Below are 112,965 nucleotides of genomic sequence, written 5' to 3'. Positions count from 1 at the left end.
AAACAGCGGCAGCACGGCCAGTTGCGCGGACCCTGCGTAGACCAGCAGCGACATGCCGATGGCCTGCGGCACGGTCAGCGCCGACTTGCTCATGGCCACCCCGGTCACCAACCCCCACGAGAACACCGCGGGCAACGAAGGCGCAAAGAAACGCGCGCCGTCGAGAAAGGCGTTGCGCTCGACTTCGGCAAAGCGATGCCAGAGGCGAGTCCATGCCGGGGACAACTGTCGGGGTGTCATGGGCGGAGGCAAAAAGCAGGAGCGGGAGGGATGGCGGCCGTCTTGGGCGGCATCGTCATCGGAATGACCATCGGCCACGCAAGGCGCGGCCGATGGCGAAGGCCCCATTATAGGGCGGAGACTGCCGTTGGTAAGCGGTGACTTAAAAGTGATGTTTCGACTGTTGTTTCCTCGCCCGCCTGCTTTAGAAAATGCTGAAAAGCAGCATCAGGCTGGACGCGCCGCCACCGGTGCCTGCGCGGCAGCGGGATCTTCCTGATCGTCGCCGCCACCCGCCTGGTTCAGGTCGATCCCCGAGGTCTCCGGCAGCAGCGCGGCCGAAACGATCACCACCGCATAGCCCACGCCAGCCACCATCGCAATGGCCAGCGCCAGCGACGTGCGTCCGCTGTTGAGCCAGCCCACGGCCAGCGGGAAGAACGAACCGATCACACGACCCAGGTTGTACGACACGCCGTAGCCCGTGGCCCGCACCGCGCTTGGATACGACTCCGAGATTGTCGCGCCGATGCCCGAGAACACGCCCTGCATCAGCACGCCCAGCGGAAAGCCCAAAAACAGCATCGATGTATTCGAGACCGGGATCACCATGTAGATCATCGCCATCACGAACGCCCCGGCCGCAAATGCGATATAGGTCAGCCGGCGGCCCCAGCGGTCTGTGGCATAGGCGCCCGCCACATAGCCCACCAGCGAGCCGAGGATGGTCACGGCGAGGTAGGAACTGGTGCCGAACACCGAGAGCCCACGCTCGGTCTTCAGGAACGTGGGCAGCCACGTGGCGATGGCGTAGTACGCGCCCAGCATGCCACCCGAGAGCAGGCTGCACAGCAGCGTCTTGCGCAGCAACGGACGACGGAACACGCGTGACAGATCGGCCATCGCCGAAACCCGGCCCTCGGCTGCGCGCTCGGCACGGCTCTTGAGGAAGACTTCGGGCTCTTCGAGATTACGGCGCAGATACACCACCACCAGCGCGGGCAGGATGCCGAGGAAGAAGCAGACGCGCCATGCCGTCTCCGGCTCGAACAGGCTGAACGTGATGGCGTATGCGATGGCTGCGCCGCCCCAGCCAAACGAATAGCTGCTGGCCGTGAAGCCCGAGTACTTGCCTCGATGCGCCGGGTTCTTGATCAGCTCGGTCACCAGCACCATGCACAGCGACGACTCGCCGCCAAACCCCAGCCCCTGCATCATCCGGAACACCATCAGTTGCTCGGGCGAATTGGCGATGCCGCACAGAAAGCACGACACGGCGAACACGATAATGGTCCAGCGCAGGACGCGCACGCGGCCAAAGCGGTCGGCCAGCAACCCGGCACCGACGGCACCCACCAGCGACGACACCAGCGTCCACGTCACGATGGCGCCCGCCATCGACTTGCTCATGCCCCACTGCGCCAGCAGCGTGGAAATCAGGAACGAATAGATCATGAAGTCGAACACATCGACCGCATGCCCGAGAAACGCCCCGTAGAACCCCTTGCGCTCCGCGCGCGACAACTCCTTGAACCAGTCCAGCATGATCGCCCTCCCCTTGGTCTCTCTATGTGTCTGTGTGGTGATGTGTCGATGTCTTTATGGCTGCGATGGCCGCGGCGGGGCCCGGTAGCCGTAGCCCGCGTCTTCCAGCCGCTGTGCGAAACGCAGCGACGTGAGATCGCCGAAGCGGCGCGCCACGATCTGCACGCCCACGGGCAGGCCGTCGCGTGCAGGACCGATGGGCGCCACCGTCGACGGCAATCCGCACAGCCCCGAATGGCCGGCCCAGAACAATTGCGATGTCAGCGGCAGCGGCTTGCCATTGACCTGAATCGTGCGTTGCCACGGCTCGCCGACTTCGTCGATTGGAAACGCGGTGGTGGACGCTGCCGGGCACAGCAGCACGTCGTAGTCGCCGAAGAATCGGCTCCACGCCCGTGCAAAGCGTTCGCGTGCGTGCTGCATCAACAGCCATTGGCGATGCGTGAGCGTGGCGCCCGTGAACTGCATCGTCGCGTAATCCATGTCATCGACTTTGGCGGGATCGACACGCCGCATTGCCTCGGCAAACGCCGCGTCATCCATATGGAACGAGGTCGTGGCGCGCAGCAGCAGTACGTAGACGCGCCACAGTTCGGCAGCATCGAAATCGGGGCGGACGTTCCACGCCACCTGTGCGCCCTGTTCCGCCAGCCAGTGGCCGAGGTTTTCAATCGCGCCGCTGACCGTCGCATCGACCTCGGCGAGCGGGTGCGTTGACAGCACGGCCACACGAAAATCGGCCAGCCGGTCGAGATCGCACGGCGGCAGTTCCAGTTGCCATGCCGGCGCATCGGCGGCATCGGGGCCGGCAATGGCGCGCAGCACCAGTTCGAGATCGCGCGCACTGCGTGCGACGGGGCCGGCCACGTTGATGTCCTGCTCGACAAACCCCGCCTCAGCATTGCCATGGCCACGCAACGGCACGATGCCGTGGCTGCTCTTGTGTGAAAACACGCCGCAGTAGTGCGCAGGGTTGCGCAGCGAAGAACCAATGTCCGAGCCGATATCGAAGTAGCTCATGCCGGCGCAAACCGCCGCCGCACTGCCGCCCGACGATCCACCGGGCGTGCGCGTCAGGTCATGCGGATTGCGCGTGGTGCCGTAGATCGCGTTGTAGCTCTGCCAGTCGCGCAGGCCCAGCGGCACGTTGGTCTTGCCGAGCAGCACGGCGCCGTGCGCGCGCAGCCGCTCCACGACCACGGCATCGGCCACGGCGCGATGGCCGGTGCGGGCCGGCGCGCCACAGGTCGTGGGCCATCCCGCCACATCGAACGATTCCTTGATCGAGAACGGCACGCCATCGAGCGCCCCACGCGTACGACCAGCCTGTCGGCGTGCATCGCTCTGCGCAGCCGCTTCGCGCGCCGCCTCGAAGTCAGCAACGACGATGGCGTTGATCTGACCGTTCTGCGATTCCCATACTGTCCGGCACGCATCGACCAGCGCCACCGAAGTGGTCTCGCCGCGCGCCAATTGGGCGGCCACGACATGCACGGGCATCCGGCAGACAGCATTGGGAAGATCGGCCGGCGGCAGGTCGGGCAGGGTCACGGGGGCTCCAGATGTTGTACGTGGACGGGTGGGAACCACCAGTCTGCGCGTGTTTGTGTCGGTATACTATATTCAGAATTCCGCAAATCACAAGGCAGTATTTGTGCCAAGGCTGGATGCACCGCAACAAGGCGAATCAAGGCCAATCAAGCATCGCAGGGCAGAATGACTCGAAATCGGAGCACCAAGGCAGGGGAAATTTGTATACCGTTTGGTGCAAACGGGGAATGAAACGACTACTGCCGCAGCAGCCCGACCAGATCGTCGATATCGGGCAGCACGGCATCGCGCCCGATGGCCTCGCCGTCCGACGCCTCCAGCACGCCATCCGCCAGCGCGCGCTTGCCCTGGTGCAGGTCCACGATGCGCTCCTCGATCGTGCCCGCCGAAATCAGCCGGTAGACCGTGACCGGCCGTTGCTGGCCGATGCGGTGGGCGCGGCCCATCGCCTGATCCTCGGCTGCAGGGTTCCACCACGGGTCTGCGATCACCACATAGTCTGCGGCGGTCAGGTTCAGGCCGAAGCCGCCCGCCTTCAGGCTAATCAGGAAGGCATCGCCCTTCCCCGACTGGAAGGCCGCTACACGGCGGGTGCGTTCGGGGGCCGGCGTGGCGCCGTCCAGATACTGGTAGCTCAGGCCCGCCTGATCCAGCGCATCGCGCAGGATCTGCAGGAAATCGACGAACTGACTGAAGACCAGCGTCTTGTGGCCGTTGGCTGCGAGCGTCGCCACGAGGTCGGCAAACGCGCGCACCTTGGCGCCGGGCTGCGCCACCTCGGGCGTGACAAGCCGCGGATCGCACGCGGCCCGCCGCATCCGCATCAACTGGGCCAGTACGTGGATGCGCGCCTCGGGTTCGGGCAGCGTGGCACGGGCCCGCTTGTCTTTCTTCGGTCGCAGCAACGCGCGCTCGGCCTCGGACAGTGCCTGCCGCCGCAGCGCCTCGTAGTGCGCCGCCTCGGCCGGCTCTGGCGTCACGCGGATCACCAGTTCGGTACGCGGTGGCAGTTCATCGAGCACCTGCGCCTTGGTCCGGCGCAGCACAAATGGCGCGATCATCCGGCGCAGCACCACGCGCGGCTCGCGCGCCCCGTTGCGTTCGATCGGATTGGCGAAATGCTCGTTGAACCGCACCAACGATCCCAGCAGCCCCGGATTGCAAAAGCGCATCACGGCCCAGAGTTCGGCGAGGCGGTTCTCCACCGGCGTACCGGACAGGGCGATGCGGCAATCCGCCTGCAACGCGAACATCGCCTGCGCGCGGCGCGAGGTCGGGTTCTTGAACGACTGGGCTTCGTCGGCCACCACTGTGTGCCACGCTCGCGCGCAGAACGCGCGGCGCGCCTGCTGCAGCAACGTGTACGAAACGATCACCACGTCATGCGCCGCAGCCTGCTCGACGATGGCATCGCGATCCCCCTCGGCATAGACCATGACGTTGAGCGACGGCGCAAAGCGGCGCGCTTCCGCCGCCCAGTTGCCGCACACCGAAGTGGGCGCCACTACAAGCGCCGCGCCACCCGACGCGCGCGCCAGCAGCACGGCCAGCGATTGCAGCGTCTTGCCCAGCCCCATGTCGTCGGCCAGACAAGCGCCCAGCCCTGCCTCGGCCAGCGACATCATCCAGCGGTAGCCCTCGCACTGATAGGGCCGCAGCTCGGCGGCCAGCGTGGCCGGCACGGGTGCATCGGCCTCGCGCGCGGCGCGCAGGCGCTTCACGCGGCTGCGGAAATGCGCATCGGGATCGAGACCCACACCGGCCAGCACATCGTCGAGCCAGGGTGTGGCGACGAGTGGCACGCGGATGCCGTCGCGCACGGTGTCGCCCACGCCAGCCAGATCGCGCAGCCTATCGCGCAATTGGCGGGTCAGCGCCACGTAGACGCCGTGGTCCATCGGGATGAAACGTCCCGCGTGGCCGTGCGCCCATTTGACGAGCTTTTCGAGTGACAGCACGAGCCCCTCGGCCACGTGCAGCTCGCCGACCAGCTTGAACCACTCGCTGCCGGTCTCCACACTGACAGCCAGTTGCGGCAGGTCTGCGGCGATCACGCGCAGTTCGCGTCCGCGCGGCCATTCGAGATCGATCACGCCAGCCAGCCCCGGCAGCGTCTCCACGGCAGTCAGCGCATCCTCGGGATCGTCGAGCGTCCAGGCATGCTCGCCATTCGCGGGCGACTGCTGCACGAGGAACGGCAGCGCGTCGAATACCTCGGCCACGTGTGCGAGTTCGGCATCGAGATCGCGCTGCGTCACCAGGGTCTCGCCGCCGAGGGTGGCCATCAACTGCGCGCGGCCTTGGCCCGGCGCCAGACGCGGCCCGAGCGGTCCCAGCGGCGTGACCACGAGCCGCAGGCTGATGCCACGTCCCACGGGCGCCACTTCGGCGCGCAGCCGCGACTCCGGATCGCGCTCGCGCGCTTCGCCCGAACTATCGGCATGGATCTGGAAATGGCCGGCCAGCGCCCGCAGCGTACTGTCGAGCCGGGCCTGTGCGTTGGCGGGCACGGTCAGCCCGCCTGCAATCAGCTTGGCCGCGCCCTGCTGGGCCGCCGTGAAGCGAATCACGCGTAACCGGCGCGCGCCATCGCGCAGCACCGTGATCTGGCGCAGCGCCTCGGCCTCCTGTTTCGCGGCGGCCGGCAGGAAATCCTCCATCGAGCGTGCGGGCCGGGGCGGCGGCACGATGCGCAGCATGTAGCGATCCCCTTCCCGCACGGCCTCCAGCGCGGGAGACCCTTCCACCACTTCCATCGGCACGGTCGGCGCATGGGACAGCACCACGGCAGGATGCCCGACCAGCGCCATCACGGCGGCGGCGCGGTCCAGCACATGGCGACGGTTGCGCGACGTGTCGCGCCGGATGGCACGCGCCACTCGGGCATCCCACGGCGCCAGCGCATCGTCGCCAGCCACGCGCGCAAGGGGGATGGGACGCGGCTGGCCCCAACCGCGCGGACCCAGCGACTGGGCCATCGGCTCGATGGTGCCCACCTCGCCATCGCCGTCGATCGTCAATGCCCAGACCAGCCGGCGGTCGCGACCCGGGTCTTCCTCCGCCGGGGTGCCGCCCGCCAGCGCTTCGAGTGCGCCGAGCGCGTCCTGCCAGGCAGGCCCGGAGGCATCCACGGCATCGACATCGACAGGATCAAGCGGTTCGGGGGGCAGGTCGGTCTGGGCCACGCGTACAGGCTGGGAGGCAAAGGTGCGATTGTAGAACGGGCGTCCGCCGGGCCGCGTTGGCACGCAAGGCCCCGCGGCTTACAATGGCGCCTTTACGACTTTCGTTGGTGCAGAGGGAGACAACCATGTCGATGGCGGATCGCGACGGCAAGATCTGGATGGACGGCAAGCTGATTGAATGGCGCGATGCCAAGATTCACGTGCTGACGCACACCCTGCACTACGGCATGGGCGTATTCGAAGGCGTGCGCGCCTACAAGACGCCTGACGGTCCGGCGATTTTCCGCCTGAAAGAGCACACGCGCCGCCTGTTCAACTCGGCCAAGATCTTCCAGATGGCGATGCCGTTCGACGAGGCCACCCTGGAAGCCGCCCAGCGCGAAGTGGTGCGCGCCAACAACCTGGATTCCGGCTACATCCGCCCGCTGGTCTGGATCGGCTCCGAGAAGATGGGCGTGTCCGCCAAGGGCAACACGATTCACGTGGCCATCGCCGCGTGGCCGTGGGGCGCCTACCTGGGCGAGGACGGCATGGAGCGCGGCATCCGCGTGAAGACCTCGTCGTTCACGCGCCACCACGTCAATGTGTCGCTGGTGCGCGCCAAGGCCAGCGGCTACTACATCAACTCGATCCTGGCCAACCAGGAAGCCACCGGCCTGGGCTACGACGAAGCGCTGCTGCTAGATACCGACGGCTACGTCAGCGAAGGCTCGGGCGAGAACGTGTTCATCGTGCGCAACGGCGTGATCTACACCCCGGACCTGGCTTCGTGCCTGGACGGCATCACGCGCGACGCCACGCTGACCATTGCGCGCGACCTCGGCATCGAAGTCCGTGAAAAGCGCATCACGCGCGACGAGATGTACTGCGCCGACGAAGCCTTCTTCACCGGCACCGCCGCCGAAGTCACGCCGATCCGCGAACTGGACGACCGCGTCATTGGCGAAGGCAGCCGTGGCCCGGTCACCAAGCGCATCCAGGACACCTTCTTCGCGGCCGTGCACGGCACTGACGAGAAGTACAAGAAGTGGCTGACGCCGGTCTGACCGGCGGCAACCTGAAAACAGCAAGATCCCTGCGAACCCATCCCTGCAAGACTACGTAACACCATGACGCAAACCGCAACCGTCGTAGAAATCGGCGCGGAAGACATTCCGCTGCACTGCCCCACCGGCAACACCCCGGCGTGGAACTATCATCCGCGCGTCTTCCTGGACGTGGCGGACACCGGCGAGGTCAAGTGCCCGTACTGCGGCACCGTGTACAAGCTCAAGCCGGGCACCGTGCTCAAGGGCCACCACTGATCCGTACGACGCACGCTTCCTCCTGCCGTTTCGACCTGACGCCCCGGGCCGCCCAGCGCCCCGGGGCGTTGACATGCCCGGGCACCGAAGAAAAGGGCCAAGCCAGACCCACTCCATGAGAAAAGCCCTCGTTATTGCCCCCAACTGGATCGGCGACGCCCTGATGGCGCAGCCGCTCTTTTCGCTGCTCAAGGCGCGCCACCCGCGCCTTGTCATCGACGCCCTCGCGCCCAAGTGGGTCGCTCCGGTCCTCGCGCGCATGCCCGAGATCGGCAAGGTATTCCCGAGCGACCTGGCGCACGGCAAGCTGCAGCTCAGCGCGCGGCTGATGTTCGCCCAGCAGCTCAAGCACGAAGGCTACGACGTGGCCTATGTACTGCCGAATTCGCTGAAATCGTCGCTGATTCCGTTCCTGGCCGGCATTCCGCTTCGCGTCGGCTATCGCGGCGAAGCACGCTTCGGCATGATCAACATCCGCCACGCCAACCCGCCGCGCGACAACCGCCCGCCCATGGTGGAGCACTACGCCCGCCTGGCCCTCAAGCCCGGCGCGCGCCTGCCGGAATCGATCCCCGATCCGCAGCTCAAGGTAGACCCGGCGCGCATGGCGGCCACCGCTGGCCGCTTCGGCATCGCTCCGGGCACGCGCGTAATCGCGTTCTGCCCCGGCGCGGAGTTCGGCCCCGCCAAGCGCTGGCCCGCCGCGCATTTCGCGGCGCTGGCGCAGATGCTGCGGCGCTCGTATCCGTATGCCCAGATGATCACGCTGGGGTCCGCGAAGGACAGCGAGATCGCCGAGGAAATCGTCGCGGGCGCCCCGTTCGTGCGCAACCTGTGCGGACAAACCTCGCTGGACGATGCCGTGGACCTGCTGGCGCTGTCGGAGGCCGCAGTCTGCAACGATTCGGGCCTGATGCACGTGACCGCCGCGCTGAACCGGCCCCAGGTGGCCGTCTACGGTTCCAGCGATCCACGCCATACGCCCCCGCTGTCACAGGCAGCGAGTATCATGTGGCTGCAACTCGAGTGCAGCCCTTGCTTCAAGCGCGAGTGCCCGCTCGGCCACCTGCGTTGCCTGAAGGAGATCGAACCCGAAATGGTGTTCGTCGAGTTGCGCAAACTCCTGCATCGCCCCTGACCACGCCAACATGCCTCGTTTCGCCCGCCTGTTCGATTCCGCCGAAGACATCGTCGATGCCTTCCGTGAAGCCATGAAGTTGCGCGACGCCGACGGCGCCCTGCGGCTCTGGCTGGACGAAGACTCGGTCACCTGCGTCATGCCGGATGGCCAGCGCCTGATCGGCCATGACAGCCTGCGCCAGGCTTTCGCCCACCTGCTCGAAGAGCAGCCCGTGCTGATCGATGCCATCGAGACCAGCAGCCATTCATCGCTCGGCGTGTCGATCTTCGACGTGACCGAAGCGCTGCGCTTTGGCGAAGGCCGCGTGGAAGCCGACCTCTTCGTGCATACCACCTATGTGCTGATGCAGAACCACGAGGGCTGGCGCCTGGCCCATATTCACTGCAGCCCGGCCAACGCGGTGCAGGTGGCCGCCGTGGCCGCCGCACCGGGACAGGCCCTGCACTGACAGGCGACGCCATGCTGTTCGGCGACGCCTTCCAGACACCGTGGTGGCTGCGCGGCGGCCACGCGCAGACCATCCTGCCCGCGCGCTTCACGCGACACCGCCGCATCACGTTCCGGCGCGAGCGCTGGAGCACGCCCGATGGCGACTTCATCGATCTCGACTGGACCACGCACCCCACCGCCGCCGATGCGCCGCTGGTGGTGATGTTCCACGGCCTGGAAGGCGACTCGCGCAGCCACTACGCGCAGACGCTGATGACCGCGCTGCGCGAGCGCGGCTGGCAAGGCGTGATTCCGCATTTCCGTGGCTGCTCGGGCGAACTGAACCAGGCGCCGCGTTTCTATCATTCGGGCGATTCCGCCGAGATCCGCTGGGTGCTGCACCGTCTGCGCGACACGGTACGCCAGATCGACCCGGACCGGCCGATACTGGCCGTGGGCATCTCGCTCGGCGGCAATGCGCTGTTGCGCTTTCTTGGCGAGGATGGCCACGCGGCCGGCTTCCTGAGCGGGGCGGCGGCAATCTCTTCCCCGCTGGATCTGGCGGCAGGCGGGGCGGCGCTCTCCAGCGGCTTCAACATGCTCTACACGCGGATGTTCCTGCAGACGCTCAAGCGCAAGTCGCTGGCCAAGCTCGACCAGTTCCCCGGCCTGTTCGACCGCGACACGATGCTGGCGAGCCGCGACCTGTACGCGTTCGACAACATCGTCACGGCACCGCTGCACGGCTTTCGCGATACGGACGACTACTGGGCGCGCGCCTCCAGCAAGCCCATCCTCGGCGAGATCCGCATTCCTACGCTCGTGCTGAACGCGCGCAATGATCCCTTCCTGCCGGGCCGCCACCTGCCTGGCCCCGCAGAGGTGAGCGCCGACGTCACGCTGGAGCAACCCGAGCACGGCGGCCACGTCGGCTTCATGACGCCGCGCAACGGCCTGCTCGGCCATCTGCCGCTGTTGCCCGTGGCTGGCCATATCGAATGGCTGCCGGCACGCATCCTCGCGTTCTTCGACAGCATTCGCGCATAAACAAAGGAGACAGACCATGGACGAAGTTGTCAGGCAAGCCATGGCCCGCTGGCCGAACGTGCCGAACTGCTACGGCTGGCTGGCGCTGGACCGGCGCGGCCAATGGCGTATGCGCAACGAGTTCGCGCAACAGCACGGCCTGTCCGGCGACCCGATCCGGCATGAGGCGCTGATCGCCTTTATCGAACGCAACTACACGCGAGACGAACACGGCGGCTGGTACTTCCAGAACGGGCCGCAGCGCGTGTTTGTTTCGCTGATGTACACACCGTGGATCGTGCGGCTGCACAACGGCGTGCTGTCCACCACGACGGGCCGCGCGTTTGTTCCGGCTTCATGCTTTGCCGATGAGCACGGCAATGTGTTGCTGTCGGGCACGGTCGATGGCGTGGATGGCGAGCAGGCGGCGTTGCTCCACGATCATGATCTGGATGCGTTCAGTACGACTAGCGATTGGCATGGCGAAGCCTGCGGGGCCACGCTGGGGGTCTTCCACTACGATGGCCGCGATATTGAAATCGAGCCGATCGTGGAGGCGGAGGTGGAGAAGCGGTTTGGGTTTACAAGCTCCCCTCTCCCGCCTGCGGGAGAGGGGTTGGGGGAGAGGGCCTGAGGTTCTGCTTGCCGAACAGTGGCAATTTGCACCGCCTGCCCTCTCCCCTGCCCCTCTCCCAAAGGGAGAGGGAAAAACCAGCGGTAGATTGAACCGAACGTCAGTTCGGCATCCCCTTGCTATCCTGCCGATCCTCCTTGTACTGCAGCTGCAACTGATGCAGCCGCGCATCGACCTCCGACAGCGTATAGAAATCGCCATCGGACGCCTTGCGTGCAATCTGCAACTGCTCGATGGCGGCCTGGTACGAACCGTCCATCGCATATTTCTCGGCCAGCGCCTGATGCTGCTGCAGCCGCTTGCCCTGCGCAGCGTAGGCCCGCGCCAGCAACTCCCACCATTCCGAACGCCCCGTTTCCTCGCGCGTGCGGGATCTCAGGAACGCCACGGCATCGTTGAGGCGGCCCGCGGCGACCAGCGTATCCGCATAGGCCAGCGCAGCGGCGTGGGAGAGCGGAAACGCCTTCAGCGTGGCCGCCGACTGGTTCAATGCATCCTGGATACGGCCTTCGTTACGCGCCAGTTCCACGGCCATCACGTCGAGCATCGGCGTGCCCGACGTCACGCCGGGAATGTTGCCGTAGAGCCGACGCGCCTCCATCAACGCCTTCTCCGCGTCCTGGAAACGGCCCAGCTTCTGGTTGGCGAACGCCATGCCGTAGTAGATCGCGGGCAGACGTATGGGCGAGGCAGTGGAAGTCTGGGCCTGGAACGAAGCCAGCAGGTTGCGCAGGTCACTGGGCGCGGGGGACTGCACCACGGCGGCCCGGGCGCGCGCGAACTCGTAGTCGGGCGTGTTGGCGACCTTGCGCGGAGCGATGTGGCGCGCACGGTCGGACATGTCCGCGATCCGCTCGGACGTAAGCGGGTGGGTGCGCACATAGGCCGGCACGGACGTGTCTGAAATCCCGGTCACGCGCTGCAGCCGTTGGAAGAAATCGGGCATGCCCTGCGGATCGAAGCCCGCCGAGGTCATGATCTGGAACCCGACTCGATCCGCCTCACGCTCTGCGCCGCGCGAGAACGACAACTGATTGGCCACGGCGGCGCCCTGCCCGCCCATGGCCAGCGCCGCCGCCGCGTCACCGCTCTTGGTGGCGGCCAGACCGGCCAGCACCATCGACGCCAGGGCGATCCACATCGACTGGTCCTGGCTCGTGATCCCGCGCGCGATATGCCGTTGCGTGACGTGGCCGATTTCGTGGCCGAGCACCGAGGCCAACTCGGACTCGGTCTCGGACTGCACGAGCAAACCCGTATGCACGCCGATATAACCGCCTGGCATGGCGAAGGCGTTGATCGAGCGATCCCGCACGCCGAACAGTTCGAAGCCCGTGGCAAACGTGCCCGCACCGTTGGAACCCGCCAGGTTCTGCCTGCGCGCGGCCTGCACCAGCCGGTAACCCAGCGCATTCAGGTAATCGTTCAGCAAGGCATCGGACACGTAGTCCGGATCGCGCCGGATGCTGCGCATGATGCGGTCGCCGAGCCGCTTCTCCATGTCGGGCGACAGCGATGCCGTGGAAGGGTCGCCCAGGTCCGGCAACTGGATGCCCGACGACTCCACCACCGTATTGCCGCTGCGCAGCCCGAAGTCTGACTTCTGCCCGGCGCGCACGCTGCGGTTCAGGTTGTCGAAGACCTGATCGCTGACATCGCCGCTCAATGCCGGCCCCAGCGACGCCACCGGTGCAGTGGACAACCGCGCGTTGGCGGCTGCAGCGGGCGACGAGGCCGCCGAGACCTGGGGTGCCCGCGATGGGGTGCCTTGCGGCCACGCGGGGGCCGCGAGCGTCATCACGAGCGCAGCCGCCACCCCACGCGTCAAAAGTGACGCGCGGACGGCGGACGGAGCGGGCACGGCGGAATCGGCAGCGCGGGCACTCGACCGGACGGGCAGGCGGCGAGGCCATGGAGTCTTTGGCATGTTGCTATGATAGCGGCCTCTTGATGACGTTCCCATCGGGCAAGCCCTCCTGGCCAGTTCGTCCCCCGCACCCTCCACTTTCCAAGCGTTCGCACCCATGAGTCAGCTCACCCATTTCGACAATGCCGGCCAGGCCCATATGGTGGATGTTGGCAGCAAGGCCAGCACGCACCGCGTGGCCGTGGCGACTGGCACGATCACCATGCAGCCCGAGACGTTCGCGCTGGTGCGCGATGGCAACGCCAAGAAAGGCGATGTGCTGGGCATCGCCCGCGTGGCCGCCATCATGGCCACCAAGCGCACTTCCGACCTGATTCCGCTGTGCCACCCCATCGGGCTGACCCGCGTGGCCGTGGATTTCGCCCTCGACGAACCCAGCGCGACCGTCGCCTGCATCGTCCGCACCGAAACCCAGGGCCAGACCGGCGTGGAGATGGAAGCACTCACCGGCGTCCAGATCGCCCTGCTGACGATCTACGACATGTGCAAGGCCGTCGATCGCGGCATGGTCATCGGCAATGTGAAGCTGCTGGAGAAGCATGGCGGGAAGTCGGGCGACTGGGTGGCGGGTCCGCAGGGATAGCATCCGGCGCTTGTCCTGCCCGTAATAACGGTAACGCCGCATTTCGGAAAGCGCTCCCGTGCGCCTGCCTCAGGCAAATTGATATTGAATAGAACGTAACAATTCCGCAGCCGGCGCCGGTATCCCTGGCGGCGGTATCGGGCGTTATGCAGGTGTTCGGCAGGATTTCGAGGTAACGATCATGAACGGGCGCAAGCTCTGCCAGTTGGCGCTGGCACTGGCCGCAATCGGTGCGGTCGCTTTCACCACAACCGCCGAGGCCCGCACGCGCGTGGGCGTGGGTGTCTATGTCGGACCGGGCTGGGGCTACGGCCCAGGATGGGGCCCCGGCTGGGGACCTGCGTGGGGACCGGGATGGGGACCATACGGCTCCTACTATGGGCCGGCTTATGGTCCGGTCTATGGTCCGGGCTACTATCCGGCACCGGCAGTCGTAGCCGTGCCGGCGCCGAATCCGCCGCAGTACATCGAGCAGGGCAGCGATGGGAATCCGACGCTGACCGATGGCACCTCGCCCAATGCGTGGTGGTACTACTGCAATCAGCCGCAGGGCTATTTTCCGTACGTGAAGGAATGTCCGGGTGGCTGGCAACGCGAACAACCGCGCGCGCCATCGTCCTCGACACCTGTGCCGGGCAGACCCGCCGCATCTTCGTCCGCCTTGCCAGGAGCCACGTCATGAGAACCCGTTCCGTCTGCCTGCTGCTCGTGGCTACCAGCGCGCTGGGCGCCTGTGCCGTGATGCCATCGGGGCCGAGCGTGATGGCGTTGCCGGGCACCAACAAGTCGTTCGATCAGTTCCGGGGCGACGACTATAACTGCCGCCAGTATGCGTTTGGACAGATTGGCGGCACGAGCCCACAGCAGAATGCCAACGCGGCGGCCGTCGGCAGCGCGGCAATCGGCACGGCGCTGGGCGCGGCTGCGGGTGCGGCGTTCGATGGCGGTGCTGGGGCTGCCGTGGGCGCGGGTGTCGGCCTGTTGACTGGCGCTGCGGTAGGGGCCGGAAATTCGTACAACGCGGGCTACGGCTCCCAGCAGCGCTACGACGCGGCCTACGTGCAGTGCATGTACGCGAGCGGCAATCGCGTGCCGGTGTACGGGCAGATGGTCAACTCGCCCCCACCGTCCCGCGCTGCGATGCCACCCGCCAACTACCAGCCCTACTACCCGCCGCCTCCGCCACCTGGATACATCCGCTAACGCAAGGCGCGAACGTCAGCATCAGTTGCCGTTGCGCGGCTGGTGCTCGCGGTGCGTTGCCCAGGTGCAGAATTCGCGCGGGCGCTGGCGTGACGGTATGGCATCGCAATCATGCACGAGCGCGGCAAACTGCGCGGCCTCGTCGCCCTGATAGTAGAAGCGCAATCGCTCCATCCATAGCCGGGCACGCCCCTGCTCGCCGGTCAGTGCCAGCAGCCAGGCTGTGCGGCGAATCATCGTCGGCGTAGGTAGCAGGTGCAACGCCGCCATGTGCCCGGGCAACAGCGTCCGGGCGTTGGCGGCGGTGATCGCGGTCCGTTCGGACACATCGGACGCTGCATGCTGGCGGAACCACCAGCGCGGCATCGGCAAGTTATCTCGGTGCGCGTCGCTGGCATACTCGCGCGTCTCCACACGCTTGTAGTCCTGCCACATCGTCGCCAACACGACTCCCGACACGACCACGAACACTGCGCTTATCAGCCATCCGGCCTGGCGTGGCATGCGTCCACCGAAGCCCGCTGGTTCGAGCCAGGCGAGCATGAAGCAGAACGGCAGGAAGAAGTAGAGATAGTGCAGCGGGTACTCGAGCATCGAATGCGCCGCGAGCATTGCCAGCCAGACCAACACAGGTGCTGCAGCGGCACGAGCCTCCGCCGACCCTTGCCAGATCCGCGCGCGCCAGACACGCCAGAGCCACGCCGCCAGCACCAGCGCCACGCCAGCCGTGCCCGCCGCGCCCGTCTTGGCCATCAGGTCAAGGACCGCGTTGTGGGCATGCAGCGACATCTCGGCCACCACGCGCACCTGCGCCGCCTCCTGGAACTGGACCCAGCCAAATTCACCATAGCCCACGCCAAACAAAGGATGGTCGCGGAACATCGCCAGTGCCTGCGCCCACAATGCGCCACGCGCCGACATCTGGTTGCCGGCCTGGATCTGCGCGACGGTATCGAATAGCTGCCAGTCGAACGCACGTCCCGCTTCCTTGACGCCAGCCTGCATCGCGAGGCTTCCCACGACCAGGATCATGGCTGCGGCGATGAGTCCGGGCGCGCGATGCATCGGGCTGGAGCCGCGTGGCGTACCGCGTGCCATCGCCGCCGCAATCAGTGCATAGCCCGCGGCAAGTCCCACGTGAACCAGGCCCGTCCGCGATCCGGACAGCGCGATGCCGCTTTCAAGCAACAACGTCGCCACCAGCCAGCTCGGGAATTGGAGCCAGCCACGCGTAGCCAGCCAGATCGCCGCCACAAGCGCCAGGCCCTGAATCGTCGCCTGATGGTTCGGCTGGTTCAGGTTGCCCCACAGCCGGCGGTTCGCGGGATAGAAGTATTCGGAGACGAGTCCGAACATCTGGTCCTCCATGCGAAAGACCTGCACCCACTGCGCAAGCGTGCCAAGCAACCCCGCCACGAGCAGCGCGATAGCCAGTGCATCGACGATGCTGGCCCGACGCTCCGTGGACATCCCCCGACCGAACTGCCATGCAGCGATCATGAGCGCCGCGCCAAGCGCCAGCACCAGCTGCGTCGTCAGCCGGCTGCCTGTGATATCGGCCATGCCCATGGCAGCCTGCGCGATCGTCACCCCGATCAGCCATAGCGGCAGCCACACAATCCACGGCAAGGCCCCACGCACACGCGGCAAGCCATCGTCCACGCGCTTCATCGCCAGCACGATCACCAGCAATACGCCAAGCGCAGCTGCAGTCCATTCGCCGTAGAACGTGGACAGCGGCAGCGTGTGCTTCGAGACAAGCAGGGGAACAGTGAACGCGACGACAATCATCGCCGCCGGGATCGTGGCTTTCTGTGCCGGCATGCGGACCAGTGGGGGAAGAAAGAAGAGGCGCCATGATAGCGCGGGAGGGGGGAGGAAGGGCAAACGCCCGGCTGGGCCGGGCGTTAAGTGAGGGGACGATACCGATTTCGATTTAGCTGCGGCGAGCTGACGCCTACTTCGTCGCCTCACAATCCCGTGACAGGAGCGATTTGACAGCATTCGACGTGCAAGCCCAAGTCACCGATCCTTGGTTCGCATTGCCCATGGTCAGTGTTACGGTCTTACCTAACAACCCCTTCGCGACCTTAGCGTCTTTGAACGTGGCCTTGATAGTACAGCCGCCTGCATCAGTGACGTCGCCACCTAGCGTCACACTCGCAACGTAGGTTCCGTTGATATCAGATGCCTTCGGGATGCCATCAACCGCCGCGGTCGCATTAGCCGGACAAGTTCCGTTGTGGGAGAAATACTCGGTGACCTGGGGCTTCTGGCCCGACGCCAGGCTAAGCGCCTCGCCAAACTGTGCGCGCGCAATGTAATCCTGATACTGCGGCACGGCGAACGCAGCCAAAATGCCGACGATCGCCACCACGATCATCAGTTCGATCAGTGTGAAGCCGCACTGCGCTCGTCGTCGCAGGGACAATGGCCGGAGCGATGGCGAGTGGACAGGCTGGATAGTGTCGAACTTGCTTTCCATGAATGACCCTTTTCGTTTGTTGTGAAATGTCATGCACTGCCGCTTGACTCAACTTCACGCGGCAAAGCACAAGGGGCATGATCGGCGCACGATTCGCGTCTGTAACTGACCCAAGACAATCCCAATTCGCTTACTGAAATAGTCTGGAAACTCGGAAAACCGTGATGGATAAGACTTGTCTTTTTTGGCAGGCACGTTGAGTCCATCTCCAGAGAGGCAGGACTTCTCAAGGTAAGCCGTATGCAGGATTCAGAAGATTCCTACGCTTGCACCCGTCGCGCGTTTTCATCAGGGCCACACGGGAAGGGCTCAGGCCCTTTCCCTGCTGTGGTCGAACAGACCCCATTGCCCGACCAGTCTGAGAATTCACGAAACTCCGAGGCGACGATGCCGTACGGCTTGCCTCGAATCCGCTGGCCAAAAAACAAAACGGGCGACCCGTTGCGGGTCGCCCGTTTCACAAGGCTTTTTGGCTCGCGATGTTTCGTGCGATATCAGGCAGGCTGCGCGTTGCGACGCTGCAACAGCTTGCCGACCAGCACCACCAGCACCGCGCCGGCAATACCGAAGACAAGGTGGGCGTGCGGCACATGGACTTCGAACCAGGCGGCATCCACCGGATCGCTGACCAGCATTTCGCCAGCCAGGTAGCCCAGCAGCGCGGCGCCCAGCACGATGATGATCGGGAAGCGCTCCATCACCTTCAGCAGCAGCGTGCTACCGAAGACAATCAGCGGAATCGACAGACCCAGGCCGATGATCAGCAACATCAGTTGGCTGCCTTCCGGACCCTTCTGCGCGGCGGCGGCCACGGCCACCACGTTGTCCAGCGACATGACCAGGTCGGCGATCAGGATGGTGCGGATCGCGGCCCAGATGTTGTCCTTGGCGTCATGGCCGTCTTCGCCGTCGTCGCCCGTCAGCAGTTGCACGCCGATGTAGACCAGCAGCACGGCGCCGACGATCTTCAGGTACGGCAGGCTCAGCAGCTTCACTGCGGCCACGGTCAGTACCACCCGCATGATGATGGCGGCGGCGCTACCCCAGAAAATGGCCTTCTTCTGCTGGGCAGGGGGCAGGTTGCGCGATGCGAGCGCGATCACCACGGCGTTATCGCCCGACAGGACGATGTTGGTCAGGATGATCGAACCCAGCGCAAGCCAGAACGTGCTGCTGGACAACAATTCCACGGCAAGACTCCTCGAATTTCAAAGTTATGTTCCGTGCCCACGGCGGACAGGTCGATGATCGGACCAGCCTCGGCCACTGCGGACATTCGAATGTCTGAGATATCAGACATGAAGATTTATCGCACGAACCTTTCGATTCGGTTTCAATGACAACGCTGTAATGTTGGGATATACCCCTATGACACGCATCGCCAGAATGACGTTGCCCCCGCCAGCAACGGCGGGGGCAACGTTTGCAGCCGTCATGCCGCCCCGATCACACCGATCAAGGCAATATGTGGCAGCGAGAGATCACCACACCGCATGCATCGAATTCGACATATGCGGCACGGCGTCATCGGTATGGCTTACAGCATTGCCTTCAGCAGGCGCGCCATTTCCGACGGGTTCTTGGTCACGGTGATACCGCAGGATTCCATGATTTCCAGCTTGGCCTGTGCCGTATCGGCACCGCCCGAGATCAGCGCGCCGGCATGGCCCATGCGCTTGCCCGGAGGCGCGGTCACGCCAGCGATGAAGCCAACCACCGGCTTCTTCATGTTTTCCTTGATCCAGTAAGCCGCGTTGGCTTCATCCGGACCACCGATTTCACCGATCATGACCACGGCGTCCGTATCCGGATCGTCGTTGAACATCTTCATCACGTCGATGTGCTTCAGACCGTTGATCGGGTCGCCGCCGATACCGACAGCCGACGACTGGCCCAGGCCCAGCGCGGTCAGCTGGCCCACGGCTTCGTACGTCAGCGTGCCCGAGCGCGACACCACGCCGATGCGGCCCTTGCGGTGGATGTGACCCGGCATGATGCCGATCTTGATTTCGTCCGGCGTGATCAGGCCCGGGCAGTTCGGTCCCAGCAGCAGGGTCTTCTTGTTCTGCTTACGCATCTTGTCCTTGACTTCCATCATGTCGCGGACGGGGATGCCTTCGGTAATGCAGACCACCAGATCCAGGTCGGCGTCGACGGCTTCCCAGATGGCGGCAGCAGCGCCTGCGGGCGGCACGTAGATGACGGACACCGTGGCACCCGTCTGCTCCTTGGCGTCCTTGACGCTGGCGTAGATGGGAATGCCTTCGAAGTCTTCGCCGGCCTTCTTCGGGTTCACGCCGGCAACGAACGCGTTCTTGCCGTTGGCATAGTCACGGCAGCCACGGGTGTGGAACTGTCCGGTCTTGCCGGTGATACCCTGGGTGATGACCTTCGTGTCCTTGTTGATCAGAATGCTCATTTGCTAGTCCTTTTAGTCGTCCCGCCCGGCCCGTCGTTCACGCTGGCCTGACGGCAACGCAGTTGTCCTTACTTGCCAGCGGCAGCGGCCACGACCTTCTGGGCAGCTTCTTCCATGGTGTCAGCCGAAATGATCGGCAGACCGGATTCGGCCAGCATCTTCTTGCCCAGGTCTTCGTTCGTGCCCTTCATGCGGACGACCAGCGGCACGCCCAGCTGAACAGCCTTCGAGGCCGAGATCACGCCTTCGGCGATCACGTCGCAGCGCATGATGCCGCCGAAGATGTTCACCAGGATGGCTTCCACGTTCGGGTTCTTCAGCATCAGCTTGAAGGCTTCGGTCACCTTCTCGGTCGTGGCGCCACCGCCCACGTCCAGGAAGTTGGCCGGCTCGCCGCCGAACAGCTTGATGGTGTCCATCGTGGCCATGGCCAGGCCGGCGCCGTTCACCAGGCAGCCGATGTTGCCGTCCAGCGAGATGTAGGCCAGGTCGAACTTCGAGGCTTCGATTTCGTTGGCGTCTTCTTCGTCCAGGTCACGGTACGCCACGATTTCCGGATGACGGAACAGTGCGTTCGAGTCGAAGTTGAACTTGGCGTCCAGAGCGATGACCTTGCCGTCGCCGGTCAGGATCAGCGGGTTGATTTCGGCCAGCGAAGCGTCGGTATCCCAGAACGCCTTGTACAGACCTTGCAGGGCCTGGCGAGCTTGCGGCACGCTTGCGTCGGGCACGCCGATCTTGCGGGCGATGTCGTCTGCGTCCGAATCCTTCAGGCCTTCAGCCGGATCCACCAGCAGCGTGTGGATCTTTTCCGGGCTGTGGGCAGCCACTTCCTCGATGTCCATGCCGCCTTCGCTCGATGCCATCAGGGCCACCTTCTGCGACACGCGGTCCACGACCAGCGAAACGTACAGTTCCTTCTTGATGTCCGCGCCTTCTTCGATCAGCAGGCGATTGACCTTCTTGCCTTCCGGGCCGGTCTGGTGCGTCACCAGGGTCATGCCCAGGATGTTCGTGGCGTAGGTCTTGACGTCCTCGATGCTCTTGGCCACCTTCACGCCGCCGCCCTTGCCGCGGCCGCCTGCGTGGATCTGTGCCTTGACGACCCACACCGGGCCGCCGAGCTGTTCAGCCGCCTTCAGGGCCTCTTCGACCGAGAAAGCCGGGATGCCGCGCGGAACCGGCACATTGTATTTGCGCAGGATTTCCTTGCCTTGGTACTCATGGATATTCATGCGTGTTTCCTTTCGGGTAGGCGTAAAGGGATGGGAAAAATTTGGAATCGAAGGGCTTTCGCCTGTTCCTGAGCCGACCGTGACGGTCAGCCCGACGTACCGTTGGGCCAGTGGACCTGGGTCTCCCCCCCACCTGATGCCGAGGCATCGGCGCGTGACGCGCTCTGGGGGGACGACGCCACGGCGCCGGCTCTCGGTTTCGGCTGGTGACCATACCAGCGCGGGTAAAACTTGCGAACCACCTCGCCCTCAAAATGCAAGGCGTGACAGCCATGAAGCTGCATCGGCGGTTCGGGATTGGGATCGGTGCCGTCACCCTCGCCGTCGCGAATCTTGAAGACGTCGCCGGCGAAAGCCTGAATAGCGGTGGTCGGCAGCACGCCGGCCAGTTCCGTGAGATGGCTGCAACCCGCCACGCTGCCGAGCCGCTCGCGCACCGCCTTGCGGAAACCCTTCATGAGGTTCAGGCCGATCAACTGACGATAGGCGGGACCAATGGTGTCGCAGTGCGTCGGATAAGGCACCCAATCGGAACATGCCTCGGCATCGACAATATTCAGGCGCAGATCCACGGTGACGCGTAGCCACAGGTCGTGCAGCGGCTGGCCTTCGGGACGGATGCGATTGCCGGCCAGCTCGATGTCGCGCGGCTTGGTGTCGGTCAGGCGTGCCTCGATGTCCCACAGTCCGTCTTCCCGCAAATACGCCTCAGCCGTGATGGCACGGCGGTGACGCATGGCTCGATTGACGGGCGGGGAAAGCGGCATGACACCAGGGGCTGACGCGGCAGGCTGTTGTGGCAGAAATGGGGGGCGAAATTCGCGGTGGACTCCGTGGCCCGGACTACCTGGCACACGCTCTGGCCACTCCTTGAATCTTCAACGAATCGGCCGGACGGCCGCCTTGGGCCGGAGAACTCGTGGAGTTTAACATGCCGAACCGCTTTGACCCGGAACATCCTGCGCGACAGACTGTCCGGCGTCGATTGTTGCATCGACAAAGCCGGCAAACCCGCCCCACACAAGGGAATCCGCCGCGCGGCACGTTTCGGCGCTGCGTTGCACCAGTGGTACGACAACTGCCTTGACGTCCGCACAAATACCCCTTATGCGTACGCAGGTATGCAAGTGGCTACTCCTCGGCGTTTTCATCCCGTTCAGGGAAGTCGTCCTCGGCCCCGCGCAGGATCTTTCCGATCACCGTCCGCGAGAATCCGCGTGCCATCATGAAGCGGATCTGCTTGGCCCGCGCTTCCGGGGAGTCGGGTGGCGTGCCGAAGCGTTTGCGCCAAACCTCGGTCGCTCGCTCCAGTTCCGTATCACGCAATCGATCCTGCAGGTCGCGTAGCTGGTCGCCGCCCAGTTGGTGGGTCTTCGCTTCCTGCATGACGCGCGCGCTGCCGTATCGGGCGGCTCGCCGATGTACGAGGCTGTCGACGAACCGATCATTGGAGAGCCAGTTCTCGCGCTCCAGCGCATCCAGCAAAGCCTCTACCTGTTCGGCCGACTCGGCGTGCGGCGCCAACTTGCGAGCCAGTTCAACCCGGCTGTGCTCACGACGTGACAGGTAGCCCACGGCACGGGCCTTGAGGGATAGCGGGGGACGGGGCATCGATACGGCTTGGCTTGGGTAAAACAGTCATCAGGACACATCAGAAACAAAAAAGCCGCCGCACAACCATGCGACGGCTTTCCTGCTGTCTTGCTGCAATCGGCCGGCTTAGCCTTCGATTTCGGCCGGCGCCGTGGCGCCGTTGGTCAGTGCCACGCCCAGCGCCGCACGGACCTTGTTCTCGATCTCGTTGGCGATATCGGGGTTCTCGCGCAGGTATTCGCGAGCGTTGTCCTTGCCCTGACCGATCTTCTCGCCGTTGTAGCTGTACCAGGCACCCGACTTCTCGACGATCTTCGCGTCCACGCCGAGGTCGATGATTTCGCCCTGGCGCGAGATGCCCTGGCCGTACAGGATGTCGAAGAATGCCTCGCGGAACGGTGGCGAAACCTTGTTCTTGACCACCTTGACCTTGGTTTCGTTGCCGATGACCTCGTCGCCCTTCTTGATCGAGCCGATACGGCGGATGTCCAGACGCACCGAGGCGTAAAACTTCAGCGCGTTACCGCCAGTGGTGGTTTCAGGCGAACCAAACATCACACCGATCTTCATGCGGATCTGGTTGATGAAGATCACCAGGCAGTTCGTACGCTTGATGGTGCCGGTCAGCTTGCGCAGCGCCTGGCTCATCAGGCGGGCCTGCAGGCCGGGCAGCGAATCGCCCATTTCGCCTTCGATTTCGGCCTTCGGCACCAATGCGGCCACCGAGTCGATCACGATCAGGTCGATCGAGCCCGAGCGCACCAGCGCATCGGTGATTTCCAGGGCTTGCTCGCCGGTATCCGGCTGCGAAATCAGCAGGTTGCCGACGTCGACGCCGAGTTTGCCCGCGTACTGCACATCCAGCGCGTGTTCCGCGTCGATAAACGCGCAGGTGCCGCCCAGCTTCTGCATCTCGGCCACAACCTGCAGCGTCAGCGTGGTCTTGCCCGACGATTCCGGGCCATAGATTTCCACCACACGGCCGCGCGGCAGGCCACCGACACCCAGCGCGATGTCCAGGCCCAGCGAGCCGGTGGACACCACCTGGATATCCTGCTCCACGTCGCCGTCGCCCAGGCGCATGATCGAGCCTTTGCCGAACTGCTTCTCGATCTGGGAGAGCGCGGCGGCAAGCGCCTTCTGCTTCTCAGCGCTCACGCCGGCGCCGGCCTTCTTGTCGTCCATGGTCGTCCTTCAGTTCAATAGGTAGCAATTGGTGTATAAATAGGCCGCATGCGGCGCGGCGCCTGATTTTCAAGACTTTTCCGATTGATATCGGAGGAATTTGAACCCTTTGGCGCCCTGCTCGGCCCCGCGCCCGTCCCTTTCGGAGACCGGACGCGGAATGTCGAGTACTGTATAAAAAAACAGTATGCTTGGCAAGCCCCTCCGGTACCGCAGCCGGTGGCCGGCGATGCCAGGCCATAAAAAGCTGGACAAGGGTGGAGACAACCATGCGGATTCTGATCGCCGAAGACGACGATGTACTGGCCGACGGCCTCACTCGCTCCCTGCGCCAGTCGGGCTATGCAGTGGATCATGTCGCCAATGGCGTGGAAGCCGATTCGGCGCTGTCCACGCAGACTTTCGACCTGCTGATCCTGGACCTGGGCCTGCCCCGCATGCCCGGCCTGGAGGTGCTCAAGCGGCTGCGCACGCGCGGCGCCATGCTGCCGGTGCTGATTCTGACGGCTGCCGATGGCGTGGACGAGCGCGTGAAGGGACTGGACCTCGGCGCCGACGACTACATGGCCAAGCCGTTCGCGCTGTCCGAACTGGAGGCGCGCGTGCGGGCGCTGGTGCGGCGCGGTGCCGGCGGCGGCGCCACGCTGATGCGTCATGGGCCGCTGGCTTTCGACCAGGTGGGCCGCATCGCCTATCTCAACGAGCAGATGCTGGACCTCTCCGCGCGCGAGATCGGCCTGCTGGAGATCCTGCTCACGCGTAGCGGGCGGCTGGTCTCGAAGGAGCAGCTCGTCGACCATCTCTGTGAATGGGGCGAGGAAGTCAGCAACAATGCCATCGAAGTCTACGTACACCGCCTGCGCAAGAAGATCGAGGTGGGTGGCATCCGCATCGCCACAGTACGCGGGCTGGGCTACTGCCTCGAAAAATTCCAGCCGGCGCTGGCCGCTCATGATTGACCTGGCTGACGCAGCGCGTATGAGGCATGCATGAGCCGTTTGAGTCTGCTGCGATTGCCGTGGCGACGCCAGGCCGCCGACGGCGCCACCCGCAAGCCCGAACCGGCCCACCCGACACTGGCGGATGCCGCCGCCGATGACGCGGCGCTGGCCGACGCTTTGCCTCACCTCGAGGAAACCTCCGCGCATCCCGCGCCGCGCTCGCTGTTCGGTGAGATCCTCGACTGGATGCTGGCACCGCTGCTGCTGCTCTGGCCGATGAGCATCGCGGTCACGTACCTTGTAGCCAAGTCCATCGCCAACGGGCCGTTCGACCGCGCGCTCGAAGCCAGTGCCATCGTGCTCTCGCAGCAGGTGCGCGAAGTGAATGGCCGCGTGACGCTGCAACTGCCGCTCTCGGCGCGCGAGATCCTGCGCGCAGACGAGACCGACAACATCTATTACCAGGTGGTGGGCCGGCGCGGTGAATACGTGGCCGGCGATCACGACCTGCCGCTGCCGCCCGAAGACGAACAGGGCCACGCTGGCCTGGTGTCGATGCGCGACGATCGCGTGGCAGGCAACGACGTGCGTGTGGCCTATACCTACGTCGATCTCAAGAACGTTGGCGGTCCGCAGCACGTGCTGATACAGGTGGCCGAAACGCTCGACAAGCGCGCACGGCTGGCCAATGAAATCATCAAGGGTGTGATCCTGCCGCAGTTCGTGATCCTGCCGCTTGCCGTGGTGCTGGTGTGGTTCGGCCTCTCGCGCGGACTCGCGCCGCTCACGGCGATCCAGCAGCGCATCCGCGCGCGCAATCCCGGTGACACAAGCCCCATCGATGAACGCGCCGCGCCTCAGGAAATCACACCACTGGTGGCATCGTTCAACGGACTGCTCGCGCAACTCGACCAGTCCGTGCAGACGCAGAAGCGTTTCATTGCCGATGCCGCGCACCAGATGAAGACGCCGCTCGCGGGGCTGCGCATGCAGGCCGAACTGGCGCAGCGCGAGCAGTCGCCCGAAGAGTTGCGGCGCTCGCTCGCGCAGATCGCCGGCAGTTCGGAACGCACGGCGCACCTCGTCACGCAGTTGCTGTCTCTCGCACGAATGGAGAACCTCGCTGGCGCCGGTGGCATGGTGCCGCTGGACCTGGCCGCACTCGCGCGCGACGTGGTGAAGGATTGGCTGCCGCAGGCATGGGCGCGCCGCATCGACCTAGGCCTGGAAGCCGACGAGCACGCGGTGCTCATCACCGGCAACCGGCTCATGCTGACCGAGATGCTGAACAACCTGCTCGACAACGCCATCCGCTACACGCCTGCCGGTGGCCACGCCACGGTACGCGTGACCACCGATGCGTTCGAGCCCTTCGCGTATCTCGATGTGGAAGACACCGGCCCTGGCATCGCGCCGGCCGAACGCGAACGCGTGATGGAGCGTTTCTACCGCGTGCTGGGCACCAATACCGAAGGCAGTGGCCTCGGACTGGCCATCGTGCGCGAGATCGTGCAGCAGCATGGCGGCGAGGTAACGATCGACGACCACGTGTATCAAACATCGCCACGGCTGGCCGGCACGCGGCTGCGCATCACGCTGCGCCGTACGCCGTCAGAGGAAGCGCTCGCATGAAAAAGCCACCGCGTGACAGGATGACGCCGCTCGAACGCAGGTCGTGGCGCCACAACGTGCGCTGGATCGTCGGTTTGCTGGCCGTATGGTTTGTCATGACGTTCGGCGTGAGCTGGTTCGCGCGCGAACTGCGCTTCGACTTCATGGGCTGGCCATTCTCGTACTGGATGGGCGCGCAGGGGGCACTGATCCTCTACGTGTTGATGGCCGCGCTCTACGCCTGGCGCATGAATCGGGCCGATGACGCATTGCATGAGCGTGAGCGCATCGAGGCAGAGGTCCGCGCGGCGTCAGTTGCATCGCCCTCGCCAGCGCCCGCCGTTCCTGACAAACCCCGCTCGGCGGATCTGCCCTCCGTGTAAGGGTTTTCGCGAACCGCCGCACGCCATGCTGCAGAGCAAGAGCGCGTTTGCGCGCGGTGCCATGCGGCACGCGCGGGAATCGCCCCGCATCGCAGCAAATTCGCCCGTTGCCGGTGGCTCGCGCCGAGTAGCGTATACCCCGACGCATTCCGCGGCGTTTGCAGAACTTCTGTCAGAACGCAGTAAGTTTCGCCTCCCACAATCGTTCCAGCTTTGGTGTATGGGCCGGCACGCGCATATGGCATGGCCCGGCACCAGGGACCATTTCGACGGAACGACGTCAAACGGAGGAGACAATAAATGGCAAACGCGCAAAACGTGGGGACGGTATCGTCCGCCAGCAATGCGCCGATGACGAAGGAAGAGAAAAAGGTCATTATGGCCTCTTCCCTCGGCACGGTTTTCGAGTGGTACGACTTTTACCTGTACGGTTCGCTGGCGGCCATCATCGCCAAGCAGTTCTTCGCGGGCCTGGACCCGACCTCGGCATTCATCTTCGCGCTGCTGGCATTCGCTGCGGGCTTCATCGTGCGACCGTTCGGCGCGCTGGTGTTCGGCCGCCTGGGTGACATGATCGGCCGCAAGTACACGTTCCTCGTCACGATCCTGATCATGGGCGTGTCGACGTTCGTCGTCGGCCTGCTGCCCGGCTATGCCACCATCGGCTGGGCGGCCCCGATCATCCTGATCCTGCTGCGCATGCTGCAGGGCCTGGCACTCGGCGGCGAGTACGGCGGCGCGGCTACCTACGTGGCCGAGCACGCTCCGCACGGCAAGCGCGGCGCCTACACCGCGTGGATCCAGACCACTGCGACGATGGGCCTGTTCCTGTCGCTGATCGTGATCCTGCTGTGCCGCGAACTGACGGGTCCGGCATTCGAAGTCTGGGGCTGGCGCATTCCGTTCCTGCTCTCGATCCTGCTGCTGGCCGTGTCGGTGTACATCCGCCTGTCCATGAGCGAATCGCCGGCCTTCCAGAAGATGAAGGCTGAGGGCAAGACCTCGAAGGCACCGCTGACCGAAGCCTTCGGCCAATGGCGTAACCTGAAGATCGTGATCCTGGCGCTGGTGGGCCTGACCGCCGGCCAGGCCGTGGTCTGGTACACGGGCCAGTTCTACGCGCTGTTCTTCCTGACCCAGGTGCTCAAGGTAGATGCCAAGACGGCCAACCTGCTGATTGCCGGCGCCCTGGTGATCGGCACGCCGTTCTTCATCTTCTTCGGCTCCCTGTCGGACAAGATCGGCCGCAAGTGGATCATCATGCTCGGTTGCGCACTGGCCGTGTGCACGTACTTCCCGCTGTTCAAGGCGCTGACGCACTACGCCAACCCGGCACTGGAACGCGCCCAGCAGTCGGCACAGATCGTGGTGACGGCAGACCCGAAGACCTGCTCGTTCCAGGGTAGCCCGATTGCCCGCGAGATCGACTTCCGCAGCTCGTGCGACATCGTCAAGCGTACGCTTGCCCAGGCATCGGCCAGCTACGAGGTGGTGGAAGCACCGGCCGGCACGGTGGCCTCGGTCAAGATCGGCGACAAGGAAATCAAGTCCTTCGACGCCAACGTGGCCGGTGGCGCGTTCGACGACGCCAGCAAGAAGCAGATCGCGGAGTTCAAGAAGGCGGTTGGCAGCGAGATGACCTCGCACGGCTACCCGACCAAGGCGGACCCCGCGCAGATGAACACGATCATGGTGCTGGTGATCCTGGTCATCCTGGTGATCTACGTGACCATGGTCTACGGACCTATCGCGGCCATGCTGGTGGAAATGTTCCCCACCCGTATCCGCTACTCGTCGATGTCCCTGCCGTACCACATCGGTAACGGCTGGTTCGGCGGCCTGCTCCCCACCATCTCCTTCGCGCTGGTGGCGCAGAACGGCAACATCTACTACGGCCTCTGGTACCCGATCGTCATCGCGGCCATCACCTTCGTGGTCGGCGCGCTGTTCGTCCGCGAGACCAAGGACGTGGATATCTACGCCAACGACTGACGGCTGGTAGTAGACGCAGAAGATTTATCGGAGGGACCGGTAACCCTCGCTCAGGATGGCTGGCCAACCAGGCCAGCCGCTCCTTCCAGGCAGACCTTCGGGTCTGCCATTTTTTTGGGCAGCTTTCCGGCCACCTGCCGAAGCTTGCAGAAAGTTGTCATGAAGGTGTTGACAGGTGCCAATCCAACGGTATAATTGCGGTCTTCGTTGGCGAATTAGCTCAGCCGGTTAGAGCGACGGAATCATAATCCGCAGGTCCGGGGTTCGAATCCCTGATTCGCCACCATCTATTAGAAAAGCCGCAGTCCTTCACGGGATTGCGGCTTTTTGCTTTGGGGGTGCGGGCTTTGGGATGCCGGCGAACGACCCGCCAACTGTCGCGCCACCCCTTTGCCTCACGTCGTTGAGCGCTAGGCCACCAGACCCATCAGCGCTCCCAGCTTCAAACTCTTCCCCGCCAGTTCACGCTGCTCCGCCAGCACGCCTTGCAAAATCTCCCGCGTGGTATCCGGATTCGCCAGCACTACGCGGAACACGGCGATGGCGCGACCGCCCCATTGAGACGAGGTCAGTTGTGTGCGGGACACGAAGGAGTGCCCGGCCTCGCGCTGCATTTCCTGGATGTCGATGGTCAGCGCATCCAGCGCCTGCTGGATCTGCTCGCGCTTATCCGCCGGTGTCGTGGCCGAGGCCAGCGCGGCGCGCGCGGCTTCCGGCACGTAGCGGTAGGTCAGCAGGCAAAGCTGGGGCCGACTGTCGAGTTCGAAGTCGGGTTGCTGTTCGATCAGCGAGGCAAAGAATTTCGCGTTGTCGATGCCCGTTTCGATCAGCTTTGCCAGACCCTTGCGGCCCAGCAGGTGCAGGTTGGCATAGAGCATCACCGCTGCGGCGCCCCGGGACCCCTCCAGCGTATGGCGGCCCAAGTCGACCGATCCCTTCCGGACGATGTAGTTGGCGTGCTGGATGATGTCTTGCGTCCATGCGGGATCGCGGAACAGCACCATGCCGACACCCATCGGCACATAGAACTGCTTGTGGGCGTCGATGACGACGGAGTCCGCGCGCTCGATGCCGGCGAAGCGGCCCCGCTCGCGCGTGGAAAGCAGCGTGGCGCCACCCCATGCAGCATCCACATGAAAGTGGCAGCCGAACTCCTGCGCGACATCGGCCATGGCGTCGAGCGGATCGACGGCACCGGTTTCGGTCGAGCCGGCGATGCCGACGATCGCCATCGCACGGATATTGCGCTGACCAAGATCCCGCAGCGTCTCGCGAAGCAGGTCGATGCGCATGCGGCCATCGGCATCGACGCCAACGGGGATGAGGTTGTCGCGCCCGATGCCGAGAACGTCGGCCGCTTTCCGCAGCGAGTAGTGACCGCGCTCCGAAACCACGATCGCCAGCCCATCATAGCCATAGTGGCGCAGTGCCGCGGCCAGCCCTGCGCTGTGCACACCTGCAAACCCGTCGCGGGCGCGCAGCGTGTTGTTGCGGCTGGCCCAGAGCGCGGCGAGGTTCGCGGTGGTGCCGCCCGCGCAGAAAGCGCCCAGCGAGTGCTCGGCATCGTGCAGCCACCGCGCGTAGAAGTCGTCGCCCCTCCCGAAGACAAGGTTGTGCAGCATGCCAACAACCTGTCGCTCCAGCCCGGTCAGCGCGCCCGAGGTTTCGAGTTTCACCACGTTCTGGTTCAGCGCCGCCACGATCTTTGCCAGCGATGGCATAAATGACGGCAGGGAGGACGTCATATGGCCGATAAACGTCGGCGACGCCACGGGCATCACGTGCCGGAACACGTCGTGGAGCAGATGGTCTGCGTGAACCTGCGGCGCGGTGGGTTCCTCGGGCAACGCCACCGAAGCAAACTGCGCCTCGCGCGTAGTGCAGGCATCCACCGGATCGAAATCTTCGCCAGCGAAGAAATCCGCAGGATGCTCGGCAATCCGGCGTTCCAGATCTTCGAACGCGCCACGGTCCGCATCGAACCAGTGCAGCGGGCAATCGTCATCCGCGCCAATCACCTTGTCCGCGCGTGCCTCGTGCTCTGCCGTTCCACGAACGTCGTGGGAAGTCTCCGCCTTCATTTGCATCACCCAGTCATTCCATGCCGCTACGAGGGCGGCACTGATTTGACTGGGGATTATGCCGGATTGGTCAACCGGCGGGCCATCCTGCGGCAGCAATGGCCCGTCATGGTCCCGATGTCGTCCCGGACGGCCCCGCTCAGAACGCCAACTGATGCCGTCGCGAGAACTCCGCCAGATCGATCAGCGAATTGAACCCGAGCTTGGTCATGATGCTTGTCTTGTGCGAGCTGACCGTCTTGTTGCTGATGCCGAGCGCGTCCGAGATGGCCTTGTTGGAATGTCCGACCGCGAGGAATCGCAGTACCGTCAGCTCGCGGCGGCTCAGCAGCGCGCGCGGGTCGGCGGGGTTGATGGCGGCGCGGCGGATCGTCGGCAGCGACGACAGCGGGAACGACGCGTAGCCACTCATCACGGCGCGCACGGTGTCACCAAGGTTCTCCAGTCCGCCACCCTTGTCGACATAACCATGCGCGCCGCTCAGCAATGCGCGTTCCGCAGCCTGCTGTAGTGCGGAGAGCACCAGCACGCGCGTGAGCGGATAGTTGGCCACAACTTCCTCCAGCACGGCGTCGCCGGGCAGGTCCGCCATCTGGAGATCCAGCATGACGAAATCCGCCGCACGGGCGCGAAGCGTGTCCAGCGCCTCGATGCCACCGCTGGCAAAGCGAACCTCGTCGAAGCCTTCACCTTGCAGTACCGCCTGAGCGTTGCGGCGGATGGCGGGATGGGTGTCGATAACTAGAGCATTGGGCATTGCAGTTCTCCGTGAACGAACAAGCCACAGCATAGTTTTTCCGAGGGCGCGCCGGATAAGGAAACGTCTCGAATTCGTGTGGGAAAGGTCCGAGTATTTCTGCGGAAATTTCCGTCTTTGCGGAATTGTGTCGTCGAGTTCCGCATCGCCGAATTTGGGCGGGGCGCGGAGCAACCACATCGCCATCACCATGACAATCGTGAAATCCTTAAAAATTCCGATAGGATTTGATCTAAGTTACGGTGTAAGCACCCTGTACGTGCCATGCTGGTTCCAGCGGCGCCCCCAGCGCCAGTCTTTTCCCAACCAAGGAGATTGCGCCATGTCCCAGATCGTACTTGCCACCGACGGCTCCCCGTTCAGCGATGCCGCCGCGAGATTCATTGTCGACGGCAAGCTGCTGCAGCCTGGCTTTACCGTCCACGTTGTTCACGTGACGCCGGATGTCACGGGGGGAGTCCGTGCATTCGTCAACAAGGAGACGATCGATGCATGGCACAACGAGGAGAGTGGCAAGGCCATGGCCTCGGTCTGCGCGATTTTCGAAAGTGCCGGTGTACCGTTCGAGCGCCATGCGCTGCATGGCTTCGCACCCGAGAAGATCATGGGCCTCGCCAAATCCGTTGGCGCCGACGCCATTGTGATGGGCACGCATGGACGCGGATCGTTCTTCGACGCCGTACTGGGGTCGGTGGCGGGTCGCGTGCTGGCGCTGGCGCCATGCCCGGTGATCATGGTGAAGGCGGAGAAGTCCGCCCGCTGAAGAAGTGGCTTACGCCGTCGCCCAGAGCGGCGGCTCGTCCATCAGCGCGATCTGTTCGCGCAATTCCAGGATGCGATCCTGCCAGTAGCGCGCGGTGCCGAACCACGGAAACGCCGCCGGGAACGCGGGATCGCGCCAGCGGCTGGCCAGCCACGCACTGTAGTGCAGCAGCCGCAGCGTGCGCAGGGCCTCGACGAGCCATAGTTCGCGCGTATCGAATTCCGCGAAGTCCTCGTAGCCAGCCACGATATCGGCCAACTGGTCCTGCATGGCGGCACGGTCGCCCTCCAGAAGCATCCAGAGATCCTGCACTGCGGGGCCCATCCGGCTGTCGTCGAAATCCACGAAATGCGGACCCGGCGTACCGCGGCCGCGCGCATCCTCTTCATCGATCCAGAGCACGTTGCCGCGATGGCAGTCGCCATGCAGACGCAGCAGGCGTACATCGCCGGCCCGGTCGTAGCAACGGCGCACGGCATCCAGCGCGAGGTCGACGGCTGCGCGCCAGGGCGCGAGCAGTTCGGCAGGAATACACTCGTGGGAGAGCAGGTAGTCGCGCGGCGCGATGCCGAACGATTCGATGTCGAGCGTGGGACGCGCCTGATACGGCGTGGCCGCGCCCATGGCATGGATGCGGCCAATGAAGCGGCCCAGCCATTCGCGCGTCTCGCGACGCTCAAGCGCTGGCTCGCGGCCGCCGCAGCGTGGAAACACCGCGAAGCGGAAACCCTCGTGCGTCAGCAGCGTGGTGGGCAATCCGGCGCCCTGGCTGGCGCGCAGCGCCGGCACGGCGGGAATCTCCGTATCGGCCAGTTGCTGCACGAACGCGTGTTCTTCGACAATCGCCGCGTCGCTCCATCGGCCGGGCCGATAGAACTTGGCGATGATCGGCGAGGCATCCTCGATACCGACCTGCCAGACGCGGTTCTCGTAACTGTTCAGCGCAAGCAGGCGGCCATCCGGAAAGTACCCCGCCGATTCCAGCGCATCGAGGATGCACTCCGGCGTGAGTCCCGCATACGGGACATCGTCATCGGACTGGGGCGCTTCCGGTGTCTGCATGGCGGCAGATCAGGGGGCCGGCTTGCGATTGCCGCCGAGCAGCGCAGCTTGCGGTGCCGGACGACGGTTACGGACCGGTGCCGCGCCCGCCGCATCCTGCGCAGGGCGCGGCGGCTGCGGACGGGCTTGTTGCGGACGCGGTGCGGCGGGCTTGCCGTTTGCGGCACCGCGGGCGGCGCCGTTGCCATTGCCATTGCCATTGCGGGCGCCGGTCTGATTGCCACCCTGATTGCCGCCTTGATTCCCACCACGCGGCGCATTGCCGTTGCGACCTTCGCCACGAGCGGGCTGGGCCGCCTGACCAGCGGCGCCGCCCTGCGCGGGACGCGCCTGACGCGGGGCGTCCTGGCGCTGACCCTGCGGACGCGGGCGACGTTCGCCGCCACCGTTGCCGCCGCCATTGGCCGAGGCGCCACGCGGTGCGCCGCGCCCTTGTCCACCACCGCCGCCACCACGTTGCTGGCGACCCTTCTGGATCGGCTCGGCAGCGATGCTCGGGTCCACTTCGAAGCCCGGCAGTACCACTTGCTCGATCTGGCGCTTGATCAGCCGCTCGATATCGCGCAGCAGCCCGTGCTCATCCACACAGACCAGCGAAATCGCCTCGCCTTCTGCACCCGCGCGGCCCGTACGGCCGATACGGTGCACGTAGTCTTCCGGCACGTTCGGCAGATCGAAGTTGACCACGTGAGGCAGTTGATCGATATCGATGCCGCGTGCCGCGATGTCGGTCGCCACCAGCAGGCGCAGTGTGCCGGCCTTGAACTCGGTCAGCGCACGCGTGCGCGCGGACTGGCTTTTGTTGCCGTGGATGGCCAGCGCGGACAGTCCGTCCTTCGTCAGTTGTTCCGCCAGGCGGTTGGCGCCGTGCTTGGTACGCGTGAAGACCAGTACCTGGTGCCAGTCGTGCCGGCTCACCAGATGCGCCAGCAGCTCGCGCTTGCGATCGCGATCCACCGGGAAGACGCGCTGCGCCACGGTCTCCGCCGTGGTGTTGCGGCGTGCCACCTCGATCGAGGCAGGGTTGTTCAGCAGGCGGTCGGCCAGTGCGCGGATATCGTCGGAGAACGTGGCCGAGAACAGCAGGTTCTGCCGCTTCGGCGGCAGCACGTTCAGCACCTTGCGGATGTCGTGGATGAAGCCCATGTCGAGCATGCGGTCGGCTTCGTCCAGCACCAGCAGTTCCACATGGCTCAGGTCGATGGTCTTTTGCGAGACGTGGTCCAGCAGGCGACCCGGCGTGGCCACGACGATATCGACGCCGCGCTTGAGCGCTTCGATCTGCGGATTGATGCCGACGCCGCCGAACATCACCATGGAGCGCAGCTTCACGTACTTGCCGTAGTTGCGCACGCTTTCTTCCACCTGCGCGGCCAGTTCACGCGTGGGGGTCAGCACCAGGGCACGCACCACGGGCCGGCCAGTGCGCGGTGCCGGGTTTTTGGCTGCGGATTCGGACAGCAGTTGCAGCATCGGCAGCGTGAAGCCCGCGGTCTTGCCGGTGCCGGTCTGGGCGCCGGCGAGGAGATCGCCTCCTTTGAGAATCGCGGGAATGGCTTGCGCCTGAATAGGGGTCGGCGTGGTGTAGCCCTGTTCGGCCACGGCACGCACCAGCTTGTCGGACAAGCCGAGTTCGGAAAAAGACATGAAAGGACGCTTCGGCCACCCGTCGCGCATGAGAAGTGCGCCAATCGTGGGGTGGCTCGGGTAGAAAACCGTACCTGAGGGTCAGGGCCGGCGGGATGGGTCGATTGCCCCCGGTTCCCGGGCTAGGAAAGGCCCGTAGTGTACCAGTGTGTGGAAACGGCTGCGCCGAAGTCTGGACGCCAGAAGGGCTGCGTTATCATTGCGGCCACCCGGCCCCCGCGGGCCGAAGCCCCCTCTTTCTGCCATGCGGTTCCGATTTCTCGAAGACCAGGAAGTCACGCTGTTCGCGGCCATCCCGGTAGGTCTGCTGGCCGGCGTGGTCACCACGCTGTTCAAGGACGCCCTCGAAGCCAGCGGACTCGTCATGTTCGGCCACGACGCCGATATCGTGTTGATCTTCGCCGGGCTGGCGCTGGCCTGGCGCGTGGTGATTCCCACGCTGGGCGGTGCCGTGGCGGGCGCCCTGCTCGTCCTGGCACAACGCGCCGCCCGCACCGAACCCCTGCCGAGCGAGTACATGGAAGCCGTGGCGCGCGGCACCGGGCGGCTGCCCATCAAGATCACGCTGCTGCGCGCGTTGTCATCGTTCTGCTCGATTGTCTCCGGCAGTTCGGTCGGCAAGGAGGGGGCGATGATTCAGTTGGCCGCGCTGACCGGCTCGGTCTTTCCGTCGGCACGCGCCGATCAAGCCACCGGCGACAGCAATATGCGCCGCATGCTGACCGCCTGCGGCGCCGCTGCCGGGCTGGCCACTGCGTACCACACGCCACTTTCCGCCGCAGTCTTCGTGGCCGAGGTGGTGTTCGGGGCACTGGCGGTGCAGCGACTGATGCCGCTGTTCCTCGCTTCGGTAGCCGGCACCATGGTCAGCCAGTGGCGCGGCGGGCTGGAGCCGCTCTATACCGGACTGCATTTCGCACCCGACATCCTGCAACCGCACCTGCTGCTGGCCGCAGCCGGCATCGGTCTCGTCGCCGGGGTGTCCGGCGCGGTCTTCATGCGCGCCAACACACTCGCCCGCAATACTTTCCGGCATGTGCCGGGCGGCCCCATCGCAAGGCTGGCGCTCGGCGGCCTGCTGGTCGGGCTGCTCGCCATGGTAGTGCCCGAAGTTGTCGGCAACGGCTACTACACGATCCGCACCATCCTGCACAACGAGCCGCTCTCGGTGGCCGTCTGGGCGGTGCTGCTGGCCAAGCTGCTGGCCACGGTCATCAGCATGGGCTCCGGCGCCGTGGGCGGTGTGTTCACTCCGTCGATGTTCGTGGGCGCTGCGCTGGGCCAGATGCTCGCGATGCTGATTCCGGGCGGCACGGCCACGCCGGTGCTGCCGCTGGTCGGCATGACGGCCTTCCTGGCGGCAACAAGCCAGGCGCCGCTGATGTCGATCCTGATGGTATTCGAGATGACGCTGGCGCCCACACTGCTGCTGCCGCTGATGATCGGCGCAGTGGCGGCTTACTACACGGCGTCGCGCTGCCAGAGCCTGTCGCTCTACAGCGTGGTGGTGGAACGCGCCCAGGCAACGGCCGCCGTGGAGCGCGCTCGCGGGCTGCGGCTCGACGGGCTCTGCGACCCCACCGATACCGTGATCGACCCCGGCGCCACGCTGGCGCAGGCCGCCGACAAGTTCGCCGAAACCGGCACCCGCTATCTCTATCTGGTGGATGCCCTCGGCGCGCTGCGCGGCGCGATCTCGATCCACGCCGTGCAGCGCGCGCAACGCGACGGCGTGGCGGAAGACAGTGCCTCGCTACTGGCACTGGGCGAACCCGATTTTCCGAGCCTGACTCCTGACTCCCGCCTGCGCGATGCCTTGGCGATCTTCTCCGACCACGGCATCAATCGGATTCCGCTGATACGTGATGCGGTCAGCCGCGAACTGCTGGGCACGGTGTCGAAGCAGCGCGTGCTGCAGGAAGCGTCCTGCCTGTTCTGACCACCCCGATTGCCACCCCATCCGATGTACGGAATCCGCCACACCCGCGTGGCAGCCGCGCCTCGCTCAGGCGCACGCAAGCGGGTAGAATCGCGGGTTACCCAGCCTGCGCGATGGCCTGAAGCGTGAGGGCGTCCGACGCCGGCGGTATTCCTATAACGATTGCCGTAGTTTTTTGTCGGGAGTTTTCATGAACAAGCTGTTTGCACGACTGTCGGGTCCTGCGTGCGCCATGGCGCTGCTGCTGTCTCTGAGCCCCGCTGGCGCGCAGGAAACCGTGTCGACGACCACCGCGCCGGTGACCACCAACTCGGTGTCCGATCTGGCCGCCGCCGGCCTCAACACCATGCCCGGCACGCCAATACGCGTGATTCCTCCGGAGGCCGGCATGGCGCGCATGGAACTGTCGCCGCCGTCGGCCACGGAGCCGCGCCGGGCCAAGCTCGACGGCAAGGTCGTGAATGTCGCTCCTGGGGTACGGATCTTCAGCACGGAAACACTGCTGGTGAATCCCGCGGCGCTCGCTGGCAAGAAGCTCAGCGTGCGCTACAAGCTCGACCTCTACGGCCAGTTGCTCACGGCCTGGGTCATGACCGATGCGGAAGTGAAGGCCTGGAAGGCCGCTCACTGACCGTTTTTTTGAATTTGCTTCAACCTGTTGCGCCCCGATGCCCCCAGGTATAACACTGAGACCGGCACCCATGAAGAAGGTATTTGTCAAAACGTACGGCTGCCAGATGAACGAGTACGACTCGGACAAGATGGTGGACGTACTGAACGCCACGCAGGGCATGGAACCCACGAACAACGTCGAAGACGCCGACGTGATCCTGTTCAATACCTGCTCCATCCGTGAAAAGGCCCAGGAGAAAGTCTTCTCCGAACTGGGCCGCATGAAGGCGCTGAAAGCCGCCAAGCCCGGCCTGGTGATCGGCGTTGGTGGCTGCGTGGCCAGCCAGGAAGGCGCGGCCATTGTTTCGCGCGCACCGTATGTCGATGTGGTCTTCGGCCCGCAGACACTGCACCGGCTGCCCGACCTGATCAACCGTCGTCAGCAGACCGGCCTGTCGCAGGTCGATATCTCCTTCCCCGAGATCGAGAAGTTCGATTTCCTGCCGCCCGCGCGCGTCGAAGGCCCGAGCGCGTTCGTCTCGATCATGGAAGGCTGTTCGAAATATTGCAGCTACTGCGTGGTGCCTTACACGCGCGGCGAGGAAGTGTCGCGCCCGTTCGAGGACGTGCTGGCCGAAGTGGCTGGCCTGGCCGACCAGGGCGTGCGCGAAGTGACGCTGCTGGGCCAGAACGTCAACGCCTATCGCGGCGTGATGGGTGGCACGACTGAAATCGCAGATTTCGCGCTGCTGATCGAATATGTGGCCGAGATCCCCGGCATCGAGCGCATCCGCTTCACCACCAGCCATCCGAAGGAATTCACGTCGCGCCTCGTGGAACTCTACGAGCGTTGCGACAAGCTGGTGAACCATCTGCACCTACCCGTGCAGCATGCTTCGGACCGCGTGCTGATGGCGATGAAGCGCGGCTACAGCGTGCTGGAGTACAAGAGCATCATCCGCCGTCTGCGCACGATCCGGCCGCAGATGTCGATGTCGTCGGACTTCATCGTCGGCTTTCCCGGCGAGACCGATGCCGACTTCGAGAAGCTGATGGCAATGGTCGAGGAGATCGGCTACGACACCTCGTTCTCGTTCATCTTCAGCGCGCGTCCCGGCACGCCGGCCGCCAACTTGCAGGACGACACGCCACACGAGGTGAAGCTGCGCCGCCTGCAACGCCTGCAGGCCACCATCGAGGAAAACGTGGTGCGCATCAGCCATGGCATGCTTGGCAGCGTCCAGCGCATTCTGGTGGAAGGTCCGTCGCGCAAGGACCCCACCGAACTGCACGGCCGCACGGAAAACAATCGCGTGGTCAACTTCGCGCTGCCCGGTGTGCCGCAGGCCCAGCGCGACCGCATGATCGGCCAGATGGTCGACGTGAACATCACGCAGGCATTCCCGCACTCGCTTCGCGGCGAAGTGGTCGTGCGCCAGTAAGTAAGCCCACCGCGCCCATTCAGGATTCCATGAAAGTTCCGACCGCTGAATTCGTCGCCCCCAGGGACGACAACACGCGCCTGCAGAACCTGTGCGGACCGCTCGACGAGAACCTGCGCCAGATCGAGCAGGCCCTCGACGTGACCATCCAGCGCCGCGGCCACCGCATGACCGTGCGCGGCGAACGCGCGCAGGATGCGGCGCTGGCACTGGAGCGCTTCTACAACAATACAAAGGTGGAGCTGTCGGTGGACGACATCCAGCTCGGCCTCGTGGAAGCCCGCCAGATCGCGGCGCACGGTGCCTACCTGCCGGGCAACGGCGAAGGGTCCTCGGCCAGTGCCGATGACGAATCGCCGGTGCTGCAGACGCGACGCACCGGTCTGCAGGGCCGCACGGCGATGCAGCGCGAATACCTTCGCAGCATCCTGTCGCACGACCTGTCGCTCGGCATCGGGCCGGCGGGCACGGGCAAGACCTACCTGGCCGTGGCCTGCGCCGTCGATGCGCTGGAACGCGACGCGGTCAAGCGCATCGTACTGACGCGCCCCGCCGTGGAAGCGGGTGAACGTCTGGGCTTCCTGCCCGGCGACCTGGCACAGAAGGTGGACCCGTACCTGCGCCCGCTCTACGACGCGCTGTACGACCTGCTGGGTTTCGATCGCACGCAAAAGATGTTCGAGCGCCAGATGATCGAGATTGCGCCGCTTGCCTATATGCGCGGCCGCACGCTGAACCATGCGTTCATCATCCTCGACGAAGCCCAGAACACCACGCCGGAACAGATGAAGATGTTCCTGACGCGGATCGGCTTTGGTTCCAAAGCCGTGATCACCGGCGACACCACGCAGATCGACCTCCCGCGCGGCCAGAAGAGCGGCCTCGTGGAAGCGCAGCACGTGTTGCGCGATGTGCGCGGAGTGTCGTGCACCCGCTTTACCAGCATCGACGTGGTGCGCCATCCCCTGGTGGCGCGCATCGTCGAGGCTTATGACGAATATCACGCCCAGCACAAGGACGCCTGATCTTGACCAAGAAGTCCCCCAACACCCAGACCTCGAACAAGAAATCCGCCAGCCTGGTGCTGTTCGACGCCGAGGGCCGCGCGCGCAAGGCATCCGCCCATGCGCTGCGCGTCCAGCTGGCCGATGGCCGCAGCCTGACGCTGGATCTGTCGCAAGCCGAGGACGGCGTGGTGGCACTGCTCGCCGAACACACCGACCCGCATCAACAGGCTGGCCTGCTGGTTCGCCCGGACAACAGCGACGCGCTGTCGGTGGCCGTCACCGCCACGCCGATCGTGACCACCACGGGCACGCCGGCCACGCCGCCGGAAGTCGATCTCGACGTACAGCACGGACAGGCCACGGCCAAGCGCGCGGGAATGCCGAGCCGCCGCCAGATCGAAAAGTGGGTGAAATCCGCCCTGTATGAAGACGCCACGCTGACCGTGCGCTTCGTCGACGAGGAAGAAGGCCGCACGCTGAACCGCACCTATCGCGGCAAGGATTACGCCACCAACGTCCTGACCTTCGCCTATGCGGAGACCGCCGACGATCCGGTGAGCGGCGATATCGTGCTGTGCTGCCCCGTGGTGGAAGCCGAGGCCCGCGAACAGAACAAGCCGCTGGAAGCCCACTACGCACACCTGATCGTCCACGGCGTGCTGCACGCCCAGGGCTACGAGCACGACGACGACACCGACGCCGAAGAGATGGAAGCGATTGAAACGGAGACGCTGCAGGCGCTGGGGTACAGCGATCCTTATCAGCCGGTGCGGGAGATCTAAGGCGCTGACCTGCTCAGTGTTTGCTCCCCTCTCCCGCCGGGCGGGAGAGGGGCAGGGGGAGAGGCCCCGCGGTTCAAATTGCTGCAGGTCGGCAAGCAGAGCCTCCTACCCTCTCCCCCAACCCCTCTCCCACTTTGTGGGAGAGGGGAGCGTTCTCCCCGGAAGAGCCTCATACGTCACCGTCATCCCCCCGTCACGGGGCTGCAAGCCTTTTAGTGTATGCTTCAAGCGATCTCCACCACGCGCTAGCCGCGACATGAACGACCCCTATCCCAGTTCGAAATCTGCCAACTTCAAGCAGACGGATCGCCCTAGATCCCTTCTCGAACGCCTCTCCGATTTCATTTCCCCCGAGCCAGACACCCGCGCCGAATTGCTCGAAGTGTTGCAGGATGCCCACGAGCGCAACCTGATCGACGCCGATTCGCTTTCGATGATCGAAGGGGTGTTCCAGGTCTCCGAATTGACCGCACGCGACATCATGGTGCCCCGCTCCCAGATGGATGCGGTCAACGTCGCCGATGCCCCAGAAGCGTTCATTCCCTACATGCAGCAGACGGCGCACTCGCGCTTTCCGGTGTACGAAGGGAATCGCGACAACGTCATCGGCATCCTGCTGGCCAAGGATCTGCTGCGCTACTACACGGATGACACGTTCGACCTGCGCGAGGCGCTGCGCCCCGCCGTGTTCATTCCCGAGTCGAAGCGGCTGAACATCCTGCTGCGCGAGTTCCGCATCAACCGCAATCACATCGCGATCGTGGTCGACGAGTACGGCGGCGTGGCGGGCCTAGTCACCATCGAGGACGTGCTGGAACAGATCGTGGGCGATATCGAGGATGAGTTCGACCTCGACGAGGACCTGGACAAGATCCTGCCAACCGCCGACGGCGCTTGGCGCGTGCATGGCCTCACCGAGATCGAACAGTTCAATGAAGCGTTTGGCACGGCTTTCCCGGACGACGACGTCGATACCGTGGGCGGACTGCTGACGAACCACGTCGGCCATGTGCCGCATCGCGGCGAAGTCATCACATTGCCACCGATCCGCTTCGAGGTCCTGCGGGCCGATGCCCGTCAGGTCCACCTGCTCCAGGTACGGCGCGAGACGCCTGCCGAAGTCGACGGCATGGCTGAGGCATGAAGCGGTTCGGCACGCCCGATGCCGTGGGTACCCGTCGCACCGAGCCAGCCAGCGGCGGCGCCAGCGCGTCGCCCTCCCACTCCCCGCACACCCGGGAAGCCTTGCAAGCCACCTCCCGTAGCAGTCAGTGGTTTCGTCTCCTGATCGCCGCCGTCCTGGGCGTGGCGAATACGCAAGCCTTCGCCCCGCATGACTGGTGGTGGCTGCAACTGCTGGCGCTATCCGGCCTGTTTGCCCTGATCGCAGGCGCACCGCGTCCGCGCGCAGCGGCGGCTACGGCCTACGCGTTCGGCTTGGGCTGGTTCCTGTCCGGTATCTGGTGGCTCTATATCAGCATGCACGTCTACGGCGAGATGCCGGCCTGGATGGCCGCATTTGCCGTGGTGCTGTTCGCTGGTTATTTGTCGATCTGGCCGGCGCTGGCGGCCGGGGTCTGGCACTGGCTCACGCAACGCAATCGTCACGGCATGCTAGCTGCGCTGGCATTTGGCGCCGCCTGGGCGCTGTCCGAATGGTTGCGCGGCGTGGTGTTCACAGGATTCCCGTGGCTCGGCAGCGGCTATCCGCATACGAATGGTCCGCTAGCAGGCTTCGCCCCGCTGTTTGGCGTCTACGGCATCACATTCCTTGCCGCGAGCCTCGCGGCCCTGCTCGCTACAGGTGTTCGGGCCTGGCTGAGGCGCAGCGAAGCTGGTGGGGTGAAGACCGTCGGTTGGTCGGCTGGTGTGATCGCAGCAACGCTGGTGAGTGGCATCGGCCTGGCGGGCATCGCCTACACCACGCCGATCGGCAAGCCACTCTCGGTACGGCTGCTGCAGGGCAACGTGGCGCAGGACATCAAGTTCGAACCCGCCGGCATCCAGCGCTCGCTGGAACTCTATCGCGACCTGATCACGGCAGCGCCGGCAGACCTTGTGGTGACGCCCGAGACCGCGTTCCCGATCATCCTCCAGGAACTGCCGATGGACATCGCCCAGGCGGTGCGCGGCTATATGGAAAAGACGGGCACCACGGTCGTGTTCGGTGCGGCCGGCGCAGATTCGCCCGTAGATTTTACAAACAGCGTATTTGCCATCGGGCCGGAACAGGAACAGCTCTATCGCTACAACAAGCACCATCTGGTGCCCTTCGGCGAGTTCATCCCGTTTGGCTTCCACTGGTTCGTGGACATGATGAAGATGCCGCTCGGAGATTTCCGACGCGGCACGCTCGACCAACCGGCCGTACCAGTGCGGGGCATCCACGTGGCGCCGAACATCTGCTACGAGGATCTGTTCGGCGAGGAAATCGCCGAGACGCTCAGGAACCAGCCCACGCCCGCCAACCTGCTGGCCAACGTGACTAACCTGGCCTGGTTCGGCGACACCATCGCGCTGGACCAGCATCTGCAGATCTCGCGCATGCGTGCGCTGGAAATGCGCCGCCCGATGCTGCGCGCCACCAATACGGGAATGACGGCCGTAGTCCGGCCGGACGGCAGCGTCCAGGCGGCCCTGCCGACTTTCGAGGTCGGTACGCTGGCGGCGGAAGTCCAGGGCATGCAGGGGCTGACGCCCTATATCCGCTGGGGCAACGTACCAGTGCTGGCCGGTTGCGTACTCGTGCTGGGCCTGGCCTTCCGCGCACGGCGTGCGCGGCGGCCGGCCTGAGGCATCCTCCGCGGACCCTCGGCTGTTTTGCTGCTTAGCTGGCCAGCGACGTTGCCATCGAGACCGCTGCGGCGGCCACCATCACGACGATGGCGACAACATAAGGCTTGCGAGAAAGAAGCGACATGACCAATCCCCAAAAATAGTTCTTCGTTCATCCCGAACCGTTTTCTTGCACCGGACATTGCCGGCCAGAATCACCCCACATGGCGGTTCGGCTTGCAGCCGTTTGATTTGCATGCGTCGGCTGCGTAATTCCACTGTATACAAAAACGGTATCGGCACCTATGGGACGATTCTGAATCCCGGATCGGGATTTACCCGAGCCGTTGCGCAATGCCGACAATGCTCTCCATGCACGATCCGTGCCCTGCCTCACGGTTTTCCTCTCTGTTCGGGACGGGACCGGGTCAAAAACCCGATAGAATTCGGGGTTTGGCAAACCCGTCCCGAGCCGTATTCGGAACTTGCCCGCCAGCTTCTTTTTTGTCTCCCTATGCTGACCTTCCAACAAATGATTCTGACCCTGCAGGCCTATTGGGACCGGCAGGGTTGCGCATTGCTGCAACCGATCGATCTGGAGGTCGGCGCCGGCACGTCGCACGTGCACACCTTCCTGCGCGCCATTGGCCCGGAACCGTGGCGCGCGGCCTATGTGCAGCCGTCGCGCCGTCCCAAGGACGGCCGCTACGGTGAGAATCCGAACCGGCTACAGCACTATTACCAGTATCAGGTAGTGCTCAAGCCTGCACCCGAGAACATCCTCGACCTGTACCTCGGCTCGCTGGAAGCCTTGGGGCTGGACCTCAAGCAGAACGACATCCGCTTTGTCGAAGACGACTGGGAGAATCCGACGCTCGGCGCCTGGGGCCTGGGCTGGGAAGTCTGGCTCAACGGCATGGAAGTGACCCAGTTCACGTACTTCCAGCAAGTGGGTGGCATCGACTGCAAGCCAATCACCGGCGAGATCACCTACGGTATCGAGCGTCTGGCCATGTACCTGCAGAAGGTCGAGAACGTCTACGACCTGGTCTGGACCGAGTGGGAAGAAAACGGCGAGACGCGCCGCCTGACCTACGGCGACGTGTACCACCAGAACGAGGTGGAGCAGTCCACCTACAACTTCGAGCACAGCAATACCGAAATCCTGTTCCGCCACTTCGCCGAGCACGAGGGCGAAGCCAAACGCCTGATGGGCGATACGGGCGAGAAGAACGAGGACGGCACGCCGAAGACCACCGACACGCGCCTGGCCCTGCCGGCCTACGAACAGGTACTCAAGGCCGCGCACACGTTCAACCTGCTGGATGCACGCGGCGCGATCTCTGTGACGGAGCGCGCAGCCTATATCGGCCGCATCCGCAACCTGTCGCGCTCGGTGGCGCAGGCTTACTACGATTCGCGCGAGGCCCTGGGCTTCCCGATGTGCGGCAACGGGGTTCGCGCATGAAGGCCCGCATGCGCGGCATGATCGCTGTCGCCGCGTTTGCCCTGCCCGTCTCCCTGCCGGCCGTCGTGCCGCTGGGTGGCAGCGCACTGGCGTCCGCTCGCACCACGGCGGCGCCGTCGCCTCAGGCGCTGTACCTGCCGGCCGACCTCGCCGCCATCTGCGAGGCCGACACGCAGACGCTGCAGCAGGCCATCGCGCGGCACTGGCGCCCGGCGCTGTCGTCGATCGACCAGTGGACGCAGCTCGTGCGCTCGTTCTCGTGCGACCTGTCGGGCTCGAAAGACCTGGGCTGGCACCGCGTGCCGCTGCGCGCCTATGAAAGCGCGATCCGTTATCCGCTGCAGTGGGTGTCGTGGGAAGAGAGCAATGGCCGCTCGCGCCGCACTGTGCGCACCTACTACTCGGCGGCGCAGTTGCCGCAGAAGATTGATTTCTGGGTGGGCGGGCGCATCGACGAGATCCGCTACGACCGTCGCGCGAACCGCATCGACGCACGCTTTCCGGCTGCCGGCACCCGCGGCGCCTCCGGCGTGGCCGCGCAGTGCGCCTACACCACGCTGCAATTCCGCCAGCAGAACGGCCTGTGGCTGCTGTCTGGCGTAGAACCGAACAACGCGCCGCGCTGCTGAGCGCGCGTCGCCCATACTTGCTGGAAACGCATTCATGTCGCAACCCATGACCGATTCGCTGCTGATCGAACTGTTCACCGAGGAACTGCCGCCCAAGGCCCTGTCGCGCCTGGGCGAGACCTTCGCACAGGGACTGGCCGATGGCCTCCGCGCACGCGACCTGCTCGACGAAGGCGCCGCCGTGACGACTTTCGCCACGCCGCGCCGCCTGGCCGCACTGGTGACCGGCGTGCGACGCACCGCACCGGACCGCGAACAGCGCGAGAAGGTATTGCCGCTGACCGTGGCGCTCGACGCAAACGGTGCGCCGACCGCCCCGCTCGCCAAGAAGCTGGCTGCACTCGCCAAGTCCATCGGCGTGGCCGAGATCGACTGGCAGACGCTGGAGCGCGCCTCCGATGGCAAGGCCGATGCGTTCTTCCATCGCTACACCGCAAAGGGTGTGTCGCTGGCCGAGGGCCTGCAAGCTGCGCTCGACGATGCGTTGGGCAAGCTGCCAATCCCCAAGCTGATGAGCTACCAGCGGCCGGACGGCACCACGGTGCATTTCGTGCGTCCGGCACACAGCCTGATCGCACTGCACGGTGCGGAGATCGTGCCCGTGTCCGTGCTCGGCCTGCAGGCCAGCAACATCACCCAGGGCCATCGCTTCCTGTCGCAAGGCACGATCGAGATTCCGCACGCCGCCGAGTACGCGGGCCTGCTGGAATCGCGTGGCCGCGTAGTGGCAAGCTATGCGGACCGGCGCGAACGCATCCGCATGGCGCTGCTCAAGGAAGCCGACGCTGATCAGGTGGTCATGCCCGATGCGCTGCTCGACGAGGTGAATTCGCTGGTCGAATGGCCGGTGGTCTACGCCTGCCACTTCGAGGAAGCTTTCCTGGCCGTGCCGCAGGAGTGCCTGATCCTGACGATGCAAACCAACCAGAAGTACTTTGCGCTGACCGATGCTGCCGGCCACTTGCGCAATCGCTTCCTGATCGTCTCGAACCTGGCGACCGACACCCCGCAATCGATCATCACCGGCAACGAGCGCGTGGTCCGTCCCCGGCTGGCCGATGCCAAGTTCTTCTTCGATCAGGATCGCAAGAAGACGCTGGCATCGCGCGTGCCGCTGCTCGGCAACGTGGTCTATCACAACAAGATCGGCACTCAGCTGGACCGCGTGCAGCGGCTGCAGCAGATCGCCGGTCACATCGCCGATGCGATGAACGCCGCTGGCGCCCCGACCGACAAGGCTTCCGCCATGCGCGGTGCCGAGCTGGCCAAGGCCGACCTGCTGACCGACATGGTCGGCGAGTTCCCCGAACTGCAGGGCACCATGGGCACGTACTACGCGCGCCATGACGACGAAGCCGACGACGTGGCGCTGGCCTGCTCCGAACATTACCGTCCGCGCTTTGCCGGCGACGCACTGCCCCAAGGCAACGTCAGCACGGCCGTGGCGCTGGCCGACAAGCTCGAAACGCTGGTGGGCATCTGGGGCATCGGCCTGCAGCCGACGGGCGAGAAGGACCCGTTCGCGCTGCGCCGCCACGCGCTGGGCATCCTGCGCATGCTGATCGAGAAACCGCTGGCGGTGTCGATCGACGCGCTGCTGTCGCTGACCGCCCAGTCGTTTGCCGGCATCCCGGCCGTGAAGCCGTCGGGCGACGCCATTGCGGACTTCCTCTACGACCGCGTGCGTGGCTACCTGAAGGACAAGGGCTACACCACGAACGAGGTGGAAGCCGTGGTCAGCCTGCGGCCGCAGACGCTGCACGACGTGCTGGCCCGCATGGAAGCCGTGCGCACCTTTGCCGCACTGCCTGAAGCCGAAGCGCTGGCCGCCGCCAACAAGCGCATCACGAACATCCTGAAGAAGACCGACGAGGCCATCGGCAGCGTCGATACGGCCCTGTTCCAGGAAGCCGCCGAAGGTGCGCTGCATGACGCCATCGAGCGCGTGCGTCCGGGCGTGGAAGCCGCCTTCGCGGGCGGCGATTTCACCGCTGCGTTGCGCGACCTGGCCCAACTGCGCGATGCCGTGGACCGCTTCTTCAACGACGTCATGGTGATGGCCGAGGATCCGAAGCTGCGTGCCAACCGCCTGGCGCTGCTGGCCACGCTGCATGGCCTGGCCAACCGCGTGGCGGACATTTCGAAGCTCGCGGCGTAAGCGGACGAGGAGCGCGACATGCCACAGTCCCATCCGAAGTTCGTGATCCTCGACCGCGACGGCGTGGTCAATCTCGACAGCGACCAGTTCATCAAGACGCCCGATGAATGGGTGCCGATCGAGGGCAGCCTCGAGGCGATTGCCGCGCTGAACCAGGCGGGCTATCGCGTGGTGATTGCGAGCAACCAGTCGGGCATCGGCCGCGGCCTGTTCGAGATGAGCGCGCTCAATGCCATGCACGAAAAGATGTACAAGGCACTGGCCAGCCTCGGTGGCCGTGTCGAGGCCATTTTCTTCTGCCCGCACACCGCCGCCGACAACTGCGATTGCCGCAAGCCCAAATCCGGGCTGTACGAGCAGATCGGCGAGCGGTTCGGTATCGAACTGCGCAATGTGCCGACCGTCGGCGATTCGCTGCGCGACCTCGAAGCCGGCGTCTCGGTAGGCTGCGTGCCGCACCTGGTGCGCACCGGCAAGGGCCTGCGCACGCTGGACAAGGGCGGCCTGCCCGCCGCCACCCGCGTGCATGACGACCTGGCCGCGTTCGCGCGCTGGCTCGTCACGGAAGGCTCCCACAAGGTTGCCGCGCCTGCGCCGCAGCCTGCCCCCTGAATTTCCGGTTCCCATCGATGCTCTTCATCCGTTCCCTGATTTTCGCGCTGTACCTGCTGATCATCACGCCGCCGTATGCGTGCGCCTGCTTCATCGTCTTCCCGTTCGTCAACGCCGAGAAACGCTTCCGCTTCGTGCGTGGCTGGCCGGTGCTTGTCATCAGTGCCGCGCGCCTGATCTGTGGCATCAATTACCGCATCGAAGGCAAGGAAAAGATGCTGGCGATGCTCGACAAGCCCGTGGTGCTGCTCTCCAAGCACCAGTCCGCCTGGGAAACCATCGCCTACATGGCGCTGATGCCCAAGCCGCTGTGCTTCGTGTTCAAGCGCGAATTGCTGTTCGTGCCCTTCTTTGGCTGGGCGCTGGGCATGCTCAAGATGGTGCACATCAACCGCAAGGACGGCACGCGTGCATTTGCATCGGCAGCACGTCAGGGTCGCGAGCGCCTCAACGAAGGGGCCTGGATCATCATGTTCCCGGAAGGCACTCGCACGCCTTCGGGCATGCAGAAGCCCCGCTACAAGAGCGGCGGTGCACGCCTGGCCGTGGAAACCGGCGCATGGGTGTTTCCGATGGCGGTCAATTCGGGCCGCTGCTGGCCGCGCAACACGTTCCTGAAGTATCCGGGCACCATCACCATCTCCGTGGGCGATGCCATTCCTTCGGCCAACAAGACGGCCGACGTACTGAACCAGGAAGCCGAGGTGTGGATCGAAGCGGAGATGCGCCGTATCGACGCCGATAGTTATCGCCGGACCGCCGGCCAGGCCACCGCATGAAGCTGCTGCGGCCCTCTCCCGAGAATCCCCAGCTGGAACTGCCGCTGGCCGACGCGCCTGGGGCGGTCGCCACGCAGGAGCCGTCGCTGCCGGAGGCGCATGGCCTTGCGCAGCCCACCCTGCAGCCCGACCACGCCACGTGGCCGCCCGCGCAGCCGAACGCGCGGATGCTGCGGGTGGGCGAGCGCATCGTTCACTACGCACTCAAGCGGTCTGCCCGCCGCACGATCGGCTTTACCGTGGACGATCGCGGGTTGTCGATCACCGCGCCGCGCTGGGTCACCCTGGGCGATGTGGAATCGGCCATCCTGGAGAAGCAGCGCTGGATCTTCGCCAAACTGGGCGAATGGCGCCACCGCGAGACCCGCCGCGTGCTGCCCACTGTGCAATGGCGCGACGGTGCGTCGCTGCCCTTCCTGGGCACGCCGATCACGCTGCGGCTGGATTCGCCTGCCTCCGTGCTGATGTTCGACGCGGAGACCCGCGTGCTGCATCTGGCGCTGCCGGCCCATGCCGACGATCAGCAGATCAAGGACCGCGTGCAGGGCTGGCTCCAGGCGCAGGCGCGCCGCCTGCTGGCAGAGCGGCTCGACATTTACGCAGACAAGCTCGGCGTGCGCCACACCGGTTTCGCGCTGACCTCGGCCGCCACACGCTGGGGCAGTTGTACGGCGGACGGCAAGATCCGCCTCAACTGGCGGCTCATGCATTTCCCGCTGTCGATGATCGACTATGTGGCCGCGCACGAACTGGCACACCTCAAGGAAATGAACCACGGCCCCCGCTTCTGGGAAACCGTTGAATCCATCTTCCCCGAGTTCCGCGACGCCCGCGCCGAGCTGCGCGCCCATCCGCCGGAACTGCTGCCAACGTTCTGAGGCGTCCGGGCGCAATCTGTCGGGGGGGACTAAAATGGCGGTCTCCGCTTTGACAACGACCTCACAGAGAAGGCCCCCATGCGACTCCTCCACACCATGCTGCGCGTTGGCGACTACCAGCGCTCGATCGATTTCTACACGCGCATCCTCGGCATGCAACTGCTGCGCGAGAGCGACAACCCCGAGTACAAGTACCGCCTGGCCTTTGTCGGCTACGGCCCGGAGAGCGAAACCGCGGTGCTGGAACTGACCTACAACTACGGCGTGGACAAGTACGACCTGGGTTCCGCCTACGGCCATATCGCGCTGGAAACGCCGAACGCAGCCGATGCCTGCGAGCGCATCCGCGCCGCTGGCGGCAAGGTCACGCGCGAAGCTGGCCCCGTCAAGGGCGGCACCACTGTCATCGCCTTCGTGGAAGACCCGGACGGCTACAAGATCGAACTGATCGAACGCAATTCCACGCGCGACGCTGCCCGTCCGTAAGCGCCCGGATCCATGGGCACGCAAACAATAACAAGGCGCCCGCTGGACAGCATGGCCATCGGATTGATGGTCCTGCTGTGCGCCGCATGGGGACTCCAGCAAGTTGTGATCAAGGTCACGGCGCCCTTGATGGGCGCCGTACTCCAGGCCGGCGTCCGCTCCGCCATCGCTGCGCTGCTCGTCTTCGCGTTTGCGGCATGGCGCCGTACCCCGCTTTGGGAACATGACGGCACCCTGCGGGCCGGCATCGTCGCCGGTCTGCTGTTCGGTGCGGAGTTCTTCTGCATCTTTGTCGGACTAGGCCACACCACCGCCTCGCGTATGGCCGTGTTCCTCTACACCGCACCGATCTTCACCGCGCTGGGGCTGCACCTCTTTGTTCCGGGCGAGCATTTGCAGCGCGGCCAGTGGCTGGGCGTGGTCATGGCGTTCTGCGGCATGGTGCTGGCCTTCGCCGATGGCATCGTCTCGTCGTCAGCGCAATCGTCCACACTGCTCGGCGATGCGCTGGGCGTAGTGGCTGGGGCGCTATGGGCGGCTACAACGATCGTGGTACGCGGCAGCAAACTGTCGCACGCACCGGCCAGCAAGACGCTGCTCTATCAGTTGACGGTCTCGGCCGTGCTGCTGCTCGTGATGGCCCTGGCGGCGGGGCAAGTGCATCGCGTGGAGGTCAACGGCTTTGTGGTGGCGAGCCTGTTCTACCAGTCGGTGCTCGTGGCGTTCGCCAGCTACCTGATCTGGTTCTGGCTGCTGCGCCAGTACCTGGCCTCGCGCCTCTCGGTCTTCTCGTTCCTGACCCCGCTGTTCGGCGTGGCATTTGGTGTGCTGCTGATGCACGATCAGGTGGGCGTGAGATTCGCCGTGGCGGCGGTGCTGGTATTGGGGGGGATTGTGCTGGTGAATCGGAAGGGATAGTTGTTGGCTCCCCTCTCCCATGAAGTGGGAGAGGGGTTGAGGGTGAGCGCTGGAGGTTCTGCTTGCCGACGTGTGGCAATTTGAACGGCCTGCCCTCTCCCCCGCCCCTCTCCCGCCTTGCGGGAGAGGGGAGAACACCGAAGGGAACATCCAAGTTTTACTTCGGAAACGAAAACATCCCCAGTGCGCTGCGAACTTCGTCCAGCGTCTGCTGGGTCAGTTCGCGGGCTTCTTCGGTGCCCTTCTTGAGGATGTCGAAGACGTAGCCCGGGTCCTGCGCCAGCTGCTCGCGGCGCTCGCGCATCGGACGCAGCATTTCCTGCAGGATGCCTTCCACTCGGCGCTTGAGCACCATGTCGCCCAGGCCGCCGCGTCGGTAGTGGTCCTTGAGCGCCTGCACTTCCTCGACGTTCGGATCGAACGCGTCGAGGTAGGTGAACACGACATTGCCCTCGACCTGCCCCGGGTCGGACACCTTGAGGTGGTTCGGGTCGGTGTACATCTTCTGCACGGCCTCGCGGATCTGGTCCGGCGAGGCGCCGAGCGGAATCGAGTTACCCATCGACTTGCTCATCTTGGCCTTGCCATCCACGCCCGGCAGACGGCCATGCTTCGGGATCAGCGCGGTGGCTTCGGGCAGCACGTCGCGGCCAACCTGATGGTTGATGCGGCGCACGATCTCGTTGGTCTGCTCGATCAACGGGGCCTGGTCTTCACCCACCGGCACCAGCACGGCCTTGAAACCCGTGATGTCCGCAGCCTGCGACGCCGGGTAGCACAGGAAACCCGCCGGGATGTCACGGCCAAAGCCGCGCGCCTGGATCTCTTCCTTGATCGTCGGATTGCGTTCGAGACGCGAGACCGTGACGAAGTTGAGATACATCAGGGTCAGTTCGGCCAGTGCCGGCAGGTGCGACTGCACCGTGATCGTGGTCTTGGCCGGGTCGATGCCCACGGCCAGATAATCGAGCGCGACTTCCAGCACGTTGCGGCGCACCTTCTCCGGATCGTGCGCGTTGTCGGTCATCGCCTGCGTGTCGGCCAGCAGCACGTACTGCTTGTGCGTTTCCTGCAACTGCACGCGGCTCTTCAGGGACCCTACGAAGTGACCCAGGTGAAGCGGGCCGGTGGGGCGGTCGCCGGTCAGGATGACGGGACGCGTATCGGTCTTGGTCTGTTCGGTCATGGAGCGTCGCTCAAACTTCAAATTTAGGAAAACGAAAGACGTGGTCCGGCATCAAGCCGTGCCGCTTGCGCGCGGCGCGGCGCCATTGCCGACGATGCGCGCCAGTTCCACATACTCGGATACGGCAACTTCTTCGGCACGGCGGGTCAGGTCGAAGCCCAGCGCGTCGAAGTCCACCTGGTCACGCAGGAAAGACAGCGTGTTACGCAGCACCTTGCGGCGCTGCGAGAAGGCCGCGGTCACCACATCGCCCAGCACGTTGGCGTCGCAGGCCGGATACGGCGAACGCAGCGTGCCATCCTCGCCGCGTGGCCACGGGATCATGCGCACCACGGCCGAATCGACCTTGGGCGGCGGGTTGAACGATGCCGGCGGCACGTCCAGCACGTGTTCCATGTGGTAGCGCACCTGCAGCATGATCGACAACCGCCCGAACGCCTTGCTGCCGGGCTCTGCAACCATGCGCTCGACCACTTCCTTCTGGAGCATGAAATGCTGATCGCGCACGTGATCGGCGAAATCCATCAGGTGGAACAGCAGCGGACTCGAAATGTTGTACGGCAGGTTGCCGACGATACGCAGCGCACGGCCCGGTTCCTGCAGCTTGCCGAAGTCGAAGGCCAGCGCATCGCCGGCATGCACCGTCAGGCGGTCTTCGTAGCGGCGACGGAGCCGTTCCACGAGATCACGATCCAGCTCGACGACCTGCATCGCGGGCAGACGTTCGAGCAGCGGGTCGGTCAGCGCGCCGAGGCCCGGCCCGATCTCGACGACGATGTCGTCCGGTTGCGGATCGATCGCGTTGACGATGCCGTAGATGATGCCGTCGTCGACCAGAAAATTCTGGCCGAACCGTTTGCGGGCCACATGGCCCTGATGCACGTTTGAACGCATAGGTCAGTGCCGGCCGCTGCCGGCGGACGCGCCGTTGCCGTGGCGTCCGCTGGCGTGGCCAGCCATGTTGATGGCACATCGGATGGCTTCGATCATGCTGCCGTGCTCAGCCCGGCCGCTACCGGCCAGGTCGAGTGCGGTGCCATGGTCCACCGAGGTGCGGATGAATGGCAGGCCCAGCGTGACATTGACGCCGTGGCCGAACGTGCCGTATTTCAGGGGCGCAAGGCCCTGGTCGTGGTACATCGCCAGCACGCAGTCGGCATCGCGCAGATGGCGTGGCTGGAACAGCGTGTCGGCGGGATAGGGGCCGCGTGCATCGATATCGGCATCGGCCGCCAGCTGCAGCGCAGGCACGATGACATCGATTTCCTCGCGCCCCATATGGCCCGATTCGCCCGCATGCGGATTCAGCCCCGTCACCAGGATGCGCGGTCGGGCGATGCCGAAATGGCGGCGCAGGTCGTGGTCGACGATGCGCAGGGTATCGATCAGCATCGGCACCGTCAGCGCATCGGGCACGGCGCGCAGCGGCAGGTGGGTAGTGGCGAGCGCTACGCGCAGCATGGCGTTGTCATGCGCCGGCTGCGGACCCGCCAGCATCATCACCACGCGCGGTACGCCCGCCTGCTCGGCCAGGTATTCGGTATGGCCGGTGAACGGCACACCGGCATCGTTGATCGTACTTTTCTGAACAGGCGCCGTGATCATGGCCGCATAGCGGCCGTCGCGCAGTCCGCCGATGGCGGCATCGAGCAGCGCCAGCACGTAGCGTCCGTTGCGCGCATCGAGGTGACCCGGTTCGCAGGCCACGCCAAGCGCGATGTCCTCCACCACGACATGGCCCTCGGCGAGGCGTCGCTGCCAGGCATGGGCCACGCCCAGAGCTTCTGCACGCGCCATGAGCAGGCGTGCATCTCCAAGCACATGAAAGCGGAGGCTGCCTCCGTTGCCGCTCCCCGCCCCGTGACCGTTCCCGGCCAGCTGCAGCAGGGCACCGATGGTGATATCGGGGCCGATGCCGGCGGGCTCGCCGGTGGTGATCGCCAGGGCAGGCGTTGCGGTCAGAGAGGCAGGGTCGGGCATGGCAGGGGCCGGCGCATCAGCGCTGGCGGTTGATCCGGTATTCGACGTAGGCGGCGCTGCGCAGTTGGCGCACCCAGTCATCATAGGCGGCGCGCAGCTTCTGCTCGCGAACTTCCGCACGGGCGAAGTCGCGCTGCTTCTCCGACGATACTTCGGTCTCGCGACGGTTTTCCACCTGAATCAGGTGAACGCCAAACTGCGACACGACCGGCTCGGAAATCTCGCCCGGACGCAGCCGGTTCATCGCTTGCTCGAACTCCGGCACAAGCTCGCCAGGAGAAATCCAGCCCAGTTCGCCGCCCTGCTGGGCCGAGCCATCCTGTGAATAGCGGCGCGCCGCATCGGCAAAGTCGCCGCCGTGCGTGATCCGGTCGCGGATGGTGGACATCTGGCGCTTGGCCTCTGCCTCGGGCATGTTCGGGCCAGTGCGGATCAGGATGTGGCGCACCTGCGTCTGGGTGATGCGGTCGGCCGCGGCCTGCTGCGGCGCCGCGCCCATGCGCTTGGACGCCAGCTTCAGCACATGGAAGCCGTTGGCCGATTCCACTACCTCCGGCACTACGCTGCCCGGCTGCAGGTCGACCACGGCATTCGCGAATTGCGCCGGCAGGCGTCCAATTTCGCGGAAGCCCATCGAGCCGCCCTGCGCCGCTTCCGGCGCGTCGGAGTTGGCGCGGGCCAGCGCCGCGAAGTCGGCGTTGCTGGCCTGTGCCTGCTTGAGCAGACCCTCGGCCTTGGCCTTGAGCTGCGCCTTCTGCGCCTCGGATGCGTCCTCGGGCACGCGCACCAGGATCTGCTGCACGTCGAACTCCGTCGGGCCGGTCGCCGCGCCCTGGCCGCCGCGCGCAGCGATGAAGTTGTCGATCTCGCCGTCGTACACCTGCACCTTCGAGTCCACCTCACGCTCGCGCAGGCGGATCACCTGCACCTGCTTGCGCAGTTCGTCGCGATACTTGGTCCAGCTCATGCCGCTGGATTCCACACGCATGCGCAAGTCGCCAGCAGACATCTTGTTCTGCTGCGCCACCGATTCGATGGCTCGGTCCACTTCCTGATCCGTCACCTTGATGCCGGCGTCCTGGGCAGCCTGCGTCTGCACACGCTCCATCACCAGGCGTTCGAGCACTTCGCCCAGCAGGTCCGCACGCGGCGGAACCTGGCGATTGGCCGTGCGCAACTGGTTCTCGATCTCGTCGGCACGGTCCAGCAGTTCACGGCGCGTGATCACACTGTTGTTGACGATGGCCACGACCTCGTCCACCAATTGCGAGCGTTTCTGGCCGGACTGCGGCTGCGGCACGCCCATCTGCGGCTGGCTCGGGGCAACGGTGTTCTGCGGCGCGGACGGCTGCATGAAGATGCCCTGTGTACGCGATCCGGAGCTGGAGCCCGGGGCACGCAACTGCGCGGCCGCCGGTGCGGCCAGTGTCACGAGGACAGCCGAAACCAGCAGGCGCTGCCAGGGGTTCAGGCGGGACAACACGGAGAAAGCTTGACGTTTCATCTTGGTCCGTCATTCATAGTGATCGTACGGTGTCGTAGGCACCGGCCGCGCGGTGGCAGGCTCGTAGCCCGGCACGTTGAGGCGCAGCATGTTCAGCGGGTTGGAACCCACTTTCGACAGCCCGCGGAATTCCACCTGCACAAAGAACCGGCCGGTGTATCCATTCGTGGTGTTGCGGAAGCGCTGGTAGACGAAACGTCCCACCCAGCAATCGGCCACATATTCCATGCCCGCCAGCGCATCCACAAGCTGGTTGGCAGACTGATCGTAGGCAACCCGGCCAATACCGTAGGTGCGCTGGGTAATCGGCCACTGGGCCGACATTTCCACCTGGTCGATGGCGGTATTGTCCGTGACCGACGTCGGGCGGCGATAGCGGTAGCCCACGTTCACCACCTTGCGCGATTCCGGACGCCACGCGAACGCCACGTTGGAGTAGTTGACGCGATTATCGTCGGGGTTCCACTGGATGCCCGCATCGAGATAGTAGCCACGGAACAGCTGGATCGTCGTGGCGGCCAGCAGGTCCGAATAGCTCGGCTTGTTGTCCGTCAGCGTGCCGCCAATCTGCACGCGCTGGCCGGTGAAGTCGATCCGTTGCGCAATCGTGCCGCGGAAGCGCTCCACGCCGGTATCGGCTTCGATCAGGCGCGTGGTCAGGCCCGCCGTCAGCTTGTTGTTGTCCGCGATCCGGTCGTTACCGCTGAACGGGTTCTCGGTGAAAATCTGGCCGTAGCTGAAGTCCGACTGCACGGTGTCGAACAGCGGGAACTGGCTCTGGTCGCGGAACGGCGTGTAGACGTAGAACAGGCGCGGTTCAAGCGTCTGGGTATAGTTCACGCCGAACAACCGGCTGATGCCCGGCGCCTCGCGCTCGAACGTCATGCCGGAGTCCAGGCTGACCGTCGGGATGGCACGGCTCATCGTGTTCGCCGCGCCCGTCGTGTTCGTCCCCACGTCCATGTCGTACTGGGCCGCGTTGAAGATCACCTTCGGCGTCACGTACCAGCCCGGCCGGACGATGGGATAGCTGATGGTCGGCTGGAAGTACGCGCGCGAACCTTCGGGCTGCTGAATGCCGGTCGACGTCAGCGGGATGCGGAACCGCGTGTAGTCGGTGTCGATCGAGACATCGAAACCGCCAAAATCATAGCGGGTGTACCTCGCACTCAGTTGCGGTTCGCGTTCGTACGACGGCTCGCTGGGGCGTAGCGTCTGGAACTTCTGCACACGCGCCATGAACGTCCAGTAGTTCCAGCTATAGATCACGCCGCCTTCCTGCGTGTACTGGCGCAGGGTGGATTGCGAGACGGTGCGCGTCAGGTCGTCCGGATACTGGTCGTCCGATACCTTGCTCACGTTGGCGTAGGCGGTCAGACCCGGCAGGATCCGTTGAGTGTGCTGGAACGAATACGCCCAGCGATCACGGCCGGCTTTCTTGTCGTCAGGCAGGAATTCGGCGCGCAACCGGCCACTGTAGCCGTCGCCCAGATACCGGAAATCCCCACCCAGCTGCACGCCTCGCGACGACAGCAGACGCGGATAGATCGTCAGGTCGCGGTTTGGCGCCAGGTTGAAGTAATACGGTACTGTCAGGTCGAGCCCCGACTTGGAGCTGTACCCCATCAGCGGCGGCAGCACCCCGCTGCGGCGTTCGTCGTTCAGCGGAAACGAGAACGCCGGGGCACCCGCCACGGGCACGCCAAAGAAATGCAGTACGCCACCATAGGCCGTACCCACCTCGCGGTCGCTGTCGAGATCGAGCTTGGAGGCGCTGAAGTACCAGTCCGCGTTGTCGGGCGAACAGGTCGTGTAGGTAGCCTTCTTGAGGGTACTGCGGTCCGGATCCAGGAAATCGATGCGCTCGGCACTGCCGGCGCCGCCCGTCTGCTGGAAATAGTAATCCGGCGAGAGCATGTGGCCTTCGTTGGCTTGTATTCGCATCCGCGCCTCGGGGCCCACGGCCAGCGTACCGCTCTGCGACATCCGCACATTGCCCGTGGCATACGCCTCGTCGGTGTCCTGGTCGTAGGTCAGCTTGTCGCCCTTGACCACGGCGCCGTCGCGGCGCAGTTCGGCGTTGCCCTCGAGTTCGACGCCTTTCTCGTTGTAGCCCGTCATCCGGTCACCGGAGATGTAGGCCGGCGCATCGGGATTGGCAGGTTTGGAACTCTGTGCCCCACCCAGCGGGCTGTTACCGGAGGTAGCAGCCTTCGGGGCTGGCTCGGCCAGGCGCGGCACCAGTTCACCTGATTCAGGCTGGGGCGCGGAGTCCGGTGCCCGCGTGAACGTCGGCGCGGAAAGATCGATATCGGGGATCGCAGACGCCGCGCCATACTGGGCGTACGCGTGGACCGATAGGCCGGCCATGGCCAGCACGAGCGGTCGCAGGGCGCTGGCAGGCACGCGGACGCGCCGGGGCATTCCCTCTGGCGCGGGCGGTCGGGTGGCCGGATGATGCGGTGATCGTCGTTGTTCGGTCATGCAAACGGTTGTCGGTCGGCTCGGCAACGGGCGCGGGGCGGGACAGAAACAATGCGGTCCCGTACCCCGCCGGCCCAATGCCTGAGCGGGCTGCGGGGCACAAAGGCCCCTCCCGGGGGCCACCCGGCGCCCGGGTCTGGTCGGGTATTATACGGGGCATCCTATCCTCCCTTTCCGGCATGGCAGCACATATTGACGACCTGGGCCACGACCCACGCATCGAACAACTGAAATCGTGGGTAGCTGGCCTCGGCGACACATGGTCGATCGACCCGGCCTCGTGCGCCCCGGCATCCGCCGACGCGAGCTTCCGCCGCTATTTCCGCGTACGTACCGGAAACCCTGCGCACCCCACCGCCATCGTCATGGATGCGCCGCCGTCCCATGAGGATTGCCGCCCGTTCATCCACGTGGCGAAACTGTTCGGCGACGCCGGCGTGACCGTGCCCACCGTGCTGGCCCAGGACCTGGAACAGGGCTTCCTGCTGCTGGCCGATCTCGGCAACGAGACCTACCTGTCGCGCCTGGACGAGGCATCGGCCCGCCCGCTCTACGGCGACGCGGCCACGGCGCTGGTACGTATCCAGCTGGCGACGCGACCCGGCGAGCTGCCCGTCTACGACCGCGCCCTGCTGCAGCGCGAACTCGACCTGTTCCCCGAGTGGTACGTGGGCAAGCACCTCGGCGTGACACTCGACGCGCGCCAGCAGGCGGACCTGCGCGACGTCTTCGATGCGATCCTGGCCAACAACCTGGCCCAGCCGCAGGTCTACGTGCATCGCGACTACCACTCGCGCAACCTGATGGTGCTGCCAGAAAACGCCAGCGTGGGCGGCAATCCAGGCATCCTCGATTTCCAGGATGCCGTGATCGGCCCCATCACCTATGACGCCGTATCGCTCTGGCGCGACGCCTATATCGAGTGGGACGAAGAGCAGCAGCTCGACTGGTTGATCCGCTACTGGGAGCAGGCACGCCGCGCCGGCCTGCCCGTGGCCGCCGACTTCGGCGACTTCTATCGCGATTACGAGTGGATGGGCCTGCAGCGGCACCTCAAGGTGCTCGGCATATTTGCCCGCCTGTATCACCGCGACGGCAAGGACGGCTACCTGGCCAACCTGCCACTGGTGCTCAAGTACACGCGCAACGTCGCCGGCCGGTATTCCGAGCTGCGCAAGCTCGTGCGTCTCCTCGATGCCCTGGAAGGCACCGACCGCCCTACCGGCCTGACGTTCTAGGCCGTGGCAAATCCATCTGACTCCCCCGGAAACACCGAGATCACGCGCAGCGGCGAGTGGTGGGCCGGCGTACGCGCGCTGGCCCCGATGCTGCTGGGCGTGGTGCCATTCGGCCTGATCTATGGGGTGCTGGCAGTCAACGCTGGCATGCCCGCCTGGCTGGCCTGTGCGATGAGCGCCGTGGTGTTTGGCGGCGCCTCGCAGATGATCCTGACGCAGCTCTGGTCCGCCGGCACGCCGGCGCTGGTGATCGCCTTCACCGTGGCAATGGTCAACCTGCGCCACGCACTGTACTCGGCCACGATCGCACCCTCGCTGGCACCGCTGCCGCGCCGCTGGAAGGCGCTGATTGCCTACCTGCTGACCGACGAGGCGTTTGCCGCGATGACGCGCCGGCTCGGCGATACTGGCCCGCGCGCGAAGTATCGCCACTGGTTCTATTTCGGTGCGGGCTTCTCGCTCTGGGCAAGCTGGCAGATTTCCACGCTGGCCGGCGTGCTCGTGGGCGCCCAGGTGCCGCGCGACTGGCCGCTCGATTTCTTCCTGCCGCTGACGTTTATCGCGATCATCGTGCCGAACCTGAAACACCGTGCGCAGGTGGCTGCCGCACTGGTGGCCACGGCGCTGGCCGTAGCGTGCTACGCGATGCCCCACAAGCTCGGCATCATGGCGGCAGCACTGGGCGGCATCGCCGCCGGCATGCTGCTGCTGGGTCGTGACCGCCACGGACGCGGCCAGCCCGCCAGCGCCAACCGGGAGCCTGCCGCATGAGCACGATGACACTGCTGTGGGTATTCATCGGTGCGGGCATGGCCACGTTCCTGATACGTCTGTCGTTCATTGCCGTGGAAGGCCGTGTGCGACTGCCCGCGTGGTTCCGCACTGCGCTGCAGTTCGTGCCAGCCGCGATGCTGTCGGCGCTGATCGCCCCCGACCTGCTGATGCGCGACGGCGCCCTGTACCTCAGCCCGCTGAATGCGCGCCTGGTGGCAGGCCTTGTGGCCATCGTCATTGCCGCGCGCACGCGCAGCGTGGGCTGGACGATCGCCGGCGGCATGGCCGCACTGATCGCCATGGAGACCCTGATTTGAAAGCGATGATTTTTGCCGCCGGACGCGGCGATCGCATGCGTCCGTTGACGGACACCACACCCAAGCCGCTGCTGCCCGTGGGCGGCAAACCCCTGATCGTCTGGCAGATCGAGGCATTGGCCCGCACCGGCGTGGCCGACATCGTCATCAACCACGCGTGGCTCGGTGCCCAGCTGGAATCCGCGCTGGGCGATGGTGCGCAGTTCGGCGTGCGCATCCACTGGTCCGCCGAAGGCACGGCGCTGGAGACCGCCGGGGGCATCGCACAGGCCCTGCCGTTGCTGGCTGCCGACGAGGGCGATGGCATCTTCCTGGCCGTCTCGGGCGACATCTTCTGCGATTTCGACTACCGCACGCTGCTGTCGCGCGCACGGGACATGACCGGTGCGGAGCGCCCCGGGATGCACCTTGTCATGGTACCCAATCCGCCCTTTCACCCGCGCGGAGATTTCGTGCTGCGGGCGGATGGCAGGCTGGCGCTGCCCGATGTCGATGGGAAGGCCAATGGCGAGGCACTGACCTTCGGCAATATCGGCCTGTACGACACGCGATTGTTCCGCGATATCTTGCCCGGCCAGAAGGTGGCGATGACACCGTACTACCGCGCAGCGATTGCCGACGGCCGCGCCAGCGGCGAGCGTTTCGACGGCCGCTGGGAAAACGTGGGCACCCCCGAGCAACTGGCCTCGCTCGACCGTGCATTGCGCGCCTGAAGCCCTCCGGGGTGCCGGTTTGCCCACATGCCAGGCACGCACGGCAAGCCGACGGGTTTAGAATCGGCACATTCCCTCAACAGACCTGTTCCGGCCTCCCGCCGGCATTCCTCCATGTCCGCACACGAATCCGCTGATTTCGCAGTTTCCGGCGCGTGCCGCGACCGCCGTGCCCGCGTGCTGCAACACCTGCGCCGCAACGGCGGCGGCGTGGCCATCGTGCCGACCGCGCCGGAAGCCATGCGCAACCGCGACAGCGACTATCCGTACCGGCACGACAGCTATTTCTATTACCTGACCGGCTTCACCGAGCCCGAGGCCGTGCTGGTGCTGGTGGCGGGCGCACCGGGCGACACTGGCGAGCAGGGCCGCGACCGCAGCATCCTGTTCTGCCGCCCCAAGCACGAGGAACGCGAGATCTGGGACGGTTTCCGCTACGGTCCCGAGGGTGCGCTCGCCGCGTTTGGATTCGACGAGGCCTATTCGGTCGAAGAGATCGACAAGCTGCTGCCGCCGCTGCTTGCCAATCGCGCGCAGCTCGCCTATCCGCTGGCCGCGAATACCGAGATCGACATCAACGTGCGCCGCTGGCTCGATGCGGTGCGCATGCAGGGCCGCGCCGGTGTCTCGGCACCTTCGGTCGCCGTCGATGTGCGCACGCTGCTCGACGAGATGCGCCTGTTCAAGGATGCCGGCGAAGTGGCCACCATGCGCCGCGCCGCCGAGATCTCCGCCCAGGCCCATGTGCGCGCCATGCAGACGTCGCGCGCCGGCCTACGCGAGTACCACCTCGAAGCCGAGCTGCTGTATGAATTTCGTCGTCACGGCGCGCAGAGCGTGGCGTACAACTCGATCGTCGCCACGGGCGCCAATGCCTGCGTGCTGCACTACCGCGCCGGCCCGGCGGAACTGCGCGACGGCGACCTGTGCCTGATCGATGCGGGCTGCGAGTTCGATGGCTACGCATCGGACATCACGCGCACGTTCCCGGTCTCGGGACGCTTCACGCCGGCCCAGCGCGAACTGTACGACCTCGTGCTGGCCGCGCAGGAAGCGGCCATTGCCGAGACGCGCGCCGGCGTGCCGTACAACGTGCCGCACGACGCGGCCGTGAAGGTGCTGGCGCAGGGCATGCTCGATACGGGCCTGCTCGACCGCAACAAGGAAGGCACGCTCGACGACGTGCTGGCCAGCGGCAGCTATCGCCGCTTCTACATGCACCGCACGGGCCACTGGCTCGGCATGGACGTGCACGATGTGGGCGAGTACCGCGTGCCCGGCCCATTGCCTGCCGGCCAGGAAGGCGAGCGCCCGTGGCGCCCGCTGGAGGCCGGCATGGTGTTGACCATCGAGCCGGGCATCTATGTGCGCCCGGCCGAAGACGTGCCCGAGCGCTACTGGCATATCGGCATCCGTATCGAGGATGACGCCGTGGTGACGGCGGGCGAATGTGAACTGATCACGCGCGGGGTGCCTGTGAAGGCAGACGAAATCGAGGCACTGATGCGCGGCAACGGAGGACCGTCGCGATGAAGGCATTGTTGAGCAAACTGTTCGGTGTGGGGACCACGCGGCATCGCAGCACCGTGCAACACGTGGACCCGAACGAACCGTTCGTCGTGAACCTGCATGACGACCGCGTGGTCGTGCATCGCCCCGATGGTCAGCGCGAGGAACTGGCATGGGACGCACTGGAGCGCGTGGTCATCCGCGTCTCGGACCGCGAACCCTGGGCTGGCAAGCCGTGGCTGATCCTGGCCGGCGACGCCGAAAGCCAGCAGGGCTGCGTGGTGCCGATGGCCGCGGCAAACTTTGACGCGCTGCTGCAGCGACTGCGGCAACTGCCCGGTTTCCACGAGCAGAAATTAGAGAACGCACTGCGCGATGCCGAGGCCGGCAAGAAGCGCACCGACGCCAATCTCTGGAAGCGCGGCGAAGCGGCACAAGCCGAGACCGCGCTGGCACAGGAGGCAGCCAGCCATGACACAGCAGGGCAACCCTGATCTGCAAGGTAGCGCAGCGGCAACAACGGCGCCGCGCGACATCGTCATCGTCGGCAGTGGCCCCGTGGGGCTGGCCCTGGCCGGGCAACTGCTGCGCTGCACGCCGTTCCGCATCACGCTGATCGATGCCGCCACGCCCGCACGCGCGGCGCGCGATCCGCGTGCCATTGCGCTGTCGCACGGCAGCCGCCAGTTGCTCGAACAGATTGGCGCATGGCCGGTGCCGGCGCAGGCCATCGAACACATCCACGTTTCGCAGCGGGGGCGCTTTGGCCACCTGAAACTGCACCGCGACGACTACGACGTGCCCGCGCTCGGCTACGTGGTCAAGTATGGCGACCTGTGCCAGACGCTGGAACGTGCGCTGGCTCGCGCGGCCGACGCGGCACCGGGTCGCCTGGAACGCGTGTTCGAAACCCGCATCGACAATATCGAACCCGATGGCGACGACGCCGTCACCCTGACCGGCACAGCCCACGCCGATCACGATGGCCTGCCGGTGCGTTACGCCGCCCGGCTGGCGATTCAGGCCGAGGGGGGTCTGTTCCATCAGCAGGCCCAGCGGCTGGCGCGGGGCACCGAAACCACGCGGCGGCGCGACTATGGTCAGACGGCCATCATCGGCCATGTGACGTGTACACAGCCGCAGCCCGGATGGGCCTGGGAGCGATTCACCGAGGAAGGTCCGCTGGCCCTTCTGCCGCATGAGGAGCATGGCGCTTCGGGCTACGCGCTGGTGTGGTGTTGCGCGCCGGAAGAGGCACAGCGGCGACTGGCACTGTCAGATGAGGAGTTTGCCGAGGAACTGGGCCGCGCCTTTGGCACACGCATGGGCCGTTTCGCGCTCGCCGGCAAGCGCCACGCCTTCCCGCTCGGCCTGAACGCGGCGCCTGTGACGGTCAGTGGCCGGGTTGTCGCAGTCGGCAATGCGGCGCAGACGTTGCATCCGGTGGCCGGCCAAGGTCTGAATCTGGGATTGCGCGATGCCTTCGCGCTGGCCGATTCCCTGCGCGCCGGCTGCACGCCCGAAGCTTTGCAGGCGTTTGCCAGCCGTCATCGTGTAGATCGGGCCATGACCATCGGTATCACGGACTTTCTGCCGCGCGTATTCGGCGTGGGTGGGCCGCTTGCTGCGCATGCACGCGGTGCATCGCTGGCCGCTTTGGCCTGTCTGGCGCCGATCAAGCACTCGTTGGCGCGCCACATGATGTTTGGCGCGCGCCGCTAGGCACCGTTCGACGGTCGTTAGACGGCCGCCTCCATGATATTTGCTCATTTATTGAGCAATAGCGCCGGATTAGCGGTAAAATCCCGGCCTCGCACATGACCCCGACTTGGCCGGCCCACAGGGCCGGAAGGGGCATGTTTTCGCTCCCCATTCGCCTGTCACTCAGGTCCAACGCCCCAGCCCGACACCGTGCAGATCGGTCCGCATACCCTTCGAAACAACCTTTTTGTCGCCCCGATGGCCGGGGTGACCGACCGGCCATTCCGGCAGCTGTGCAAGCAGCTCGGGGCGGGTTACGCGGTGTCGGAGATGGTGGCGTCCAATGCACAGCTCTGGAAGAGCGAGAAGACCATGCGCCGCGCCAATCACGCCGGCGAGGTGGAACCGATCTCCGTGCAGATTGCCGGCGCGGAGCCATCGATGATGGCCGAGGCGGCCCGCTACAACGTGGATCGCGGCGCGCAGATCATCGATATCAACATGGGCTGCCCGGCGAAGAAGGTCTGCAACGTGGCGGCCGGTTCCGCGCTGCTGCAGAACGAGCCGCTCGTGGTGCGCATCGTCGAAGCCGTGGTGGGCGCCGTGGGCGACCGCGTGCCGGTTACGCTGAAGATCCGCACCGGCTGGGACCGCGAGCACAAGAATGCCCCGCGCGTGGCACGCATGGCCGAGGATGCCGGTATCAGCATGCTGACGATCCACGGCCGCACGCGCGCCGACCTGTACCACGGCGACGCCGAGTACGAGACCATCGCCGCCGTGAAGGCCGCGCTGAAGATCCCGGTGGTGGCCAACGGCGATATCACGACGCCGCAGAAAGCCAAGCATGTGCTGGCCGTGACCGGCGCCGATGCCATCATGATCGGCCGTGCCGCACAGGGCCGCCCGTGGCTGTTCCGCGAGATCGAGCACTACCTGAAGACGGGCGAACTGCTGCCATCGCCCGAGGTGGCCGAGATCCGCGCGATCATGAACCACCACCTGGAAGATCACTACGCGTTCTACGGCGAATTCACGGGCGTGCGCACCGCGCGCAAGCACATCGCCTGGTACACGCGGGGGCTGAAGGGCGCGAATCTGTTCCGGCACAAGATGAACACGCTGGAAACTACCGTCGCGCAACTGGAAGCGGTCAACGCGTTCTTCGACGAACAGGCGGCGATTTCCGATCGACTGATCTATATCGACGAGAATGCCGGTGATAGCGCGGGCGCGACGGACGAAGAAAAAGAACTGAACAACAACAAGAAACGGGAACTGCTTGCCGCATGAGCCGCAATGCCATCGACCAATGTATCCGGGACAGCCTGGATACGTACTTTCGCGACCTGGACGGCGAAGAGCCGTCCAACATGTACAACATGGTGCTGGAGGCCGTCGAGCGGCCCCTGCTGGAAGCCGTGATGCTGCGCGCCGAGCGCAACCAGTCACTGGCGGCCGCATATCTCGGCATCAACCGCAACACCCTCCGCAAGAAGTTGCAGCAACACGGATTACTTTGAAGCGTCTCCCCCAGCCATGATCAAGCAAGCACTCCTCTCCGTTTCCGACAAGACCGGCATCGTCGAATTCGCGCGTGAACTGAACGCGCTCGGCGTCACGCTGCTTTCCACCGGCGGCACCGCCAAGCTGCTGGCCGATGCCGGCCTGCCGGTCACGGAAGTGGCCGACTACACCGGCTTCCCTGAAATGCTCGACGGCCGCGTGAAGACGCTGCACCCGAAGGTCCACGGCGGCATTCTGGCCCGCCGCGACCTGCCCGAGCACATGGCTGCCCTGGCCGAGCACAAGATCCCGACGATCGACCTGCTGGTGGTGAACCTGTACCCGTTCCAGCAGACCGTGGCCAAGGATGACTGCACGCTGCCGGACGCCATCGAGAACATCGACATCGGCGGCCCGACCATGCTGCGCTCGGCGGCCAAGAACCACCGCGACGTGACCGTGATCGTCGATCCCGTCGACTACGCCGTGGTGCTCGACGAAATGCGCGCCAACGCCAACAGCGTGGGCTACGACACCAACTTCCGCCTGGCCACCAAGGTGTTCGCGCACACGGCCCAGTACGACGGCGCGATCACCAACTACCTGACCAGCCTCGGCGCCGACAAGTCGCACCAGGGCCGCAGCAGCTACCCGCAGACCCTGAACCTGGCCTTCGAGAAGGTGCAGGAAATGCGCTATGGCGAGAACCCGCACCAGTCGGCCGCCTTCTACCGCGACCTCAAGGCCGTGGACGGCGCGCTGGCCAACTACGTGCAACTGCAGGGCAAGGAACTGTCGTACAACAACATCGCCGATGCGGACGCCGCATGGGAATGCGTGAAGTCGTTCGAGTCCACCGCCGGTGCCGCGTGCGTGATCATCAAGCATGCCAACCCGTGCGGCGTGGCCATCGGCGCCAACGCGCTGGAAGCCTACGACAAGGCCTTCAAGACCGATTCGACCTCGGCCTTCGGCGGCATCATCGCCTTCAACGTGGAACTGGACGAAGCGGCTGCGCAAGCCGTGGCGAAGCAGTTCGTGGAAGTGCTGATCGCCCCGTCGTTCAGCACCGCCGCGCGCAACGTGTTCGCGGCCAAGCAGAACGTGCGCCTGCTGGAGATTCCGCTCGGCAAGGGTATGAACCAATATGACCTGAAGCGCGTGGGCGGCGGCCTGCTGGTGCAGGGTCCGGATGCGCGCAACGTGCAGCCGTCCGAACTGCGCGTTGTGACACGCCGCCATCCGACGCCGAAGGAAATGGACGATCTGATGTTCGCCTGGCGCGTCGCCAAGTTCGTGAAGTCGAACGCCATCGTGTTCTGCGGCAACGGCATGACGCTGGGCGTCGGCGCCGGCCAGATGAGCCGCGTGGACTCGGCACGTATTGCCAGCATCAAGGCACAGAACGCCGGCCTCACGCTGGCCGGTTCGGCCGTGGCATCGGACGCGTTCTTCCCGTTCCGCGACGGCCTGGACGTGGTGGTGGATGCCGGCGCCAGCGTGGTGATCCAGCCGGGCGGCTCGATGCGCGACGATGAAGTGATCGCCGCTGCAGACGAGCGCGGCATTGCGATGGTGCTGACCGGCACGCGGCATTTCCGGCATTAAGCGGAAAACCTTGGGGAAGCTGCAGAGCTGATTTCGGCTCTGCAGTCATTGAGGGCCCCGCCCTCACCCCCACCCCCTCTCCCGCGCAGCGGGAGAGGAGAGCAAACCTGCAGCACTCCCCTCCGGCGTAATCCTCTACACTACGCCCATCCCAATTCCCTCCCCCCTCCCCCGCTTCATGCGTATCCTCGGTATCGATCCCGGTTTGCGGACCACTGGCTTTGGCGTGCTGGAGAAGCACGGCAACAAGCTGGCCTATGTGGCATCGGGCACGATCCGCAGCAATGGCGACGAAAGCCTGCCGGAACGCCTGAAGACGCTCTATGACGGGATTGCCGAGGTGGCGCGTACCTATGCGCCGGACTGTGCGGCCATCGAGAAGGTGTTCGTCAACGTCAATCCACAATCGACGCTGATGCTGGGACAGGCACGCGGTGCGGCAATTTGCGGACTCGTTGGACAGGGTCTGCCGGTATTCGAGTACACCGCTCTGCAATTGAAGGTGGCCGTGGTCGGCTATGGCCGTGCCAACAAGGAGCAGGTGCAGGAAATGGTGATGCGCCTGCTGGCGCTGTCGGGACGCCCGAGCAGCGATGCGGCCGATGCGCTCGGCGTGGCAATCTGCCATGCCAACGGCAGCAACACACTCGGCACGCTGGCCAACATGGCGCCAGAACTGGCCCGCAAGGGCATGCGCGTCAGGCGCGGACGGCTGGTGGGCTGACGACGGCTCAGGCTGTCCGTCAGGCTTACAATCGGGGCCTTGACCATGCAGGAAGCCCCCGGATGTCGTCTCTCTCGTCGCTCTTCTCGCTTCGTCTTTCACTGGCCGTCGCAACTGCCGCACTGATTGCCGGTTGCGCCACGGCTCCGCAAGCACCACGCACCGTTGCCCCAGCAGCCCCCACTCCTGTCTCTCCACCTACTGCCGCCGAGCCGGCCCCGAAGCCCCTTGTCATCGGCCATCGTGGCGCCAGTGCGCTGCGGCCCGAGCACACGCTGGCCTCGTACCAGAAGGCCATCGACGATGGTGCCGACATCATCGAGCCCGATCTCGTCGCCACGAAGGATGGGGTACTGGTGGCGCGCCACGAGAACGACATCACGGGCACGACCAACGTGGCCGAACTGCCGCAGTTTGCCGACCGCCGCCGCATCAAGGTCATCGACGGCGAACGGATCGACGGCTGGTTCACCGAAGACTTCACCCTTGCCGAGTTGAAGTCGATGCGCGCGCGGGAACGCATCCCGAAGCTGCGCCCCTACAACGCCAAGCTCGACGGCCAGTTCGAAGTCCCCACGTTCGACGAGATCCTCAAACTCGTGGAACAGGCGGCTGCCCGGCGTGGCAGCCCGATTGGCATCTATCCCGAACTGAAACATCCAAGCTACTTCCGCGGCATCGGCCTGCCGCTCGAAGAAAAACTCGCCGCAGCGCTGCAGGGCAATGCCTATGCGAAGACCGCGCCGGTGTACGTGCAATCGTTCGAAGTCGGCCCGCTGCGTACGATGAAGCGATTGCTTGGCGCGTCGATGCCGAACCTCAGGGTCGTGCAGTTGATCGGCAATCCGCGCAATCGTCCCGCTGACTGGCGACTGGCGGGCGACAGCCGCACCTATGCGTCGATGCTGACGCCGCTGGGCCTGCGCGAAGTGGCCACATATGCCAACGGCATCGGCCCCGAGAAAAGCCTGGTCATTCCGCGCGACGCACAAGGCAACCTCGCCGCGCCCACGGCGCTGGTCACGCATGCGCACGCGGCCGGGCTTATCGTGCATCCCTACACGTTCCGCCCCGAGAACAGTTTCCTGCCGAAATCCCTGCGCGCGCCCGGCGGCGATGCCACGCGCAACCCGGCCGGCATGGAGCGCGAAGTACAGGCATTCGTGGCAGCCGGGGTAGATGGCTTCTTCACGGATGACCCCGCGCTGGGCCGCAAGGCCATCGACGGACGATAACCCCCGCAAGGCGCGCTACAGATACCAGATACACTTGCGGCCAATCTTTCCTTTGTACCCATCATGATCGGACGCATCGCCGGCACCCTGCTTGAGAAGAACCCCCCGCATCTGCTGGTCGACTGCCACGGCGTCGGCTACGAGATCGATGTGCCGATGAGCACGTTCTACAACCTGCCCGCCGTCGGACAGCCCGTGACGCTGCTCACGCAGCAGATCATCCGCGAGGACGCGCACCTGCTGTTCGGCTTCGGCACGGCTACCGAGCGCAACACCTTCCGCGAACTGATCAAGATCACCGGCATCGGCGCACGCATGGCGCTGGCCGTGTTGTCAGGTCTGTCAGTGCCGGAACTGGCGCAGGCGATCACGATGCAGGAAACGGGTCGGCTGACCAAGATCCCCGGCATTGGCAAGAAGACCGCCGAACGGCTGCTGCTCGAACTCAAGGGCAAGCTCGGTGCGGAGCTGGGCCACGCACCGGGCGCGACGCCGGTGTCCGACAACGCCTCCGACATCCTCAACGCACTGCTGGCGCTGGGCTACTCCGAGAAAGAGGCGGCACTGGCCGTGAAGCAGGTGCCTGCGGGCACGGGCGTGTCCGAAGGCATCAAGCTCGCGCTCAAGGCACTGTCCAAGGGTTGAGGGCCGGAATCCGCCGCGCTCGCAGCGTAGAATGGCGCCATCCCGCTTCTGACTTGCCATGATCGAAACCGATAAGCTGACCGGTGACCGCCCGCCCGAGCGCGTCATTGCCGCCACCCCCGCCTCGAAACAGGAAGAGGCGTTCGAGCGCGCCCTGCGTCCGAAGCTGCTCGACGAGTACGTGGGCCAGGAGAAAGTGCGCGGCCAGCTCGACATCTTCATGCACGCGGCCCGCAAGCGCCAGGAGGCGCTGGACCACGTGCTGCTATTCGGCCCGCCGGGACTTGGCAAGACCACGCTGGCCCACATCGTCGCCCGCGAAATGGGCGTGAACCTGCGCCAGACCTCCGGCCCGGTGCTGGAGCGTCCGGGTGACCTGGCCGCCCTGCTGACCAACCTCGAAGCCAACGACGTCCTCTTCATCGACGAAATCCATCGCCTGTCCCCGGTGGTGGAGGAAATCCTGTATCCGGCGCTCGAGGACTACCAGATCGACATCATGATCGGCGAAGGCCCTGCGGCCCGCTCCGTGAAGCTCGACCTGCAGCCGTTCACGCTGGTGGGCGCCACCACGCGCGCGGGGATGCTGACCAATCCGCTGCGCGATCGCTTTGGTATCGTGGCCCGGCTGGAGTTCTACACGCCCGAAGAACTGTCGCGCATCGTGACGCGCTCGGCGCATCTGCTCAACGCCGTGATCGAACCGGCCGGCGCACTGGAAATTGCGCGCCGCGCCCGGGGCACGCCCCGTATCGCCAACCGCCTGCTGCGCCGCGTGCGCGACTACGCCGAGGTGAAAAGCGACGGCACCATCACGCGTGAACTGGCGGATGCCGCGCTGGCGATGCTCGACGTGGACACGGTCGGCTTCGACCTGATGGACCGCAAGCTGCTGGAAGCCGTGCTGCACAAGTTCGATGGTGGCCCGGTGGGCGTGGACAACCTGGCCGCCGCCATCGGCGAGGCCCGCGACACCATCGAGGATGTGCTGGAGCCGTACATGATCCAGCAGGGATACCTGCAGCGCACGCCACGCGGACGGGTGGCCACGGCGGCGGCCTATCGCCACTTCGGGCTGTCCTCGCCCCAGTCGTCACGCGACGGCGAGATTTTCGACGCCCCCTGAGGCAGTCTTGCATGCTGCCGGGTGGGCCGGCAGCCTACTGCTGCGCGCGCAGAATCCCCCATTTAAACGTTTTCGGGAACCATTAGAAATTTTTTCGAAGTGGATTGCCCCGCTATGCCCGCTTGTCCACAATGACTGCACCCGTTTTTACAAAAACGCGCCATGCGCGATAAGGACAGTCATGAAACAGCGAGCCAGCCTTAGTCTCTCCATGCTTTCCGCCGCAGCCTGCCTGGCCTTCACCATGGCCGGTGCTGCCCACGCGCAAAAACCGTCGACGACACCCGCGCCAAACGGCATCGCCGAAGAGGCCGTGGTCAGCGGCAAGGTCGTGGAAGTCGATCCGGACGCCAAGGGCATCCTCGTGCAGGGTCCGCGCGGCAACCTGGTGGCGCTGGTGGCGGGCGACGAAGCCAAGAACATCGGCAATGTCAAGAAGGGCGATATCGTCACGCTGACACGTGCTGCCGCCGTGGTCGCCGGGGTGGAGCCAGTGGGCAGCAAGGACACGGCCCTCATGGAACAGGTGGAGCGCACCTCCCGCGCCGCCGAAGGCGGCAAACCCGGCGTGATGCGCGAGATCACCACCACGGTGACCGCCGAGATCACCAACGTGGACGCTGCCAAGCGCACCATCACCTTCCGTGGCCCGCGCGAGACCCTGCGCACCGTCAAGGTCAGGGACCCCAATATCGATCTGGCCGGCATCAAGAAGGGCCAGATGGCCAAGATCGTCGTGAAGGAAGTCGTGGCCATCACCGTCAAGTCACCGAACGCCAGCTGATCCGCATGACGTGGCGGCCGGTTGCCGCCGACGCAGCACTTGTCCCACAGAGGAGAACAGGAAAATGGATCGACGTCAGTTTGTGACCCGCGTCGCCGGGTCGGGCCTGCTTGTGGCCACCGCCGGCTTTGCCGCCGGCTGCACGACCACGGGTCCCAGCACACCCACGGATGTAGCGGCGCGGCGCAAGGAGATCGATGAAGGCGCCGACGGCGCGCTGAACCGCCTCTACGCTTCGACGAGCAGTGCGAGGGATCTCGGCAACCGGGCACAGGGCATTCTGGTATTCCCGCGCGTGCTGGCGGGTGGCCTCGTGATCGGAGGCGAGTATGGCGATGGCGCGTTGCGCAGCAAGGGCGCGACGCAGGGCTACTACCGCACGATCTCGGGCACCATCGGCCTGACGGCTGGCGGCCAGTCGCGCTCGGTCATCATCATGTTCATGACACCGGAGGCGTACAACAAGTTCGTGCAGTCCAAGGGCTGGACCATTGGCGCAGATGCCAGCGTGGCCCTGGCCAAGATCGGTGCCAATGGCACCATCGACACCGTCACCATGCAGCAGCCGGTCATCGCCTTCGTGCAGACCAACGCGGGCCTGATGTTCGATGTGTCGCTGAACGGCTCGAAGATCAGCAAGCTCGATCTCTAGCCCCGTCGCCCTGCGGGGCAGCCTTGTGCAAGCGAAATCGCCCGGCTCCGGCCGGGCGTTCTGTTTGGGCACGACCGTGGCGACGCGTTCGTGGCGCCACTGGCATAATCGCCCGACACAACCGCCAGACACGCGCCCCGCTCCCGCCCATGCCCCCATCCCCCGCCGCTCCACAGCCCGGCCCGCACACTGCCCCACATATCGGCCGGACCTATCGCTACTACGACCTCGTCATGGTGGCCTTCGTGACGGTGCTGCTGTGTTCGAACCTGATCGGGGCGGCCAAGGCCGCGCAGGTCACGCTGCCGGTGATCGGCCCCGTGACGTTCGGCGCTGGCGTGCTGTTCTTTCCCGTCTCGTACATCTTTGGCGACGTGCTGACCGAGGTGTATGGCTATGGCCGCGACCGGCGCGTGGTGTGGGCCGGCTTTGCCGCCCTGGCGTTTGCCACGTTCATGGCGTTCGTGGTGCTGCGCATGCCGGTGGCGCCATTCATGATCGACTACCAGAAGAGCCTGGAGGATGTGTTCGGCAATACCTGGCGCATCGCCCTCGGCTCGCTGATCGCCTTCTGCTGCGGCAGCTTCACCAACAGCTATGTGCTGGCCAAGATGAAGTTGTGGTCGGGCGGGCGCTGGCTGTGGACGCGCACCATCGGATCGACACTGGCCGGTGAACTGGTCGACTCCTCGCTGTTCTACGTGATTGCCTTCTACGGCATCTGGCCGCTGGAGAAAGTCATCCAGGTGGCCGTGGCGCAGTACGTGCTGAAGACGGGCTGGGAGGTGGTCATGACGCCCGTGACCTACAAGGTGGTGGCGTTCCTGAAGCGTGCCGAGAACGAGGACTGGTACGACCGGAACACCAACTTCACCCCGTTCCGCCTGAAGGTCTGAGCCCGCGTTGCCCTGGGTTTCAGGGCACGCGCCGGTCTACCTCGTCGAGCGTCAGCGCTTCCAGATGGCTGACATCGGCCCATTGCAGCACCGTCAGTGTGGCGCTGTCGCAGCGCATGCGGTTGATGCTGGCATTGAGCAGCTCATGCTCGCGCGGCGCTTCGATCGTCATGCCCGTGGCTTCGCGATAGAGGCAGTCGAGCACGCCGCCGTGCGCCACCATCGCAATCCGCTCGCCGGGGTGCCGACGGGCCAGGGCCAGCGCGATTTCCACCGCCCGATCCTGGAACTCCCGTAGCGATTCACCACCCGGCGGCGCATAGTCGGGCACGCGCGCCTGCCAGTTCGCGAAATCCTCGGGCCGCTTCTCGGCGACCTCGGCGTAGGTCATCGTCTGCAAGTCGCCGTAGTGACGTTCCCGCAGCCGCGGCTCCGTGCGCACGGTCAGTCCGAGTGCCTGCGCCAGCGGCGCCGCGGTTTCCATCGCCCGGCCCAGGTCGCTCGAATACACGGCATCGATCGGCTCGCCCGACAACGCGCCGGCCAGCGCCAGCGCCTGAGCGCGGCCCGTGTCGTTGAGCGGAATATCGACCTGGCCCTGCAAACGGCGTTCGCGGTTCCAGGCCGTCTCGCCATGGCGGATGACGATCAGGTGGGTGTAGGCCAGCGTTTGCGGGCCAGAGCTTTGCGACATGCCGATTCCTTGGGGGGGCGACGGACGGCGGTCCTGAGAATTATTTGATGAGACGCGGGTTGAGCGTGTACGTGCCGGTATAGCTGGCCTCGGCCAGCACGTGACCCTGGATAGCCTCGCGCACATCGGCGCCAGTGAACTTGCCTTCCACGGGCACGCTGTCGATATCGAGCGCATACACCGTGAACACGTAGCGATGGACGATCGCGTCGTTCCACGGCGGGCACGGGCCGTCGTAGCCGAAGTAGTCGCCCTTCATGTCGTCGTGGTTGGCAAACCAGCCCGTGTAGTCGTTCGTACCGTGGCGCAGGCCGCCAGCAGTGGCCGTACCGACCAGTGCCTCGGGTCCGGGCTTGCCGCGCGCGATCACGCCGTCGCTATGCGTACCAGCCGAGATCGTGGTCAGGCCCGGGGGGATATCGACCAGCACCCAGTGGAAGAAATCCAGGCGCGGCAACGATTCCGGCACCTCGCGGTCTTCCTGGTTCACATCGTCGCCACGGCTCGGCACGTCGGGATCGTGGGCGAGCAACACGAAAGAGCGCGTGCCTGCGGGTACGTCATCCCAATGCAAATCGGGGTTGCGGTTGGTCGACAGCGTCACGTGATTGGCCGCGTCGGGCACGCAGAACGCGAACTCGCCCGGAATGGGCGCGTTGTCGGCAAAAGCCTTGCTCCAGAGTTTCATGTGGATCTCCTTCGACTTGGATTCGTTTGGCGATCAGGTTGCAGCGGGTCAGGCACTTGCGTCCTGGCGCGTCCGCAATCTCACGCCGTAGCGGCAGGGGGTGCGCGCAGCCAGAACGTCACCGGGCCGTCATTAGTCAGGCTGACCTGCATCATCGCGCCGAATTCCCCGGTCTGGACATCGGGATGTGCGGCACGGGCGCGGGCCACGAAATGATCGTACAGGCGACGACCGTCTTCGGGCGAGGCCGCCGGCGTAAAACTCGGCCGCGTCCCACTGTTCGTGTCAGCGGCCAGCGTGAACTGGGACACCACGAGCAGTCCGCCCGCCTTGCCCTGCCCGTCAATGTTCTGCACCGGCAGGTTCATCTTGCCGGCTGCGTCGGAAAACACGCGATAGCCCAGCATCTTGGCCAACAGGCGCTCGGCCTGCGCCTCGGTGTCGCCACGCTCGGCGCACACCAGGGCCAGCAGGCCCGCACCGATCTCGCCGGTCGTCCGGCCTTCCACGGTCACGCGCGCCTGCGTCACACGCTGGATCAGGGCGATCATCGCGCCCCTCAGGCCAGCGTCACACGTGCAAAGCGGCGCTTGCCGACCTGCACCACATACGTCCCCGCCGCCACCTTGACGGATTTGTCCGCAACGGTGGCGCCGTCGATCTTCACGCCGCCCTGCTCGATATTGCGGTTTGCCTCGGAGGTAGACGGCACAAGGTTGGCCTGCTTGAGCAACTGGGCGATGGCCATCGGCGCACCTTCCAGGCTCACGGCCGGAATGTCGTCCGGAATACCGCCACGGGCGCGATGGTTGAATGCTTCCAGCGCGCTCTCGGCATCAGCCTGGCTGTGGAAACGCGCCACGATCTCTTGCGCCAGCAGCACCTTGCAATCGCGCGGATTGCGGCCCGCGGCGATTTCCTGCTTCATCAGGTCGATCTCGGCCAGCGGGCGGAACGACAGCAACGTGAAGTATTGCCACATCAAGTCGTCCGAGATGCTCATGAGCTTGCCGAACATCTCGTTCGGCGCTTCGGTCACGCCGATGTAGTTGTTCTTGGACTTCGACATCTTCTCGACGCCGTCCAGTCCTACCAGCAGCGGCATGGTCAGGATGCACTGCGATTCCTGCCCGTACTCCTTCTGCAATTCGCGACCTACCAGCAGGTTGAACTTCTGGTCCGTGCCGCCCATCTCCAGGTCCGCCTTCAGTGCCACCGAGTCGTAGCCCTGCATCAGCGGATACAGGAACTCGTGGACCGAAATCGGCACACCGGAACGGAAACGCTTGGTGAAATCGTCGCGCTCCATCATGCGCGCCACGGTGTACTTGGCAGCGAGCTGGATCATGCCGCGTGCGCCCAGCGGATCACACCACTCGCTGTTGTAGCGGATTTCCGTTTTCGCGGGATCGAGTACCAGGCTGGCCTGCTTGTAGTAGGTGGTGGCGTTGGCCTCGATCTGCTCGCGGGTCAGCGGCGGCCGCGTGGAATTGCGCCCCGAGGGATCGCCAATCGTCGACGTGAAATCACCGATGAGAAAGATCACCTGGTGCCCCAGGTCCTGCAACTGGCGCAGTTTGTTCAGCACCACGGTATGGCCCAGGTGGATGTCAGGCGCGGTGGGGTCGAGTCCCAGCTTGATGCGCAGCGGCACACCAGTGGCCTCGCTCCGGGCCAGCTTCTGGAGCCATTCGGCCTCGACCAGAAGCTCGTCGCAGCCGCGCTTGGTGATCTCCAGTGCGCGCATCACGGACGGCGTAAGTGGATAGTTGGCCACGGCGGCCGGCTTCACTTCAGTCATGGGTAAGTCTTTGAAATCTTTAGGAAAAAGGCTACGGATGACAGATTTTCATCTGATATACTTCGCAGCTTCTCGTCCGACAACAGTCGTCGGCGGTCACCCGGAAGGGTGGCAAACAGACAATACCCGCACCGCACCTCGGGGGAGGATGGCAGACGAAACAAATCGTCGCGGTAGGGCCTGCCAATTCGGAAAGCTTGAATTCTACGTGATGTGGTCTAATCTCCGCGATGTTTTCGCGCGGCAACTGGTAGTCCTGGTTGACCCGACGAATCCCCAGCATACGCGCCGCCGCAAGCAGTTGACCGTCGCCGTCGGCACGGTTTTTACGCTTGGCATGGCGGCGGCGATGGGCGTTGCCCCCCGCAACGCATTCGATGATCCGCTCGCCCCGCGAGTCGAACATACCCTGCGCATGCCCGACGTGCATGAGCAACTCGAACAGCTGACCGAGGCGAGCGACGCGGGCGTCTACGTACAGCAGGAACGCATGCAGCGCGGCGATACCATCGGCTCCCTGCTGCGCCGGCTCGGCGTGGACGATCCCGATGCGCAAGCGTTTATCGTCAAGAACCCTACCGCCCGCAGCCTGTTCGACCTGAACCCCGGCCAGGCGGTGCAGGCCGAGATCGACAGCAGCAATCTGCTGGTTTCGCTGCAAGCCAACCTCGGCGGCGACGCAGGCAGTTCGCGCGAACTCGTGATCGAGCGCGTGGCGCCTAAAAAGGAAGGCGGCGATTTCACGTACAAGGCGCGCATCGAGGCAGTCGACAACGACCTGCACTACGAAATGGCGTCCGGCGCAATCGACGCCACCGGTTTCTTCAAGTCGATGGACAGCGCGAGCGTGCCTGACGAAGTGGTCAACCAGATGATCTCGATCTTCTCGGGTGTCATCGACTTCCACCACGACATCGCCCGTGGCGACCGTTTCCGCATCGTCTACGAAGCCGGCTTCCGCGATGGCGCATTCGTTCGCAATGGCCGTGTCGTGGCCATCGAACTGATCAACCGCAACACGCTGTACCAGGCACTCTGGTACGCACCGAAGGACGGTACGCCGGGCGCCTACTACACGTTCGATGGGCGCAGCATGAAGCGTCCGTTCCTGCGTTCGCCAGTAGAGTTCTCGCGCGTATCGTCAGGGTTCGGCGGGCGCGACCACCCGCTTCACCATCAGTGGAAGCAGCACAAGGGCGTGGATTTCGCCGCGCCGCAGGGCACCAAGGTGATCGCCACGGCCGATGCCACGGTGGAGTTCGCCGGGCAGCAGAACGGCTACGGCAACATCGTCGTGCTCAAGCATGCCAACGGCTACTCGACCTTTTATGCGCACCTGTCGCGCTTTGCCGGACTACGCGAAGGCCAGCATGTGTCGCAAGGCCAACTGATCGGCTATGTCGGTTCGACGGGCTGGGCCACTGGGCCGCACCTGCACTATGAGTTCCGCTACAACGACGTTCCGCAGAATCCGCTGACGACGACGTTGATGGAAGCGCCGACCCTGACCGGCAAGTCGCGCGCGGACTTCCTGACCTACACCAGTGCCACGCTGAGCCGCATCAACATGCTCCGCACCTACAATGTACTGACCGCCAGCAACTGAGCTTCGACCGAAACCGATATCCATGCCCCCGGTGCCTACTGATTGTTTCATTGGCCTGATGTCAGGCACCAGCATGGACGGCGCGGACGGCGTCCTCGTCGATTTCACGGCGGCGCAGCCGGTGGTGCTGGCTGCGGCTCACCTGCCATTCCCGGACAGCCTGCGTGAAGCCTTCGCAGCGCTGCAACAACCTGGCGAAGACGAGATTCATCGTGAAGCCATGGCCGCCAATGGTCTGGCGCGCGTCTACGCTGCGTGCGTGGAAGCCTTGTTGCGTGAGTCCGATATCAACGCCAGCCAGGTGGTTGCGATCGGCGCACACGGCCAGACCGTCCGGCATCGTCCCGGACTCTATGACGGAACGGGCTACACCCGACAGACCCAACATCCTGCCCTGCTGGCGGAACTGACCGACATCGATGTCGTCGCGGATTTCCGCAGTCGCGATATCGCCGCAGGAGGACAAGGTGCACCGCTCGTTCCCGCCGTCCACGCGGCGCTATTTGGCGCGCGCGACGAGACCCGCGTGGTCTGCAATATCGGGGGCATCTCGAATATCAGCATCCTGCCCGCCGCGAATACCGGCCGGCCTGTGACCGGCTTCGACTGCGGACCGGGCAATGCACTGCTCGATGACTGGGTGCAACGTCATCGCGGCGAGCCATTCGACGATCGCGGCGCCTGGGGTGCCACAGGCAGCGTCGACGAGGCGCTGCTGACGCGACTGCTGACCGAACCCTATTTCCACGCCCCGCCACCCAAGAGTACCGGCCGCGACCTGTTCCACCCGGGCTGGCTGCAGGCGGTGCTGGAAAGCCTGCCAAGCCCGCTGCCGGCGGCCGATGTGCAAGCCACGCTGGCCACGCTGACGGCTACGGCTATTGCGCGTGACGTGCAGACTTGCGCGCCAGATGCCCAACGGCTGATTGTTTGTGGTGGCGGTGCGTACAACGAGGCGTTGCTCGGCAATCTTGGACAGCTACTGCCGGGCGTGACGGTGGAGACTTCGGACGCGTATGGCGTGCCGGTTTCCCAGGTGGAAGCGCTGGCGTTTGCATGGTTCGCCCGCCAGTGCGTGCACCGTGCGCCCGGCAATGTACCGACCGTGACGGGGGCAGCCGGACCGCGCGTGTTGGGCGCGATCTATCCGCGCTGAGCGCGTCAGGGGTTCTGCGGAAGAAAAAAGCGCACCGTAGGGTGCGCTTTTTTTTATGGCGAGACGTCTGGCGTCAGACCGAGAACGACGAGCCGCAACCACAGGTGGTCGAGGCATTCGGGTTCTTGATCACGAACTGGGCGCCGTTGATGTCTTCCTTGTAGTCGATCTCGGCGCCAATCAGGTACTGGTAGCTCATCGAGTCGATCAACAGGGTGACACCGTTCTTGTTCATCTGGGTGTCGTCTTCATTCACGTCTTCGTCGAACGTGAAGCCATACTGGAAGCCGGAGCAACCGCCGCCCTGCACGAACACGCGCAGCTTCAATTCGGCGTTGCCCTCTTCCTCGATCAATTGCTTGACCTTGTCGGCCGCGCTGTCAGTAAAGACGAACGGTGCCGGCACATCTTCGGTAACGGGTGCCTCTGCGACTGCGTTCATGGGGAATTCTCCTGGTTAGGTACGCCCGTATTCTAAGCGCTACTCTGAAATCGTGCCGAAACCCCTTGATTTCAAGGGCCTCTGCGTCGGGATTGCCGGGCCGCGTCAGGCCACTTTCTCAACCTTTTCCAGCTTTTCACCGGCTTCGGAAGCCTCTTCCGTCACGTTTTCCACGGTTGGGACATCTGCCACGATCTCCACGACAGTGGCTTCGACATCCACATCGGTCTCTGCGGGCGGGACGTGATTGGGCAATGCACGCACTTCTGTCTGCACCAGCGGGATCAGACGCCCTTCGACGAGCGCCCCCTGCTGCATCTCAAGCGCCGCATAGCGCACCTCGCCATGGACCCGGGCCTGCGCTTGCAGTTCGAGCAGTTCCGTCGCATGGACCGGCCCGTTCACTGTGCCGTTCAGGACCAGATGCTCGACGCGGATTTCGCCCTCGACCACACCTTTCTCGGTGATCACGAGCATGCTGGACTTGCCTTCCACAGCGATGATGTTGCCGCGCACGCGGCCATCCAGACGCAAACCGCCGGAGAACGCCACATCGCCCTCGATGGTGGTGTCCGGCCCGATCAATGTATCGATGGACAGGCCCTTCTTCTTGGAAAACAGCATGTATCTACTCCCTTTTCATGCAGCGTCTGGATGCAAGCCCGTGATTGTATCGCCGCATGAACGGCATGCGGATGAAATGCTTTAAGCACGGATATGCGCAACGCTGAATGTGACAAGTCCTTGATCTGAAATGTCATGGCAAAAAAAAACCGCACGATGAACCGTGCGGTCTTTTTCGGGCCTTGCCAGATCCGGCGGGCCGGACCAGGCAGAAGCACATTAACGCTTCGAGAATTGCTTCCGACGACGCGCCTTGTGCAGACCAACCTTCTTACGCTCGACTTCACGTGCGTCACGCGTAACGTAGCCAGCCTTCGACAGGGCCGACTTCAGCGTGGCGTCGTAATCGATCAGCGCGCGGGTGATGCCGTGGCGAACAGCACCGGCCTGGCCGGTTTCACCACCACCGGTCACGTTGACCTTGATGTCGAACGTTTCGGCGTGAGCCGTCAGTTCCAGCGGCTGGCGCACGATCATCAGCGAGGTTTCGCGAGCGAAATACTCGTTGATGGGCTTGCCGTTGACGACAATAGCGCCCTTGCCCGACTTGATGAAGACACGTGCCACGGCGCTCTTGCGGCGGCCAGTACCGTAATTCCAATTACCGATCATGGATGGCCCCCTTAGATTTCCAGCACCTTGGGCTGCTGTGCGCTATGCGGATGCTCGGCTTCGGCGTAAACCTTCAGCTTCTTGATCATCGCGTAGCCCAGCGGACCCTTCGGCAGCATGCCCTTGACAGCCTTTTCCAGGGCACGGCCCGGGAAACGCTGCTGCATCTTGCCGAACGTCGTTTCGTAGATACCGCCCGGGTAACCCGAATGGCGATAGTACTTCTTGTCCTGTTCCTTGGTACCCGTCACGCGCAGTTTGGCTGCATTGACGATGATGATGAAATCACCGGTGTCGACGTGAGGAGTAAATTCTGGCTTGTGCTTGCCGCGCAGTCGGCGTGCCACTTCGCTGGCAACACGGCCGAGGACTTTGTCCGTCGCGTCAATCACGTACCAGTCGCGCTTTACCTCTGCAGGCTTGGCGGAAAAGGTCTTCATGATTTTTCCTGATTAGAAAATCTGCCCGGTATGACGGTCGCCGTTTTAGCGTCCTGTCGTCGGTCGGCCCTTGGGACCTGACCTTCCTGCTTGTTCTCTGCAGGCTCTCCCTGATTTTTTCCGGGGGCAATGACCGGAAAGCCGACGATTATAAGCGGCTACGGCGCCATCGCACAAGCAAAGTTGCCGGATTTCGTCAAGTCTTTGCCGGCTGGCAGCATGACAAGCGCCGAGTTGTTCACTGGCGCACCGTGGCGGCCCTTGCAAAGGGCGAAAAAAAACCCAAGTCTATCGGACTTGGGTTTGAATCCACCAAAGGAGGAGGGTGGAGGAGACACCGGGCGATCGACGGGGCCGGTCATTGCGGTGGTGCGGCGAGCGATCCGGGCCGGAACCTCTTTCGCTTTCGCACTCTGCGCGCTCTTCGTGCGCCGTCGTTCGATGGATTGGATTATACATATGGCCCCTTGCAAGGCAAGAAAATTTACACTACGAAATTCAATTCCATAATATGGAATGTACAATACACCTCTTTAAAAGAACGTTATTTCTTTTAAATCAATAGCTTATCCATACAAAGCGAGTCTTTGATCGACACCACACTAGAGGAAACCCTCGGATTTTTAGGGGAAATCCCGTAGGGGAAGGCGCCCGCGGAGTTGGCCTATACTCGCGAAATGCAAGTCATGAGATGCCCTGCGTGCGAGCGAAATCAGGACATCAACGAATCGAGGAACGAAAAAAATGGAATGCAAAGTGACATGGTCGGGCCCGGAGGGCATGAGCTTCATCGCCCAGACCGGCAGCGGCCATCTGGTGGCCATGGACGGCGCACCGGACGGTGGCGGCAACAACCTGGCGCCGCGTCCAATGGAGATGGTGCTGCTGGGCACTGGCGGCTGCACCGCCTATGACGTGGTGCTGATCCTGAAGCGTGGCCGCCAGGATATTCGCGGCTGCTCGGTCAAGCTGGAAGCCGAGCGCGCCGATACCGATCCGAAGGTGTTCACGAAGATCAACTTCCACTTCACGGTAACCGGCAAGGGCCTGGACCCCGCCAAGGTGGAGCGTGCCATCGAGCTGTCGCACGAGAAGTACTGCTCGGCATCGATCATGCTGGCGAAGACTGCCGAGATCACGCATACCACCGAGATCGTCGAAGGCTGACGTTTCCACGCTCACGCCAAAGCAAAACGCCCGGCGGTGCAGAAGCACGCCGGGCGTTCTCAAATCCGAAGCAAAGCAGGCCGATAAGCCGGATTCTGTGCATGCCGACCGCCCTTGCGGGCACTCTGCATGTGACAACCATTCCTCTAGACCGGCCGTTACCGGACGGTTCCAGCTCCCTACCCGCAGACTCAGCGGGCCGCCTCAACGTCTGCCTATTTGGGATTGCTCCAGGTGGAGGTTACCGCGTTTCACCCTTCCCGCCGACCGAAGCCAGCGGCAAGACTCGTCTCTGTGGCCCTATTCCGCACGTTACCGTGGATGGCTGTTAGCCAACACCCTGCCCTGTGGAGTCCGGACTTTCCTCCCCTTGCCCCTTGCGGGAACAAGCAGCGATTGTCTGGCCTGCTTTGCGGGCCGCAGTCTATCACCGAATGGACGGCTGGGGCGGCCGGCGTCCCGGACGAAACACCGTGACATCCTCATAGAACGCTGGATCAGCGTTGCCGTCGCACCAGCCCGGGATACCCATGACGGGCAACGGCGAAAAGCTGCGGCCACCGGCGAAGCGGCCTGCTTCTGCCGCTTCGGCGAGATCCGCTGCAAGCATGGCGTCGAGTTCGTGCATCGGCATCGACGGCGGCGCAATGACACGCCAGGCGTGGGCCGTGACGGCCTTGTAGGGATGGACGAGCTTTTCGAGCAATGCGTGCCCGAACGGCATCACGCCACAGACGCCCCGCCACGAAACGCGCCGGGTGATGAACAATTCGCGCCAGTCAAACCCTTTCAGGGCATCGAACAGCGTGTCGTCTTCGGTGAGGAAAAGGATCGCGTTCTCGTCGAACAGCGTGGCGGCATCGCGCAGACCGCCTCGCATCTGTTGCACGCCGTCGCGCGCAATGGCCTCGGCCTGCAGCCGGTTCAGCAAACGTTTGGTTTCGGGGAAGTGCAGCCAGATCAACGCGTTGAAGGCGTCGTGGAGGTTGTCGCGCGTCGGCACCTGCCCGCTGGCGTGGATGTGGGATTCGTACGCCGTGCCATCGGGCAACGATGACTGCGGCACGAAGCGTAGCGGCTGCCCGCGCGCATTGCGCAGGGCACCGGCGACTGCATTGAGTCCTTCGCGCAGATCCTCGTGCGAAAGGACCGATGCGGACGCGGCGAATGGTTGGTACCAGGGCCGCGTCCAGTCAATCGCCGGAAGCAATCAGCTTGCCTTCCAGCGCAGCGTTTCGCCTGCGCGCAGCGGCACCAGCGTGGTGTCGCCGTACGGCAGTTCCGTCGGCAGCTCCCAATCCTCGCGCGTCAGCGTCAACGTGCCCGTGTTGCGCGGCAGGTTGTAGAACGCCGGGCCGTTGAAGCTGGCGAACGCCTCCAGCTTGTCCAGCGCGCCGACTGCATCGAATGCTTCGGCGTAAAGCTCCATCGCATGCAGCGCCGTGTAGCAACCCGCGCAACCGCACGCGTGCTCCTTGAGGCCCTTGGCATGCGGCGCGCTGTCCGTGCCGAGGAAGAAACGGTCGCTGCCCGACGTAGCGGCCTTTACCAGCGCCTCACGATGGGTCTCGCGCTTGAGTACCGGCAGGCAGTAGTAATGCGGACGGATACCGCCGATGAAGATCGCGTTGCGGTTGTAGAGCAGATGGTGCGCGGTGATCGTCGCAGCGATCGGGCCTTCGGCTTCGGCCACGTACTGGGCGGCCTCGGACGTGGTGATGTGCTCGAACACCACCTTCAGTTCCGGGAAATCGCGGCGCAGCGGTTTCATCACGCGCTCGATGAATACGGCTTCGCGGTCGAACAGGTCAATGTCGCCATTGGTGACTTCGCCGTGCACCAGCAGCGGCATGCCTGCACGCTGCATGGCTTCCAGCGTAGGGGCGCATCGCTTGATATCGGTCACGCCAGCATCGCTGTTGGTCGTGGCGCCGGCCGGGTACAGCTTCACCGCGTGGACAAAACCGCTGGCCTTGGCTGCGACGATTTCCTCGGGCGGCAGGTTGTCGGTCAGGTACAGCGTCATCAGCGGCTCGAACGTCATCCCGGCCGGCAGTGCGGCCAGGATGCGGTCGCGGTAGGCAGCGGCTTGCGCCACCGTGGTGACCGGCGGCTTGAGGTTCGGCATGACGATGGCGCGCGCGAACTGGCGTGCGGTATCGGGCAGGACAGCGGTCAGCGCCGCGCCATCGCGCAGGTGCAGGTGCCAGTCGTCCGGGCGGGTAATCGTGATCTTTTGGGTCATGGGGACAAGCAACAACTAGAGAATCAGGATGGCGCGGAAATCGTTCACGTTGGTCCGCGTGGGGCCGGTCACGACGAGGTCATCCACCGCATGGAAGAACCCCCACGCGTCGTGGGCATCCAGGCTGTGCCGGGCCGAGACGCCGGCTGCATCAGCGCGCGCCAGCGAATCGGGGCCCAGCAACGCACCGGCGTTGTCCTCGGAACCATCGATGCCGTCGGTGTCGGCGGCAATCGCGTGGATGTTTTCCGCACCGGCCAGCTCGATGGCCAGCGACAGCAGGAATTCCGAGCACCGCCCGCCACGCGCGTTTGTCGCACCACTCGGCAATGTGACCGTGCATTCACCGCCCGAGATCAGCGCCACCGGCGCGGAGAACGGCGCATTGTACTTGCGAATCTCGCGGACGAGCGCGGCATAGACGCGTGCCACCTCCTGCGCCTCGCCGGTGACCGTATCGCCGAGCACCACGGGTTCGATGCCTTGACGGCGGAACAGCGCGGCGGCAGCTTCCAGGCTGCCATGTGCAGTGGCGATCATGCGGTTGTCGACGCGCTTGAACAGCGGATCGCCCGGCTTCGGCGTTTCATCGATCTCGCCGCGCGCGCCGCGTTCCAGATGGGATTGCACGCTCGCCGGCACCGTGGCGCCGAAGCGTTTCAGGATGCCGAGGGCATCGGCATAGGTGCTGGGATCGGGAACCGTAGGACCGGAGGCGATGGCACTCGGATCGTCGCCCGCCACATCGGACACGATCAGCGTGGTCACGGGTGCCCGGCTCGCCTGCGCGAGCCTTCCGCCCTGGATGCGCGAAATATGCTTGCGCACGACGTTCATGTCCGTGATCGGTGCGCCACAACGCAGCAACTCGCGCGTGGTGGCTTTCAGGTCGGCCATGGGGATGCCATCGGCCGGCAGCGACAGCAGGCTGGAGCCGCCGCCCGAGACCAGCACGATCAGCCGATCCTCGGGTCCGAGCGATTGCACACGCGCCAGGATATCGGCAGCGGCCTGCTCGCCCGCTTCGTCGGGCACCGGATGGCCGGCCTCGATCACGCGGATATGGTCGGTGGGCATGCCGTGCGAATAGCGCGTGACGACGATGCCTTCGAGCGTGGCCTTGCCCTGGTAGGCGCGCTCGACCGCTGCCGCCATCGACGCGGCAGCCTTGCCTGCGCCCACCACGAGCGTGCGCCCCCCGGCATGCGGCGGCGGCAGGTGATCGGCAACGATTTGCAATGGATCGGCGGCAGCAACAGCGGCGTGGAAACTCTCGAGCAGCAAGGTGCGCGGACAGCCCTGGAAATTCATGATGCCTCCGCGATGGCGCCCTGGGGCATGGGTTCCGTTCCGATTCCGTCTCCGGGAATGGCAGCGATCTTGTCTCGATTCATGGCTGGGAAGGGATGAGGGCGTCGGCGCCGTGCTTGGCAGCGTCCGGTACGCGAAGGATAATGGCCCCATTCTATTGCAAAGCGGCAGCCCCCTGCCGCACGGTGCCCTCGCCATGTGCCAGCTGCTAGGCATGAACTGCGCCACGCCAACCGACGTGACGTTCTCCTTCACCGGCTTTGCCGCGCGCGGCGGTGTGACGGACCACCACTCCGATGGTTTCGGCGTGGCCTTCTTCGAGGACAAGGCGTGCCGCCTGTTCATCGATAACCAATCGGCGGGTTCGTCGCCGGTGGCAGACCTGATCAAGCGCTACCCCATCAAGTCGAAGAACGTGATCTCGCATATCCGCAAGGCCACGCAAGGCACGGTCCGGCTGGAGAACTGCCATCCGTTCATGCGTGAGCTCTGGGGCCGGCACTGGATCTTCGCGCATAACGGCGACCTGCACGGATTCGCCCCTTTCCTGTCCGGCGTCTACCAGCCTGTGGGCGACACCGACAGCGAACTGGCGTTCTGCACGCTGATGCAGGGGCTGCGCAAACGCTTTCCGGGATCGCAGCCGCCGCTGAATGAGCTGGGACATGCGCTGGCCGACATCACGCGAGACATCACGCTGCATGGGGTATTCAACTTCCTGCTGTGCAACGGTCAGGCGCTGTTTGCGCACTGCTCCACGCGGCTGTACTACATCGTGCGGCAGTGGCCGTTCTCCAAGGCACATCTGATCGATGCCGACCTGTCGATCGATTTCGCACAGGTCACCACGCCGGACGATCGCGTGGCCGTTATCGCCACCGCACCGTTGACGGACAACGAGACGTGGACGCAGTTTGCGCCTGGCGAGCTGATCATGTTCGAGAATGGAAAGCCCGTCATGACGTGGACGGTGCCGATACCGCCTGAGGTGCAGGCGAAGAATGCCGCGAATACGGCTTGTACTTGAGGGGGATTTGACTGCCAGCACCGTCAGACACGCCCAAGCGGTGACAGGGGGCGAGGTCTTGGGTCCCTCTCCCGCAAGGCGGGAGAGGGGAGCAAACACGCGAGGTTCGCGCGCTCGCTTAGTGCTGCAGGATCTTCGACAGGAACTGACGGGCGCGCTCGGAGCGGGCTTCGATGTTGCCGAAGAACTCCTCCTTGGCGCAGTCTTCCACGATCTTGCCGGCGTCCATGAAGATCACGCGGTTGGCCACCTTGCGGGCGAAGCCCATTTCGTGGGTCACGCACATCATGGTCATGCCTTCGTTGGCCAGTTGCACCATTACGTCGAGCACTTCGTTGACCATTTCCGGGTCAAGCGCCGAAGTCGGTTCGTCGAACAGCATGCAGATCGGATCCATCGACAGCGCGCGCGCAATGGCCACGCGCTGCTGCTGACCACCTGACAGTTGACCCGGATACTTGTCGGCCTGGCTCTTCAGACCCACGCGCTCCAGGTACTTCATGCCCTTGGCGTTGGCTTCGTCCTTCGAGCGGCCCAGCACCTTCATCTGCGCGATGGTCAGGTTCTCGGTGATCGACAGGTGCGGGAACAGTTCGAAGTTCTGGAACACCATGCCCACGCGCGAGCGCAGCTTGGGCAAGTTCGTCTTCGGGTTGCCCACCGACGTGCCATCCACGAGGATGTCGCCCTTCTGGAACGGCTCCAGCGCGTTCACGGTCTTGATCAGCGTCGACTTGCCCGAGCCCGACGGACCGCACACCACCACCACTTCGCCCTTGGCCACCTTGGTGGTGCAATCGGTCAGCACCTGGAAGGCGCCGTACCACTTGGAAACGTTATTAATTTCGATCATACGGCCACCTTTTTCTGATAACGCTTGACCAGCAGCGAAGCGGAAAAACAAATGATGAAGTACACGAGACCAGCAAACAACAGCATCTCCACGATGCGGCCGTCACGCTCGCCAATACCGTAAGCCTGGCCGAAGAAGTCTGCCAGCGCGCTCACGTAGACCAGCGACGTATCCTGGAACAGGATGATGCCTTGCGTCAGCAGCAGCGGCACCATGTTGCGGAACGCCTGCGGCAGGATCACCAGCCGCATGGTCTGACCATAGGTCATGCCCAGTGCCTGGGCCGCGAACATCTGGCCGCGCGACACGCTCTGGATACCGGCGCGGATGATTTCCGAGTAGTACGCGGCCTCGAACAGCGAGAACGCGATCAGCGCGGAGGTCATGCGCAGGTCGGATGCCGCCGAGAGGTTGAACACCTTCTGCAGCAACTGCGGAATGATCAGGAAGAACCACAGCAGCACCATCACCAGCGGGATGGACCGAAACAGCGTCACGTACCCCTGTGCAAACCAGTTCAGTGCCTTGATCGACGACAAACGCATCATCGCCAGGATCGTGCCCCAGACGATGCCGACGATCACCGCCGTCACCGTGATCTTGAGCGAAACGGCCATACCCTCGCCCAGCACATGCAGCGTGGAGTAATTGATGGAGCTGAAATCGAATTCGTATGCCATGTTGCAGCTCCTTACTTCGTGCCGATGAAGCCCGGCACGCGGGTACGGCGTTCCACCCAGCGCATCAGGAACATCACCGTGAAGTTGATCAGCGCGTACAGCAGCGTGACCGCGATGAACGATTCATACGGACGCGCGGTGTAGTCCACCAGCTGGCGGCCCTGTGCGGCCAGTTCCAGCAGGCCGATCGTCGATGCCACGGCCGAGTTCTTGAAGATGTTCAGGAACTCGGAGGTGATCGGCGGCACGATGACGCGGAAGGCCATCGGCAGCAGCACGTGGCGGTACGTCTGCGCCAGCGTGAAACCCATGGCCAGGCCGGCGTTCTTCTGGCCGCGCGGCAGCGAATTGATCCCCGAGCGCACCTGTTCGCAAACCCGGGCGGCCGTGAAGGTGCCCAGGCAGATCATGGCTGCCAGGAACTGCTGGGTGAACGGGTTCATCTGCTTGATGGCTTCGCCGCCCGGCAGCAGCTCGGGTCCGACGAAGTACCAGATGAACAGCTGCACCAGCAGCGGAATATTTCGGAAGATTTCGACGTAAGTGGCGGCAAACCCCGACAGCCACTTGTTCGGGACCGTGCGCAGCACGCCCAGCACCGAGCCGAGAACAAGGGCGATCACCCACGACGACAGGCCCAGCGCGATCGTGACCTTGAGACCGGAAATCATCCAGTCCAGGTACGTCTCGTTGGAAGCGGCCTGCTCGAGGAAGACTCCCCAGTGAAAAGCGTAATCCATAGTGCGTCCTCAAAAAGAAACGGAAGGACTGCTCCTTCCGTTTCGCACTGCGCCAATCGCAACGATCAGTCGAGTGCCTTGTCGTTCGGGGTCTTGAAGAGCGCCTTCATATCTTCGGACAGCGGGAAGTCCAGGTTCAGGCCCTTGGGCGGGACCGGTTGCTGGAACCACTTCGCGTACATCGTGTTGATCGAACCATCCTTCATCAGGCCGGCGATCACGGTGTCGGAGATCTTCTTGAACGGTGCGTCATCCTTGCGGATCATGCAGCCGTACGATTCACGCGACTGCGGCTTGCCCACGACGATCCAGTCTGCCGGGTTCTTGGCCTTGGCGCGTTCGCCGAACAGCAGCGCGTCGTCCATCATGAACGCCACGGCACGGCCCGATTCCAGCGTCAGGAACGACTGGCCATGGTCCTTGGTGCTGATGATGTTCATGCCCAGCTTCTGGTCATCGTTCATCTTGCGCAGCAGGCGCTCGGACGTGGTGCCAGCGGTGGTCACCACGTTCTTGCCCTTCAGGTCGGCCCAGTCCTTGATGCCGCCGTCCTTCTTCACCATGATGCGCGTGCCGATGATGAAGATGCTGTTCGTGAACGATGCCTGCTTCTGGCGTTCCAGGTTGTTCGTGGTCGAGCCGCACTCGATATCGATCGTGCCGTTCTGCAGCAGCGTGATGCGGTTCTGCGACGTGATCGGAATTTCCTTGACCTGCAGGTTCGGCAGCTTCAACTGATCCTTGATGGCTTCCACGATCTTCATATTGATATCGTAGGAATACCCAACCTGACGGACACCGCCGAGGTTGTAGTTGAAGGGAATCGAGGAGTCCCGCACGCCCAGCGTGATGACACCCGTTTCCTTGATCTTCTGCAGCGTACCCGTCAGCGGCTCAGCTGCTTGCGCGCTTGCGCACAACACCCCTGCCGCAATCATCAGGCCTGCCAACTTGGCAACATTCATAACATCTCCTTGACCATGAAGAGAAAGGCGGGACTGTAACAGACTGCCCCACCGGCGAAACAGTATTGCTTAGCTCGTCACTCAAGACAACGGGTTTTTCCCCTAACTGGTGCCAATTCAGCGATGGTTTAGCTGCGTTGCGCCAAAATGAGACACAAGTGCGCACCGATTGTTGCCGCCGCTTCAAACCGTTGATGACAAAAAAACGCGGCAACCGGAGTCATCCGATCGCCGCGTTGCGGGCTTCACCGAAGCGGGGAATTTTGCTGCATTGCAGCAGCGTCAAATCCCGGCTTCATGAATCGTCCTCCATCAAGGATAGAGGCCGCGCATCTCGCGCGCCTGCAGGATCCGCGTGCAGGCGACGATGAACGCGGCCGTCCGCAGCGTGACCTTGTTGTCCTGGGCAACCTGCCAGATCGCCCGGAAAGCCTCTTGCATGATTCGTACCAGCCGGTCATTGATCTCCTCTTCGGTCCAGAAGAAGCTGGAGAAATCCTGCACCCATTCAAAATAGGACACGGTCACGCCGCCTGCATTGGCAATCACGTCCGGGCAAACCAGAATATTGCGCTCGCGCAGGATGTCGTCGGCCTGCGGGGTGGTCGGGCCGTTGGCGCCCTCGATCACCAGCTTGGCCGTGATGCGCGGTGCGTTCTCGGCGGTGATCTGGCCTTCCAGCGCGGCCGGGATCAGGATGTCGCACTCCACATCCCAGAACTGGTCACCCTTGAGGACTTCGGCCTGGAAGCCGTCGATCGTGCCGCTGTGCGATGCGTATTCCATCATTGCCGGCACGTCCAGACCCGCCGGGTTGAACAGCGTGGTGCGGTGATCCTGCACCGCCACCACCTTGGCGCCGGCTTCATGGAACAGCTTGGCGGCCACAGCGCCCACATTGCCGAAGCCCTGCACGGCCACGCGCGCACCCTTGACGTCCATGCCCAGGTTGCGGGCGGCTTCCGAACCCACCACGAACACGCCACGGCCGGTGGCTTCATGGCGGCCCAGCGAGCCACCCAGCGAGATCGGCTTGCCGGTCACCACGCCGGTGGCCGTGCTGCCCGAATTCATCGAATAGGTGTCCATCATCCAGGCCATGACCTGGGCGTTGGTATTCACGTCAGGCGCCGGAATGTCCTTGTTCGGACCGATGATGATGTTGATTTCACTGGTGTAGCGACGGGTCAGGCGTTCCAGCTCGCCGTGCGACAGCGTGCGCGGATCCACGCGGATGCCACCCTTGGCACCGCCGTAGGGCACGTTCACCGCCGCGTTCTTCACCGACATCCATGCCGACAGCGCCATCACCTCGGACAGCGTCACGTCCTGGTGGAAACGCACGCCGCCCTTGCCCGGGCCGCGCGACAGGTTGTGCTGCACCCGGTAACCCTCGTAGTGGGCGATGGTGCCGTTGTCCAGTTCGATGGGTACGTCGACGATCAGCGCGCGCTTGGGGCGCTTCAGCGTTTCCACCCAGCGCGCCAGCGAGCCCAGGTAGGGCGTGACACGATCGACTTGCTGCAGGTAGATGCCCCACGGGCCGAGGTCGTCGGCTTTCAGGTAGGAAGGCAGGGCGTGGGCATGCGAGACATTCGAGACGTTTTGCGTCGGTGCTGCGGAAGACATCGTTGAGTTCCGAGTGAAGGTGACACGGAGGATATCGGCGCTGCCCTGCCCCAATCCAATGCCGTTTCATCATCCCGCCTCGGCAGGTTATGCAAGCCTCGCATAACCTTGGCGCCCCTTCCTGGCACCTTGCGGTTTCACGCGTCCGACGCCGGCGACGTCAGTGCGGCCCAGATGCGGTCCACGAACTGGCGTTTGCGGCGCGACTGGCCGCCGCGCCGTTCGGTCCCGTTATCGGAAGGTCGCTCGCGATAGAGCCGGATTTCCATATCGATCGATTGCGGCAGCCCGCGCGCCGCCTCGGCCCGCACCAGACGGCCGGCGGCCACGTCTTCACGCACCGTGCTTTCCGGCAAGAATGCCATGCCGTGTCCGGCCAGCGCCATCGCCTTGAGCGCCTCGGCCATATCGGTTTCGTAGCATTTGTCGAGCTTGAGCGTATCGGCGGACTCCGCCAGCAGCATGTCCACCATCCGGCCCAGAAACGCATTGGGCGTGTAACTCAGGAATGGCACTGGCTTCTTGTCCGTACCCGGCAGCCGGAACAGCGGGCGACCCGTGGCATCGGGCACGCTGTAAGGCGACAGCCGTTCGGTGCCGAGCACGAGCATGTCGTAGTGCGCCGGATCGAGCTGGATGGCCTGGCGCGGATGGTGATAGACCATGACGAGGTCGCAGCCGCCTTCCACCAGCATCAGCACCGCATCGTGGACATTGAGCGCGCGCAGGCGGCATGGCAGTGTGCCGACCTTGCGCTCCACGCCCTTGAGCCATTCGGGGAAGAACGTCAGCGACAACGTGTGCGGGACGGCGAATTCCAGCACCTGCGCATTGGCCGACCGCTGCCCGCGCATCAGCGCACGGGTCTCGCTGACCTGCGCCAGCATCGCCAGTGCCTGCTCGTAGAACACCTTGCCCGCCGAGGTCAGGCTCGTGGGGTAACTGGACCGGTCGATCAGCTCGGTGCCCACCCACGCCTCCAATGACTGGATGCGGCGCGAGAACGCCGGCTGCGTGACATGCCGCAGTTCCGCCGAGCGCGAGAAGCTGTGCGTCTCGGCCAGGCTGACGAAGTCTTCAAGCCATTTGATTTCCATGGCGCGGATTATCGCCTGCGTCCACGTCCCGCGCAGCACGGACGCCGCCATCGACAATATTTTTCTGCCTCCGCCCCCTCCGTTGGAACAGGATTACAATCTGCGCGGGTTTTGGATCGAAATCTTCAGGTTTGCAGGAAATCCCATGGACCGCTATGACCGCCAGATCCTGGAGATCCTCCAGGAAGATGCCGCTGTGCCTGTTGCCGAGATCGGCGAACGCGTGGGGCTGACGTCGACGCCATGCTGGCGCCGCATCCAGAAGCTCGAAGAATCCGGCGTCGTGCGAAAGCGCGTGGCGCTGCTCGATGCGGCCAAGCTCAATGTTGGCGTGACGGTTTTTGTCTCGATCCGCACCAACCAGCACAACGTGAAATGGCTCAAGGCGTTTCACGGACTCGTGGCATCGATTCCGGAAGTGACCGAGTTCTACCGCATGGCGGGCGATACCGACTACCTGTTGCGCGTGGTGGTGCCGGATATCGCCGCTTATGACACCGTGTACAAGAAACTGATCCAGGGCGTAGAACTGGCCGATGTCAGTTCGAGCTTCGCGATGGAACAGATCAAGTACACGACGGCGTTGCCGCTGGATTACGCCTGATCAACCACGGCTATCCACGATGGGCCCAGCTCGTCATGCGCTTTTCGAGCACGGCGAACAGTTCGTACATCAGCATCGCCATCACCGCGATCACGACGAGGCCGGCAAACGCCAGTGGCATTTTCATCGCGGAGCCGGCCGATACCAGCAGGTAGCCGATGCCTTCGTTCGCCGCGCTCATTTCCGAAACGGTCGTGCCGACGAAGGCCAGCGTGATCGCCACCTTGAGCGAGGCGAAGAAGAACGGCATCGCGCGGGGCAGACCCACCTTGATCAGCACATCGCGACGCTTGGCACCCAGCACGCGCAGCACGTCTTCAAGTTCCGGTTCGAGCGTGGCGAGCCCCGTGGCGATATTCACCATGATCGGGAAGAACGAGATCAGGAACGCCGTGATGATCGCGGGACCGGCACCGAGGCCGAGCCACACCACGAGGATCGGCACGAATGCGGCTTTCGGCAATGCATTGAACGCCGTCATCAGCGGATACGTGGCCGCGTAAGCGAGCCGCGACGATCCGAGCAGCATGCCCAGCAGTACGCCTACGACGATGGCGAGGCCGAAGCCCACCATGGTCGTCCAGAACGTGCGCCATGCATGCGTGGCGATCACGCCGCCGTACTCGCCCAGCGAAGCCACGATGGCCGACGGACTCGGCAGGATGAAGTCCGAGACGTTGAAGATGAGGCATGCGCCCTGCCACAGCAGCAGGAACGTACCCAGCAGAATCCACGGGGCGACGCGCTGCACGCGCTTCGCCTGGAGAGAGGACATCGTCGTCATGATCAGTGTTGTCCCCGGTTATGCCCGATCTTCTCGCGCAGTTCATGCACGCGTTCGGCAAAGGGTTCGGTGTAGGTGATGTCGAGCGGACGCGGACGCGGCAGGTCGATCTCGCGGCGCAGCAGAATACGGCCCGGACGCGGGCTCATCACGTAGACGGTATCGGCCAGGAACACGGCCTCGCGCAGATCGTGTGTGACCAGAATCACGTTGAAGCGTTGCGCTTGCCAGAGATCGCGCAGCACGCACCATAGTTCTTCTCGCGTGAACGCGTCGAGTGCACCGAACGGTTCATCGAGCAGCAGCATGCGCGGCTCGTGAATCAGCGCACGGCAGATCGATGCGCGCTGCTGCATCCCACCCGACAGTTGCCACGGGTACTTGTCCTCGTAGCCGGACAGGCCTACGGTCTTCAGCAGCATGCGCGCACGTTCCACGTACTCGTCGCGCTTCTTGCGCATAGTCGATCGATACGGCTCGACGATCTCCAGCGGCAACATCACGTTGTCGAGCGTGGTGCGCCACGGCAGCAGCGTGGGCGCCTGGAACGCCATGCCCACCTGCTTGAGCGGACCGGTGACCTTGGTGCCATTGATGCTGACCACGCCGCGCGTAGGCTGGCGCAAGCCAGTGGCCAGCTTCATGAACGTGGACTTGCCGCAGCCCGAGGGTCCCACGATGGCGATGAATTCACCTTCCGCAGCCTGCAGCGAAATATCCTCGACTGCGAACTCGCCGCGACGCGCAAGTTCATCGTCATAGGCCAGCCATACGCGATTGAAATCGACGAATGGCTGGCCGCCACCCGCATCGGCCGGTGACCCGCCCGAGGCGGGCATCAGTGCTTCTCTTGCCATCATCGCAGCACGTCCAGTTCGGCGGCAGACGGCAGATAGGCGTCGGTCCACAGCGTATCGGGATTGATACGGCCCTTGGTGCCGAAGGCATCGGCCACCTGCGACGCCATTAGCGACAGGCGCGGCTTGTTCACGCGGCCAAAGCCCTCGGCCTTGGCATCCGGCGACTTCACCACGCTGTCGAGCGCCAACTTCAGGCGCTTGACCTCCAGCTTCTCGTCGATGATGCCGTCACGCGCCTTCACGGCCTTGATGCCTTCTTCCGGATGTGCGATCACGTCCTTGGCCGATTTCGCAAAGGCGCGCAGGAATGCCTTGACCGCTTCGGGGTTGCTCTTCAGGAACTGTTCCGATGCGATGATCGCGTTGCCGTAGAGCTTCACGCCGAACTGCGGATACGGCAGCACCACGATGTCCTCATCCTTCACGCCACGCGCGTTCAGGTTCAGGATCGACGTGAACGAGAAACCGGTGATGGCATCGAGATCGCCACGCGTCAGCATCGTTTCGCGCAGCGTGGGGTCCATCGCCTGCCAGTTGAACGATGCCGCCTGCAGGCCGTTGGCCTTGGCGAAGATCGGGAAGGCACGACGGCCCGCGTCGAACACCGGCGCGCCCAGCTTCTTGCCCGTCAGGTCCTTCGGCGCCTTGATGCCCGACTTCTTCAGCGCCAGCACGGCGGCGGGCGTGTTGTTGTAGACCATCATCACGGCCACTGGCTTGTTCTTGGCATCGGGGTTGTTACCGTAGAACTCCATCACCGAAGCCAGGTCGGCAAAGCCCATGTCATACGTGCCCGATGCCACGCGGTTGACCACATTGCCCGAGCCGTTGCCCGCGTCGATCGACACATCGAGCTTCTCGTTCTTGAAGTAGCCCTTCTGCTCGCCGAGCAGGAACAGTGCGGCCGGACCTTCGAAACGCCAGTCGAGCTGAAAGCGGACTTTCGTCGCGGCTTGCGCCTGCGCGGTGCCCACGCAGAGTGTCGACAGCACCATCGCGGTGCCTGCCGTGGTGCACAGTTTCAGAAATTGGCGACGCAGAGCGAATTGCAGCATGGACCTTCTCCAGTTTTTATCTATCTGGAGGGTGCTTTTTGCAAGGGTCGTGCCAGCCTTTGCAGGGGGCATGCCGCACCGGCGCGATGCATGGGCGCGGTGCATTGACGACCCATGATTGTGCGCACGCATCTGTACGCGCAGGTTGCCGTCATCGATTGTCGACAATCGATGACGGCGCGCTTCAGAGAAGCGTCAGGCGTCCTGCGTCTCGTCGCCTGCGTCGATGGCGAGCGCATCGGCATCGGGCACACCCTGCGCGGCATTACGCGCCTGGATCTGCCACATGCCTGCATAGCGGCCATTGGCGCGCATCAGTTCGGCGTGCGTGCCGCGCTCGACGATGCGGCCATGATCCATCACCAGGATCTGATCGGCATGCACCACCGTCGACAACCGGTGCGCGATCAGCAGCGTGGTGCGGTTCTGCGCCAGGCGCATCAGTTCGGACTGGATGGCCTGTTCGGTGCGCGAATCCAGCGCCGAGGTGGCTTCGTCGAACACCAGGATCGGCGGATTCTTGAGCAGCGTGCGCGCGATGGCCACGCGTTGCTTCTCGCCACCGGACAGCTTGAGCCCACGCTCGCCCACAGGTGTGTCGTACCCCTGCGGCAACTCGCTGATGAAATGATCGATCTGCGCGGCGCGCGCGGCCTCGATTACCTCGTCGCGCGTGGCTTCGGGCCGGCCATAGGCAATGTTGTAATAGATGCTGTCGTTGAACAGCACGGTGTCCTGCGGCACGATGCCGATCGATGCGCGCAGGCTCGCTTGCGTGACCTTGCGGGTATCCTGCCCATCGATCTCGATCCCGCCCCGACTCACGTCATAGAAGCGGAACAGCAGCCGCGCCAGCGTGGACTTGCCCGAGCCACTGTGGCCGACCACCGCCGTGGTGGTGCCCGCAGCGATCGTGAAATCCACATCATCGAGAATCGTGCGGTTCGACTCGTAGCCAAACCCCACATGGCGGAAGCGCACTTCCGCACCGTCCACGCGCAGCGGTGCGGCACCGGGGGCATCGGCCACTTCCTGGTTCGTACCAAGCAGCACGAACATGCGATCCATGTCGGTGGTGGCCTGCTTGATTTCGCGATAGATCACACCAAGGAAATTCAGCGGGATATAAAGCTGGATCATCAACGTGTTGACCAGCACGAGGTCGCCCAGCGTCAGCTTGCCCGCCGCCACGCCCACCGTGGCACGCCACAGGATCAGGATCAGCCCGACGGCGATGATCGTCTGCTGACCGAAATTCAGCAGCGACAGCGAGTTCTGCGAGCGGATGGCGGCCGTGCGATACGTGCGCAGGTTTTCGTCGTAGCGGCGCGCCTCGTATTCCTCGTTACCGAAGTATTTGACGGTTTCAAAGTTCAGCAGCGAATCGATGGCCTTCTGGTTGGCGCGCGAGTCCAGCTCGTTCATCTTGCGGCGGAAGTGCGTGCGCCACTCGGTCACGATGATCGTGAACGCGATATACGCCACCAGCGCGCACAGCGTAATCGCCGCGAACCAGATGTCGTAGTGCAGCAGCAGAAAGCCGATGACCAGCGACATCTCCACCAGCGTGGGCAGGATGCTGTACAGCGAGTACGAGATCAGCGACTGGATGCCGCGCGTGCCGCGCTCGATATCGCGGCTCATGCCGCCCGTCTGCCGGTCCAGGTGGAATCGCAGCGACAGCGCATGCAGATGGCGGAACACCTGCAACGCGATTTCGCGCACCGCGCTCTGCGTGACCTTGGCAAAGAGGATCTCGCGCAACTCGGTGAACAACGTGCCGGAGAGACGCAGCATCCCGTACGCGACGATCAGCCCGGCGGGCACCACGAGTAGCGCCGTGGCGTTGCCCGGCGCGATGTTCATCGTATCGACGAGCTTCTTCATCAACACGGGCACGCCGAGGTTGGCAACCTTGGCGGCAACCAGGCAGGTCAGCGCCAGGATCACTCGCCACTTGTAGTGCCAGACGTAAGGCAGCAGGTTGCGAACGGTCTGCCAGTCGCTGCGGGGCGCGCCAGCGCCCTTGAACAGGGAGTTTGCCGGCTCGGCGGGGGCGGGCTCGGCGGTCGTGGAATAGCGGCGCATACGTTAGAATTCAGGCCAATGCCGCGATTGTCGCAGAGATCGTCAGGTCCGGCAGTTCATCGTCACTGCCTCATGAATTCGCCGTACTTCCCGCTTTCCGCCATCGCCGACATGTCCACATCCGCCCCCATCTCCGAATTGCCCGCCGGCAAGAACCCCGCCCTGCGCGTCGTCCCCATGCCCGCCGATGCCAATGTGCACGGCGACGTGTTCGGCGGCTGGATCATGGCGCAGGTCGATATCGCCGGCTCGATTCCCGCCGTCGAACGTGCCCAGGGCCGCGTGGCCACGGTGGCCGTCAACTCGTTCCTGTTCAAGCACCCCGTGTTCGTGGGCGATCTGGTCAGCTTCTACGCCGACGTGGTCAAGACCGGCCGCACGTCGATCACGGTGGAAGTGGCCGTCTACGCGCAACGCATGCGCCACAGCCATGAGATCGTCAAGGTGACGGAAGCCACGCTGACGTATGTGGCAACGGATGAGAGCCGGATGCCGCGGGTGTTGCCTACGGCTTGAGGTGGGATTGATTTGTTCCCCTCTCCCGCAAGGCGGGAGAGGGGCGAACGCCGAGCGGTAGTTTCAAACCGCCTCAATCAAACTTCGAAAAATCCGGCTTCCTCTTCTCGAAGAATGCCGTGAACGCTTCCTTGGCTTCCGGTGCCAGCAGCATGCGGCGGAACACCTCGCCTTCCTCGTTCATTTTCTTCTCGACAGCCGGTACATCGTCGCCCTTCATCAGCCGCTTGGTCTCACGCAGCGACGATGCAGGCAGCGCGGCGAGCTTGCCCGCTTGCTGGCGCACATAATCCGACAACTCCGCAACCGGCAGCACCTTCGTGACGAGTCCGATGGCATGCGCTTCCTGCGCGCTGAATGCCTCGCCCAGCAGCAGCTTTTCGGCGGCGCGCTGGTAACCCATCAGGCGCGGCAGCAGCAGGCTCGATGCCGCCTCGGGGCACAGGCCCAGTTGCGCGAACGGCAGCGACAGCTTGGCCGTCTCCGATGCATAGACCAGATCGCAATGCAGCAGCAGCGTGGTGCCGATGCCCACTGCCGCGCCGCTGACCGATGCCACCACCGGCTTGGTGGCGTGGCTGATGGCGTGCAGGAACTGGAACACCGGTGCGGGTGCGCCGCCTTCGCCGTGGGTCGGCGGGCGTTTCATGAAGTCTTCGAGGTCGTTGCCGGCCGTGAAGATCTCCGGCTTGCCTTCGATCACGATCACGCGCACGGCGTTGTCGGTCTCGGCGGCGCGCAGCGCGTCGGCCATGGTCTGGTACATCGCGGCCGTGATCGCGTTCTTCTTGTCGATGCGGTCGAAACCAATGGTCAGGACGCCCTGTTCGATGCGGGTGGCAATGCTCATGTCTTCCTCGTCTCGTCGGTATCAGGTTTGGCCGCTCACACAAACGGTGGCGGCATGTCGGAAAGATAACTGAGTCCGAACGCGCCGGCGCCCACATTGAGCGCAACGGTCAGACTCATCGGCGCGAGCATCAGCTCCACGCCATGTCGTGCGGCAGCATTGGCCAGCGATTGCCACGCGGGCCACGACTCCACCTCGTCGATATCGCCCGCATACGCGGCACCTACCGCCGGCGTCAGCAAGGCACCGGCGCGGATGCAGGCTTCCACATGGCCCAGCAGGCGGCGAATGCCATCCTCGGAGCCGCGCACCTTGGCAATGGCATCGGTCTCGCCGCGATGCATATGGATCACGGGCCGGATATTGAACGCGCTGCCGAGCATGTAGCGGCCCCACGTGATGCTGTTCTCGCCCTTCAGCTTGGCGCGCGTGTACATGTACAGCAGTTCGTTCGGGATCAGGAACATGTGCGCGGCATCGCGCAATCGATTCTCCACCGCATCCACCACGGCGGCGGCACTCGCGCCCTCGGCCAGCATGCGCGCGGCCTCGCGCACGATCAACGCCTGTCCCGGCCCGATGGCGCCGGTATCGATCACGGTCAGGTCGAACAGCCCGCTGCGGCCCGCGTCCTTGCGCAGCTTGAAACTGCGCGCCACAGTACCCACCACGGCGCCATTGGCGTTTGCGTAAAACTTGCTGCGGCTGCTCGCAATCGTCAGCAGGATCGCGCGATCGCAACCGGCCACCACATTGCGCAGCAAATGGTCTTCAAGCTCGCGTTCGAGCAGCGGAATGGATTCGGCATAGTGGTCCTGCTTGCCGACCAGATACTGCCGATACAGATCGGGCAGTGCAACTTCATCGCGTGTATCGGCGATGAACTGATCCCCCGCGCGGATGCGAAAGGGAATGGTGCGGACGCCAAGCGCGTCCATCATCGCGCGCGGCATGTCGCATGCCGCGTCGGCCAGAATGGCTGTCTCCTGCATATTGTTATGTTCCTCCGGGTCAGTGCGTCAACGTGTTGGCATCTTCGTGTCCATACATTTCTTCATCTGATCGAAGGTAGGGGCGAATCTCATCACTGCCTTGAGATTCGCCCCACTGGCGCGTTTAAACGCGCTCGAAGATTCCGGCTGCGCCCATGCCCGTACCGACGCACATGGTCACCATGCCGTACTTGAGGTTGTGGCGACGCAGCGCGTGCACTACGGTGGCCGAACGGATTGCACCGGTGGCACCCAGCGGATGGCCCAACGCAATCGCACCGCCCATACGGTTCACGCGCGACGGATCGAGTTCCAGGTCACGCATCACTGCCAGCGACTGCGCAGCGAATGCCTCGTTCAGTTCGATCCACTCGATCTGGTCCTGCGTCAGACCACCGGCCTTCAGTGCCGCAGGAATCGCAGCCTTCGGACCAATCCCCATGATCTCCGGCGGCACACCACGCACCGCGAACGATACGAAACGGGCCAGCGGCACGAGGTTGAACTGCTTGAGGATCTTCTCGGAAACCAGGATCAGCGCGCCAGCACCATCCGATGTCTGCGAGCTGTTGCCAGCCGTGACGCTGCCCTTGTTGGCGAACACCGCACGCAGCTTGCCCAGTCCTTCCACCGACGTGTCGGGACGCGGACCTTCGTCGAGCGATACCGTGCGTGTCTTCACACCCACCTGGCCCGAAGCCAGATCCGGGAATTTCTCGACGACTTCGATCGGCGTGATCTCGTCGTTGAACTCGCCAGCCTGTTGCGCGGCGATGGCTTTCTGGTGCGACGCCAGCGAGAACGCGTCCTGATCTTCGCGGCTCACCTTCCACTGCGTGGCAACCTTCTCGGCGGTCAGGCCCATGCCGTAGGCAATGCCCACGTTCTCGTCGCGCTCGAAGATCGACGGCGACATCGACGGCGAGTTGCCCATCATCGGCACCATGCTCATCGATTCCACGCCTGCGGCGATCATCACATCGGACTCGCCCACGCGGATGCGGTCAGCCGCCATTGCCACAGCCGACAGGCCCGAGGCGCAGAAACGGTTCACGGTGATGCCGCCCACCGTATTCGGCAGGCCAGCCAGCAGCGCGCCGATACGCGCCACGTTCAGGCCCTGCTGCGCTTCAGGAATCGCGCAGCCAACAATGGCGTCTTCGATCAGCGCCGGGTCCAGGTTCGGCACCTGTGCCACGGCAGCCTTCAGGATGGTGGCGAGCAGGTCGTCGGGACGGGTGTTGCGGAAGGCGCCCTTGGGGGCCTTGCCAATCGGCGAACGGGTAGCCGCAACGATATACGCGTCTTGCAGTTGTTTCATGATGTCGGTTCCTCGTTGGCGGATTAGTTGCGCACTGGCTTGCCGGTCTGCAGCATGCCCATGACGCGCTCCTGCGTCTTGCCCGTGCCCAGCAGGTCGATGAAGGCCTTGCGTTCCAGCGCCAGCAGCCACTCTTCGCTCACCAGCGAGCCCGCCTCCACATCACCGCCGCACACCACTTCCGCGATGCGCGAGGCGATCGTGAAATCGTGCGCCGAGATGAAGTTGCCATCGCGCATGTTCACCAGCGATGCCTTGATCGTGGCAATGCCCGAACGGCCCGCCACCGGAATCAACTGGCCCGGCAGCGGCGCGCGGTAACCGGCGTTAGCCATTGCGCGCACTTCGCTCTGTGCCACGTACAGCAGTTCGTGCACGTTGTAGACGATGGTGTCCGTGGGCTGCACGTAGCCGATCTTCTGCGCGTCCAGCGCCGAGGTCGAGACCTTGGCCATCGCCGCCGCCTGGAAGCGGTTGGTCAGGAAGTTCAGGTAGTTCGTGCTGCCAGCTGCCTGCGCAGCCTTGGCCGCGGCAATCGCGGCTTCCTTGAGGCCACCACCGGCCGGCACCAGACCCACGCCCACTTCCACCAGGCCGACATAGCTTTCCAGCGCCACCACGCGCTTGGCCGAATGCAGCATCAGTTCGCAGCCGCCGCCGAGCGCGATGCCCGACACCGCCGGAATCACCGGCACTGCCGCGTACTTCACGCGCATCAGCGTGTCCTGGAATTTCTTCACGAACGGTTCGATGCCCTTGGCACCGCCCATCATGAATTGCGGCATGGCCGATTCCAGATTGGCACCGGCCGAGAACGGACCACCGGGTGCGCCGAGCTGCAGCGACGTGGGCTGCCACACGACCAGACCCTTGTATTCGGCTTCGGCCAGTTCCACGGCGCGCACGAGCGAGTCGAGCACATCCGGGCCAATCGTGTTCATCTTGCTCTTGAACGAGATGATCAGCACATCGTCGGCACCATCGCTGGTCCAGATACGCGCACCGTCGTTCTCTTCGATCGTCTTGCCCGACTTGCGCGGATCAGCGGCGTCCGTGCCCTTGAGCGCGGCACGGAACACCTGGCGCTCGTACACGGGCAGCGCGGCGCGCTTGACGAAGCTGCTCGTCGCCGGCGACCACGAACCTTGCGCACCGTGCACACCGCCGTTGTCGGCGACGGCACCATCGAATACCCATGCGGGCAGCGGCACGTTAGCGAGTGCCTTGCCGGCTTCGATATCTTCCTTGACCCACTGCGCCACCTGCTTCCAGCCGGCAGCCTGCCAGTCTTCGAACGGACCCGAGTTCCAGCCGAAGCCCCAGCGAATCGCCAGGTCCACATCGGCGGCCGAACCGGCGATCTGTTCGAGGTAGACGGCGATGTACTGGAACACATCGCGGAACACGCTCCACAGGAACTGCGCCTGCGGATTGGTGGATTCGCGAAGCAGCTTGATGCGCTCGGCCGGTTCCTTCTTGAGCATGCGCACGACGATCTCGTCGGCCTTCTTGCCCGATTCCACATACTGGCCGGTCTTGGCGTCGAGCACCTTGATGGCCTTGCCTTCCTTCTTGTAGAAACCCGCGCCAGTCTTCTGGCCCAGCGCGCCCGCATCGACCAGCCCCTTCAGCACGGCCGGCGTCTTGTACACGGAGGCAAACGGATCGCCGCCCAGGCCATCCTGCATCGTCTTGATGACGTGCGCCATCGTGTCCAGGCCCACCACGTCGGCGGTGCGGAACGTGGCGGACTTGGCACGGCCCAGCTTGGTGCCGGTCAGGTCATCGACGATATCGAACGGAATGCCGAACTTTTCGGCTTCGGCAAACACGGCCAGGATCGAGAAGATCCCCACGCGGTTGGCGATGAAGTTGGGCGTGTCCTTGGCACGCACCACACCCTTGCCGAGCGTGGTGGTCAGGAACGATTCCAGGCGGTCCAGGATCGCGGGCTGCGTCGTCGCAGTCGGGATCAGTTCCACCAGATGCATGTAGCGCGGCGGGTTGAAGAAGTGCACACCGCAGAAGCGCGACTTCAGTTCCGCATCGAAGCCATCGGACAGCGACGTGATCGACAAACCCGACGTATTGGTCGCGAAGATCGCGTGCGGTGCCAGATGCGGCGCTACCTTCTTGTAGAGGTCGTGCTTCCAGTCCATGCGCTCGGCGATCGCTTCGATCACCACATCGCATTCCTTGAGCAGTTCGACGTCGTCTTCGTAGTTGGCCGCGCGGATCAGGCCCGCTTCGTCCTTGATGCCGAGCGGTGCCGGCGACAGCTTCTTGAGATTCTCGATGGCGCGAAGGGCAATGCCACTCTTCGGGCCTTCCTTCGCGGGCAGGTCGAACAGCACCACGGGCACGCGGGCGTTGACGAGGTGGGCCGCAATCTGTGCACCCATGACGCCGGCGCCGAGTACGGCAACCTTTTTGACGATGAAATTGGACATGCGCGCTCCTTGGGTATCGTGAGCGTTTTGAGGAGAGAGATTTACCTTCTGCTTCGGATCGGCTCCCCTCTCCCGCATGGCGGGAGAGGGGTTGGGGGTGAGGGCCGGCCTCTCAAGACGCGACGATCGCAATTCGATCCGCCATGCCCTCACCCCCGGCCCCTCTCCCGTTTCACGGGAGAGGGGAGCAAACCGTCAGTCAAACCAGATCAATCAGAACAAATCCGCGTCCAGCGCCATCAGCGTGGCCGAACCGGCGCGGGCCTTGCGGATTTCGCCGGCGGTTTCGGGCAGCAGCTTGGCAAAGTAGAAGCGTGCCGTGGCCAGCTTGGTCACGTAGAACTTGTCGCCGCTGTCTTGCTTCTCCAGCGCGATCTTGGCCATGCGGGCCCAGAAGTAGGCAAAGACCAGGTGACCCACCACGCGCAGGTACGGCACGGCTGCGGCGCCCACTTCGTCAGGGTTGCCCATGGCCTTCATGCCGATTTCCATGGTCAGCTTCTGCACCTTGTCGCCGATGTCGGCCAGCGGGTTCACAAACTCCTGCATGGCTTCATTCGTGCCTTCCTCTTCCACGAACTGCTGCACGATCTTGCCGAAGATCTTCATCTTGGCGCCCATGTCGCCCAGGATCTTGCGGCCCAGCAGATCCAGTGCCTGGATCGTGTTGGTGCCCTCGTAGATCATGTTGATGCGGGCATCGCGCACGTATTGCTCCATGCCCCATTCGGAGATGTAGCCGTGGCCGCCGAAAATCTGCATGCCTTCGTTGGTCGACGTGAATGCGTTGTCGGTCAGGAATGCCTTGATGACCGGGGTCAGCAGCGCCACGAGGTCGCCGGCTTCCTTGCGCACGGCGGCATCGGGGTGCGACAGTTCGCGGTCGATCTGCAGCGCGGTCCAGTAGCTGAACGCGCGGCCACCTTCGGCATACGCCTTCTGCGTCAGCAGCATGCGACGCACGTCCGGGTGGACGATGATCGGGTCAGCGGCCTTGTCCGGCGCCTTCGGGCCGGTCAGCGCGCGCATCTGCAGGCGGTCCTTCGCGTAGGCCAGCGAGTTCTGGTAGGCCACTTCGGTCAGGCCCAGACCCTGCGCACCCACGCCCAGACGAGCGGCGTTCATCATCACGAACATCGCGTTCAGGCCCTTGTTGGCCTCGCCCACCAGCCAGCCACGTGCGCCGTCCAGGTTCATCACGCAGGTGGCGTTGCCGTGGATGCCCATCTTGTGTTCGATCGAGCCGCACTTGATACCGTTGCGCTCGCCCGGATTGCCGCTGGCATCGGGGATGAACTTCGGCACGACGAACAGCGAGATGCCCTTGGTGCCTTGCGGCGCGTCCGGCAGACGGGCCAGCACCAGGTGGATGATGTTCTCGGCCAGGTCGTGTTCGCCTGCCGAGATGAAGATCTTGGTGCCCGAGATGGCGTACGAGCCATCGGCCTGCGGCTCGGCCTTCGAGCGCAACATGCCGAGGTCCGTGCCGCAATGCGGTTCGGTCAGGCACATCGTGCCCGTCCACACACCGGATACCAGCTTGGTCAGGTAGGTCTGCTTGAGTTCCGGCGTGCCGTGCGCATGCAGCGCTTCATACGCGCCGTGCGAGAGACCCGGGTACATCGTCCACGCCTGGCCTGCCGAGTTCAGCATCTCGTACAGCGCGTTGTTGATGATGATGGGCAGGCCCTGGCCGCCGTATTCCGGATCGCAGGCCAGTGCGGGCCAGCCGGCTTCCACGTACTGCTGGTAGGCTTCCTTGAAGCCCTTGGGCGCGCGCACCACGCCATCGCCCACGTACGTGCAACCTTCGCGGTCGCCCGGCTGGTTCAGCGGGAACACCACGTCGGCGCAGAACTTGCCGGCTTCCTCGATGACCTGGTTGATGGTGTCCGCGTCGATGTCCGCGTGTTGCGGCATCGCCTTGAGTTCGGCTTCGGCGCCGAGCATTTCGTGGAGCACGAACTGCATGTCGCGCAACGGTGCGGTGTACTGGCCCATCAAAGACTCCTTGGAGGTTTTCAATGCCGCCACACGCGCATGCCGCACGCCCCTTGAAGAGGCGGTTGCGACCGTTGCCCGGGGGCGGCTCAGGTTCGGTAGGACTGAATCAGTTTATTGAGCGCGACCATGGCAAGCTCGGCACTGTCCGGCAGGCGCAGGAAACGAGCGTCGTGATGCAAGCCTAGTTCAAGGCTGTACATCTCGAACAGCATCAGTCGCGGATCGCAATCCGCGCGCAGGTGCCCCTCTTCCCTTGCCTGGTCGATCGCACGCATCAGCGCGGCCCGCCAGATCGTGACGCTCTTGACGAGCTCGTCACGTACCGGGCTTTCCGCGCGATCGTCGTACTCGACCGCCCCGCTGATGTAGATGCAACCCGTGGTCACTTCCTGGATGCGCTTTTCCATCCAGCGACGCACCATCGACCACAGGCGAGGCAAACCACGCGGCTCCAGCAGCGAGGGATAGAACACCTCCTGCTCGAACCGGCGGTGATACTCGCGCACCACTTCCACCTGCAGGTCTTCGCGCGAACCAAAATGCGCGAACACGCCGCTCTTGCTCATCTGCATGCGTTCCGCGAGCAGGCCGATGGTCAGCCCTTCCAGCCCGTCGCGGGACGACAGTTCCAGTGCGGCATCGAGAATCGCCACGCGCGTCATCTCGCCCTTGCGCAAGGGCGCGGGCGCGGCGGCGGATTCAAGACGAACTGACTGGTGTCGCATGGTTATCTCTCCGTTCTCGACAACACCCACCTGGGTGCTGCCTTTTTCAGCCCAACTCTGCCTGAGGCAGGCATCACGACAGCGTCGAGCCATCGTAATTGCACGAAGTCTAAGCCAAAAAAGAACGGTCGTTCAGATTATTCTGGCGGGGCCGACTGGCATCAAGCTTTTAATTAGATCGGGGTTTCTAAACGCCCGGCATCGCGCGCTTAATTTGCGGCGCAATGCAGCAATTGCTGAAAACCCCGTGGATTCAGGGCCGGCACGCCGACGTTTTCTTCGCGGTGTGCGGCAGGGCAGCATGTTACCGCGATGCCTTCAATAACGCCCCGTGACCCCGGCAATCACGACGCCCAGACGCAACACGTAGTAGGCCGCCCAATTGGCAAATCGCCGCACACGCGGCAGCCTGGCGTGTACCTCGGGCACCACACGCGCACTGCGTTGCGCCATGGCCCGCTCCAGCCGCTCGCGCAGTTCGTTCGCAAACCCCGCGTCATAAACGGCCACGTTGGCCTCGCGCGCCAGCAGCAGGCTGAAGGGGTCCATGTTGCTGGATCCGACCGTCGCCCAGATATCGTCCACCACGGCCACCTTGGCGTGCAGGAAACTCTCTTCGTACTCGTAGATTTCCACACCGGCTTCCAGCAGCGTGGCGTAGAGCGCGTGTGTGGCGTAGTGCTGCAGCTTGTACTCGACCATGCCCTGCAACAGCAGCCGCACGCGCACACCGCGCTTGCGGCAGGCCAGGAGCGCACGGCGCATCTTGTGGCCGGGCAGGAAATACGCGTTGGCCAGAATCACGTCATGGCGTGCGGCACCCAGCGCATAGAGGTATTCGCGCTCGATGGTGCGTCGGTTGCGCAGGTTGTCGCGCATCAGCAGCGATGCCGCCACCCCATCCGGCTGGATATCGCCGCGCGCGTGCCGAGCCGCGCGGGCCAGTGTCTCGACCTCGGAAAACGCGCTAGCGGTCTCGCGCAGCCCCCTGCGCTGTGCGATGCGGAACCAGAGCCGCGCCGCCGCCAGTGCGATCTGCGACACCAGCGGGCCGCGCACGCGCACTGCAAAGTCGAAGCGTGGCCCCAGGTCCGGGAGATGGATCGGGCCGTGGTTGTGATCGTCGATGATGTTGATGCCGCCGACGAAGGCCATCTTGCCGTCGATGATGGCCAGCTTGCGATGCAGCCGGCGCAGATGCCGCCGCGCCAGTTTGAAACCGCGCAGCGGTCCGTACACTTCCAGCTTCACGCCGCCGTCGCGCAAGCGCTGAACGAGCGCGACGGGCATGTCTCCGGCGCCGAAGCCATCGACGATCAACCGCGTATCCACGCCTCGCTGCGCCGCCGCAACCAGCGCGTCGGTCACCCGGGCACCGATGTCGTCATCGGCATAGATATAGGTTTCGATCACGACGTGGACCTGCGCGGCTTCGATGGCCTCGATCAGTGCGGGGAAGAAGTCTGTCCCGTTGCAGAGCAGGTCCACCCGGTTGCCCGGTACGGGGCTGCCGCGCCGCCGCATCCAGTGCATGAGCCGGGCCTTGGCCCGGGCGCCAGCGGCGCCGATCTCGTGAACGGATGTGGGAATGCCTGCCGGCGATGGGGCATGCGGCCCTGGCGCGTCCGGAATTTCGGACGGGGGCGTCTTCGGCGAATCGGATTCGGCGCGATCGTAGATCCGTGACATGGCTCGATTATCGACCAACGGGCGGCTCCTGCACATGGCCCGGGCCAACTCTGCTATTGTCAGTGCATTCTGACGCCCAAAAGAGAACGCATTGTGAAGGTATTCGGTATCACGGGTTCATCGGGCAGCGGCAAGACCACGCTGCTGGACCAGCTGATTCCCCGTTTCGTGGCCGATGGCCTGCGCGTGGCGGGCATCAAGCATACGCACCATGGTTTCGATCCCGACACGCCGGGCAAGGATTCGTGGCGCATGCGCCAGGGCGGTTGCGAGAACGTGGTACTGGTAGGCGCGCGGCACCTGACGTTGATGCGGCACTACCCCGAAGACAAACCCTCGCCAGAGATTGGCGAGGCGCTGGCCGTGCTCCCGCCAGACACCGATCTCGTCGTGGTCGAAGGCTACAAGTGGAGCGATTTCCCCAAGCTCGAAATCTATCGGCCCGCCAACGGCAAGGCGCCCCTGTGGACCGAAGTGCCCGGCGTGGTGGCCGTTGCCACCGATGTGCAAGCCGAGGTCGAAACACAGACCACGCTACCCGTGATCGACCTGAGCGACGTGGACGCGATCTATCACTGGATTCGCGACTACCTGGCGTCGCACTAAGCTCGCACCAGGCTCGCACTGACGGGGCGCTACGCCTCGGGTATCGCCATGCGATGGGCCAGTTCCGCCATCAACGGCACATGGTCCGAGCGCTCCGCCCATTCGCGGCCGGTCAGCGCCTGCGTTCGCTCGATCGCAAACCCGCGCACGTAGATGCGGTCGAGTTGCCACCACGGCATATGGCTCGGGAACGTGTGGATGCGTCCGTTCTTGGCGTGCGCGGACTCCACGGCATTGAGCGTATTGCAGATCTTGGCGTCGAGCCGGTGATTCCAGTCGTTGAAGTCGCCCGCGATCACCAGCGGCGCGGTGTCCGGCACCACGGCACGCACGCGCTCGACCAATGCACTGGCCTGCCTTACGCGGCTACGCGCGAACAGTCCGAAATGGACGCAGATCAGGTGCGCCTCCACCCCGTTGATATCCGCCACCGCATGCAGTAGCCCGCGCTGCTCGAAGCGATGGTCCGAGATATCGAGGTTCTCCGACATCAGGATCGGATGGCGCGACAGGATCGCATTGCCATGATGGCCGTGCTCATACACTGCGTTGCGTCCATAGACCGAGTGCGGGTAGGCATCCGTGGCAAGGTAGTTGAGCTGGGTGTGGTCGGGATCGAATAGTTCGGCTGCAATCAACCGGTCATTGCGGTCCTGCACTTCCTGCAGGAAGACGATGTCGGCGTCCATGGCCTGCAGCCCAGTGCGCACGCTCTGGATGCGCGGCTTGCCGGAGAAGCCCTTCACGCCCTTGTGGATGTTGTAGGTGACGACGCGCAGCTTCATCGCGCCACCCCGCCTTCCAGCGTGCGGTCAAGCCTGCCGGCCTGCGTGCGCCACGCCAGTTGCCGCACCGCCTCTGCATTGCTGCTCGAAAAACAGCGCTCGGCAGCGGTTTGCCAGGGCAGCCACTCATACCGGGTATGTTCGCGCGGCGCCAGTGTTACTGGCACCGGTGCCGGCACGCACAAGCCAAACCAGTGCTCGGTATTGCGCACAATGCCGGGGGCGTAGCGATGGCGCCACTGCGGATAGATTTCGTAGTCGATCGTGTGGTGCCAGTCGGTCAGTTCGAAGCTCGCGGCCACGATGCCGGTTTCCTCGGCCACCTCGCGAGCGGCCGTGACAGCCAGCGGCTCGTCGTCGGCATCAAGGCTGCCCGTGACCGATTGCCAGAAACCAGGCCGGTCGGCACGCTCGATCAACAGGACTTGCAGGTCTGGCGTATGAATGACGACCAGTACCGATTCGGGAATCTTGTAGCGCATGGGGCGGCGGAAGAGACAGACCCCAAGCATAGCGCAGCGGCGCTGGGTTGGTGTGTAGGCGCCTGTCCGATTACTGTCTAGTTACCGCGATGTGGAATAGCGACGCCTCAGGCCGCAGTCTGTTCGCCCGGCTGGCGCGGCGACAAATAGTGGGTATCGGACGCCGCAGGCGGTTGACGCGGCACTTCGCTCTCGGTGCCCGCCCCCTCATGCAGCCAGGTATCAAAGACCTGGGGTGAATCGCCATGGCCCCATGCCGCCCGCAGTTGCTGCATCAGCGGTGCCAGCGTCCGGGTATAGCGCTGGGACGCCACGTGCGCATGCTGGGCCAGCGCATCCGTGCTTTCGCGCACCTGCGCGGCGAGTTCCGCACGTTCCTGGGCGATTTCCTTTTCGCGCACGCCAAGCTGGTTGTACTTCTGGATCAGGAAGCGCTGGTAGTCGCCCGCCTCCACACCCTGTGCGGCCTGGGCGTTGACCTGCTCGAACCGCATCACGATGCTGGCCGTTTCCTGTTCGACATGCGCGGCCTCGGCAATCCGCTCCTGCAATGCGTCCTGCAGACGCAGGGCTTCGCGGCGATGGGTCTGCAGACGCGTGGCTTCGTCGTCGAACGTGCGCTGTGCGCCCAGGTAAGCCTGCACCACGGGCTGCGGCGCCACTACCAGCAGCGGATCGGCACCGCCGGCGCGGCGTCCCGAAAGCAGTGCATCCTCAGGCAGGCGCAGGTTGCCGACATCTTCCAGCCACCGGCCGCGCGCCATCACCGTGGCAACGGTGTCCAGCGCCAGCTTGCGCAGTGCCTCGGCACGCTGTGCCTCCACCGGTTCGCCGTCCCGATCTGCGTCGGCGGCCACGGCATGCGCCCCCTGCACGGCATGGGCGATGTCAGGCACACATGCGGCCACGGTGGTGGCCACCGATTCCGACATGGCCTGTGCGGACCTGCGCACCGCGCGGCGCAGTTCGAAGCGCGCCACCAGCATTACCAGCAGGCCGGCCACGAGCCAGGTCAGAATGGTCTCGGCATGGGCCAGAAGAAAGGCCCGGATCAGTTCGGTATCGAGTTGCATTGGTCTTATCCTCCCACGTCGCGGCTGGCCTTTCGGGTGGGCCGGCTTCGCGCGTATCCGGGGAGAAGACATTCACCGTCGCAGCTTCGTTCCTGCTGGTAACAAATGGAAACGCATCCTTGCGCGGAAAACAAAAAAGCCGCGCAGTAGCGCGGCTTTCCTTCAGCGGATGAAACACCGGGCCGATACCCGATTCGCCTTAGGCCGTGGTCTTCGGCTCCTGCGCGCGCAGGCGGATATGCAGCTCGCGCAGTTGCTTCTCGTCGACCGAGCTCGGGGCTTGCGTCAGCAGATCCTGGGCGCGCTGCGTCTTCGGGAAGGCGATCACGTCGCGGA

107 protein-coding genes, 1 tRNA gene and 1 other RNA gene (2 of these 109 running past the window's edge) are annotated in these 112,965 nt (G+C 64.4%); 54 read left to right on the top strand and 55 right to left on the bottom strand.

All coding sequences use genetic code 11. The features are described 5' to 3' along the window. The 4 genes from ABDB81_RS04480 to ABDB81_RS04465 form a co-directional block, all read right to left on the bottom strand. Positions 1 to 240, bottom strand: partial view of an AzlC family ABC transporter permease gene (locus ABDB81_RS04480; protein ID WP_160471509.1) — the start only. 573 nt of this gene lie to the left of the window's left edge; 240 of the gene's 813 nt are visible here — the first part of the coding sequence; its start codon is at positions 238 to 240; its stop codon lies off the left edge, out of view. Between the two features lie 207 nt (positions 241 to 447). Beyond that, positions 448 to 1,764, bottom strand: a complete 1,317-nt coding sequence (locus ABDB81_RS04475; RefSeq protein ID WP_160471507.1) for an MFS transporter — start codon at positions 1,762 to 1,764, stop codon at positions 448 to 450. A gap of 54 nt (positions 1,765 to 1,818) precedes the next feature. Next, entirely contained in the window at positions 1,819 to 3,264 is a 1,446-nt protein-coding gene (locus ABDB81_RS04470; RefSeq protein ID WP_346810027.1) for an amidase, read from the bottom strand. A gap of 287 nt (positions 3,265 to 3,551) precedes the next feature. Further along, positions 3,552 to 6,485, bottom strand: a complete 2,934-nt coding sequence (locus ABDB81_RS04465) for a DEAD/DEAH box helicase (protein ID WP_346810025.1) — start codon at positions 6,483 to 6,485, stop codon at positions 3,552 to 3,554. Positions 6,486 to 6,625: 140 nt separating this feature from the next. Between ABDB81_RS04465 and ABDB81_RS04460 the strand changes: the two genes are divergently transcribed. From ABDB81_RS04460 to ABDB81_RS04435, 6 genes are all read left to right on the top strand, one after another. Then, positions 6,626 to 7,546: a branched-chain amino acid transaminase gene (locus ABDB81_RS04460; RefSeq protein WP_137924994.1), complete on the top strand. Its 921-nt coding sequence runs from the start codon at positions 6,626 to 6,628 to the stop codon at positions 7,544 to 7,546. Positions 7,547 to 7,609: 63 nt separating this feature from the next. After that, entirely contained in the window at positions 7,610 to 7,804 is a 195-nt protein-coding gene (locus ABDB81_RS04455) for a zinc-finger domain-containing protein (RefSeq protein ID WP_061954896.1), read from the top strand. A gap of 115 nt (positions 7,805 to 7,919) precedes the next feature. Continuing rightward, positions 7,920 to 8,942, top strand: coding sequence for a lipopolysaccharide heptosyltransferase II (gene waaF / locus ABDB81_RS04450; protein ID WP_137924993.1), 1,023 nt, complete (start codon positions 7,920 to 7,922; stop codon positions 8,940 to 8,942). 10 nt (positions 8,943 to 8,952) lie between these two features. Next, a complete protein-coding gene (locus tag ABDB81_RS04445; RefSeq protein ID WP_137924992.1) occupies positions 8,953 to 9,393 on the top strand; it encodes a nuclear transport factor 2 family protein in 441 nt (146 codons plus the stop codon). 11 nt (positions 9,394 to 9,404) lie between these two features. Continuing rightward, positions 9,405 to 10,421 (top strand): alpha/beta fold hydrolase, encoded by a 1,017-nt coding sequence (locus ABDB81_RS04440; RefSeq protein WP_346809926.1) that lies wholly within the window; start codon positions 9,405 to 9,407, stop codon positions 10,419 to 10,421. Between the two features lie 16 nt (positions 10,422 to 10,437). Then, entirely contained in the window at positions 10,438 to 11,034 is a 597-nt protein-coding gene (locus ABDB81_RS04435; RefSeq protein WP_346809925.1) for a DUF2946 family protein, read from the top strand. Positions 11,035 to 11,134: 100 nt separating this feature from the next. Here the strand turns inward: ABDB81_RS04435 and ABDB81_RS04430 are convergent, their stop codons facing one another. After that, positions 11,135 to 12,832, bottom strand: coding sequence for a M48 family metalloprotease (locus ABDB81_RS04430; RefSeq protein WP_249359320.1), 1,698 nt, complete (start codon positions 12,830 to 12,832; stop codon positions 11,135 to 11,137). 226 nt (positions 12,833 to 13,058) lie between these two features. Here ABDB81_RS04430 and moaC point away from each other — a divergent pair, with 226 nt between their 5' ends. The 3 genes from moaC (at position 13,059) to ABDB81_RS04415 (ending at position 14,747) form a co-directional block, all read left to right on the top strand. Then, positions 13,059 to 13,544, top strand: coding sequence for a cyclic pyranopterin monophosphate synthase MoaC (gene moaC / locus ABDB81_RS04425; protein ID WP_137924988.1), 486 nt, complete (start codon positions 13,059 to 13,061; stop codon positions 13,542 to 13,544). A gap of 181 nt (positions 13,545 to 13,725) precedes the next feature. Further along, positions 13,726 to 14,226 (top strand): hypothetical protein, encoded by a 501-nt coding sequence (locus ABDB81_RS04420; protein WP_346809923.1) that lies wholly within the window; start codon positions 13,726 to 13,728, stop codon positions 14,224 to 14,226. Next, positions 14,223 to 14,747: a hypothetical protein gene (locus ABDB81_RS04415; protein ID WP_160471498.1), complete on the top strand. Its 525-nt coding sequence runs from the start codon at positions 14,223 to 14,225 to the stop codon at positions 14,745 to 14,747. Before ABDB81_RS04420 ends, ABDB81_RS04415 begins: the two co-directional genes overlap by 4 nt. Before the next feature lie 21 nt (positions 14,748 to 14,768). Here ABDB81_RS04415 and ABDB81_RS04410 read toward each other — a convergent pair whose 3' ends face one another. The 8 genes from ABDB81_RS04410 to recA all read right to left on the bottom strand — a co-directional run bounded on the left by ABDB81_RS04410 (position 14,769) and on the right by recA (position 23,664). Next, on the bottom strand, positions 14,769 to 16,571 hold the full coding sequence (locus tag ABDB81_RS04410) for a Wzy polymerase domain-containing protein (RefSeq protein WP_346809921.1): 1,803 nt from the start codon (positions 16,569 to 16,571) through the stop codon (positions 14,769 to 14,771). Positions 16,572 to 16,704: 133 nt separating this feature from the next. Then, on the bottom strand, positions 16,705 to 17,232 hold the full coding sequence (locus ABDB81_RS04405; protein WP_346809919.1) for a pilin: 528 nt from the start codon (positions 17,230 to 17,232) through the stop codon (positions 16,705 to 16,707). Positions 17,233 to 17,726: 494 nt separating this feature from the next. Further along, positions 17,727 to 18,422 (bottom strand): TerC family protein, encoded by a 696-nt coding sequence (locus tag ABDB81_RS04400; RefSeq protein ID WP_137924983.1) that lies wholly within the window; start codon positions 18,420 to 18,422, stop codon positions 17,727 to 17,729. Between the two features lie 347 nt (positions 18,423 to 18,769). Next, on the bottom strand, positions 18,770 to 19,651 hold the full coding sequence (gene sucD / locus ABDB81_RS04395) for a succinate--CoA ligase subunit alpha (RefSeq protein ID WP_130391006.1): 882 nt from the start codon (positions 19,649 to 19,651) through the stop codon (positions 18,770 to 18,772). Between the two features lie 68 nt (positions 19,652 to 19,719). Continuing rightward, complete coding sequence (gene sucC / locus ABDB81_RS04390) at positions 19,720 to 20,886, bottom strand: ADP-forming succinate--CoA ligase subunit beta (RefSeq protein WP_130391007.1); 1,167 nt, start codon at positions 20,884 to 20,886, stop codon at positions 19,720 to 19,722. Between the two features lie 86 nt (positions 20,887 to 20,972). Continuing rightward, entirely contained in the window at positions 20,973 to 21,653 is a 681-nt protein-coding gene (locus ABDB81_RS04385; RefSeq protein ID WP_346809917.1) for a DUF2889 domain-containing protein, read from the bottom strand. Positions 21,654 to 22,017: 364 nt separating this feature from the next. Next, positions 22,018 to 22,497 carry a recombination regulator RecX gene (gene recX, locus ABDB81_RS04380; RefSeq protein WP_346809915.1) on the bottom strand — a complete coding sequence of 160 codons (480 nt, stop codon included), beginning with the start codon at positions 22,495 to 22,497 and terminating at the stop codon, positions 22,018 to 22,020. A gap of 108 nt (positions 22,498 to 22,605) precedes the next feature. Then, on the bottom strand, positions 22,606 to 23,664 hold the full coding sequence (recA, locus tag ABDB81_RS04375; RefSeq protein WP_137924980.1) for a recombinase RecA: 1,059 nt from the start codon (positions 23,662 to 23,664) through the stop codon (positions 22,606 to 22,608). A 269-nt stretch (positions 23,665 to 23,933) separates the two neighbouring features. Between recA and ABDB81_RS04370 the strand changes: the two genes are divergently transcribed. The 5 genes from ABDB81_RS04370 (at position 23,934) to ABDB81_RS04350 (ending at position 28,877) form a co-directional block, all read left to right on the top strand. After that, entirely contained in the window at positions 23,934 to 24,623 is a 690-nt protein-coding gene (locus tag ABDB81_RS04370; RefSeq protein WP_137924979.1) for a response regulator transcription factor, read from the top strand. A gap of 39 nt (positions 24,624 to 24,662) precedes the next feature. Beyond that, a complete protein-coding gene (locus tag ABDB81_RS04365) occupies positions 24,663 to 26,237 on the top strand; it encodes a sensor histidine kinase (protein ID WP_137925015.1) in 1,575 nt (524 codons plus the stop codon). Continuing rightward, a complete protein-coding gene (locus ABDB81_RS04360; RefSeq protein WP_137924978.1) occupies positions 26,234 to 26,599 on the top strand; it encodes a DUF4212 domain-containing protein in 366 nt (121 codons plus the stop codon). Before ABDB81_RS04365 ends, ABDB81_RS04360 begins: the two co-directional genes overlap by 4 nt. Before the next feature lie 300 nt (positions 26,600 to 26,899). Next, positions 26,900 to 28,591, top strand: coding sequence for an MFS transporter (locus tag ABDB81_RS04355; protein ID WP_137924977.1), 1,692 nt, complete (start codon positions 26,900 to 26,902; stop codon positions 28,589 to 28,591). 209 nt (positions 28,592 to 28,800) lie between these two features. Then, positions 28,801 to 28,877 (top strand) — tRNA-Met (locus ABDB81_RS04350). Between the two features lie 124 nt (positions 28,878 to 29,001). Here the strand turns inward: ABDB81_RS04350 and panP are convergent. Together panP and ABDB81_RS04340 are read right to left on the bottom strand one after the other, a co-directional pair. Beyond that, positions 29,002 to 30,672, bottom strand: a complete 1,671-nt coding sequence (panP, locus tag ABDB81_RS04345; protein ID WP_346809912.1) for a pyridoxal-dependent aspartate 1-decarboxylase PanP — start codon at positions 30,670 to 30,672, stop codon at positions 29,002 to 29,004. Positions 30,673 to 30,811: 139 nt separating this feature from the next. Then, positions 30,812 to 31,429: a response regulator transcription factor gene (locus ABDB81_RS04340; RefSeq protein ID WP_137924975.1), complete on the bottom strand. Its 618-nt coding sequence runs from the start codon at positions 31,427 to 31,429 to the stop codon at positions 30,812 to 30,814. Positions 31,430 to 31,751: 322 nt separating this feature from the next. Between ABDB81_RS04340 and ABDB81_RS04335 the strand changes: the two genes are divergently transcribed. Continuing rightward, positions 31,752 to 32,192, top strand: a complete 441-nt coding sequence (locus ABDB81_RS04335; protein ID WP_137924974.1) for a universal stress protein — start codon at positions 31,752 to 31,754, stop codon at positions 32,190 to 32,192. A 9-nt stretch (positions 32,193 to 32,201) separates the two neighbouring features. Here ABDB81_RS04335 and ABDB81_RS04330 read toward each other — a convergent pair whose 3' ends face one another. Both ABDB81_RS04330 and ABDB81_RS04325 read right to left on the bottom strand, forming a co-directional pair. Further along, a complete protein-coding gene (locus tag ABDB81_RS04330; protein WP_346809910.1) occupies positions 32,202 to 33,254 on the bottom strand; it encodes a serine/threonine protein kinase in 1,053 nt (350 codons plus the stop codon). A 9-nt stretch (positions 33,255 to 33,263) separates the two neighbouring features. Continuing rightward, positions 33,264 to 34,901 carry a DEAD/DEAH box helicase gene (locus tag ABDB81_RS04325; RefSeq protein WP_346809908.1) on the bottom strand — a complete coding sequence of 546 codons (1,638 nt, stop codon included), beginning with the start codon at positions 34,899 to 34,901 and terminating at the stop codon, positions 33,264 to 33,266. Positions 34,902 to 35,145: 244 nt separating this feature from the next. On the opposite strand from ABDB81_RS04325, the gene ABDB81_RS04320 reads away from it, so the two are divergent. From ABDB81_RS04320 to ABDB81_RS04250, 15 genes are all read left to right on the top strand, one after another. After that, positions 35,146 to 36,840: a ClcB-like voltage-gated chloride channel protein gene (locus ABDB81_RS04320; protein WP_137924971.1), complete on the top strand. Its 1,695-nt coding sequence runs from the start codon at positions 35,146 to 35,148 to the stop codon at positions 36,838 to 36,840. A gap of 190 nt (positions 36,841 to 37,030) precedes the next feature. Next, the gene (locus tag ABDB81_RS04315) at positions 37,031 to 37,471 is read left to right on the top strand and encodes a hypothetical protein (protein ID WP_160471487.1); all 441 of its coding nucleotides are present in this window, start codon (positions 37,031 to 37,033) and stop codon (positions 37,469 to 37,471) included. 70 nt (positions 37,472 to 37,541) lie between these two features. Next, positions 37,542 to 38,894: a tRNA (N6-isopentenyl adenosine(37)-C2)-methylthiotransferase MiaB gene (gene miaB / locus ABDB81_RS04310; protein WP_137924969.1), complete on the top strand. Its 1,353-nt coding sequence runs from the start codon at positions 37,542 to 37,544 to the stop codon at positions 38,892 to 38,894. A 29-nt stretch (positions 38,895 to 38,923) separates the two neighbouring features. After that, positions 38,924 to 39,919, top strand: coding sequence for a PhoH family protein (locus tag ABDB81_RS04305; RefSeq protein ID WP_137924968.1), 996 nt, complete (start codon positions 38,924 to 38,926; stop codon positions 39,917 to 39,919). A 2-nt stretch (positions 39,920 to 39,921) separates the two neighbouring features. After that, on the top strand, positions 39,922 to 40,683 hold the full coding sequence (gene ybeY, locus ABDB81_RS04300; protein ID WP_137924967.1) for an rRNA maturation RNase YbeY: 762 nt from the start codon (positions 39,922 to 39,924) through the stop codon (positions 40,681 to 40,683). 256 nt (positions 40,684 to 40,939) lie between these two features. Then, positions 40,940 to 41,827, top strand: a complete 888-nt coding sequence (locus ABDB81_RS04295) for a transporter associated domain-containing protein (protein WP_137924966.1) — start codon at positions 40,940 to 40,942, stop codon at positions 41,825 to 41,827. Continuing rightward, the gene (gene lnt / locus ABDB81_RS04290) at positions 41,824 to 43,476 is read left to right on the top strand and encodes an apolipoprotein N-acyltransferase (RefSeq protein ID WP_346809905.1); all 1,653 of its coding nucleotides are present in this window, start codon (positions 41,824 to 41,826) and stop codon (positions 43,474 to 43,476) included. The genes ABDB81_RS04295 and lnt overlap by 4 nt, the downstream gene beginning before the upstream one ends. A 496-nt stretch (positions 43,477 to 43,972) precedes the next feature. Beyond that, positions 43,973 to 44,926, top strand: coding sequence for a glycine--tRNA ligase subunit alpha (gene glyQ / locus ABDB81_RS04285; RefSeq protein ID WP_160471482.1), 954 nt, complete (start codon positions 43,973 to 43,975; stop codon positions 44,924 to 44,926). Further along, positions 44,923 to 45,555, top strand: a complete 633-nt coding sequence (locus tag ABDB81_RS04280) for a hypothetical protein (RefSeq protein WP_160471480.1) — start codon at positions 44,923 to 44,925, stop codon at positions 45,553 to 45,555. Before glyQ ends, ABDB81_RS04280 begins: the two co-directional genes overlap by 4 nt. 34 nt (positions 45,556 to 45,589) lie before the next feature. Further along, positions 45,590 to 47,713 (top strand): glycine--tRNA ligase subunit beta, encoded by a 2,124-nt coding sequence (gene glyS / locus ABDB81_RS04275; protein ID WP_346809903.1) that lies wholly within the window; start codon positions 45,590 to 45,592, stop codon positions 47,711 to 47,713. 18 nt (positions 47,714 to 47,731) lie between these two features. Next, positions 47,732 to 48,325 (top strand): D-glycero-beta-D-manno-heptose 1,7-bisphosphate 7-phosphatase, encoded by a 594-nt coding sequence (gene gmhB / locus ABDB81_RS04270; RefSeq protein ID WP_346809902.1) that lies wholly within the window; start codon positions 47,732 to 47,734, stop codon positions 48,323 to 48,325. A 17-nt stretch (positions 48,326 to 48,342) separates the two neighbouring features. Further along, positions 48,343 to 49,104, top strand: a complete 762-nt coding sequence (locus ABDB81_RS04265) for a lysophospholipid acyltransferase family protein (RefSeq protein WP_137924960.1) — start codon at positions 48,343 to 48,345, stop codon at positions 49,102 to 49,104. Next, positions 49,101 to 49,982, top strand: a complete 882-nt coding sequence (locus tag ABDB81_RS04260) for a SprT family zinc-dependent metalloprotease (protein WP_346809900.1) — start codon at positions 49,101 to 49,103, stop codon at positions 49,980 to 49,982. The genes ABDB81_RS04265 and ABDB81_RS04260 overlap by 4 nt, the downstream gene beginning before the upstream one ends. Before the next feature lie 78 nt (positions 49,983 to 50,060). Continuing rightward, entirely contained in the window at positions 50,061 to 50,468 is a 408-nt protein-coding gene (gene gloA, locus ABDB81_RS04255; protein ID WP_137924958.1) for a lactoylglutathione lyase, read from the top strand. A 12-nt stretch (positions 50,469 to 50,480) separates the two neighbouring features. Continuing rightward, positions 50,481 to 51,386 (top strand): DMT family transporter, encoded by a 906-nt coding sequence (locus tag ABDB81_RS04250; RefSeq protein ID WP_160471475.1) that lies wholly within the window; start codon positions 50,481 to 50,483, stop codon positions 51,384 to 51,386. A gap of 157 nt (positions 51,387 to 51,543) precedes the next feature. On the opposite strand, the gene trpS is transcribed toward ABDB81_RS04250, so the two are convergent. The 5 genes from trpS to lptD are packed head-to-tail and all read right to left on the bottom strand — an operon-like array spanning position 51,544 to position 58,540. Next, complete coding sequence (trpS, locus tag ABDB81_RS04245) at positions 51,544 to 52,572, bottom strand: tryptophan--tRNA ligase (RefSeq protein WP_160471473.1); 1,029 nt, start codon at positions 52,570 to 52,572, stop codon at positions 51,544 to 51,546. A 51-nt stretch (positions 52,573 to 52,623) separates the two neighbouring features. Continuing rightward, entirely contained in the window at positions 52,624 to 53,466 is an 843-nt protein-coding gene (gene rsmA / locus ABDB81_RS04240) for a 16S rRNA (adenine(1518)-N(6)/adenine(1519)-N(6))-dimethyltransferase RsmA (protein WP_137924955.1), read from the bottom strand. 3 nt (positions 53,467 to 53,469) lie between these two features. After that, entirely contained in the window at positions 53,470 to 54,552 is a 1,083-nt protein-coding gene (gene pdxA, locus ABDB81_RS04235) for a 4-hydroxythreonine-4-phosphate dehydrogenase PdxA (RefSeq protein WP_346809897.1), read from the bottom strand. Between the two features lie 16 nt (positions 54,553 to 54,568). Continuing rightward, positions 54,569 to 56,056 (bottom strand): peptidylprolyl isomerase, encoded by a 1,488-nt coding sequence (locus tag ABDB81_RS04230; protein ID WP_137924953.1) that lies wholly within the window; start codon positions 56,054 to 56,056, stop codon positions 54,569 to 54,571. A 9-nt stretch (positions 56,057 to 56,065) separates the two neighbouring features. Beyond that, positions 56,066 to 58,540 (bottom strand): LPS assembly protein LptD, encoded by a 2,475-nt coding sequence (lptD, locus tag ABDB81_RS04225; RefSeq protein WP_346809895.1) that lies wholly within the window; start codon positions 58,538 to 58,540, stop codon positions 56,066 to 56,068. Positions 58,541 to 58,719: 179 nt separating this feature from the next. On the opposite strand from lptD, the gene ABDB81_RS04220 reads away from it, so the two are divergent. The 17 genes from ABDB81_RS04220 to ABDB81_RS04140 all read left to right on the top strand — a co-directional run bounded on the left by ABDB81_RS04220 (position 58,720) and on the right by ABDB81_RS04140 (position 73,968). Then, on the top strand, positions 58,720 to 59,778 hold the full coding sequence (locus tag ABDB81_RS04220; protein ID WP_137924951.1) for a phosphotransferase: 1,059 nt from the start codon (positions 58,720 to 58,722) through the stop codon (positions 59,776 to 59,778). An 87-nt stretch (positions 59,779 to 59,865) separates the two neighbouring features. After that, complete coding sequence (locus ABDB81_RS04215; RefSeq protein WP_346810023.1) at positions 59,866 to 60,549, top strand: AzlC family ABC transporter permease; 684 nt, start codon at positions 59,866 to 59,868, stop codon at positions 60,547 to 60,549. Next, positions 60,546 to 60,869 (top strand): AzlD domain-containing protein, encoded by a 324-nt coding sequence (locus tag ABDB81_RS04210; protein WP_137924949.1) that lies wholly within the window; start codon positions 60,546 to 60,548, stop codon positions 60,867 to 60,869. Before ABDB81_RS04215 ends, ABDB81_RS04210 begins: the two co-directional genes overlap by 4 nt. Next, positions 60,866 to 61,582, top strand: coding sequence for an N-acetylmuramate alpha-1-phosphate uridylyltransferase MurU (gene murU / locus ABDB81_RS04205; RefSeq protein ID WP_346809893.1), 717 nt, complete (start codon positions 60,866 to 60,868; stop codon positions 61,580 to 61,582). Before ABDB81_RS04210 ends, murU begins: the two co-directional genes overlap by 4 nt. 114 nt (positions 61,583 to 61,696) lie before the next feature. Continuing rightward, the gene (locus ABDB81_RS04200; protein ID WP_137924947.1) at positions 61,697 to 63,115 is read left to right on the top strand and encodes an aminopeptidase P N-terminal domain-containing protein; all 1,419 of its coding nucleotides are present in this window, start codon (positions 61,697 to 61,699) and stop codon (positions 63,113 to 63,115) included. After that, entirely contained in the window at positions 63,112 to 63,585 is a 474-nt protein-coding gene (locus ABDB81_RS04195) for a hypothetical protein (protein ID WP_346809891.1), read from the top strand. The genes ABDB81_RS04200 and ABDB81_RS04195 overlap by 4 nt, the downstream gene beginning before the upstream one ends. Beyond that, positions 63,563 to 64,813 carry a UbiH/UbiF/VisC/COQ6 family ubiquinone biosynthesis hydroxylase gene (locus ABDB81_RS04190; RefSeq protein WP_346809889.1) on the top strand — a complete coding sequence of 417 codons (1,251 nt, stop codon included), beginning with the start codon at positions 63,563 to 63,565 and terminating at the stop codon, positions 64,811 to 64,813. The genes ABDB81_RS04195 and ABDB81_RS04190 overlap by 23 nt, the downstream gene beginning before the upstream one ends. 189 nt (positions 64,814 to 65,002) lie before the next feature. Further along, entirely contained in the window at positions 65,003 to 66,085 is a 1,083-nt protein-coding gene (gene dusB / locus ABDB81_RS04185; RefSeq protein ID WP_160471458.1) for a tRNA dihydrouridine synthase DusB, read from the top strand. Continuing rightward, on the top strand, positions 66,082 to 66,315 hold the full coding sequence (locus ABDB81_RS04180) for a Fis family transcriptional regulator (RefSeq protein WP_066739474.1): 234 nt from the start codon (positions 66,082 to 66,084) through the stop codon (positions 66,313 to 66,315). The genes dusB and ABDB81_RS04180 overlap by 4 nt, the downstream gene beginning before the upstream one ends. A 16-nt stretch (positions 66,316 to 66,331) precedes the next feature. After that, complete coding sequence (purH, locus tag ABDB81_RS04175) at positions 66,332 to 67,906, top strand: bifunctional phosphoribosylaminoimidazolecarboxamide formyltransferase/IMP cyclohydrolase (protein WP_346809887.1); 1,575 nt, start codon at positions 66,332 to 66,334, stop codon at positions 67,904 to 67,906. Positions 67,907 to 68,084: 178 nt separating this feature from the next. Further along, on the top strand, positions 68,085 to 68,630 hold the full coding sequence (ruvC, locus tag ABDB81_RS04170; protein ID WP_137924942.1) for a crossover junction endodeoxyribonuclease RuvC: 546 nt from the start codon (positions 68,085 to 68,087) through the stop codon (positions 68,628 to 68,630). Between the two features lie 62 nt (positions 68,631 to 68,692). Beyond that, on the top strand, positions 68,693 to 69,865 hold the full coding sequence (locus ABDB81_RS04165) for a glycerophosphodiester phosphodiesterase (RefSeq protein WP_137924941.1): 1,173 nt from the start codon (positions 68,693 to 68,695) through the stop codon (positions 69,863 to 69,865). A 63-nt stretch (positions 69,866 to 69,928) separates the two neighbouring features. Further along, a complete protein-coding gene (ruvA, locus tag ABDB81_RS04160) occupies positions 69,929 to 70,510 on the top strand; it encodes a Holliday junction branch migration protein RuvA (protein WP_160471453.1) in 582 nt (193 codons plus the stop codon). Between the two features lie 58 nt (positions 70,511 to 70,568). After that, entirely contained in the window at positions 70,569 to 71,636 is a 1,068-nt protein-coding gene (gene ruvB, locus ABDB81_RS04155; RefSeq protein WP_346809884.1) for a Holliday junction branch migration DNA helicase RuvB, read from the top strand. A gap of 181 nt (positions 71,637 to 71,817) precedes the next feature. After that, the gene (locus ABDB81_RS04150) at positions 71,818 to 72,420 is read left to right on the top strand and encodes a hypothetical protein (RefSeq protein WP_346809882.1); all 603 of its coding nucleotides are present in this window, start codon (positions 71,818 to 71,820) and stop codon (positions 72,418 to 72,420) included. A 64-nt stretch (positions 72,421 to 72,484) separates the two neighbouring features. After that, positions 72,485 to 73,072: a YSC84-related protein gene (locus ABDB81_RS04145; RefSeq protein WP_137924937.1), complete on the top strand. Its 588-nt coding sequence runs from the start codon at positions 72,485 to 72,487 to the stop codon at positions 73,070 to 73,072. A 149-nt stretch (positions 73,073 to 73,221) separates the two neighbouring features. Beyond that, positions 73,222 to 73,968 carry a queuosine precursor transporter gene (locus ABDB81_RS04140; protein ID WP_160471451.1) on the top strand — a complete coding sequence of 249 codons (747 nt, stop codon included), beginning with the start codon at positions 73,222 to 73,224 and terminating at the stop codon, positions 73,966 to 73,968. A gap of 19 nt (positions 73,969 to 73,987) precedes the next feature. Here ABDB81_RS04140 and ABDB81_RS04135 read toward each other — a convergent pair whose 3' ends face one another. The 4 genes from ABDB81_RS04135 to tyrS form a co-directional block, all read right to left on the bottom strand. Next, positions 73,988 to 74,662 (bottom strand): histidine phosphatase family protein, encoded by a 675-nt coding sequence (locus ABDB81_RS04135; RefSeq protein ID WP_137924141.1) that lies wholly within the window; start codon positions 74,660 to 74,662, stop codon positions 73,988 to 73,990. A gap of 40 nt (positions 74,663 to 74,702) precedes the next feature. Then, positions 74,703 to 75,350, bottom strand: coding sequence for a YbhB/YbcL family Raf kinase inhibitor-like protein (locus ABDB81_RS04130; RefSeq protein WP_137924140.1), 648 nt, complete (start codon positions 75,348 to 75,350; stop codon positions 74,703 to 74,705). An 80-nt stretch (positions 75,351 to 75,430) separates the two neighbouring features. Continuing rightward, positions 75,431 to 75,901: a D-aminoacyl-tRNA deacylase gene (gene dtd, locus ABDB81_RS04125; protein ID WP_160471449.1), complete on the bottom strand. Its 471-nt coding sequence runs from the start codon at positions 75,899 to 75,901 to the stop codon at positions 75,431 to 75,433. An 8-nt stretch (positions 75,902 to 75,909) separates the two neighbouring features. Then, positions 75,910 to 77,151 (bottom strand): tyrosine--tRNA ligase, encoded by a 1,242-nt coding sequence (gene tyrS, locus ABDB81_RS04120; protein WP_137924138.1) that lies wholly within the window; start codon positions 77,149 to 77,151, stop codon positions 75,910 to 75,912. 211 nt (positions 77,152 to 77,362) lie between these two features. Here tyrS and ABDB81_RS04115 point away from each other — a divergent pair, with 211 nt between their 5' ends. Next, on the top strand, positions 77,363 to 78,757 hold the full coding sequence (locus tag ABDB81_RS04115; RefSeq protein WP_137924137.1) for a M23 family metallopeptidase: 1,395 nt from the start codon (positions 77,363 to 77,365) through the stop codon (positions 78,755 to 78,757). A 22-nt stretch (positions 78,758 to 78,779) separates the two neighbouring features. Further along, positions 78,780 to 79,913 (top strand): anhydro-N-acetylmuramic acid kinase, encoded by a 1,134-nt coding sequence (locus ABDB81_RS04110; RefSeq protein WP_346809878.1) that lies wholly within the window; start codon positions 78,780 to 78,782, stop codon positions 79,911 to 79,913. Positions 79,914 to 79,986: 73 nt separating this feature from the next. On the opposite strand, the gene erpA is transcribed toward ABDB81_RS04110, so the two are convergent. The 4 genes from erpA to rplM all read right to left on the bottom strand — a co-directional run bounded on the left by erpA (position 79,987) and on the right by rplM (position 82,031). Further along, positions 79,987 to 80,355: an iron-sulfur cluster insertion protein ErpA gene (gene erpA, locus ABDB81_RS04105; RefSeq protein ID WP_137924135.1), complete on the bottom strand. Its 369-nt coding sequence runs from the start codon at positions 80,353 to 80,355 to the stop codon at positions 79,987 to 79,989. A gap of 105 nt (positions 80,356 to 80,460) precedes the next feature. Further along, entirely contained in the window at positions 80,461 to 80,979 is a 519-nt protein-coding gene (locus ABDB81_RS04100) for a polymer-forming cytoskeletal protein (protein ID WP_346809876.1), read from the bottom strand. 219 nt (positions 80,980 to 81,198) lie between these two features. Continuing rightward, complete coding sequence (rpsI, locus tag ABDB81_RS04095) at positions 81,199 to 81,591, bottom strand: 30S ribosomal protein S9 (protein WP_137924133.1); 393 nt, start codon at positions 81,589 to 81,591, stop codon at positions 81,199 to 81,201. A gap of 11 nt (positions 81,592 to 81,602) precedes the next feature. Further along, positions 81,603 to 82,031 carry a 50S ribosomal protein L13 gene (gene rplM, locus ABDB81_RS04090; protein WP_008646003.1) on the bottom strand — a complete coding sequence of 143 codons (429 nt, stop codon included), beginning with the start codon at positions 82,029 to 82,031 and terminating at the stop codon, positions 81,603 to 81,605. A gap of 744 nt (positions 82,032 to 82,775) precedes the next feature. Here rplM and ABDB81_RS04085 point away from each other — a divergent pair. Next, positions 82,776 to 83,198, top strand: a complete 423-nt coding sequence (locus ABDB81_RS04085) for an OsmC family protein (protein ID WP_137924132.1) — start codon at positions 82,776 to 82,778, stop codon at positions 83,196 to 83,198. A 68-nt stretch (positions 83,199 to 83,266) separates the two neighbouring features. On the opposite strand, the gene rnpB is transcribed toward ABDB81_RS04085, so the two are convergent. The 4 genes from rnpB to ABDB81_RS04065 all read right to left on the bottom strand — a co-directional run bounded on the left by rnpB (position 83,267) and on the right by ABDB81_RS04065 (position 86,754). Beyond that, positions 83,267 to 83,610, bottom strand: an RNA gene (rnpB, locus tag ABDB81_RS04080) — RNase P RNA component class A. A gap of 15 nt (positions 83,611 to 83,625) precedes the next feature. Beyond that, positions 83,626 to 84,408 carry a DUF3025 domain-containing protein gene (locus tag ABDB81_RS04075; protein ID WP_160471444.1) on the bottom strand — a complete coding sequence of 261 codons (783 nt, stop codon included), beginning with the start codon at positions 84,406 to 84,408 and terminating at the stop codon, positions 83,626 to 83,628. Further along, positions 84,409 to 85,443, bottom strand: a complete 1,035-nt coding sequence (gene pyrC / locus ABDB81_RS04070; RefSeq protein WP_137924130.1) for a dihydroorotase — start codon at positions 85,441 to 85,443, stop codon at positions 84,409 to 84,411. A gap of 15 nt (positions 85,444 to 85,458) precedes the next feature. Further along, positions 85,459 to 86,754, bottom strand: a complete 1,296-nt coding sequence (locus ABDB81_RS04065) for a glycerate kinase (RefSeq protein ID WP_346809873.1) — start codon at positions 86,752 to 86,754, stop codon at positions 85,459 to 85,461. A gap of 196 nt (positions 86,755 to 86,950) precedes the next feature. Between ABDB81_RS04065 and ABDB81_RS04060 the strand changes: the two genes are divergently transcribed. Then, positions 86,951 to 87,781: a class II glutamine amidotransferase gene (locus tag ABDB81_RS04060; protein ID WP_137924128.1), complete on the top strand. Its 831-nt coding sequence runs from the start codon at positions 86,951 to 86,953 to the stop codon at positions 87,779 to 87,781. Between the two features lie 118 nt (positions 87,782 to 87,899). Here the strand turns inward: ABDB81_RS04060 and ABDB81_RS04055 are convergent, their stop codons facing one another. From ABDB81_RS04055 to ABDB81_RS04030, 6 genes are all read right to left on the bottom strand, one after another. Next, the gene (locus tag ABDB81_RS04055) at positions 87,900 to 88,634 is read right to left on the bottom strand and encodes an amino acid ABC transporter ATP-binding protein (protein WP_137924127.1); all 735 of its coding nucleotides are present in this window, start codon (positions 88,632 to 88,634) and stop codon (positions 87,900 to 87,902) included. Then, on the bottom strand, positions 88,631 to 89,314 hold the full coding sequence (gene gltK, locus ABDB81_RS04050; protein WP_137924126.1) for a glutamate/aspartate ABC transporter permease GltK: 684 nt from the start codon (positions 89,312 to 89,314) through the stop codon (positions 88,631 to 88,633). Before gltK ends, ABDB81_RS04055 begins: the two co-directional genes overlap by 4 nt. Before the next feature lie 11 nt (positions 89,315 to 89,325). After that, entirely contained in the window at positions 89,326 to 90,054 is a 729-nt protein-coding gene (locus ABDB81_RS04045) for an amino acid ABC transporter permease (protein WP_137924125.1), read from the bottom strand. Between the two features lie 65 nt (positions 90,055 to 90,119). Continuing rightward, positions 90,120 to 91,019 carry a glutamate/aspartate ABC transporter substrate-binding protein gene (locus tag ABDB81_RS04040; RefSeq protein ID WP_137924124.1) on the bottom strand — a complete coding sequence of 300 codons (900 nt, stop codon included), beginning with the start codon at positions 91,017 to 91,019 and terminating at the stop codon, positions 90,120 to 90,122. Positions 91,020 to 91,331: 312 nt separating this feature from the next. Beyond that, a complete protein-coding gene (locus tag ABDB81_RS04035; protein ID WP_137924123.1) occupies positions 91,332 to 92,648 on the bottom strand; it encodes a Glu/Leu/Phe/Val dehydrogenase in 1,317 nt (438 codons plus the stop codon). Positions 92,649 to 92,785: 137 nt separating this feature from the next. Beyond that, positions 92,786 to 93,745 carry a LysR substrate-binding domain-containing protein gene (locus ABDB81_RS04030; RefSeq protein WP_346809870.1) on the bottom strand — a complete coding sequence of 320 codons (960 nt, stop codon included), beginning with the start codon at positions 93,743 to 93,745 and terminating at the stop codon, positions 92,786 to 92,788. Between the two features lie 145 nt (positions 93,746 to 93,890). Here ABDB81_RS04030 and ABDB81_RS04025 point away from each other — a divergent pair, with 145 nt between their 5' ends. Next, positions 93,891 to 94,349 carry an Lrp/AsnC family transcriptional regulator gene (locus ABDB81_RS04025; protein ID WP_137924121.1) on the top strand — a complete coding sequence of 153 codons (459 nt, stop codon included), beginning with the start codon at positions 93,891 to 93,893 and terminating at the stop codon, positions 94,347 to 94,349. A 10-nt stretch (positions 94,350 to 94,359) separates the two neighbouring features. Here the strand turns inward: ABDB81_RS04025 and ABDB81_RS04020 are convergent, their stop codons facing one another. From ABDB81_RS04020 to ABDB81_RS04005, 4 genes are all read right to left on the bottom strand, one after another. Then, positions 94,360 to 95,133 (bottom strand): ABC transporter permease, encoded by a 774-nt coding sequence (locus ABDB81_RS04020; RefSeq protein ID WP_346809868.1) that lies wholly within the window; start codon positions 95,131 to 95,133, stop codon positions 94,360 to 94,362. 2 nt (positions 95,134 to 95,135) lie between these two features. Next, the gene (locus ABDB81_RS04015; protein WP_137924119.1) at positions 95,136 to 95,993 is read right to left on the bottom strand and encodes an ABC transporter ATP-binding protein; all 858 of its coding nucleotides are present in this window, start codon (positions 95,991 to 95,993) and stop codon (positions 95,136 to 95,138) included. Next, positions 95,990 to 97,048, bottom strand: coding sequence for an ABC transporter substrate-binding protein (locus ABDB81_RS04010; RefSeq protein WP_137924118.1), 1,059 nt, complete (start codon positions 97,046 to 97,048; stop codon positions 95,990 to 95,992). Before ABDB81_RS04010 ends, ABDB81_RS04015 begins: the two co-directional genes overlap by 4 nt. Before the next feature lie 195 nt (positions 97,049 to 97,243). Continuing rightward, positions 97,244 to 99,136, bottom strand: a complete 1,893-nt coding sequence (locus tag ABDB81_RS04005; protein WP_137924117.1) for an ABC transporter ATP-binding protein/permease — start codon at positions 99,134 to 99,136, stop codon at positions 97,244 to 97,246. Positions 99,137 to 99,247: 111 nt separating this feature from the next. Between ABDB81_RS04005 and ABDB81_RS04000 the strand changes: the two genes are divergently transcribed. Beyond that, a complete protein-coding gene (locus ABDB81_RS04000; protein ID WP_137924148.1) occupies positions 99,248 to 99,652 on the top strand; it encodes an acyl-CoA thioesterase in 405 nt (134 codons plus the stop codon). A gap of 73 nt (positions 99,653 to 99,725) precedes the next feature. Here ABDB81_RS04000 and ABDB81_RS03995 read toward each other — a convergent pair whose 3' ends face one another. From ABDB81_RS03995 to clsB, 7 genes are all read right to left on the bottom strand, one after another. Continuing rightward, complete coding sequence (locus ABDB81_RS03995) at positions 99,726 to 100,502, bottom strand: enoyl-CoA hydratase (RefSeq protein ID WP_160471439.1); 777 nt, start codon at positions 100,500 to 100,502, stop codon at positions 99,726 to 99,728. Between the two features lie 35 nt (positions 100,503 to 100,537). Beyond that, complete coding sequence (locus ABDB81_RS03990) at positions 100,538 to 101,494, bottom strand: DegV family protein (protein ID WP_160471437.1); 957 nt, start codon at positions 101,492 to 101,494, stop codon at positions 100,538 to 100,540. Positions 101,495 to 101,618: 124 nt separating this feature from the next. After that, on the bottom strand, positions 101,619 to 102,818 hold the full coding sequence (locus tag ABDB81_RS03985; protein ID WP_137924147.1) for an acetyl-CoA C-acyltransferase: 1,200 nt from the start codon (positions 102,816 to 102,818) through the stop codon (positions 101,619 to 101,621). A 20-nt stretch (positions 102,819 to 102,838) separates the two neighbouring features. Beyond that, positions 102,839 to 105,265: a 3-hydroxyacyl-CoA dehydrogenase/enoyl-CoA hydratase family protein gene (locus ABDB81_RS03980; RefSeq protein WP_346809864.1), complete on the bottom strand. Its 2,427-nt coding sequence runs from the start codon at positions 105,263 to 105,265 to the stop codon at positions 102,839 to 102,841. A gap of 213 nt (positions 105,266 to 105,478) precedes the next feature. Then, positions 105,479 to 107,266 (bottom strand): acyl-CoA dehydrogenase C-terminal domain-containing protein, encoded by a 1,788-nt coding sequence (locus ABDB81_RS03975; RefSeq protein WP_160471433.1) that lies wholly within the window; start codon positions 107,264 to 107,266, stop codon positions 105,479 to 105,481. A gap of 89 nt (positions 107,267 to 107,355) precedes the next feature. Then, positions 107,356 to 107,946, bottom strand: a complete 591-nt coding sequence (locus ABDB81_RS03970; protein WP_130391262.1) for a TetR/AcrR family transcriptional regulator — start codon at positions 107,944 to 107,946, stop codon at positions 107,356 to 107,358. Positions 107,947 to 108,312: 366 nt separating this feature from the next. Further along, the gene (gene clsB / locus ABDB81_RS03965) at positions 108,313 to 109,527 is read right to left on the bottom strand and encodes a cardiolipin synthase ClsB (RefSeq protein WP_249359192.1); all 1,215 of its coding nucleotides are present in this window, start codon (positions 109,525 to 109,527) and stop codon (positions 108,313 to 108,315) included. 249 nt (positions 109,528 to 109,776) lie between these two features. Between clsB and mobB the strand changes: the two genes are divergently transcribed. Next, positions 109,777 to 110,289, top strand: a complete 513-nt coding sequence (mobB, locus tag ABDB81_RS03960) for a molybdopterin-guanine dinucleotide biosynthesis protein B (protein ID WP_160471430.1) — start codon at positions 109,777 to 109,779, stop codon at positions 110,287 to 110,289. Positions 110,290 to 110,318: 29 nt separating this feature from the next. On the opposite strand, the gene ABDB81_RS03955 is transcribed toward mobB, so the two are convergent. The 4 genes from ABDB81_RS03955 to aspS form a co-directional block, all read right to left on the bottom strand. Further along, positions 110,319 to 111,074, bottom strand: coding sequence for an endonuclease/exonuclease/phosphatase family protein (locus ABDB81_RS03955; protein WP_137924110.1), 756 nt, complete (start codon positions 111,072 to 111,074; stop codon positions 110,319 to 110,321). Next, positions 111,071 to 111,556, bottom strand: a complete 486-nt coding sequence (gene nudB, locus ABDB81_RS03950; RefSeq protein ID WP_346809862.1) for a dihydroneopterin triphosphate diphosphatase — start codon at positions 111,554 to 111,556, stop codon at positions 111,071 to 111,073. Before nudB ends, ABDB81_RS03955 begins: the two co-directional genes overlap by 4 nt. 107 nt (positions 111,557 to 111,663) lie before the next feature. Next, positions 111,664 to 112,629, bottom strand: coding sequence for a hypothetical protein (locus ABDB81_RS03945; RefSeq protein WP_160471425.1), 966 nt, complete (start codon positions 112,627 to 112,629; stop codon positions 111,664 to 111,666). 199 nt (positions 112,630 to 112,828) lie between these two features. Then, a protein-coding gene (gene aspS, locus ABDB81_RS03940) for an aspartate--tRNA ligase (RefSeq protein WP_160471423.1) crosses the window boundary here: on the bottom strand, positions 112,829 to 112,965 show its final stretch. The gene runs 1,672 nt beyond the window's last position; only the last 137 of its 1,809 coding nucleotides appear in the window; its start codon lies beyond the right edge, outside the window; its stop codon occupies positions 112,829 to 112,831.

It is taken from the genome of Cupriavidus sp. DL-D2, assembly GCF_039710735.1.
In the GTDB taxonomy this organism is placed as follows: domain Bacteria; phylum Pseudomonadota; class Gammaproteobacteria; order Burkholderiales; family Burkholderiaceae; genus Cupriavidus.
This window is presented reverse-complemented; position numbering and strand designations above follow the sequence as displayed.

What these genes read in the sequence shown, in the direction of transcription:
- recA (WP_137924980.1), bottom strand. Translation starts at nt 23,664, where the DNA reads ATGGACGACAAGAAGGCCGGCGCCGGCGTGAGCGCTGAGAAGCAGAAG.
- ABDB81_RS04020 (WP_346809868.1), bottom strand. Translation starts at nt 95,133, where the DNA reads ATGACGACGATGTCCTCTCTCCAGGCGAAGCGCGTGCAGCGCGTCGCC.
- ABDB81_RS04370 (WP_137924979.1), top strand. Translation starts at nt 23,934, where the DNA reads ATGCGGATTCTGATCGCCGAAGACGACGATGTACTGGCCGACGGCCTC.
- waaF (WP_137924993.1), top strand. Translation starts at nt 7,920, where the DNA reads ATGAGAAAAGCCCTCGTTATTGCCCCCAACTGGATCGGCGACGCCCTG.
- gloA (WP_137924958.1), top strand. Translation starts at nt 50,061, where the DNA reads ATGCGACTCCTCCACACCATGCTGCGCGTTGGCGACTACCAGCGCTCG.
- pdxA (WP_346809897.1), bottom strand. Translation starts at nt 54,552, where the DNA reads ATGCCCGACCCTGCCTCTCTGACCGCAACGCCTGCCCTGGCGATCACC.
- ABDB81_RS04180 (WP_066739474.1), top strand. Translation starts at nt 66,082, where the DNA reads ATGAGCCGCAATGCCATCGACCAATGTATCCGGGACAGCCTGGATACG.
- ABDB81_RS04360 (WP_137924978.1), top strand. Translation starts at nt 26,234, where the DNA reads ATGAAAAAGCCACCGCGTGACAGGATGACGCCGCTCGAACGCAGGTCG.
- ABDB81_RS04190 (WP_346809889.1), top strand. Translation starts at nt 63,563, where the DNA reads ATGACACAGCAGGGCAACCCTGATCTGCAAGGTAGCGCAGCGGCAACA.
- ABDB81_RS03945 (WP_160471425.1), bottom strand. Translation starts at nt 112,629, where the DNA reads ATGCAACTCGATACCGAACTGATCCGGGCCTTTCTTCTGGCCCATGCC.
- ABDB81_RS03995 (WP_160471439.1), bottom strand. Translation starts at nt 100,502, where the DNA reads ATGAGCATTGCCACCCGCATCGAACAGGGCGTCCTGACCATTGGTTTC.
- rplM (WP_008646003.1), bottom strand. Translation starts at nt 82,031, where the DNA reads ATGAAGACCTTTTCCGCCAAGCCTGCAGAGGTAAAGCGCGACTGGTAC.
- ABDB81_RS04435 (WP_346809925.1), top strand. Translation starts at nt 10,438, where the DNA reads ATGGACGAAGTTGTCAGGCAAGCCATGGCCCGCTGGCCGAACGTGCCG.
- ABDB81_RS04220 (WP_137924951.1), top strand. Translation starts at nt 58,720, where the DNA reads ATGGCAGCACATATTGACGACCTGGGCCACGACCCACGCATCGAACAA.
- miaB (WP_137924969.1), top strand. Translation starts at nt 37,542, where the DNA reads ATGAAGAAGGTATTTGTCAAAACGTACGGCTGCCAGATGAACGAGTAC.
- ABDB81_RS04195 (WP_346809891.1), top strand. Translation starts at nt 63,112, where the DNA reads ATGAAGGCATTGTTGAGCAAACTGTTCGGTGTGGGGACCACGCGGCAT.
- purH (WP_346809887.1), top strand. Translation starts at nt 66,332, where the DNA reads ATGATCAAGCAAGCACTCCTCTCCGTTTCCGACAAGACCGGCATCGTC.
- ABDB81_RS03955 (WP_137924110.1), bottom strand. Translation starts at nt 111,074, where the DNA reads ATGAAGCTGCGCGTCGTCACCTACAACATCCACAAGGGCGTGAAGGGC.
- panP (WP_346809912.1), bottom strand. Translation starts at nt 30,672, where the DNA reads ATGAAGGCGGAGACTTCCCACGACGTTCGTGGAACGGCAGAGCACGAG.
- tyrS (WP_137924138.1), bottom strand. Translation starts at nt 77,151, where the DNA reads ATGACTGAAGTGAAGCCGGCCGCCGTGGCCAACTATCCACTTACGCCG.
- ruvC (WP_137924942.1), top strand. Translation starts at nt 68,085, where the DNA reads ATGCGTATCCTCGGTATCGATCCCGGTTTGCGGACCACTGGCTTTGGC.
- ABDB81_RS04045 (WP_137924125.1), bottom strand. Translation starts at nt 90,054, where the DNA reads ATGGATTACGCTTTTCACTGGGGAGTCTTCCTCGAGCAGGCCGCTTCC.
- ABDB81_RS04295 (WP_137924966.1), top strand. Translation starts at nt 40,940, where the DNA reads ATGAACGACCCCTATCCCAGTTCGAAATCTGCCAACTTCAAGCAGACG.
- pyrC (WP_137924130.1), bottom strand. Translation starts at nt 85,443, where the DNA reads ATGACCCAAAAGATCACGATTACCCGCCCGGACGACTGGCACCTGCAC.
- ABDB81_RS04280 (WP_160471480.1), top strand. Translation starts at nt 44,923, where the DNA reads ATGAAGGCCCGCATGCGCGGCATGATCGCTGTCGCCGCGTTTGCCCTG.
- ABDB81_RS04030 (WP_346809870.1), bottom strand. Translation starts at nt 93,745, where the DNA reads ATGGAAATCAAATGGCTTGAAGACTTCGTCAGCCTGGCCGAGACGCAC.
- ABDB81_RS04040 (WP_137924124.1), bottom strand. Translation starts at nt 91,019, where the DNA reads ATGAATGTTGCCAAGTTGGCAGGCCTGATGATTGCGGCAGGGGTGTTG.
- ABDB81_RS04430 (WP_249359320.1), bottom strand. Translation starts at nt 12,832, where the DNA reads ATGACGCTCGCGGCCCCCGCGTGGCCGCAAGGCACCCCATCGCGGGCA.
- ABDB81_RS04445 (WP_137924992.1), top strand. Translation starts at nt 8,953, where the DNA reads ATGCCTCGTTTCGCCCGCCTGTTCGATTCCGCCGAAGACATCGTCGAT.
- ABDB81_RS04025 (WP_137924121.1), top strand. Translation starts at nt 93,891, where the DNA reads ATGGACCGCTATGACCGCCAGATCCTGGAGATCCTCCAGGAAGATGCC.
- recX (WP_346809915.1), bottom strand. Translation starts at nt 22,497, where the DNA reads ATGCCCCGTCCCCCGCTATCCCTCAAGGCCCGTGCCGTGGGCTACCTG.
- ABDB81_RS04010 (WP_137924118.1), bottom strand. Translation starts at nt 97,048, where the DNA reads ATGCTGCAATTCGCTCTGCGTCGCCAATTTCTGAAACTGTGCACCACG.
- ABDB81_RS04115 (WP_137924137.1), top strand. Translation starts at nt 77,363, where the DNA reads ATGTGGTCTAATCTCCGCGATGTTTTCGCGCGGCAACTGGTAGTCCTG.
- erpA (WP_137924135.1), bottom strand. Translation starts at nt 80,355, where the DNA reads ATGAACGCAGTCGCAGAGGCACCCGTTACCGAAGATGTGCCGGCACCG.
- ABDB81_RS04015 (WP_137924119.1), bottom strand. Translation starts at nt 95,993, where the DNA reads ATGATGGCAAGAGAAGCACTGATGCCCGCCTCGGGCGGGTCACCGGCC.
- moaC (WP_137924988.1), top strand. Translation starts at nt 13,059, where the DNA reads ATGAGTCAGCTCACCCATTTCGACAATGCCGGCCAGGCCCATATGGTG.
- ABDB81_RS04110 (WP_346809878.1), top strand. Translation starts at nt 78,780, where the DNA reads ATGCCCCCGGTGCCTACTGATTGTTTCATTGGCCTGATGTCAGGCACC.
- ABDB81_RS04135 (WP_137924141.1), bottom strand. Translation starts at nt 74,662, where the DNA reads ATGTCGCAAAGCTCTGGCCCGCAAACGCTGGCCTACACCCACCTGATC.
- ABDB81_RS04265 (WP_137924960.1), top strand. Translation starts at nt 48,343, where the DNA reads ATGCTCTTCATCCGTTCCCTGATTTTCGCGCTGTACCTGCTGATCATC.
- ABDB81_RS04320 (WP_137924971.1), top strand. Translation starts at nt 35,146, where the DNA reads ATGCGGTTCCGATTTCTCGAAGACCAGGAAGTCACGCTGTTCGCGGCC.
- ABDB81_RS04005 (WP_137924117.1), bottom strand. Translation starts at nt 99,136, where the DNA reads ATGCGCCGCTATTCCACGACCGCCGAGCCCGCCCCCGCCGAGCCGGCA.
- ABDB81_RS04060 (WP_137924128.1), top strand. Translation starts at nt 86,951, where the DNA reads ATGTGCCAGCTGCTAGGCATGAACTGCGCCACGCCAACCGACGTGACG.
- ABDB81_RS04305 (WP_137924968.1), top strand. Translation starts at nt 38,924, where the DNA reads ATGAAAGTTCCGACCGCTGAATTCGTCGCCCCCAGGGACGACAACACG.
- trpS (WP_160471473.1), bottom strand. Translation starts at nt 52,572, where the DNA reads ATGACCGAACAGACCAAGACCGATACGCGTCCCGTCATCCTGACCGGC.
- gmhB (WP_346809902.1), top strand. Translation starts at nt 47,732, where the DNA reads ATGCCACAGTCCCATCCGAAGTTCGTGATCCTCGACCGCGACGGCGTG.
- ABDB81_RS04065 (WP_346809873.1), bottom strand. Translation starts at nt 86,754, where the DNA reads ATGAATTTCCAGGGCTGTCCGCGCACCTTGCTGCTCGAGAGTTTCCAC.
- ruvA (WP_160471453.1), top strand. Translation starts at nt 69,929, where the DNA reads ATGATCGGACGCATCGCCGGCACCCTGCTTGAGAAGAACCCCCCGCAT.
- ABDB81_RS04130 (WP_137924140.1), bottom strand. Translation starts at nt 75,350, where the DNA reads ATGAAACTCTGGAGCAAGGCTTTTGCCGACAACGCGCCCATTCCGGGC.
- ABDB81_RS04410 (WP_346809921.1), bottom strand. Translation starts at nt 16,571, where the DNA reads ATGCCGGCACAGAAAGCCACGATCCCGGCGGCGATGATTGTCGTCGCG.
- ABDB81_RS04470 (WP_346810027.1), bottom strand. Translation starts at nt 3,264, where the DNA reads ATGCCCGTGCATGTCGTGGCCGCCCAATTGGCGCGCGGCGAGACCACT.
- sucC (WP_130391007.1), bottom strand. Translation starts at nt 20,886, where the DNA reads ATGAATATCCATGAGTACCAAGGCAAGGAAATCCTGCGCAAATACAAT.
- ABDB81_RS04085 (WP_137924132.1), top strand. Translation starts at nt 82,776, where the DNA reads ATGGAATGCAAAGTGACATGGTCGGGCCCGGAGGGCATGAGCTTCATC.
- ABDB81_RS04440 (WP_346809926.1), top strand. Translation starts at nt 9,405, where the DNA reads ATGCTGTTCGGCGACGCCTTCCAGACACCGTGGTGGCTGCGCGGCGGC.
- ABDB81_RS04250 (WP_160471475.1), top strand. Translation starts at nt 50,481, where the DNA reads ATGGGCACGCAAACAATAACAAGGCGCCCGCTGGACAGCATGGCCATC.
- ABDB81_RS04200 (WP_137924947.1), top strand. Translation starts at nt 61,697, where the DNA reads ATGTCCGCACACGAATCCGCTGATTTCGCAGTTTCCGGCGCGTGCCGC.
- ABDB81_RS04100 (WP_346809876.1), bottom strand. Translation starts at nt 80,979, where the DNA reads ATGCTGTTTTCCAAGAAGAAGGGCCTGTCCATCGATACATTGATCGGG.
- ABDB81_RS04210 (WP_137924949.1), top strand. Translation starts at nt 60,546, where the DNA reads ATGAGCACGATGACACTGCTGTGGGTATTCATCGGTGCGGGCATGGCC.
- ABDB81_RS04455 (WP_061954896.1), top strand. Translation starts at nt 7,610, where the DNA reads ATGACGCAAACCGCAACCGTCGTAGAAATCGGCGCGGAAGACATTCCG.
- dtd (WP_160471449.1), bottom strand. Translation starts at nt 75,901, where the DNA reads ATGATCGCCCTGATCCAGCGTGTGACGCAGGCGCGCGTGACCGTGGAA.
- ABDB81_RS04260 (WP_346809900.1), top strand. Translation starts at nt 49,101, where the DNA reads ATGAAGCTGCTGCGGCCCTCTCCCGAGAATCCCCAGCTGGAACTGCCG.
- clsB (WP_249359192.1), bottom strand. Translation starts at nt 109,527, where the DNA reads ATGCACTGGATGCGGCGGCGCGGCAGCCCCGTACCGGGCAACCGGGTG.
- ABDB81_RS04355 (WP_137924977.1), top strand. Translation starts at nt 26,900, where the DNA reads ATGGCAAACGCGCAAAACGTGGGGACGGTATCGTCCGCCAGCAATGCG.
- glyS (WP_346809903.1), top strand. Translation starts at nt 45,590, where the DNA reads ATGTCGCAACCCATGACCGATTCGCTGCTGATCGAACTGTTCACCGAG.
- ABDB81_RS04405 (WP_346809919.1), bottom strand. Translation starts at nt 17,232, where the DNA reads ATGGAAAGCAAGTTCGACACTATCCAGCCTGTCCACTCGCCATCGCTC.
- ABDB81_RS04340 (WP_137924975.1), bottom strand. Translation starts at nt 31,429, where the DNA reads ATGCCCAATGCTCTAGTTATCGACACCCATCCCGCCATCCGCCGCAAC.
- ABDB81_RS03975 (WP_160471433.1), bottom strand. Translation starts at nt 107,266, where the DNA reads ATGGGCCAGTACACCGCACCGTTGCGCGACATGCAGTTCGTGCTCCAC.
- ABDB81_RS04460 (WP_137924994.1), top strand. Translation starts at nt 6,626, where the DNA reads ATGTCGATGGCGGATCGCGACGGCAAGATCTGGATGGACGGCAAGCTG.
- ABDB81_RS04230 (WP_137924953.1), bottom strand. Translation starts at nt 56,056, where the DNA reads ATGAAACGTCAAGCTTTCTCCGTGTTGTCCCGCCTGAACCCCTGGCAG.
- ABDB81_RS04420 (WP_346809923.1), top strand. Translation starts at nt 13,726, where the DNA reads ATGAACGGGCGCAAGCTCTGCCAGTTGGCGCTGGCACTGGCCGCAATC.
- sucD (WP_130391006.1), bottom strand. Translation starts at nt 19,651, where the DNA reads ATGAGCATTCTGATCAACAAGGACACGAAGGTCATCACCCAGGGTATC.
- ABDB81_RS04315 (WP_160471487.1), top strand. Translation starts at nt 37,031, where the DNA reads ATGAACAAGCTGTTTGCACGACTGTCGGGTCCTGCGTGCGCCATGGCG.
- ABDB81_RS04385 (WP_346809917.1), bottom strand. Translation starts at nt 21,653, where the DNA reads ATGCCGCTTTCCCCGCCCGTCAATCGAGCCATGCGTCACCGCCGTGCC.
- ABDB81_RS04475 (WP_160471507.1), bottom strand. Translation starts at nt 1,764, where the DNA reads ATGCTGGACTGGTTCAAGGAGTTGTCGCGCGCGGAGCGCAAGGGGTTC.
- ABDB81_RS04055 (WP_137924127.1), bottom strand. Translation starts at nt 88,634, where the DNA reads ATGATCGAAATTAATAACGTTTCCAAGTGGTACGGCGCCTTCCAGGTG.
- ABDB81_RS03980 (WP_346809864.1), bottom strand. Translation starts at nt 105,265, where the DNA reads ATGTCCAATTTCATCGTCAAAAAGGTTGCCGTACTCGGCGCCGGCGTC.
- ABDB81_RS03990 (WP_160471437.1), bottom strand. Translation starts at nt 101,494, where the DNA reads ATGCAGGAGACAGCCATTCTGGCCGACGCGGCATGCGACATGCCGCGC.
- rsmA (WP_137924955.1), bottom strand. Translation starts at nt 53,466, where the DNA reads ATGCGTTCAAACGTGCATCAGGGCCATGTGGCCCGCAAACGGTTCGGC.
- lptD (WP_346809895.1), bottom strand. Translation starts at nt 58,540, where the DNA reads ATGACCGAACAACGACGATCACCGCATCATCCGGCCACCCGACCGCCC.
- ABDB81_RS04335 (WP_137924974.1), top strand. Translation starts at nt 31,752, where the DNA reads ATGTCCCAGATCGTACTTGCCACCGACGGCTCCCCGTTCAGCGATGCC.
- nudB (WP_346809862.1), bottom strand. Translation starts at nt 111,556, where the DNA reads ATGCGCTACAAGATTCCCGAATCGGTACTGGTCGTCATTCATACGCCA.
- ABDB81_RS04325 (WP_346809908.1), bottom strand. Translation starts at nt 34,901, where the DNA reads ATGTCTTTTTCCGAACTCGGCTTGTCCGACAAGCTGGTGCGTGCCGTG.
- ABDB81_RS04150 (WP_346809882.1), top strand. Translation starts at nt 71,818, where the DNA reads ATGAAACAGCGAGCCAGCCTTAGTCTCTCCATGCTTTCCGCCGCAGCC.
- glyQ (WP_160471482.1), top strand. Translation starts at nt 43,973, where the DNA reads ATGCTGACCTTCCAACAAATGATTCTGACCCTGCAGGCCTATTGGGAC.
- gltK (WP_137924126.1), bottom strand. Translation starts at nt 89,314, where the DNA reads ATGGCATACGAATTCGATTTCAGCTCCATCAATTACTCCACGCTGCAT.
- ABDB81_RS04035 (WP_137924123.1), bottom strand. Translation starts at nt 92,648, where the DNA reads ATGTCTTCCGCAGCACCGACGCAAAACGTCTCGAATGTCTCGCATGCC.
- ABDB81_RS04330 (WP_346809910.1), bottom strand. Translation starts at nt 33,254, where the DNA reads ATGCAGACACCGGAAGCGCCCCAGTCCGATGACGATGTCCCGTATGCG.
- ABDB81_RS04165 (WP_137924941.1), top strand. Translation starts at nt 68,693, where the DNA reads ATGTCGTCTCTCTCGTCGCTCTTCTCGCTTCGTCTTTCACTGGCCGTC.
- ABDB81_RS04145 (WP_137924937.1), top strand. Translation starts at nt 72,485, where the DNA reads ATGGATCGACGTCAGTTTGTGACCCGCGTCGCCGGGTCGGGCCTGCTT.
- ABDB81_RS04000 (WP_137924148.1), top strand. Translation starts at nt 99,248, where the DNA reads ATGTCCACATCCGCCCCCATCTCCGAATTGCCCGCCGGCAAGAACCCC.
- lnt (WP_346809905.1), top strand. Translation starts at nt 41,824, where the DNA reads ATGAAGCGGTTCGGCACGCCCGATGCCGTGGGTACCCGTCGCACCGAG.
- ABDB81_RS04415 (WP_160471498.1), top strand. Translation starts at nt 14,223, where the DNA reads ATGAGAACCCGTTCCGTCTGCCTGCTGCTCGTGGCTACCAGCGCGCTG.
- ABDB81_RS04140 (WP_160471451.1), top strand. Translation starts at nt 73,222, where the DNA reads ATGCCCCCATCCCCCGCCGCTCCACAGCCCGGCCCGCACACTGCCCCA.
- ruvB (WP_346809884.1), top strand. Translation starts at nt 70,569, where the DNA reads ATGATCGAAACCGATAAGCTGACCGGTGACCGCCCGCCCGAGCGCGTC.
- ABDB81_RS04215 (WP_346810023.1), top strand. Translation starts at nt 59,866, where the DNA reads ATGCTGCTGGGCGTGGTGCCATTCGGCCTGATCTATGGGGTGCTGGCA.
- rpsI (WP_137924133.1), bottom strand. Translation starts at nt 81,591, where the DNA reads ATGATCGGTAATTGGAATTACGGTACTGGCCGCCGCAAGAGCGCCGTG.